Origin of the sequence: Pseudomonas sp. WC1 (assembly GCF_050586565.1) — a bacterium.
GTDB lineage: Bacteria > Pseudomonadota > Gammaproteobacteria > Pseudomonadales > Pseudomonadaceae > Aquipseudomonas.
This window is the reverse complement of the sequence record NZ_JBOBDQ010000001.1, coordinates 1-114,913: the sequence shown is the minus strand read 5'-3', so window position 1 is coordinate 114,913 and position 114,913 is coordinate 1. Positions and strand designations below refer to the sequence as shown.

At 64.3% G+C, this 114,913-nt stretch carries 99 protein-coding genes, 3 pseudogenes and 1 riboswitch (1 of these 103 cut by a window edge); of the genes and pseudogenes, 51 read left to right on the top strand and 51 right to left on the bottom strand.

Annotation, left to right across the window (positions count from 1 at the left end; genetic code table 11):
• The 4 genes from ntrC to glnA form a co-directional block, all read right to left on the bottom strand.
• Positions 1–936, bottom strand: partial view of a nitrogen regulation protein NR(I) gene (gene ntrC, locus ACQ4OD_RS00510; RefSeq protein WP_430943696.1) — the 5' portion only. 501 nt of this gene lie to the left of the window's left edge; the window shows 936 of its 1,437 coding nt (coding positions 1–936); its start codon is at positions 934–936; the stop codon falls past the left edge of the window.
• Positions 933–2,018 (bottom strand): nitrogen regulation protein NR(II), encoded by a 1,086-nt coding sequence (gene glnL, locus ACQ4OD_RS00505; RefSeq protein WP_430943695.1) that lies wholly within the window; start codon positions 2,016–2,018, stop codon positions 933–935. Before glnL ends, ntrC begins: the two co-directional genes overlap by 4 nt.
• A gap of 255 nt (positions 2,019–2,273) precedes the next feature.
• Entirely contained in the window at positions 2,274–2,816 is a 543-nt protein-coding gene (locus ACQ4OD_RS00500) for a chorismate mutase (protein ID WP_430943694.1), read from the bottom strand.
• Between the two features lie 147 nt (positions 2,817–2,963).
• Complete coding sequence (gene glnA, locus ACQ4OD_RS00495; protein ID WP_023628815.1) at positions 2,964–4,370, bottom strand: type I glutamate--ammonia ligase; 1,407 nt, start codon at positions 4,368–4,370, stop codon at positions 2,964–2,966.
• Positions 4,371–4,746: 376 nt separating this feature from the next.
• Here glnA and thiI point away from each other — a divergent pair, with 376 nt between their 5' ends.
• Both thiI and typA read left to right on the top strand, forming a co-directional pair.
• Entirely contained in the window at positions 4,747–6,201 is a 1,455-nt protein-coding gene (thiI, locus tag ACQ4OD_RS00490; protein WP_111532536.1) for a tRNA uracil 4-sulfurtransferase ThiI, read from the top strand.
• Between the two features lie 127 nt (positions 6,202–6,328).
• A complete protein-coding gene (gene typA, locus ACQ4OD_RS00485) occupies positions 6,329–8,149 on the top strand; it encodes a translational GTPase TypA (protein WP_046853888.1) in 1,821 nt (606 codons plus the stop codon).
• A 112-nt stretch (positions 8,150–8,261) separates the two neighbouring features.
• On the opposite strand, the gene ACQ4OD_RS00480 is transcribed toward typA, so the two are convergent.
• Entirely contained in the window at positions 8,262–8,666 is a 405-nt protein-coding gene (locus ACQ4OD_RS00480) for a YkgJ family cysteine cluster protein (RefSeq protein WP_016712459.1), read from the bottom strand.
• Between the two features lie 185 nt (positions 8,667–8,851).
• On the opposite strand from ACQ4OD_RS00480, the gene ACQ4OD_RS00475 reads away from it, so the two are divergent.
• The 3 genes from ACQ4OD_RS00475 to ACQ4OD_RS00465 all read left to right on the top strand — a co-directional run bounded on the left by ACQ4OD_RS00475 (position 8,852) and on the right by ACQ4OD_RS00465 (position 13,175).
• Complete coding sequence (locus ACQ4OD_RS00475; protein ID WP_430943693.1) at positions 8,852–11,317, top strand: glycogen/starch/alpha-glucan phosphorylase; 2,466 nt, start codon at positions 8,852–8,854, stop codon at positions 11,315–11,317.
• Between the two features lie 247 nt (positions 11,318–11,564).
• Positions 11,565–12,575, top strand: a complete 1,011-nt coding sequence (locus tag ACQ4OD_RS00470; protein ID WP_038706942.1) for a class 1 fructose-bisphosphatase — start codon at positions 11,565–11,567, stop codon at positions 12,573–12,575.
• A 3-nt stretch (positions 12,576–12,578) separates the two neighbouring features.
• Positions 12,579–13,175 (top strand): DUF924 family protein, encoded by a 597-nt coding sequence (locus ACQ4OD_RS00465; RefSeq protein ID WP_102681744.1) that lies wholly within the window; start codon positions 12,579–12,581, stop codon positions 13,173–13,175.
• 133 nt (positions 13,176–13,308) lie between these two features.
• Here ACQ4OD_RS00465 and ACQ4OD_RS00460 read toward each other — a convergent pair whose 3' ends face one another.
• Entirely contained in the window at positions 13,309–14,097 is a 789-nt protein-coding gene (locus tag ACQ4OD_RS00460; protein ID WP_372241261.1) for a methyl-accepting chemotaxis protein, read from the bottom strand.
• A gap of 66 nt (positions 14,098–14,163) precedes the next feature.
• Positions 14,164–15,201, bottom strand: a pseudogene (locus ACQ4OD_RS00455) (cache domain-containing protein); the annotation flags it as partial.
• 223 nt (positions 15,202–15,424) lie between these two features.
• Here ACQ4OD_RS00455 and bamE point away from each other — a divergent pair.
• Positions 15,425–15,679 (top strand): outer membrane protein assembly factor BamE domain-containing protein, encoded by a 255-nt coding sequence (gene bamE, locus ACQ4OD_RS00450; protein ID WP_011536093.1) that lies wholly within the window; start codon positions 15,425–15,427, stop codon positions 15,677–15,679.
• Complete coding sequence (locus ACQ4OD_RS00445) at positions 15,676–16,248, top strand: lipocalin family protein (protein ID WP_139674073.1); 573 nt, start codon at positions 15,676–15,678, stop codon at positions 16,246–16,248. Before bamE ends, ACQ4OD_RS00445 begins: the two co-directional genes overlap by 4 nt.
• A gap of 69 nt (positions 16,249–16,317) precedes the next feature.
• Here the strand turns inward: ACQ4OD_RS00445 and ACQ4OD_RS00440 are convergent, their stop codons facing one another.
• Positions 16,318–17,682 carry a formimidoylglutamate deiminase gene (locus tag ACQ4OD_RS00440; protein ID WP_198755748.1) on the bottom strand — a complete coding sequence of 455 codons (1,365 nt, stop codon included), beginning with the start codon at positions 17,680–17,682 and terminating at the stop codon, positions 16,318–16,320.
• Positions 17,683–17,826: 144 nt separating this feature from the next.
• On the opposite strand from ACQ4OD_RS00440, the gene hutC reads away from it, so the two are divergent.
• The 14 genes from hutC (at position 17,827) to ACQ4OD_RS00370 (ending at position 35,292) form a co-directional block, all read left to right on the top strand.
• A complete protein-coding gene (gene hutC, locus ACQ4OD_RS00435) occupies positions 17,827–18,537 on the top strand; it encodes a histidine utilization repressor (protein WP_173862408.1) in 711 nt (236 codons plus the stop codon).
• Positions 18,534–19,106 carry a HutD/Ves family protein gene (locus ACQ4OD_RS00430; protein ID WP_139674067.1) on the top strand — a complete coding sequence of 191 codons (573 nt, stop codon included), beginning with the start codon at positions 18,534–18,536 and terminating at the stop codon, positions 19,104–19,106. Before hutC ends, ACQ4OD_RS00430 begins: the two co-directional genes overlap by 4 nt.
• Before the next feature lie 245 nt (positions 19,107–19,351).
• Positions 19,352–21,025 (top strand): urocanate hydratase, encoded by a 1,674-nt coding sequence (hutU, locus tag ACQ4OD_RS00425; RefSeq protein ID WP_038706939.1) that lies wholly within the window; start codon positions 19,352–19,354, stop codon positions 21,023–21,025.
• A gap of 83 nt (positions 21,026–21,108) precedes the next feature.
• Entirely contained in the window at positions 21,109–22,641 is a 1,533-nt protein-coding gene (hutH, locus tag ACQ4OD_RS00420) for a histidine ammonia-lyase (protein WP_139674064.1), read from the top strand.
• A 140-nt stretch (positions 22,642–22,781) separates the two neighbouring features.
• Positions 22,782–24,185 (top strand): amino acid permease, encoded by a 1,404-nt coding sequence (locus ACQ4OD_RS00415; RefSeq protein ID WP_430943692.1) that lies wholly within the window; start codon positions 22,782–22,784, stop codon positions 24,183–24,185.
• Between the two features lie 18 nt (positions 24,186–24,203).
• A complete protein-coding gene (hutI, locus tag ACQ4OD_RS00410) occupies positions 24,204–25,409 on the top strand; it encodes an imidazolonepropionase (protein ID WP_139674059.1) in 1,206 nt (401 codons plus the stop codon).
• Positions 25,410–25,419: 10 nt separating this feature from the next.
• Complete coding sequence (hutG, locus tag ACQ4OD_RS00405; RefSeq protein WP_430943691.1) at positions 25,420–26,235, top strand: N-formylglutamate deformylase; 816 nt, start codon at positions 25,420–25,422, stop codon at positions 26,233–26,235.
• Between the two features lie 259 nt (positions 26,236–26,494).
• Positions 26,495–27,466, top strand: coding sequence for a prolyl aminopeptidase (gene pip, locus ACQ4OD_RS00400; protein ID WP_046853900.1), 972 nt, complete (start codon positions 26,495–26,497; stop codon positions 27,464–27,466).
• Positions 27,463–27,900 (top strand): D-aminoacyl-tRNA deacylase, encoded by a 438-nt coding sequence (gene dtd, locus ACQ4OD_RS00395; RefSeq protein WP_430943690.1) that lies wholly within the window; start codon positions 27,463–27,465, stop codon positions 27,898–27,900. Before pip ends, dtd begins: the two co-directional genes overlap by 4 nt.
• 262 nt (positions 27,901–28,162) lie before the next feature.
• Positions 28,163–29,899, top strand: a complete 1,737-nt coding sequence (locus ACQ4OD_RS00390; RefSeq protein ID WP_110700374.1) for a glucan biosynthesis protein G — start codon at positions 28,163–28,165, stop codon at positions 29,897–29,899.
• Positions 29,892–32,459, top strand: coding sequence for a glucans biosynthesis glucosyltransferase MdoH (gene mdoH / locus ACQ4OD_RS00385; protein WP_139674050.1), 2,568 nt, complete (start codon positions 29,892–29,894; stop codon positions 32,457–32,459). The genes ACQ4OD_RS00390 and mdoH overlap by 8 nt, the downstream gene beginning before the upstream one ends.
• A 267-nt stretch (positions 32,460–32,726) precedes the next feature.
• Complete coding sequence (locus ACQ4OD_RS00380) at positions 32,727–33,524, top strand: transporter substrate-binding domain-containing protein (RefSeq protein WP_167335937.1); 798 nt, start codon at positions 32,727–32,729, stop codon at positions 33,522–33,524.
• A 78-nt stretch (positions 33,525–33,602) separates the two neighbouring features.
• A complete protein-coding gene (locus ACQ4OD_RS00375; protein WP_046853904.1) occupies positions 33,603–34,565 on the top strand; it encodes an amino acid ABC transporter permease in 963 nt (320 codons plus the stop codon).
• The gene (locus ACQ4OD_RS00370; RefSeq protein ID WP_102685493.1) at positions 34,558–35,292 is read left to right on the top strand and encodes an amino acid ABC transporter ATP-binding protein; all 735 of its coding nucleotides are present in this window, start codon (positions 34,558–34,560) and stop codon (positions 35,290–35,292) included. The genes ACQ4OD_RS00375 and ACQ4OD_RS00370 overlap by 8 nt, the downstream gene beginning before the upstream one ends.
• Positions 35,293–35,721: 429 nt before the next feature.
• On the opposite strand, the gene ACQ4OD_RS00365 is transcribed toward ACQ4OD_RS00370, so the two are convergent.
• The 13 genes and pseudogenes from ACQ4OD_RS00365 to ubiE form a co-directional block, all read right to left on the bottom strand.
• Entirely contained in the window at positions 35,722–36,585 is an 864-nt protein-coding gene (locus tag ACQ4OD_RS00365) for a methyl-accepting chemotaxis protein (RefSeq protein WP_430943716.1), read from the bottom strand.
• Positions 36,577–37,665 (bottom strand): annotated as a pseudogene (locus tag ACQ4OD_RS00360) (methyl-accepting chemotaxis protein); the annotation flags it as partial. The pseudogene ACQ4OD_RS00360 and the gene ACQ4OD_RS00365, both read right to left, overlap by 9 nt.
• Before the next feature lie 155 nt (positions 37,666–37,820).
• A complete protein-coding gene (locus ACQ4OD_RS00355; RefSeq protein ID WP_408980304.1) occupies positions 37,821–38,525 on the bottom strand; it encodes a methyl-accepting chemotaxis protein in 705 nt (234 codons plus the stop codon).
• 198 nt (positions 38,526–38,723) lie between these two features.
• A pseudogene (locus ACQ4OD_RS00350) lies at positions 38,724–39,737 on the bottom strand (methyl-accepting chemotaxis protein); the annotation flags it as partial.
• A gap of 99 nt (positions 39,738–39,836) precedes the next feature.
• Entirely contained in the window at positions 39,837–40,544 is a 708-nt protein-coding gene (locus tag ACQ4OD_RS00345; protein ID WP_139674035.1) for a 16S rRNA (uracil(1498)-N(3))-methyltransferase, read from the bottom strand.
• On the bottom strand, positions 40,541–41,332 hold the full coding sequence (gene tatC / locus ACQ4OD_RS00340) for a twin-arginine translocase subunit TatC (RefSeq protein ID WP_139674032.1): 792 nt from the start codon (positions 41,330–41,332) through the stop codon (positions 40,541–40,543). Before tatC ends, ACQ4OD_RS00345 begins: the two co-directional genes overlap by 4 nt.
• Positions 41,329–41,697 (bottom strand): Sec-independent protein translocase protein TatB, encoded by a 369-nt coding sequence (tatB, locus tag ACQ4OD_RS00335; RefSeq protein ID WP_198755093.1) that lies wholly within the window; start codon positions 41,695–41,697, stop codon positions 41,329–41,331. Before tatB ends, tatC begins: the two co-directional genes overlap by 4 nt.
• A 3-nt stretch (positions 41,698–41,700) precedes the next feature.
• On the bottom strand, positions 41,701–41,973 hold the full coding sequence (locus tag ACQ4OD_RS00330; RefSeq protein ID WP_102682249.1) for a twin-arginine translocase TatA/TatE family subunit: 273 nt from the start codon (positions 41,971–41,973) through the stop codon (positions 41,701–41,703).
• A 77-nt stretch (positions 41,974–42,050) separates the two neighbouring features.
• Positions 42,051–42,386: a phosphoribosyl-ATP diphosphatase gene (locus tag ACQ4OD_RS00325; protein WP_139674022.1), complete on the bottom strand. Its 336-nt coding sequence runs from the start codon at positions 42,384–42,386 to the stop codon at positions 42,051–42,053.
• A 1-nt stretch (position 42,387) separates the two neighbouring features.
• Positions 42,388–42,780 carry a phosphoribosyl-AMP cyclohydrolase gene (hisI, locus tag ACQ4OD_RS00320; protein WP_023632585.1) on the bottom strand — a complete coding sequence of 131 codons (393 nt, stop codon included), beginning with the start codon at positions 42,778–42,780 and terminating at the stop codon, positions 42,388–42,390.
• A gap of 73 nt (positions 42,781–42,853) precedes the next feature.
• Positions 42,854–44,467, bottom strand: coding sequence for a ubiquinone biosynthesis regulatory protein kinase UbiB (gene ubiB, locus ACQ4OD_RS00315; protein ID WP_139674020.1), 1,614 nt, complete (start codon positions 44,465–44,467; stop codon positions 42,854–42,856).
• Positions 44,464–45,087, bottom strand: a complete 624-nt coding sequence (locus tag ACQ4OD_RS00310; protein WP_110702134.1) for a ubiquinone biosynthesis accessory factor UbiJ — start codon at positions 45,085–45,087, stop codon at positions 44,464–44,466. The genes ubiB and ACQ4OD_RS00310 overlap by 4 nt, the downstream gene beginning before the upstream one ends.
• The gene (gene ubiE / locus ACQ4OD_RS00305; RefSeq protein ID WP_023632556.1) at positions 45,087–45,857 is read right to left on the bottom strand and encodes a bifunctional demethylmenaquinone methyltransferase/2-methoxy-6-polyprenyl-1,4-benzoquinol methylase UbiE; all 771 of its coding nucleotides are present in this window, start codon (positions 45,855–45,857) and stop codon (positions 45,087–45,089) included. Before ubiE ends, ACQ4OD_RS00310 begins: the two co-directional genes overlap by 1 nt.
• A 125-nt stretch (positions 45,858–45,982) precedes the next feature.
• On the opposite strand from ubiE, the gene ACQ4OD_RS00300 reads away from it, so the two are divergent.
• Positions 45,983–46,258 (top strand): polyhydroxyalkanoic acid system family protein, encoded by a 276-nt coding sequence (locus ACQ4OD_RS00300; protein ID WP_139674017.1) that lies wholly within the window; start codon positions 45,983–45,985, stop codon positions 46,256–46,258.
• Positions 46,259–46,270: 12 nt separating this feature from the next.
• On the opposite strand, the gene ACQ4OD_RS00295 is transcribed toward ACQ4OD_RS00300, so the two are convergent.
• Positions 46,271–50,929, bottom strand: a complete 4,659-nt coding sequence (locus ACQ4OD_RS00295) for a hypothetical protein (protein ID WP_430943689.1) — start codon at positions 50,927–50,929, stop codon at positions 46,271–46,273.
• A gap of 226 nt (positions 50,930–51,155) precedes the next feature.
• Between ACQ4OD_RS00295 and ACQ4OD_RS00290 the strand changes: the two genes are divergently transcribed.
• Both ACQ4OD_RS00290 and ACQ4OD_RS00285 read left to right on the top strand, forming a co-directional pair.
• Entirely contained in the window at positions 51,156–51,575 is a 420-nt protein-coding gene (locus ACQ4OD_RS00290) for a phasin family protein (protein ID WP_139674012.1), read from the top strand.
• A gap of 10 nt (positions 51,576–51,585) precedes the next feature.
• Entirely contained in the window at positions 51,586–52,329 is a 744-nt protein-coding gene (locus ACQ4OD_RS00285; RefSeq protein ID WP_102682241.1) for a phasin family protein, read from the top strand.
• An 85-nt stretch (positions 52,330–52,414) separates the two neighbouring features.
• Here the strand turns inward: ACQ4OD_RS00285 and ACQ4OD_RS00280 are convergent, their stop codons facing one another.
• From ACQ4OD_RS00280 to gshB, 14 genes are all read right to left on the bottom strand, one after another.
• Positions 52,415–53,029: a TetR/AcrR family transcriptional regulator gene (locus tag ACQ4OD_RS00280; RefSeq protein ID WP_046853913.1), complete on the bottom strand. Its 615-nt coding sequence runs from the start codon at positions 53,027–53,029 to the stop codon at positions 52,415–52,417.
• Positions 53,030–53,033: 4 nt separating this feature from the next.
• Positions 53,034–54,716 (bottom strand): class II poly(R)-hydroxyalkanoic acid synthase, encoded by a 1,683-nt coding sequence (gene phaC, locus ACQ4OD_RS00275; protein ID WP_430943688.1) that lies wholly within the window; start codon positions 54,714–54,716, stop codon positions 53,034–53,036.
• Between the two features lie 126 nt (positions 54,717–54,842).
• Entirely contained in the window at positions 54,843–55,694 is an 852-nt protein-coding gene (gene phaZ, locus ACQ4OD_RS00270; protein ID WP_038706927.1) for a poly(3-hydroxyalkanoate) depolymerase, read from the bottom strand.
• A gap of 64 nt (positions 55,695–55,758) precedes the next feature.
• The gene (phaC, locus tag ACQ4OD_RS00265) at positions 55,759–57,438 is read right to left on the bottom strand and encodes a class II poly(R)-hydroxyalkanoic acid synthase (protein ID WP_046853916.1); all 1,680 of its coding nucleotides are present in this window, start codon (positions 57,436–57,438) and stop codon (positions 55,759–55,761) included.
• A gap of 335 nt (positions 57,439–57,773) precedes the next feature.
• The gene (locus ACQ4OD_RS00260) at positions 57,774–58,151 is read right to left on the bottom strand and encodes a gamma-butyrobetaine hydroxylase-like domain-containing protein (RefSeq protein ID WP_102682239.1); all 378 of its coding nucleotides are present in this window, start codon (positions 58,149–58,151) and stop codon (positions 57,774–57,776) included.
• 87 nt (positions 58,152–58,238) lie between these two features.
• Entirely contained in the window at positions 58,239–59,582 is a 1,344-nt protein-coding gene (gene hslU, locus ACQ4OD_RS00255) for an ATP-dependent protease ATPase subunit HslU (RefSeq protein ID WP_102682238.1), read from the bottom strand.
• Between the two features lie 74 nt (positions 59,583–59,656).
• Complete coding sequence (hslV, locus tag ACQ4OD_RS00250) at positions 59,657–60,187, bottom strand: ATP-dependent protease subunit HslV (RefSeq protein ID WP_011536056.1); 531 nt, start codon at positions 60,185–60,187, stop codon at positions 59,657–59,659.
• A 179-nt stretch (positions 60,188–60,366) separates the two neighbouring features.
• On the bottom strand, positions 60,367–61,638 hold the full coding sequence (locus tag ACQ4OD_RS00245; protein ID WP_139674006.1) for a dihydroorotase: 1,272 nt from the start codon (positions 61,636–61,638) through the stop codon (positions 60,367–60,369).
• A complete protein-coding gene (locus tag ACQ4OD_RS00240; RefSeq protein ID WP_102682236.1) occupies positions 61,635–62,639 on the bottom strand; it encodes an aspartate carbamoyltransferase catalytic subunit in 1,005 nt (334 codons plus the stop codon). Before ACQ4OD_RS00240 ends, ACQ4OD_RS00245 begins: the two co-directional genes overlap by 4 nt.
• Before the next feature lie 12 nt (positions 62,640–62,651).
• A complete protein-coding gene (pyrR, locus tag ACQ4OD_RS00235; RefSeq protein ID WP_139674003.1) occupies positions 62,652–63,170 on the bottom strand; it encodes a bifunctional pyr operon transcriptional regulator/uracil phosphoribosyltransferase PyrR in 519 nt (172 codons plus the stop codon).
• A 52-nt stretch (positions 63,171–63,222) separates the two neighbouring features.
• Positions 63,223–63,648, bottom strand: coding sequence for a Holliday junction resolvase RuvX (ruvX, locus tag ACQ4OD_RS00230; RefSeq protein WP_028688357.1), 426 nt, complete (start codon positions 63,646–63,648; stop codon positions 63,223–63,225).
• On the bottom strand, positions 63,648–64,217 hold the full coding sequence (locus ACQ4OD_RS00225) for a YqgE/AlgH family protein (protein ID WP_102682234.1): 570 nt from the start codon (positions 64,215–64,217) through the stop codon (positions 63,648–63,650). The genes ruvX and ACQ4OD_RS00225 overlap by 1 nt, the downstream gene beginning before the upstream one ends.
• A gap of 127 nt (positions 64,218–64,344) precedes the next feature.
• Positions 64,345–65,244: an energy transducer TonB gene (locus tag ACQ4OD_RS00220; protein ID WP_198755091.1), complete on the bottom strand. Its 900-nt coding sequence runs from the start codon at positions 65,242–65,244 to the stop codon at positions 64,345–64,347.
• A gap of 233 nt (positions 65,245–65,477) precedes the next feature.
• Positions 65,478–66,431, bottom strand: a complete 954-nt coding sequence (gene gshB, locus ACQ4OD_RS00215) for a glutathione synthase (RefSeq protein WP_430943687.1) — start codon at positions 66,429–66,431, stop codon at positions 65,478–65,480.
• A 255-nt stretch (positions 66,432–66,686) separates the two neighbouring features.
• Between gshB and pilG the strand changes: the two genes are divergently transcribed.
• The 7 genes from pilG to trhA all read left to right on the top strand — a co-directional run bounded on the left by pilG (position 66,687) and on the right by trhA (position 76,597).
• Complete coding sequence (gene pilG / locus ACQ4OD_RS00210; protein ID WP_102682258.1) at positions 66,687–67,088, top strand: twitching motility response regulator PilG; 402 nt, start codon at positions 66,687–66,689, stop codon at positions 67,086–67,088.
• Between the two features lie 46 nt (positions 67,089–67,134).
• Complete coding sequence (gene pilH, locus ACQ4OD_RS00205) at positions 67,135–67,500, top strand: twitching motility response regulator PilH (RefSeq protein WP_046853925.1); 366 nt, start codon at positions 67,135–67,137, stop codon at positions 67,498–67,500.
• Positions 67,497–68,051, top strand: coding sequence for a chemotaxis protein CheW (locus tag ACQ4OD_RS00200; protein ID WP_046853926.1), 555 nt, complete (start codon positions 67,497–67,499; stop codon positions 68,049–68,051). The genes pilH and ACQ4OD_RS00200 overlap by 4 nt, the downstream gene beginning before the upstream one ends.
• A gap of 63 nt (positions 68,052–68,114) precedes the next feature.
• Positions 68,115–70,139 (top strand): methyl-accepting chemotaxis protein, encoded by a 2,025-nt coding sequence (locus tag ACQ4OD_RS00195; RefSeq protein WP_430943715.1) that lies wholly within the window; start codon positions 68,115–68,117, stop codon positions 70,137–70,139.
• Between the two features lie 11 nt (positions 70,140–70,150).
• Positions 70,151–75,445 carry an Hpt domain-containing protein gene (locus ACQ4OD_RS00190; RefSeq protein ID WP_430943714.1) on the top strand — a complete coding sequence of 1,765 codons (5,295 nt, stop codon included), beginning with the start codon at positions 70,151–70,153 and terminating at the stop codon, positions 75,443–75,445.
• Positions 75,438–75,911, top strand: coding sequence for a chemotaxis protein CheW (locus ACQ4OD_RS00185; RefSeq protein ID WP_023632084.1), 474 nt, complete (start codon positions 75,438–75,440; stop codon positions 75,909–75,911). Before ACQ4OD_RS00190 ends, ACQ4OD_RS00185 begins: the two co-directional genes overlap by 8 nt.
• Before the next feature lie 68 nt (positions 75,912–75,979).
• The gene (gene trhA, locus ACQ4OD_RS00180) at positions 75,980–76,597 is read left to right on the top strand and encodes a PAQR family membrane homeostasis protein TrhA (RefSeq protein WP_102682230.1); all 618 of its coding nucleotides are present in this window, start codon (positions 75,980–75,982) and stop codon (positions 76,595–76,597) included.
• On the opposite strand, the gene ACQ4OD_RS00175 is transcribed toward trhA, so the two are convergent.
• The 3 genes from ACQ4OD_RS00175 to ACQ4OD_RS00165 all read right to left on the bottom strand — a co-directional run bounded on the left by ACQ4OD_RS00175 (position 76,594) and on the right by ACQ4OD_RS00165 (position 79,306).
• On the bottom strand, positions 76,594–77,313 hold the full coding sequence (locus ACQ4OD_RS00175) for a 16S rRNA (uracil(1498)-N(3))-methyltransferase (RefSeq protein WP_110702109.1): 720 nt from the start codon (positions 77,311–77,313) through the stop codon (positions 76,594–76,596). The two genes, trhA and ACQ4OD_RS00175, sit on opposite strands and share 4 nt — an antisense overlap.
• Before the next feature lie 81 nt (positions 77,314–77,394).
• Positions 77,395–78,801 carry an adenosylmethionine--8-amino-7-oxononanoate transaminase gene (locus tag ACQ4OD_RS00170; protein ID WP_102682228.1) on the bottom strand — a complete coding sequence of 469 codons (1,407 nt, stop codon included), beginning with the start codon at positions 78,799–78,801 and terminating at the stop codon, positions 77,395–77,397.
• A gap of 73 nt (positions 78,802–78,874) precedes the next feature.
• Positions 78,875–79,306 carry a hypothetical protein gene (locus tag ACQ4OD_RS00165; RefSeq protein WP_110702107.1) on the bottom strand — a complete coding sequence of 144 codons (432 nt, stop codon included), beginning with the start codon at positions 79,304–79,306 and terminating at the stop codon, positions 78,875–78,877.
• Between the two features lie 204 nt (positions 79,307–79,510).
• On the opposite strand from ACQ4OD_RS00165, the gene ACQ4OD_RS00160 reads away from it, so the two are divergent.
• The 3 genes from ACQ4OD_RS00160 (at position 79,511) to ACQ4OD_RS00150 (ending at position 82,715) form a co-directional block, all read left to right on the top strand.
• Positions 79,511–81,337 (top strand): FAD-dependent oxidoreductase, encoded by a 1,827-nt coding sequence (locus tag ACQ4OD_RS00160; RefSeq protein ID WP_430943686.1) that lies wholly within the window; start codon positions 79,511–79,513, stop codon positions 81,335–81,337.
• Between the two features lie 213 nt (positions 81,338–81,550).
• Entirely contained in the window at positions 81,551–82,102 is a 552-nt protein-coding gene (locus tag ACQ4OD_RS00155) for a cytochrome b (RefSeq protein WP_094012344.1), read from the top strand.
• A 34-nt stretch (positions 82,103–82,136) separates the two neighbouring features.
• Positions 82,137–82,715 carry a YceI family protein gene (locus ACQ4OD_RS00150; protein WP_023629958.1) on the top strand — a complete coding sequence of 193 codons (579 nt, stop codon included), beginning with the start codon at positions 82,137–82,139 and terminating at the stop codon, positions 82,713–82,715.
• A gap of 94 nt (positions 82,716–82,809) precedes the next feature.
• Here ACQ4OD_RS00150 and ACQ4OD_RS00145 read toward each other — a convergent pair whose 3' ends face one another.
• The 4 genes from ACQ4OD_RS00145 to ahcY form a co-directional block, all read right to left on the bottom strand.
• Positions 82,810–84,705, bottom strand: coding sequence for a DEAD/DEAH box helicase (locus tag ACQ4OD_RS00145; RefSeq protein WP_110702101.1), 1,896 nt, complete (start codon positions 84,703–84,705; stop codon positions 82,810–82,812).
• A 223-nt stretch (positions 84,706–84,928) separates the two neighbouring features.
• The gene (locus ACQ4OD_RS00140; RefSeq protein ID WP_232968091.1) at positions 84,929–85,711 is read right to left on the bottom strand and encodes a substrate-binding periplasmic protein; all 783 of its coding nucleotides are present in this window, start codon (positions 85,709–85,711) and stop codon (positions 84,929–84,931) included.
• 116 nt (positions 85,712–85,827) lie between these two features.
• A complete protein-coding gene (metF, locus tag ACQ4OD_RS00135) occupies positions 85,828–86,673 on the bottom strand; it encodes a methylenetetrahydrofolate reductase [NAD(P)H] (protein WP_046853938.1) in 846 nt (281 codons plus the stop codon).
• Between the two features lie 141 nt (positions 86,674–86,814).
• Positions 86,815–88,224 carry an adenosylhomocysteinase gene (gene ahcY / locus ACQ4OD_RS00130; protein WP_046853939.1) on the bottom strand — a complete coding sequence of 470 codons (1,410 nt, stop codon included), beginning with the start codon at positions 88,222–88,224 and terminating at the stop codon, positions 86,815–86,817.
• A 21-nt stretch (positions 88,225–88,245) separates the two neighbouring features.
• Positions 88,246–88,342: riboswitch (S-adenosyl-L-homocysteine riboswitch) on the bottom strand.
• 177 nt (positions 88,343–88,519) lie between these two features.
• Between ahcY and ACQ4OD_RS00125 the strand changes: the two genes are divergently transcribed.
• On the top strand, positions 88,520–88,921 hold the full coding sequence (locus ACQ4OD_RS00125) for an acyl-CoA thioesterase (protein WP_003257757.1): 402 nt from the start codon (positions 88,520–88,522) through the stop codon (positions 88,919–88,921).
• Positions 88,922–89,028: 107 nt separating this feature from the next.
• On the opposite strand, the gene ACQ4OD_RS00120 is transcribed toward ACQ4OD_RS00125, so the two are convergent.
• Positions 89,029–90,267, bottom strand: coding sequence for a cation:proton antiporter (locus tag ACQ4OD_RS00120; protein WP_430943685.1), 1,239 nt, complete (start codon positions 90,265–90,267; stop codon positions 89,029–89,031).
• Between the two features lie 218 nt (positions 90,268–90,485).
• On the opposite strand from ACQ4OD_RS00120, the gene ACQ4OD_RS00115 reads away from it, so the two are divergent.
• Together ACQ4OD_RS00115 and ACQ4OD_RS00110 are read left to right on the top strand one after the other, a co-directional pair.
• Complete coding sequence (locus tag ACQ4OD_RS00115) at positions 90,486–91,319, top strand: EamA family transporter (RefSeq protein ID WP_139673982.1); 834 nt, start codon at positions 90,486–90,488, stop codon at positions 91,317–91,319.
• 31 nt (positions 91,320–91,350) lie between these two features.
• Positions 91,351–91,737 (top strand): MAPEG family protein, encoded by a 387-nt coding sequence (locus tag ACQ4OD_RS00110; RefSeq protein ID WP_046853941.1) that lies wholly within the window; start codon positions 91,351–91,353, stop codon positions 91,735–91,737.
• A 61-nt stretch (positions 91,738–91,798) separates the two neighbouring features.
• Here ACQ4OD_RS00110 and mltA read toward each other — a convergent pair whose 3' ends face one another.
• Positions 91,799–92,950: a murein transglycosylase A gene (gene mltA, locus ACQ4OD_RS00105; RefSeq protein ID WP_139673980.1), complete on the bottom strand. Its 1,152-nt coding sequence runs from the start codon at positions 92,948–92,950 to the stop codon at positions 91,799–91,801.
• Between the two features lie 119 nt (positions 92,951–93,069).
• Here mltA and ACQ4OD_RS00100 point away from each other — a divergent pair, with 119 nt between their 5' ends.
• The gene (locus tag ACQ4OD_RS00100) at positions 93,070–93,516 is read left to right on the top strand and encodes a c-type cytochrome (protein WP_102682221.1); all 447 of its coding nucleotides are present in this window, start codon (positions 93,070–93,072) and stop codon (positions 93,514–93,516) included.
• Between the two features lie 54 nt (positions 93,517–93,570).
• Here ACQ4OD_RS00100 and ACQ4OD_RS00095 read toward each other — a convergent pair whose 3' ends face one another.
• The 4 genes from ACQ4OD_RS00095 to ACQ4OD_RS00080 all read right to left on the bottom strand — a co-directional run bounded on the left by ACQ4OD_RS00095 (position 93,571) and on the right by ACQ4OD_RS00080 (position 98,129).
• Entirely contained in the window at positions 93,571–93,963 is a 393-nt protein-coding gene (locus ACQ4OD_RS00095) for a DUF1090 domain-containing protein (protein WP_139673978.1), read from the bottom strand.
• Between the two features lie 118 nt (positions 93,964–94,081).
• Positions 94,082–95,782 carry an NAD-dependent DNA ligase LigB gene (gene ligB / locus ACQ4OD_RS00090; RefSeq protein WP_430943684.1) on the bottom strand — a complete coding sequence of 567 codons (1,701 nt, stop codon included), beginning with the start codon at positions 95,780–95,782 and terminating at the stop codon, positions 94,082–94,084.
• Between the two features lie 144 nt (positions 95,783–95,926).
• Positions 95,927–97,117: a methionine adenosyltransferase gene (gene metK / locus ACQ4OD_RS00085; protein ID WP_038706913.1), complete on the bottom strand. Its 1,191-nt coding sequence runs from the start codon at positions 97,115–97,117 to the stop codon at positions 95,927–95,929.
• A gap of 19 nt (positions 97,118–97,136) precedes the next feature.
• On the bottom strand, positions 97,137–98,129 hold the full coding sequence (locus ACQ4OD_RS00080; protein WP_139673972.1) for an ArsR/SmtB family transcription factor: 993 nt from the start codon (positions 98,127–98,129) through the stop codon (positions 97,137–97,139).
• A gap of 229 nt (positions 98,130–98,358) precedes the next feature.
• On the opposite strand from ACQ4OD_RS00080, the gene tkt reads away from it, so the two are divergent.
• The 13 genes from tkt (at position 98,359) to ACQ4OD_RS00015 (ending at position 111,345) form a co-directional block, all read left to right on the top strand.
• Positions 98,359–100,356, top strand: a complete 1,998-nt coding sequence (gene tkt / locus ACQ4OD_RS00075; protein ID WP_102682217.1) for a transketolase — start codon at positions 98,359–98,361, stop codon at positions 100,354–100,356.
• A gap of 129 nt (positions 100,357–100,485) precedes the next feature.
• Positions 100,486–101,547, top strand: a complete 1,062-nt coding sequence (gene epd, locus ACQ4OD_RS00070; RefSeq protein ID WP_139673969.1) for an erythrose-4-phosphate dehydrogenase — start codon at positions 100,486–100,488, stop codon at positions 101,545–101,547.
• 12 nt (positions 101,548–101,559) lie between these two features.
• Positions 101,560–102,723, top strand: a complete 1,164-nt coding sequence (locus tag ACQ4OD_RS00065; protein WP_198755083.1) for a phosphoglycerate kinase — start codon at positions 101,560–101,562, stop codon at positions 102,721–102,723.
• On the top strand, positions 102,723–102,974 hold the full coding sequence (locus tag ACQ4OD_RS00060; protein ID WP_371918102.1) for a hypothetical protein: 252 nt from the start codon (positions 102,723–102,725) through the stop codon (positions 102,972–102,974). Before ACQ4OD_RS00065 ends, ACQ4OD_RS00060 begins: the two co-directional genes overlap by 1 nt.
• 79 nt (positions 102,975–103,053) lie before the next feature.
• Entirely contained in the window at positions 103,054–103,383 is a 330-nt protein-coding gene (locus tag ACQ4OD_RS00055; RefSeq protein WP_102682214.1) for an MliC family protein, read from the top strand.
• Between the two features lie 100 nt (positions 103,384–103,483).
• The gene (fba, locus tag ACQ4OD_RS00050) at positions 103,484–104,548 is read left to right on the top strand and encodes a class II fructose-bisphosphate aldolase (protein WP_023631710.1); all 1,065 of its coding nucleotides are present in this window, start codon (positions 103,484–103,486) and stop codon (positions 104,546–104,548) included.
• A 238-nt stretch (positions 104,549–104,786) separates the two neighbouring features.
• On the top strand, positions 104,787–106,904 hold the full coding sequence (locus ACQ4OD_RS00045) for a putative bifunctional diguanylate cyclase/phosphodiesterase (RefSeq protein ID WP_111532548.1): 2,118 nt from the start codon (positions 104,787–104,789) through the stop codon (positions 106,902–106,904).
• 38 nt (positions 106,905–106,942) lie between these two features.
• The gene (locus tag ACQ4OD_RS00040) at positions 106,943–107,443 is read left to right on the top strand and encodes a M48 metallopeptidase family protein (protein ID WP_023631708.1); all 501 of its coding nucleotides are present in this window, start codon (positions 106,943–106,945) and stop codon (positions 107,441–107,443) included.
• 14 nt (positions 107,444–107,457) lie between these two features.
• On the top strand, positions 107,458–107,760 hold the full coding sequence (locus ACQ4OD_RS00035; protein ID WP_102682213.1) for a winged helix-turn-helix domain-containing protein: 303 nt from the start codon (positions 107,458–107,460) through the stop codon (positions 107,758–107,760).
• A gap of 47 nt (positions 107,761–107,807) precedes the next feature.
• Entirely contained in the window at positions 107,808–108,437 is a 630-nt protein-coding gene (locus ACQ4OD_RS00030) for a helix-turn-helix transcriptional regulator (RefSeq protein WP_430943683.1), read from the top strand.
• A 98-nt stretch (positions 108,438–108,535) separates the two neighbouring features.
• Positions 108,536–109,513, top strand: a complete 978-nt coding sequence (locus tag ACQ4OD_RS00025) for a threonine/serine dehydratase (RefSeq protein WP_198755082.1) — start codon at positions 108,536–108,538, stop codon at positions 109,511–109,513.
• Positions 109,510–110,457, top strand: a complete 948-nt coding sequence (locus ACQ4OD_RS00020; protein WP_139673954.1) for an ornithine cyclodeaminase family protein — start codon at positions 109,510–109,512, stop codon at positions 110,455–110,457. The genes ACQ4OD_RS00025 and ACQ4OD_RS00020 overlap by 4 nt, the downstream gene beginning before the upstream one ends.
• Before the next feature lie 150 nt (positions 110,458–110,607).
• A complete protein-coding gene (locus ACQ4OD_RS00015; RefSeq protein ID WP_139673951.1) occupies positions 110,608–111,345 on the top strand; it encodes a substrate-binding periplasmic protein in 738 nt (245 codons plus the stop codon).
• A gap of 27 nt (positions 111,346–111,372) precedes the next feature.
• Here ACQ4OD_RS00015 and yccS read toward each other — a convergent pair whose 3' ends face one another.
• Complete coding sequence (gene yccS / locus ACQ4OD_RS00010) at positions 111,373–113,556, bottom strand: YccS family putative transporter (protein ID WP_258599747.1); 2,184 nt, start codon at positions 113,554–113,556, stop codon at positions 111,373–111,375.
• 165 nt (positions 113,557–113,721) lie between these two features.
• Entirely contained in the window at positions 113,722–114,903 is a 1,182-nt protein-coding gene (locus ACQ4OD_RS00005; protein ID WP_258599748.1) for an NAD(P)/FAD-dependent oxidoreductase, read from the bottom strand.
• Positions 114,904–114,913: the final 10 nt, after the last annotated feature.

Here is a 114,913-nt window from a genome sequence, read left to right as displayed (position 1 = left end):
CAGGCGCGGGATATGAATGCGGATCACGTTGAGACGGTGGAACAGGTCTTCACGAAACTTGCCGGCCTGCACCAGGGACTCGAGGTTCTGGTGAGTGGCGGCGATGATGCGCACATCCACCTTGACTGGCACATGGCCGCCAACCCGGTAGAACTCGCCATCAGCGAGCACTCGCAGCAGGCGGGTCTGGGTATCGGCGGGCATGTCGCCGATCTCGTCGAGGAACAGCGTGCCGCCGTCGGCCTGCTCGAAGCGCCCACGACGCAGGTTGGCGGCGCCGGTAAAGGCGCCCTTTTCATGGCCGAACAGCTCGGACTCCATCAGGTCCTTTGGGATCGCCGCCATGTTCAGGGCAATGAACGGCGATGCCGCCCGTGGGCTATGGCGGTGCAGGGCATGGGCCACCAGCTCTTTGCCGGTACCAGACTCACCATTGATCAGCACAGTGATGTTGGAGTGGCTGAGGCGGCCGATGGCACGGAACACTTCTTGCATCGCCGGCGCCTCGCCGATGATCTCGGGGGTGCGGGCCAGCGCCTGGGGCACCTCCAGCGCCTGCTGCTCCTGGGCGTGCTGGTTGGCGCGCTTGACCAGCGACACCGCTTCGTCGACATCGAACGGCTTGGGCAGGTACTCGAAGGCGCCGCCCTGGTACGATGCCACGGCGCTGTCCAGGTCGGAATGGGCGGTCATGATGATCACCGGCAGCCCAGGGTGCTGGTCGCGGATCTGGGCGAGCAGGTCGAGACCGCTGGCGCCGGGCATGCGGATATCCGAGATGATCACGTCCGGTTGCTGGCGGGCCAGGCGGCCCATCACGCCGTCGGCGCTGTCGAAGCTCTGGGTGGTCATGCCTTCCTGCTGCAGGGCCTTTTCCAGGACCCAGCGGATGGAACGATCATCATCGACGATCCAGACGGTTTCACTTCGGCTCATGGGGTGGTGGCTCCTTGTTCCAGGGGCAGGTAGATCGAGAAGGTGGTGTGGCCTGCGTGGCTTTCACATTCGATCAGGCCCTGGTGCTGGCTGATGATGTTCTGGGTGATGGCCAGGCCCAGCCCGGTGCCGTCCGGGCGGCCGCTGACCATGGGGTAGAAGAGTGTGTCCTGCAGTTCCGCGGGGATGCCGGGGCCGTTGTCGATGATCTCGATCCGCGCCACCAGGCGGTGGCGGACGTGGCCGATGGTGAACTGGCGCACGGCCCGACTGCGCAGGGTGATGCGGCCCAGGCGCAGTTCGTTCTGCGCGCCGATGGCCTGCATGGCGTTGCGCACGATGTTGAGCACGGCCTGGATCATCTGCTCGCGGTCGATCAGCACGTCCGGCAGGCTCGGGTCGTAGTCGCGCACCAGGGTGATGCCGCCCTGGCTCTCGGCATCGACCAGGCTGCACACCCGTTCGAGCACTTCGTGGATATTGGTCATGGACAGCGACGGCAGCTTGTTCGAGCCGAGCATGCGGTCGACCAGGTTGCGCAGGCGGTCGGCCTCTTCGATGATCACATTGGTGTAGTCACGCAGGCCGTCCTCGGGCAGCTCGCGGGCCAGCAGTTGCGCCGCGCCGCGAATGCCGCCGAGGGGGTTCTTGATCTCGTGGGCGAGGCCACGCACCAGCATCTTGGTGGTCTCCTGCTTGCTCAGCTGGGCCTCCTCCTTGGTGATGCGCAGCAGGCGGTCACGCGGGTGCACCTCCAGCAGCAGCAGGGTCTGGCCTTGGTGCAGGATGGGCGTGACGGCGTAGTCGACGGTGATGCTCTGGCCGGTCAGCGAGGTCAGCTGGGCTTCGCGCTTGGTGAACGGGTGCGCCTGCTCCACCGCCTGGCGCAGCGAGTTGAGTGCCTCGGCCGATTCGGTGAACAGCTCGCTGATGAACTGGCCATGGCTGCGCTGGCCACTGACAGCCAGGAGCATTTCCGCGGCTGGATTCATGTACTCCAGGCGCAGTTCGGCATTGAGCAGGAGCGTGGCCGTGGTCAGGTTGTCCAGAAGCAGACGGTGCTGTGCATCGCTGATGGTCATAAGGCGTCGTTGACCTCTATTGGCACTCTTTTGGCGCCCCTCTCAGGCCTGGGGCGCGCATGGATGACGTGCTGGATGCGTTGAAAATGCAAGAACCAAACCAAGGCTCCGAAAAGAAGCGGAAATTCCGGATAAAGTCCTGTGTGCGCGCAAAATCGGCACATAAAGCCCTGGTTAAACGATTCTTGTGACCCAAAGTGGGGTGCATGTCGGGGCGCAAGGCCTATTCATGCACCAATATGGAGCATAGTGAGCTCACGCGCTTTTGCACAGCTGCCCGGTGGCGCGGACCAGGGCAAGGTGCCGCGACGCTTCGCGCCTGCGCTGGTGCAGTGCGTTGGCCAGTTGGCCGGGGCAGTTGATCGTGATTGTCTGGTCGAATTGGGCGAGGGCAACGAGCAGTTGTGCCTGAAGGTGGTCCAATGCCGGGCGTACATCCTGGCCAAGATCCTGTCGAGGCAGGTCGGGTGCCTGCCGTGCGCGGTGCCAGCTGTCCAGCAGGTGATACTGGAGCAGTTTGCTCGCCTCGATCTGGTCCGCGAAGAACGCTTCGGCGCGTGCCGGGTCCAGCTGGTAGGCGGTCGCGGCCTGGCGTGCGCTGGCCAGTACCTGTTGCTCGCGGTCAAAGGCCTGCACTGGTTGCCCTCGGTCCCATTTGTGCAGGGCGACCGCTTCGGCAAGGTCAAGACGGCGCTCGATGGCGTCAAGCAGGTTCTCGAGGTTGGAATGAGGCGGCGGCGAGGTGTTGCAGCCGGACAATACGAGGCAGCAGGTGAGTGCGAGGTGTCTGGTACGCATGGTGATCTCCTTGGATTGATGGAGAACCGAGTGTCGCAGTGCCGCCAGATACGGCTGTAGGGCTAGTCCGATGATGCCGATGCAAAAATGGAAACGGCCTCCCGAGGGAGGCCGTCCTGATGTCACCGGCGCGAGGCGCCAGATAGATCAGCAGCTGTAGTACAGCTCGTATTCCAGCGGGTGCACGAAGGTGCGTACCTTGATTTCTTCTTCGCTCTTCAGCTCGATGAAGGCATCGATGAAGTCGTCGGAGAATACGCCGCCCTTGGTCAGGAACGCACGGCCTTTATCCAGCTCTTCCAGAGCTTCTTTCAGGCTGCCACAGACTTGCGGGATTTCCTTGGCCTCTTCAGGCGGCAGGTCGTACAGGTTCTTGTCGGCGGCATCGCCTGGGTGGATCTTGTTCTGGATGCCGTCCAGGCCCGCCATCAGCAGGGCCGCGAAGGCCAGGTACGGGTTGGCCGACGGGTCCGGGAAGCGTGCTTCGATACGGCGGGCTTTCGGGCTGCCGACGTAAGGAATACGGATCGAGGCGGAACGGTTGCGCGCCGAGTAGGCCAGCATTACCGGGGCTTCGAAACCTGGGACCAGACGCTTGTAGGAGTTGGTCGACGGGTTGGTGAAGCCGTTCAGGGCCTTGCCGTGCTTGATGATGCCGCCGATGAAGTACAGGGCGGTATCGGACAGGCCGGCATAGCCTTCGCCGGAGAAGGTGTTCTTGCCGTCTTTCCAGATCGACATGTGCACGTGCATGCCCGAGCCGTTGTCGCCGTACAGAGGCTTGGGCATGAAGGTGGCGGTACGGCCATAGGCGTCGGCAACGTTGTGCACGACGTATTTCAGGGCCTGTACTTCGTCAGCTTTCTTCACCAGGGTGTTGAACTTGACGCCGATTTCGTTCTGGCCGGCAGTCGCCACTTCGTGGTGGTGAACTTCGACGGTCTGGCCCATTTCTTCCAGGGCGTTGCACATGGCGGTGCGGATTTCGTGGTCGTGGTCGAACGGCGGAACCGGGAAGTAGCCGCCTTTCACGCCCGGACGGTGGCCTTTGTTGCCGCCTTCCACGTCAGCGCCGGTCATCCACGAGCCTTGCTCGGAGAAGATCTTGAACATCGAGCCGGAGATGTCCGAGTGGAACTTCACTTCGTCGAAGATGAAGAACTCAGGCTCTGGGCCTGCGAACACGGTGTCACCGATGCCGGTGCTCTTCAGGTACTCTTCGGCGCGCTTGGCGATGCCGCGCGGGTCACGATCGTAGCCCTGCATGCTCGACGGGTCGACGATGTCGCAGGTGATGATCAGGGTCGGTTCTTCGGTGAACGGGTCCAGCACGGCGGTTTCGTCAACCGGCATCAGGATCATGTCGGAGGCTTCGATGCCTTTCCAGCCAGCAATGGAGGAACCGTCGAACATCTTGCCGACTTCGAAGAAGTCTTCGTCCAGGCCATCGCGCGCCGGCATGGTCACGTGATGCTGAATGCCTTTGGTGTCCGTGAAACGCAGATCAATCCACTTGACGTCATGATCTTTGATGAGTTGAACCGACTTCGACATGTTGTCCTCCGGATGGTCTAGGGCGCAGTTGGCCGCTGCCCTGGAAATAAGGGTGTCGCTGGGCGCGGATAGTCGGCCAAGCTTACCTGCCTCACAAGGGAGCAAATTGCATGCCAGTGCCCGGAAATGGCCTGCACGCGATAAAAGGAGGCGTTGCTGGGCATTTGCTGGTGATATGGATGGCTGCTGTGCACTCATGTGATGCGTTTTTTATCTTTGCCGCACCGTTATGGTGCGCTCTGTGCGTGCAGGGCTACATCGCGGGGCAGGCAACATAAATCCAACCTTCTGGACAAAAGTTGGTCAAAAGCTGAGCAATTTCCGCTATAATTCGCGCCCCTCATTTTCGGTAGGCCCTGGGCGCGCTGTTAAACCAATGAAACTTATCGTCAAAGTCTTCCCAGAAATCACCATCAAGAGCCGGCCGGTGCGCAAGCGCTTCATCCGCCAGCTCGCCAAGAACATCCGCAACGTGCTCAAGGACCTTGATCCCGAGCTCGCGGTTGATGGTGTCTGGGACAATCTCGAGGTGGTCACCCGCGTCGAGGACGAAAAGATCCAGCGCGAAATGATCGAGCGCCTGACCTGTACGCCGGGTATCACCCACTTCCTGCAGGTCGAGGAGTATGCCCTGGGCGATTTCGACGACATCGTCGCCAAGTGCAAGCACCACTTTGGCCACCTGCTGGCCGGCAAGCGCTTCTCGGTACGCTGCAAGCGCGGCGGCCACCACGATTTCACCTCGATGGACGTCGACCGCTACGTCGGCAGCCAGCTGCGGCAGCAGTGCGGCGCCGCCGGCATCGACCTGAAGACCCCAGAAGTCGTGGTGCGCATGGAGATCCGCGACCAGCGCCTGTACGTGATTCACAATCAGCACAACGGCATTGGCGGCTACCCGCTGGGCGCACTGGAACAGACCCTGGTGCTGATGTCCGGTGGCTTCGACTCCACCGTCGCGGCCTACCAGATGATGCGCCGCGGACTGATGACCCATTTCTGCTTCTTCAACCTCGGTGGCCGTGCCCACGAGCTGGGCGTGATGGAAGTGGCCCACTACCTGTGGAAGAAGTACGGCAGCAGCCAGCGCGTACTGTTCATCAGCGTGCCGTTCGAGGAAGTGGTCGGCGAGATCCTCAACAAGGTCGACAACAGCTACATGGGCGTCACCCTCAAGCGCATGATGCTGCGCGGCGCCGCGCACATGGCCGACCGTCTGCAGATCGACGCGCTGGTCACCGGCGAGGCGATCTCCCAGGTGTCGAGCCAGACCTTGCCGAACCTGTCGATCATCGACTCGGCCACCGACAAGCTGGTGCTGCGCCCGCTGCTGGCCAGCCACAAGCAGGACATCATCGACCAGGCCACCGAGATCGGCACCGCCGACTTCGCCAAGCATATGCCCGAGTATTGCGGCGTGATCTCGGTGAACCCGACTACCCATGCCAAGCGTCACCGCATGGAGCACGAAGAAAAGCAGTTCGACATGGCCGTGCTGGAGCGCGCCCTGGAGCGCGCCAAGTTCATCTCCATCGACCATGTGATCGACGAGCTGGGCAAGGACATCGAAATCGAGGAAGTGGCCGAGGCACTGCCAGGCCAGATCGTCATCGACATTCGTCACCCCGACGCCCAGGAAGACGAACCTCTGGTGCTGGAAGGCATCGAAGTCCAGGCCATGCCGTTCTACGCCATCAACAGCAAGTTCAAGCAGCTGGACCCCACGCGCCAGTACTTGCTGTATTGCGACAAGGGTGTGATGAGCCGTCTGCACGCACACCACCTGCTCAGTGAGGGACATGCCAATGTGCGTGTTTATCGTCCGACATAAGACGCCAGGGCTGTATGGCGGCAGCATCCGCCATCGCCCTCCCGACCATCGGGCCCGCTGAGCCGTAAACCGTACATATTGGCCGCCTACACTGGCGGCAACCGAATCCTCTGATCGAGATACAGTTGTGATCGAAAATCTGCGTAACATCGCCATCATCGCCCACGTTGACCATGGTAAAACCACCCTGGTCGACAAACTCCTGCGCCAGTCCGGCACCCTGGAGCGTAACGAGCTCAACGACGAGCGCGTCATGGACTCCAACGACCAGGAAAAAGAGCGCGGCATTACCATTCTGGCGAAAAACACCGCCATCAACTGGAACGGCTACCACATCAACATCGTCGACACCCCCGGCCACGCCGACTTCGGTGGCGAGGTTGAGCGTGTAATGTCGATGGTCGACTCCGTGCTGCTGCTGGTCGACGCCCAGGACGGCCCGATGCCGCAAACCCGCTTCGTGACCAAGAAGGCCTTCGAAGCTGGCCTGAAGCCAATCGTCGTGATCAACAAGGTCGACCGTCCAGGCGCGCGTCCTGACTGGGTTCTGGACCAGATCTTCGACCTGTTCGACAACCTCGGCGCCACCGACGAACAGCTGGACTTCAAAGTCGTCTACGCCTCGGCCCTGAACGGCATCGCCGGTCTGGACCACACCGCCATGGGCGAAGACATGACCGCCCTGTACCAGTCGATCGTCGACAACGTACCGGCGCCGGACGTTGACCGTGAAGGTTCGTTCCAGATGCAGATCTCGGCACTGGACTACAACAGCTTCCTGGGTGTTATCGGTGTTGGCCGTATCGCCCGTGGCCGCATCAAGCCGAACACCCCGGTTGTTGCCATCGATGTCGACGGCAAGAAGCGTAACGGCCGTATTCTGAAGCTGATGGGCCACCACGGCCTGCACCGTGTCGACGTCGAAGAAGCCCAGGCTGGCGACATCGTCTGCATCAGCGGTTTCGACGAGCTGTTCATCTCCGACACCCTGTGCGCCCCGGACGCGGTAGAAGCGATGAAGCCGCTGACCGTCGACGAGCCAACCGTCTCGATGACCTTCCAGGTCAACGACTCGCCGTTCTGCGGCAAGGAAGGCAAGTTCGTCACCAGCCGTAACATCAAGGACCGTCTGGACAAGGAGCTGCTGTACAACGTTGCCCTGCGCGTCCAGGAAACCGATTCCCCTGACAAGTTCAAGGTATCGGGCCGTGGCGAGCTGCACCTGTCCGTTCTGATCGAAACCATGCGCCGTGAAGGCTTCGAGATGGCCGTAGGCCGTCCTGAAGTGATCATCCGCGAAGTCGACGGCGTCAAGCAGGAACCGTTCGAGAACGTCACCATCGACATCCCTGAAGAATCCCAGGGCAAGGTCATGGAAGAAATGGGTCTGCGTAAAGGCGACCTGACCAACATGGTGCCGGATGGCAAGGGCCGTGTTCGCCTGGAATACAACATTCCAGCCCGTGGTCTGATCGGTTTCCGCAACCAGTTCCTGACCCTGACCAACGGTGCAGGCATCCTGACCTCGATCTTCGATCGCTACGACACCATGAAGTCGGGCCAGATGTCCGGCCGTCTGAACGGCGTACTGGTTTCGGTCGAGACCGGCAAGGCACTGACCTACTCGCTGGAAACCCTGCAGGCGCGCGGCAAGCTGTTCGTCGAGCACGGCCAGGAGATCTACAACGGTCAGATCATCGGCCTGAACAGCCGCGACAACGACCTGGGCGTGAACCCGACCAAAGGCAAGAAGCTCGACAACATGCGTGCTTCGGGCAAGGACGAAGTCATCGCCCTGGTACCGCCGGTTCGCCACACCCTGGAACAGGCCCTGGAGTTCATCCAGGACGACGAGCTGTGCGAAGTCACGCCGAAGTCGATCCGTCTGCGCAAGAAGATCCTGGACGAAGGCGAGCGTACCCGCGCTGCCAAGAAAGCCAAGAACTGAGTTAGCTCAGGCTGAATGAAAACGCCCCCGGTCGAAAGGCCGGGGGCGTTTTTGTTTGCCTTCAGAAATACGGGCCGCTTTGCAGCCCCAGCATTTCAGGCGTGGCGCAGTCTCAGCGCCCGACCACCTTGGGCTTGTAAGCGCAATACCCCGGTCGCGGCCCGACCTTGGGGTGGTTGCGGCAGGTATCCGGGCGCTTGTCGTAGATGGTGCACAGGCGGCTCTTGCGATCCAGGTACATGCAGTCATCGTTGCTCATCCGGGTCAGGGTGAAGATCCCCGATTTCTGGTTGAAGCGCTCGATGATGCCTTCCTTCTGCAGGCGTTTGGCCACGTTCTTCGGCGGTTCGTCTTTCTCGAATTCATCCACCACGCCAATGCGGATCAGATCCTTGATCTTCACCTCCACCGGCAGGGTGCAGCAGGTCGAGTGGCAGCCACCGCACATATGGCTGGCATAGCGCTGCCAGGTCTCCAGGCGGTCGACTTCGGCGGCGGCGATCAGGGTCGTTTTCATGGTTATGGGGTGAATCACGGTCTTGGGGCGCGCGATCATACCGGAGTTGTTCAATTTGTGAACAACCTTTTGCCCGATTCCCCTGGCAGTTGATGAAAACCGCGAACGCTCGCTGTCGCTGTGTGTCAGAGCGTCTAGGCTGAACACTCTCCCTGCGCTTTCGCCTACTTGCCCGAGGATGCCGCATGTCCCAGGAAAACAAGGCCCGTGAGGCCAAAGCTCATCCCGACGAGGTGGCCGCGTTCCGCGCCGCCGTGCTGGCCAAGCTGACCTACGCCGTTGGCAAGGACCCGGAACACGCCTTCGACCACGACTGGTTCGAGGCCATTGCCCTGGCTGCCCGCGACCATATGGTCGACCACTGGATGGATCACACTCGCCAGGCCTACCGCCGTAGCCAGAAGCGGGTGTACTACCTCTCTCTAGAGTTTCTCATCGGCCGCCTGCTGTACGACAGCCTGAGCAACCTCGGTTACCTGGAGATCGCCCGCGAGGCGCTCGAAGGCCTGGATGTCGACCTGGAGCGCATCCGTCTGCTCGAGCCCGATGCGGCGCTCGGCAACGGTGGCCTCGGGCGCCTGGCGGCGTGCTTCATGGAGAGCATGTCGACCCTGGGTATTGCCGCCCATGGCTATGGCATCCGCTACGAGCATGGGTTGTTCCGCCAGGCGGTGGTCGATGGCTGGCAGCAGGAGCAGACCGAGAACTGGCTGGACTTTGGTAACCCCTGGGAGTTCGAGCGGGCCGAGGTGATCTACCCGATCAGTTTCGGCGGCAGCGTCGAGACCGTGCAGGAAGGCAATGGCCAGCAACGTCAGGTCTGGTGGCCGGGCGAGACGGTGCGGGCGGTGGCCTACGACACGCCGGTGGTCGGCTGGCGCGGCTCCAGCGTCAATACCCTGCGCCTGTGGCGTGCCCGGGCGCTGGAGGAGCTGCACCTGGAGCGCTTCAATGCCGGTGATCACCTGGGCGCGGTGGCCGAGGTGGCCCGCGCCGAAAGCATCTCGCGAGTGTTGTACCCGGCCGACAGCACCGAGGCTGGCCAGGAGTTGCGCCTGCGCCAGGAGTACTTCTTCGTTTCGGCCTCGCTGCAGGACCTGCTGCGACGCCACCTGAACATGCACAAGGACCTGCTCAACCTGCCGGATGCCGCGGCCATCCAGCTCAACGACACCCACCCGTCGATTGCCGTGGCCGAGCTGATGCGCCTGCTGGTCGACCAGCACGAAATCCCCTGGGACAAAGCGTGGGCGCTGACCGTCGGCACCCTGGCCTACACCAACCACACCTTGTTGCCCGAAGCCCTGGAAACCTGGCCGGTGGCATTGATGGAGCGCATGCTGCCGCGGCACATGCAGATCATCTACCTGATCAACGCCTACCATATCGACGCACTGCGGGCCAAAGGCCTGCACGACTTCGACGTGCTGCGAGCGGTGTCGCTGATCGAGGAGGACAATGGCCGCCGGGTGCGCATGGGCAACCTCGCGTTCCTTGGCTCGCACAGCGTCAACGGCGTGTCGGCGCTGCACAGCAAGCTGATGAAAAGCACGGTGTTCGCCGAGCTGCACAAGCTCTACCCGCAGCGAATCAACAACAAGACCAATGGCATCACCTTCCGCCGTTGGCTGTACCAGGCCAACCCGCCGCTCACGGCGATGCTGATCGAGGCGCTGGGGCCGGAGGTGCTGGATGACCCGGAAGGCAAGCTCAAGGCACTGGCGCCCTTCGCCGACAAGGCCACCTTCCGCAAGCAGTTCGCCGCCCAGCGCCTGCACAGCAAGCGCGCCCTGGCCAGCATCATCCAGGACCGGATCGGCGTGACGGTCAACCCGGAGGCGCTGTTCGATGTGCAGGTCAAGCGCATCCACGAGTACAAGCGCCAGTTGCTCAATCTGCTGCACACGGTGGCGCTGTACCAGGCCATCCGCAACGACCCCGGCACCGACTGGGTGCCGCGGGTGAAGATTTTCGCCGGCAAGGCGGCGGCCAGCTACCACCAGGCCAAGCTGATCATCAAGCTGGCCAACGACATCGCCCGGGTGGTCAACAACGACCCCACGGTGCGCGGCCTGCTCAAGGTGGTGTTCCTGCCCAACTACAACGTCAGCCTGGCCGAGAGCATCATCCCGGCGGCTGACCTGTCCGAGCAGATTTCCACGGCCGGCTACGAGGCCTCCGGCACCAGCAACATGAAGTTCGGCCTCAATGGCGCGCTGACCATCGGCACCCTCGATGGCGCCAACGTCGAGATGTGCGAGCAGGTGGGGGCGGAGAACATGTTCATCTTCGGCCTGACCGCGCAGCAGGTGGAGGCACGCAAGCGCAGCGGCGACTTTGGCGCCGCGTCGGCGATCGCTGCCTCCCATCGTCTGGGCGACGTGCTGCAGGCGATTCGCAGCGGGGTGTTCTCGCCTGATGATCCGGCGCGTTATGCCGGTTTGGTGGACGGGCTGATCGCCTACGACCGCTTCCTGGTGTGCGCCGACTTCGATGCCTACTGGGACGCCCAGCGGCGAGTCGAGGAGTTGTGGCACGCGCCGCAGGACTGGTGGCGCGTGGCAGTGCTGAACACGGCGCGGATGGGCTGGTTCTCGTCGGACCGGACCATTCGCGAGTATGCGAGCGAGATCTGGAAGGCCTTGGATTAGCACACCGGGGCCGCTTTGCGGCCCATCGCCGGCAAGCCGGCTCCCACAAAGATCCACAGCACCGCCAAACTCTGTGGGAGCCGGCTTGCCGGCGATGGGCTGCGCAGCAGCCCTAATCGACAAGCTGCGTGAACTCAAAGCCCAATGAGCCCTCTGATCTGCCACACGAGTCTCTTTGCTCGCTAGCCCGTCACTCTCCCTGTAAACTGCGGGGGTTTTTCTCCCCCTTTCCTTTTCGGAGCCATACATGTCCCGCGTTACCCTGAGTCGCTATCTGATTGAGCAGACCCGCAGCAACAATACCCCTGCCGATCTGCGCTTCCTGATCGAAGTGGTGGCGCGTGCGTGCAAGGAGATCAGTCACCACGTGTCCAAGGGCGCCCTGGGCGGCGTGCTGGGCAGCATGGGCACCGAGAACGTGCAGGGCGAGGTGCAGAAGAAGCTCGACGTGATTTCCAACGACATCCTGCTCGAAGCCAACGAGTGGGGCGGTCACCTGGCCGGCATGGCCTCCGAAGAGATGGACAATGCCTACCAGATCCCGGGCAAGTACCCCAAAGGCGCCTACCTGCTGGTCTTTGACCCGCTGGACGGCTCGTCGAACATCGACGTCAACGTCTCGGTCGGCACCATCTTCTCGGTGCTGCGTTGCCCGAACGAATACCTGAGCCAGAACGAAACCCTGAACGAGAATGCATTCCTGCAGCCAGGCACCCAGCAGGTCGCCGCCGGTTACGCCATCTACGGCCCGCAGACCATGCTGATCCTGACCCTGGGCAACGGCGTCAAGGGCTTCACCCTGGACCGCGAGCTGGGCAGCTTCGTCCTGACCCACGAAAACATCCAGGTACCGGCCACCACCGCCGAGTTCGCCATCAACATGTCCAACCAGCGCCACTGGGAAGCCCCGGTGCAACGCTACGTGGGCGAGCTGCTGGCCGGCGAGACCGGGCCGCTGAAAAAGAACTACAACATGCGCTGGATCGCCTCGATGGTGGCCGACGTGCATCGCATCCTGACCCGTGGCGGCCTGTTCATGTACCCACGCGATGCCCGCGAGCCGAGCAAGCCGGGCAAGCTGCGCCTGATGTACGAAGCCAACCCGATGTCGTTCATCATCGAACAGGCAGGCGGCGCCTCCACCAACGGTTACGAGCGTATCCTCGACATCAAGCCGGAGAGCCTGCACCAGCGTGTGTCGGTGATCCTCGGCTCGAAGGAAGAGGTCGAGCGCGTCACCGCCTACCACAAGGAGTAAGTCATGCTCGCACCTTGGCAGCCGTTGCTGGAGTGGTGGTTCGGTTGGGGCACAAGTGCCCAGGCCGTGGCTGACGAGAAGAACACGCTGTGGTTCGGCAAGCATCACGACGTCGATGCCCAGGCGCTGTTCGGCGACCTGGTCGAGCAAGCCCTGGCGGGCGGGCTCGACGAGTGGCAGCAGAGCCCCCAGGGCTGGCTCGGTCTGCTGCTGCTGCTGGATCAGCTGCCGCGCATGATCTATCGCGACACGCCGCGTGCCTTCGAGGGTGACCGGCGTGCCCAGGTAGTGGCGATGCAGGGGTTGCAGAAGGGCTGGGACTACCAGCTGCTGCCGATCCAGCGGGTGTTCGTGCTATTGGTGCTGGAGCATGCCGAGGTGCTGGACTGGCAAAACCTGTGCGTCGAGCGTTACCAGACCTTGCTGGACGAGCAGCCCGAGGCCAGCCGTCGGTTGTTTGAAGGCTTCCTCGACTATGCCGAGCAGCACCAGCGGGTGATCGCCCGCTTCGGGCGCTTCCCGCACCGCAACCTGGTGCTGAACCGCCCGAGCACCAGTGAAGAGATGGACTTCCTGCTGGAGCCTGGGTCCAGGTTCTAGTGCCAGTGGGGCTGCTTTGCAGCCCTATCGCTGGCAAGCCAGCTCCCACAGGATAAGCGCTGCATTCGGGTCTGGCGCTATCCCTGTGGGAGCTGGCTTGCCAGCGATGGGCCGCGAAGCGGCCCCAGCCATCTCAGATCCTGAAACTCCCCACCAGGTGCTTCAACCGCTCGACCTGATGCTCCAGGTCGGTGCAGGCACGCAAGGTGCTCTGCAAGTTCTGCACCCCTTCCTGATTCAGCGTATTGATTTCGGTGATGTCGACATTGATCGACTCGACCACGGCCGTTTGCTCTTCCGTGGCGGTGGCCACCGACTGGTTCATGCCGTCGATCTCGCCGATGCGCTGGGTGACACTGCCCAGGCGTTCGCCGGCCTGGTTGGCGATGCCGACACTGCGGTCGCTGTGTTGCTGGCTCTGGTTCATGGTGCTCACGGCCACCTGGGCCCCGGCCTGCAGCTCCTCGATCAGGCGCTGCACCTGCTGTGCCGAGTCCTGGGTGCGGTGTGCCAGGTTGCGCACCTCGTCGGCCACCACCGCGAAACCACGCCCGGCTTCGCCGGCACGGGCCGCCTCGATGGCCGCGTTGAGCGCCAACAGGTTGGTCTGCTGCGAAATGCCGCTGATCACATCGAGGATCTGGCCGATGTTGGCCGTGTGGTTGTTCAGCGTTTCGATGTTGCCGCTGGCATCACTGATGCGCGCCGACAACTGATTCATCACGTCGATGGTTTCGCCCACCACCTGCTGGCCCTCTTCAGCCAGGCCGCGGGCGGCGCTGGAGTGCTGCGAGGCGAGGGCGGCGTTCTGGGCGATCTCCTGGGCGGCGGCGCCGAGCTGGTTGATCGCCGCGGCGACACTGCTGGTGCGGCTGGACTGCTGGTCGGCGTTGTGGATCGAGGCATTCGAGGCGCTGACCACCTGACCGGCCACGGCATTCACCTGGCCGGTGGCCGAGGCCACTTCGCGGATCGATTCGTGGATCCGCTCGACGAAGCGGTTGAACGACTGCGCCAGGCTGCCGAACTCGTCTTGGGCGTGGATGGCCAGGCGCCGGGTCAGGTCGCCTTCGCCCTCGGCGATGTCGCGCATGGCGCGGCCCATGACGTGCAGCGGTTCCATCAGCACGCGGATCAGCAAGCCGAGCAGGGCGATGATCACCACCACCGCGATCAGTGTCGCCACCACGGCCGAAGTGCGCAGCTCGCCGAGCATGGCGAAGGCCGCATCCTGGTCCAGCACCAGCGCCACGTACCAGTCCGCCGAGGGCACGCCATCGACGTGGGTGAAGTTGATGAACTGTTTGCGACCCTCGACCTCCACTTCCTTCAGCCCGCTGCCGATGCGCAGGTTACTGCCAGGGTAGACTTCCGCCAGGGGCTTGAGCGCCAGTTCGCCCTTGGGGTGGATGAGCACCTTGCCCTCGCCGTTGACGATGAAGGCGTGCCCGTGGCCGCCGAAGTCCAGTGTGTTGATCAGGTTGCTGATGGTCTGCAGATCGGTGTCGACACCGCTGACGCCGATCATGCGCCCGCCCTGTTGCACCGGAGTGGCCAGGGTAATGACCAGCTTGCCGGCCGATGCCGAGATGTACGGTTCGGTGACGATGGTCTGGCCCGCGGTGCTGGCCGCCTTGTACCAGCCGCGCACGCGCGGGTCGTAGTCGGCGGCGCGGTTGCCCACCGGCACCGACTGCATGCTGCCGTCCTGGCCGCCGAAGTAGGTGAGGATGAAGTTGCTGCCGTACACCGGCAGCGCCAGGATGCGCTCGAGGCTGCTCTTGGCGGGACCGTCGACGGCAATCTGCTGTGCCGCCGAGTTCACCAGCTGGATGCGGCTGTCGAGCCAGGTGCGGATGTTGCCGGCGGTGAGGTTGCCCAGCGATTGCAGCGTCGACTCGGTGTCGCTACGCAGCGACTGACGCTGTCGGTAGTCGTTGAACAGGACGAAGCAAGTGAAGGCGACGGCCACCACCAGGGCGGCGGCCAGCAGGATTTTGTGGCTGAACTTGAGGTTCTTGGTCATTTTTCTTGGAATCTGCGCACGGGCACGAAGGGGAGGGGTGCGGCAAAAAGCCACACCACCGCTTTATGTCGACGCACAGGGATAAAACATTAATCGTTTGCGCGCCAGGCGACCAACGGTGCACAACGAAACCTCGTCGGCCAGGGAACCGAGGAGCCTTTTTCCCTTCTAAGCTCCCTGCAGGCCCTCGCGCCTGTGTATCCATCTCCAGGAGTGTCCCTTCATGTCGTTGCGTTCCCTCGCCCTGTTGTCCTTGTGCGTCGTCCTGACCGCTTGCAGCAAGATCAACCAGGAAAACTATTCCAAGCTCAAGGCCGGCATGAACAAGGCCGAAGTCGAGCAGTTGCTCGGCACGCCCAAGGAGTGTTCCGGCGCGCTGGGCATGAGCAGCTGCACCTGGGGTGACGAGAAGAGCTTCATCAGCGTGCAGTACGCGGCGGACAAGGTCCTGATGTATTCCGGGCAGGGCCTCAAATGAGGCACCTGCACCTGCTGCTGGGCGTGTGCCTGGTGATGCTGCTCGGTGGCTGCGCCACCTCGGCCACCGACCCGCTGGCGCCGAAGACCGCAGGTGCGGTCGACCTCAAGCGTTACCAAGGCAAATGGTTCGAGCTGGCGCGCCTGCCAATGAAGTACCAGGACGGTTGCGCCCAGTCCGAGGCCCATTACAACCTCAAGCCCGATGGCACGGTCGGCGTGCTGAACCGTTGCCGTACCCTGGGTGATGAATGGCTGCGTGCCGAGGGCCATGCGACGCCGCAGCAGGCGGGGCATACCGACAAGCTGTGGGTGGAGTTCGACAATTGGTTCACCCGCCTGGTGCCCGGGGTGGCCAAGGGGGACTACTGGATCCTGTTCGTCGACGAGCGCTATCGCACGGCGATTGTCGGCAGCCCGGACCGCAAGTACCTGTGGATTCTTTCACGTACGCCTTCGTTGCCGGCGTGGGAGCGTGAAAACCTGCTGGCCAAGGCGCGGCAGCAGGGCTTTGATACCAGCCGCCTGATCTGGCGCACGTCCGACAAGAGCATCGTCGCCCGGCATTGAGGACGCCATCGCGGGGCAAACCCGCTCCCCACGCTACCTGTGGGGGCGGGCCCCGCGATGTTTCGACTGTCAGTCCAGCAACTGACGCAGCACTTGTACAAACGCTGCCGCGCTTTCCTCCTCCTGTTCATGCCGCCCTTGGCGCACAGCCCACTGCCCGTTGACCATCACATCGCGTACCTGGCGATCAGAACCCGCGAACAACCAGCGGTTGAGAATGGCATCGCCGTCGGCCACGGCCAGATACGGATCCTGCCCGTCCAGTACCAGCCAGTCCGCCCGCTTGCCAACGGCCAGTTCGCCGATCGGCTGCCCCAGCGCCTGGGCACCGCCCAGCAGCGCGGCGTCGTACAAGGTTCGACCAACCATCGGCTGATCGGCGCGGTACAGGCGATTGCGCCGCTGGTCACGCAGGCGCTGGCCATACTCCAGCCAGCGCAGTTCCTCGACCACGCTCAAAGACACATGGCTGTCCGAGCCGATACCCATCCGCCCGCCCTGGGCCAAATAGTCCACCGCCGGGAAGATGCCGTCACCCAGGTTCGCCTCGGTGGTCAGGCACAATCCGGCCACCGCGCCACTGCGGGCCATGGCGGCAACTTCGCCGGCTTCGGCGTGGGTGGCATGGACCAGGCACCAGCGCTGATCGACATCGACCTGCTCGTACAGCCATTGCAGTGGACGGCGGCCGCTCCAGGCCAGGCAGTCATCGACTTCCTTCTGTTGCTCGGCAATGTGGATATGGATCGGGCAGGTCCTGTCGCCCGCACCGAGCACATCGGTGATCTGCCCTGGTGTCACGGCGCGTAGCGAGTGGAAGCACAACCCCAATGTCTGCGCCGGCTGTTGTGCCAGCAATGGCGCTAGTTGCTGTTGCAGGCGCAGGTACTGTTCGGTTGAGTTGATGAAGCGCCGTTGGCCGTCATTGGGCGCCTGGCCGCCAAACCCGGCGTGGCTGTACAGGACCGGCAGCAAGGTCAGGCCGATGCCGCTGGCGGCTGCGGCGGCGCTGATGCGTCGCGACAGTTCGGCGGGGTCCGCGTAGGCCTGGCCGTGCTGGTCATGGTGCACATAATGGAATTCGGCCACCGAGGTGTAGCCGGCCTTGAGCATCTCGATATACAACTGGCGCGCGATGACCTGCAGTTGCTCCGGCGTGATCCGGCCGACCAGGCGGTACATCAGTTCGCGCCAGGTCCAGAAGCTGTCATTGGGATTGCCGGCCACTTCCGCCAGCCCTGCCATGGCCCGCTGGAACGCATGCGAGTGCAGGTTGGGCATGCCTGGCAACAGCGGGCCGCCCAGGCGCTCGGCGCCTTTGGCGTCGGCATCGGTCATGATCGCGGCCAGCCGACCGTCGGCAGCGACCTCCAGGCGGACATTGCGGGCCCAGCCCGAAGGGAGCAGGGCGCGTTCGGCGAAGTAGGCGGGCATCGGTGAAATCCTGTTATTGTTAACTTGTATATACATATACAGCCGTTTGCCTGCCGGGTAAACTCCGGCAAGCTACCGTTCACTCCAACCGCACAAGGATTCAACGCCGTGCCGACACTTCCTGTCTCCGCGCTGGTTGCCCAGATGGGCGAAGGGCCGGCGCCGCTCTACGCCCGGGTGAAACAGATGATCATCCAGCAGATCGAGAGCGGCAACTGGCCGCCTCATCACCGCGTGCCATCGGAAAGCGAACTGGTCAGCGAGCTGGGCTTCAGCCGCATGACCATCAACCGCGCACTGCGCGAACTCACCGCCGAAGGCCTGCTGGTGCGCATGCAGGGCGTCGGCACTTTCGTCGCCGAGCCCAAGAGCCGCTCGGCGCTGTTCGAGGTCAACAACATCGCCGACGAGATCGCCGGCCGTGGCCACCAGCATAGCTGCCAGGTGATAAAGCTTGCCGAAGAGGCCGCCGGCTCTGAGCGCGCCCTGGCCCTGGACATGCGCGAAGGGCAGCGGGTGTTCCACTCGCTGATCGTGCATTACGAAAATGGCGTGCCGGTGCAGATCGAGGACCGCTACGTCAACGCTGCCATCGCTCCGGATTACCTCAAGCAGGATTTCACCCGGCAGACGCCCTACGCCTACCTGTCGCAGGTGGCGCCGCTCACTGAAGGCGAGCACGTGGTCGAGGCGATCCTTGCCGAACCTGAAGAATGCAAGCTGCTGCAGATCGAGCGGGGCGAGCCGTGCCTGTTGATCCGCCGTCGCACCTGGTCGGGGCGCCAGCCGGTCACCGCTGCGCGCCTGATCCACCCCGGTTCCCGTCACCGTCTGGAAGGACGATTCAGCAAATGACCCAGTTGCAGCTGTTGCGTGCCCAGGACTACCCGCGCATGCCCTGGAAGAACGGTGGCGGTTTCACCGAAGAGATCACCCGCGACGCAGGCGACAGCCTGGACGGTTTCGGCTGGCGCCTGTCGATCGCCGATATCGAGGAGTCCGGTGGTTTTTCCAGCTTCACCGGGTACCAGCGGATCATCACCGTATTGCAGGGCGATGGCATGCGCCTGCTGGTCGATGGCCAGGCCAGCCGGCCGTTGCTGCCGTTCGATGCGTTCGCCTTCAGTGGCGAAAGCCAGGTGAGCTGCAAGCTGTTGGGCGGGGCGATTCGCGATTTCAACCTGATCTATGCGCCGCAGCGGTATCGGGCGCGGTTGCAGTGGTTCGATGGCAGTAGCCGGCTCTTCAGCTCGGCGTCGACGCTGTTGCTGTTTGCCGCCAGCACTCATGTCGAGGTGGGGCTGGCTGGGGAGGAGACGCAGCAGCTTGGGCGCTATGACTGTCTGCGGATCGATGGCAATGAAGGGTTGCTGGAAATGGATGTACAGGGGCGGTTCTGCCTGATCGAGCTGATTTCACACTGATCTGTCATCGCTGAAAGGGGCTGCTATGCAGCCCATCGCTGGCAAGCCAGCTCCCACATGGGCCAAGTGAACCCTGTGGGAACTGGCTTGCCAGCGATGGGGCGCGTAGCGGCCCCTTTTTCGTTTTTCGTCCGAGGAATGGTCACTCTTTTTTGGTTGCCTATGCTTGTACATACAAGTAAAGGTGTGTTTGTATAGTCACCACGACACACACATGCCGTCGGACGACCGCAGAGGACATCCCCGTGACTGACAACAACAAGTACCGTGACGTAGAAATCCGTGCCCCGCGTGGCAACAAGCTGACCGCCAAGAGCTGGCTCACCGAAGCCCCGCTGCGCATGCTGATGAACAACCTCGACCCGCAGGTCGCCGAAAACCCGAAAGAGCTGGTGGTGTACGGTGGCATCGGCCGCGCCGCGCGCAACTGGGAGTGCTACGACAAGATCGTCGAGACCCTGACCCGCCTGGAAGACGACGAAACCCTGCTGGTGCAGTCGGGCAAGCCGGTCGGCGTGTTCAAGACCCACAGCAACGCCCCGCGCGTGCTGATCGCCAACTCCAACCTGGTGCCGCACTGGGCCAACTGGGAACACTTCAACGAACTGGATGCCAAGGGCCTGGCCATGTACGGCCAGATGACCGCCGGCAGCTGGATCTACATCGGCAGCCAGGGCATCGTCCAGGGCACCTACGAAACCTTCGTCGAGGCCGGCCGCCAGCACTACAACGGCAGCCTCAAGGGCAAGTGGGTACTGACCGCGGGCCTGGGCGGCATGGGCGGCGCCCAGCCTCTGGCGGCAACACTTGCCGGCGCCTGCTCGCTGAACATCGAGTGCCAGCAGAGCCGCATCGACTTCCGCCTCGAGACCCGCTACGTCGACGAGCAGGCCACTGACCTGGACGACGCCCTGGCGCGCATCGCCAAGTACACCGCCGAAGGCAAGGCCATCTCCATCGCCCTGCACGGCAACGCCGCCGAAATCCTGCCAGAGCTGGTCAAGCGTGGCGTGCGCCCGGACATGGTCACCGACCAGACCAGCGCCCACGACCCGCTCAACGGCTACCTCCCGGCCGGCTGGACCTGGGAACAGTATCGCGACCGCGCAGTGACCGACCCGGCTGGCGTGGTCAAGGCCGCGAAACAGTCGATGGCCGTACATGTACAAGCCATGCTCGACTTCCAGAAGCAGGGCATCCCGACCTTCGACTACGGCAACAACATCCGCCAGATGGCCAAGGAAGAGGGCGTGGCCAACGCCTTCGACTTCCCGGGCTTCGTCCCGGCGTACATCCGCCCGCTGTTCTGCCGCGGTGTCGGCCCGTTCCGCTGGGCTGCGCTGTCCGGTGACGCCGAGGACATCTACAAGACCGACGCCAAGGTCAAGGAACTGATCCCCGACGACGCCCATCTGCACCGCTGGCTGGACATGGCCCGCGAGCGCATCAGCTTCCAGGGCCTGCCGGCGCGTATCTGCTGGGTTGGCCTGGGCCTGCGCGCCAAGTTGGGCCTGGCCTTCAACGAAATGGTCCGCAGCGGCGAGCTGTCGGCGCCGGTCGTCATTGGCCGCGACCACCTGGACTCGGGCTCGGTGTCCAGCCCCAACCGTGAAACCGAAGCCATGCGCGACGGCTCCGACGCGGTCTCCGACTGGCCGCTGCTCAACGCCCTGCTCAACACCGCAGGCGGCGCCACCTGGGTTTCGCTGCACCACGGCGGCGGCGTGGGCATGGGCTTCTCCCAGCATTCGGGCATGGTCATCGTCTGCGACGGTACCGATGAAGCCGCCGAGCGTATCGCCCGCGTACTGACCAACGACCCGGGCACCGGCGTGATGCGCCACGCCGACGCCGGCTACCAGATCGCCATCGACTGCGCCAAGGAGCAGGGCCTGGACCTGCCGATGATCACCGGCTGATCGCCGCGCTTTGGATCGCACCCTTCACGGGTGATACTGAACAACAAGAAGGGGGCCATGGCCCCCGCGATTGGAGTAGCGAAGTGACCGAATTGACCCTCAAGCCCGGCACCCTGACCCTGGCCCAACTGCGCGCCATCCACGCCGCGCCCGTGCGCCTGCAGCTCGATGCCAGCGCCGCGCCCGCCATCGACGCCAGCGTCGCCTGCGTCGAGCAGATCATCGCCGAAGACCGTACCGCCTATGGCATCAACACCGGTTTCGGCCTGCTGGCCTCGACCCGCATCGCCAGCCACGATCTGGAAAACCTGCAGCGCTCGCTGGTGCTGTCGCATGCCGCCGGTATCGGCGCGCCACTGGACGACGACCTGGTACGCCTGATCATGGTGCTCAAGATCAACAGCCTGAGCCGTGGTTTCTCCGGTATCCGCCGCAAAGTCATCGATGCGCTGATCGGCCTGGTCAACGCCGAAGTCTACCCACACATCCCGCTGAAAGGTTCGGTCGGCGCCTCCGGCGACCTGGCGCCGCTGGCGCACATGTCGCTGGTGCTGCTGGGCGAGGGCAAGGCCCGCTACAAGGGCCAGTGGTTGCCGGCCTCTGAAGCCCTGGCCGTCGCTGGCCTGGAGCCGCTGACCCTGGCCGCGAAAGAAGGCCTGGCCTTGCTCAACGGTACCCAGGCGTCCACCGCCTACGCCCTGCGTGGCCTGTTCCAGGCCGAAGACCTGTACGCCGCGGCCATCGCCTGTGGCGGCCTGAGCGTCGAGGCGGCGCTGGGTTCGCGCTCGCCGTTCGATGCGCGCATCCATGAAGTGCGCGGTCAGCGTGGCCAGATCGATACCGCCGCCTGCTTCCGCGACCTGCTGGGCGATTCCAGCGAAGTCTCGCTGTCGCACAAAAACTGCGACAAGGTCCAGGACCCGTACTCGCTGCGCTGCCAGCCGCAAGTAATGGGTGCCTGCCTGACCCAGATCCGCCAGGCCGCCGAAGTGCTGGGCATCGAAGCCAACGCTGTATCGGACAACCCGCTGGTGTTCGCCGCCGAGGGTGACGTGATCTCCGGTGGTAACTTCCACGCCGAGCCGGTGGCCATGGCCGCCGACAACCTGGCCCTGGCCATTGCCGAGATCGGCTCGCTGAGCGAGCGCCGCATCTCGCTGATGATGGACAAACACATGTCCCAGCTGCCGCCGTTCCTGGTGGAAAACGGTGGTGTGAACTCCGGCTTCATGATCGCCCAGGTCACCGCAGCCGCCCTGGCCAGCGAGAACAAGGCACTGTCGCACCCGCACAGCGTCGACAGCCTGCCGACCTCCGCCAACCAGGAAGACCATGTCTCGATGGCCCCGGCCGCCGGCAAGCGCCTGTGGGAGATGGCCGAGAACACCCGTGGCGTGCTGGCCATCGAATGGTTGGGCGCCTGCCAGGGTCTGGACCTGCGCAAGGGGCTGAAGACCTCCGCCAAGCTGGAACAGGCGCGCCAGGCGCTGCGTCGCGAAGTGCCGCACTATGACCGCGACCGCTTCTTCTCGCCGGATATCGAGGCGGCTGCCGCGTTGCTGGCCAAAGGCACGCTGACCGGGCTGCTGCCGGTTGGCGTTCTGCCAAGCCTGTAACGCCCTCGGGGCCGCTTTGCGGCCCATCGCCGGCAAGCCGGCTCCCACAACTGCTTGTGTGGGAGCCGGCTTGCCGGCGATTGGGCTGCGCAGCAGACCCCATCCCGATATCACGACCAGAACAACAATAAGGACGTGACATGCAACAAGCTCAAGGTCTCAAGCGCGGGCTATCGGCCCGGCACATCCGTTTCATGGCGCTCGGTTCGGCAATCGGTACCGGGCTTTTCTACGGTTCGGCCTCGGCCATCCAGATGGCCGGCCCGGCCGTGCTGCTGGCCTACCTGATCGGCGGCGCCGCAGTATTCATGGTCATGCGCGCCCTCGGCGAAATGGCCGTGCACAATCCGGTGTCCGGCTCCTTCGGCCACTACGCCAGCACCTACCTCGGCCCCATGGCCGGCTTCATCCTCGGCTGGACCTACGCCTTCGAGATGGTCATCGTCGCCATCGCCGACGTCACGGCCTTCGGGATCTACATGGGCTTCTGGTTCCCCGAAGTGGCACGCTGGATCTGGGTACTCGGTATCGTCTTCCTGATCGGTGGCCTGAACCTGTGCAACGTACGGGTGTTCGGCGAGATGGAGTTCTGGCTGTCGCTGCTCAAGGTCGGCGCCATCGTCGCGATGATCCTCGCAGGTCTCGGCATCATGGCCTTCGGTTTCAGCCAGGTGGGCACCGGGCAGCCTGTCGGGGTGAGCAACCTGTTCGAACATGGCGGCTTCATGCCCAATGGCGTCAGCGGCCTGATCGCTTCGTTCGCGGTGGTGATGTTCGCCTTTGGCGGCATCGAGATCATCGGCGTCACCGCAGGTGAAGCGAAAGACCCGCAACGCGTGATCCCGAAAGCGATCAACGCCGTGCCGCTGCGCATCCTGCTGTTCTACGTGCTGACCCTGTTCGTGCTGATGTGCCTGTACCCCTGGCCGCAGATCGGCAGCCAGGGTAGCCCGTTCGTGCAGATCTTCAGCAACCTGGGGATTGGCTCGGCAGCGGCGGTGCTGAACATCGTAGTGATTTCAGCAGCCATCTCTGCGATCAACAGCGACATCTTCGGCGCTGGCCGGATGATGTACGGCCTGTCCCAGCACGGCCAGGCGCCGCGTGGCTTTGGCAAGCTATCCAGGCACGGTGTGCCGTGGATGACCGTGGTGGTGATGGGGGCGGCGCTGCTGGTCGGCGTTCTGCTCAACTACCTGATCCCGGAGAACGTGTTCCTGCTGATCGCTTCGATCGCCACCTTCGCCACCGTGTGGGTGTGGCTGATGATCCTGGTCACCCAGGTTGCCATGCGCCGCAGCATGAGCCGCGAGGAAGTCGCCCAGCTCAAGTTCCCGGTACCCTTCTGGCCCTATGGCCCGGCCCTGGCCATTGCCTTCATGGTGTTCATCTTCGGTGTGCTCGGCTACTTCCCCGACACCCAGGCGGCATTGATCGTCGGGGTAATCTGGGTGGTGTTCCTGGTGGCCTCCTACCTGCTGTGGTGCAAACCACGCGCCGGTGGTGGCGAGCCGGTCCGGGAATCTGCCGAGCTGCAACGCTGAATTAGAAAGGAGATCCTGATGAGAACCCTCTGGCAGCACTGCCACGCCGCGACCATGACCGAAGGCCGTTACTCGGTCATCGAGGACGCGGCGATCGTCACCAGCGCGGGCCTGATCGAGTGGATCGGGGCCCGCGATGAGGTGCCGCCGGTCGCGGCCGACCGCGTCGTCGACCTGGGCGGCGCCTGGGTCACCCCCGGGCTGATCGACTGCCACACCCACGCCGTGTTCGGTGGCAATCGCAGCGGCGAGTTCGAGCAGCGCCTGGAGGGCGTCAGCTATGCCGAGATCGCCGCCCAGGGCGGCGGTATCGCCAGCACCGTGCGGGCTACCCGTGCCGCCAGCGAGGACGAACTGCTGGTGAGTGCCCGTCAGCGCGTCCAGGCGCTGATGCGCGACGGCGTGACCACGATCGAAATCAAGTCCGGCTACGGCCTGGACCTCGAGAGCGAGCGCAAGATGCTGCGTGTTGCCCGGCGCCTGGGCGAGGAGCTGCCCGTGACCGTGCGCAGCACCTGCCTGGCGGCCCATGCCCTGCCGCCGGAATACGCGGGGCGGGCCGACGATTACATCGCACACATCTGCGATGTCATGCTCCCGGCATTGGCTGCCGAGGGCCTGGTGGACGCGGTGGATGCGTTCTGTGAGCACCTGGCGTTCTCCCCTGCCCAGGTCGAGCGGGTATTCATCAAGGCTCGTGAGTTGGGGTTGCCGGTGAAACTGCACGCCGAGCAACTGTCGTCGTTGCACGGTTCGAGCCTGGCGGCGCGTTATCACGCGCTGTCGGCCGATCACCTGGAGTTCATGACCGAGGAAGATGCCATCGCCATGGCCGAGGCCGGTACGGTGGCTGTGCTGCTGCCGGGGGCGTTCTACTTCCTGCGCGAAACCCAGTTGCCGCCAATGGATGCTTTGCGCCGGCACGGCGTGAAGATCGCCCTGGCCAGCGACCTCAACCCCGGCACCTCGCCGGGGCTGTCACTGCGCCTGATGCTGAACATGGGCTGCACCTGTTTTCGCATGACCCCCGAGGAAGCCCTGGCGGGTGTCACCGTGCACGCCGCCACCGCCCTGGGCCTGGGCGACAGCCATGGTTCGCTGGAAGAGGGCAAGGTCGCGGACTTCATCGCCTGGCAGATCGAACGCCCCGCCGACCTCAGCTACTGGCTCGGCGGTGACTTGCCCAAGCGCGTGGTGCGCCTGGGTCATGAGATAACCCACTGAGCGAGGCGACATGGACAAAGTATTGAGTTTCCACCAGGGCCGCCTGCCGCTGTTGATCAGCATGCCCCATGCCGGGCTTGGCCTGACCGACGCCGTGCGCGACGGGCTGGTCGAGCCGGCGCGCAGCCTGCCCGACACCGATTGGCACATCCCGCGGTTGTACGACTTTGCCCGCAAGCTGGGTGCCAGCGTGGTAGCGGCGGAGTACTCGCGGTTCGTCATCGACCTGAACCGGCCGGATGACGACAAGCCGCTGTATGCCGGCGCTACCACCGGGTTGTATCCGGCGACGCTGTTCGAGGGGGAACCGTTGTTCAAGGAAGGCAAGGCGCCCAGCCCTGAGCAGCGGGCCGTGTACCTGGAGCAGATCTGGCGGCCGTACCACGACACGATTCGTCGCGAGCTGGCGCGGATGCGTGAAGAGTTTGGCTATGCGTTGCTGTGGGATGCCCACTCGATCCGGTCGGTGATTCCGCATCTGTTTGATGGGAAGTTGCCGGATTTCAATCTCGGCACGTTCAATGGCGCCAGTTGCGATCCGGTATTGGCTGAGCGGCTGCAGGGTGTTTGCGCCGAGTTCCCCGCTTACAGCCATGTGCTCAACGGGCGTTTCAAGGGTGGGCATATCACCCGCCATTATGGGGATCCGGCCGAGCATATCCATGCGGTGCAGCTGGAACTGGGGCAGTGCACCTACATGAATGAAGTGGAGCCGTTCGGTTATCGCGATGATCTGGCGCGGCCGACGCAGGTGGTGTTGCGGCGGTTGCTGGAGACGGTGCTGACGTGGGGCGAGGAGCGCTATCAGGGTGGTTCGCGGGGGTAGAGCGTTCGACCGTGTCACGGCCGGCAGGTGTTCGCCACGACCCTTTTGGCGCTCGATCTTGAGGGCGCTGAAGAGCCCGTGTCGGGCACCTGTCAGCCCTGATGCAATCTCGAACCATGCCCTCCCGGGCATCACGCTTCACCCTTGCCCCCATCGCCAGCAACTCCAAAACCCCGACGATTCACACGGACACATGCTCTGCGCGCAATTCAGGTTTATGATGCCCAACGGCAGATTAAATCCTCACACGGAGTGCGCGATGCAGACCCTCTACCCGCAGATCAAACCCTACGCCCGGCACGATCTGGCCGTGGAAGCGCCGCATGTGCTGTACGTCGATGAAAGCGGCTCGCCCGAAGGTCTGCCCGTGGTGTTCATCCACGGCGGCCCAGGCGCTGGTTGCGACGCCCAGAGCCGTTGCTACTTCGACCCCAATCTCTACCGCATCATCACCTTCGACCAGCGCGGCTGTGGTCGCTCCACGCCCCACGCGAGCCTGGAGAACAACACCACCTGGCACCTGGTCGAGGATCTGGAGCGCATCCGTGAGCACCTCGGCATCGACAAATGGGTACTGTTCGGCGGCTCCTGGGGCTCCACCCTGGCCCTGGCCTATGCCCAGACCCACCCCGAGCGCGTGCATGGGCTGATCCTGCGCGGGATCTTCCTGTGCCGCCCGCAGGAAATCAGCTGGTTCTACCAGGAGGGCGCAAGCCGCCTGTTCCCCGATTACTGGCAGGACTACATCGCACCGATTCCACCGGAAGAGCGTGGCGACCTGGTCAAGGCTTTCCACAAGCGCCTGACCGGCAACGACCAGATCGCCCAGATGCATGCGGCCAAGGCCTGGTCCACCTGGGAAGGCCGTACCGCCACCTTGCGGCCGAACCCGTTGGTGGTCGACCGCTTCTCCGAACCCCAGCGCGCCCTGTCCATCGCCCGCATCGAATGCCATTACTTCACCAACAACGCGTTCCTCGAGCAGGATCAGCTGATCCGCGACATGCCGAAGATCGCCCATCTGCCGGCGGTGATCGTGCATGGCCGCTATGATGTGATCTGTCCGCTGGACAACGCCTGGGAACTGCACCAGGCCTGGCCGAACAGTGAGTTGAAGGTGATCCGCGACGCCGGCCACGCCGCCTCCGAGCCGGGTATCACCGACGCTCTGGTACGCGCGGCCGACCAGATGGCGCGACGCCTGCTCGACCTGCCCCTGGAAGAGGCATGAAAGGGCTGATCCAGCGTGTGCGTGGCGCACGGGTGGAAGTGGCGGGGGAGACCGTCGGCGCCATCGACCAAGGGCTGCTGGCGCTGGTGGCGGTCGAGCCAGGCGATTCGCCTGAGCATGCCGACAAACTGCTGCACAAACTGCTGAACTACCGAGTGTTCAGCGATGAGCAGGGCAAGATGAACCGCTCGCTCAAGGATGTCGGTGGCGGCCTGTTGCTGGTGTCGCAGTTCACCCTGGCCGCCGACACCTGCAACGGCATGCGCCCGAGCTTCTCGACGGCTGCGCCACCGGCCCTTGGCGCTGCGCTTTTCGACTATCTTTTGAATCAGGCACAAGGTCAGCACCGGCAGGTGGCCAGTGGTCGCTTCGGCGCTGACATGCAGGTGCATCTGGTCAATGATGGCCCGGTAACATTTATGTTACAAATATGAGGTCAAAAAACCCTTTGTTTGGCGAAAACAAGGGGTTTTGTACGATAAATAGTTTGTTCAGCCTGATGCGTTGTAACGCGACCTGCTGGATAATCGCGCGCTGCATGAACCTGCGTTCGCAGGTTCGTTTCACTTTGACTCGAGCATTGTCAGGATCCGTTTGGGGAATCATTACGCCCTCACGGGGTCCGAACAGTGCTCGCCAACCCGGCATTTGTCGCTGGCCGTTGGTTTCATGATCTGTTTTCGGCGAGGATTGCTCGTGATTGTAAGCCCCTGTATTGCACCTAGAATCCCCGGTATCCGGCTGCGCAAGGCCCTGTTGGCCGGCGTGGCGCTGGTCGGCCTGATGAGCGCGGGCCAGCTGTGGGCATTCAATCTGGACGATGTTGCAGCCAAGGCAAAGGATCTGGCCGGTCAGAAGTTCGAGGCACCGAAGAGCAACCTGCCACCGGTGTTCCGCGACATGAAGTACGCCGACTACCAGAAGATCCGCTTCCTGCAGGAAAAGGCCGAGTGGGCCAAGGACAAGACGCCGTTCAAGCTGTCCTTCTATCACCAGGGCATGCACTTCGACACGCCGGTGACCATCAACGAGATCACCGCCAACAAGGTCAAGGAAATCAAGTACGACCCGAGCCGCTTCGAGTTCGGTGACGTGCCCCATGACGCTGATGCCACCAAGAACCTCGGCTATGCCGGCTTCCGTGTGCTCTACCCGATCAACAAGGCCGACAAGCAGGACGAGATCATGACCCTGCTTGGCGCCAGCTACTTCCGCGTGGTCGGCAAAGGCCACCGCTATGGCCTGTCGGCCCGCGGCCTGGCAATCGATACCGCACTGCCGTCGGGCGAGGAATTCCCGCGTTTCCGCGAATTCTGGATCGAGAAGCCCAAGCCGAAAGACAAGCACCTGGTGATCTACGCACTGCTTGACTCGCCGCGCTCCACCGGTGCCTACAAGCTGACCCTGCGCCCTGGCGAGGACACCCTGGTCGACGTCAAGTCGCGCGTCTACCTGCGTGAAAACGTCAGCCGTCTGGGCATCGCCCCGCTGACCAGCATGTACCTGTTCGGCCCCAACCAGCCGTCGAAGGTCATGAACTACCGCCCGGCCCTGCATGATTCCGAAGGTCTGGCCATCCACGCCGCCAACGGCGAGTGGCTGTGGCGCCCGCTGAACAACCCGAAACACCTGGCCGTGAGCAACTTCAGCGTCGAGAACCCGCGTGGTTTCGGCCTGCTGCAGCGCCAGCGCGCCTTCAGCGACTATGAAGACCTCGACGACGAGTACGAAAAGCGTCCGAGTGCCTGGATCGAGCCGAAGGGTGATTGGGGCAAGGGCACCGTCGACCTGGTCGAGATTCCGACCGCCGACGAGACCAACGACAACATCGTGGCCTTCTGGAGCCCGGAAAAACTGCCTGAGCCAGGCAAGCCGTTCGAATACGACTACCGCCTGCGCTGGACCATCAAGGAAGACCAACTGCACTCGCAGGAGCTGGGGTGGGTCAAGCAGACCCTGCGCTCTGCCGGTGACGTCAAGCAGTCCAACCTGATCCGTCAGACCGACGGCAGTGTTGCCCTGCTGGTCGATTTCATCGGCCCGAACCTTGCGGCGTTGCCGGCGGACACCGCCGTGCGCAGCCAGGTCAGCGTCGGCGACAACGCCGAAGTGGTCGAGAACAATCTGCGTTACAACCCGGAAACCAAAGGCTGGCGCCTGACCCTGCGCCTGAAGGTGCAGGATCCGAAGAAGTCCACCGAGATGCGCGCCGCGCTGCTGCGTGACGTGCCGGTCGAGCAACCGAAGCCCGCCAAGGAAACCAAGCAGGACAAGGCCGCGGCCAAGCACGCCCACGCCAAGGCTGAGAAAGCCAAGGCCGAGCAGGCTGCCGAGCAACCCGCCGCCGACGCGGCATCCACCAACGGGGCCCCGGCCACCACCGAGAAGGTGCTGACCGAGACCTGGAGCTATCAGTTGCCTGCCGATGAGTAACTCAAGCGCAAGGCCGGAATCGCTTGGCGAGTACCTGGCCCACCTCCCCCTGAGCGACGAGCAACGCGCGGAACTTGCCCGTTGCACCTCGTTCAGCGAGCTGCATCAACGCCTGGCGGCCAACCCGGCCGCCGCCACCACCGAGGCCGTCCAGGCTTCGGTGGGGGCCCGTCTTACCGTAGGCAGCGCCGCCGAACTGGAAGAGGCCGAGATGCTCGGCGTCGATGGCAGCGGCCGCCTGTGCCTGAAGATCGCCCCACCGATCAAACGCACCAAGGTCGTGCCCGAGCCGTGGCGCACCAACGTGCTGATCCGCATGTGGCGGCGCATGACCGGTCGCACCAACGCCCCGCAGCCGCCCAAGCGCGAGCTGCCCCCGGCACGCTGGCGCACGGTCGGCTCGATCCGCCGCTACATCCTGCTGACCTTGATGATTGGCCAGACCATTGTCGCCGGCTGGTACATGAAGGGCATCCTGCCGTACCAGGGCTGGTCGTTCGTCGACCTCGACGAAGTCATCCACCAGCCACTGTGGGACACCGTGGTGCAGGTGTGGCCGTATGCGCTGCAGACGTCCATCCTGATCCTCTTCGGCATCCTGTTCTGCTGGGTATCGGCGGGCTTCTGGACCGCGCTGATGGGCTTCCTCGAGCTGCTCACCGGGCGTGACAAGTACAAGATTTCCGGCAGCAGCGCCGGCAACGAGCCGATTCCCGCCGAGGCGCGTACCGCGCTGGTGATGCCGATCTGCAACGAAGACGTGCCACGGGTGTTCGCGGGCCTGCGTGCCACCTTCGAGTCGGTGGCTGCCAGCGGCAACCTCGACCGCTTCGACTTCTTCGTGCTCAGCGATACCAACGACACCGATATCGCCGTGGCCGAACAACAGGCCTGGCTCGACGTGTGTCGCGAGACCAAGGGCTTCGGCCGCATCTTCTACCGTCGTCGCCGGCGCCGGGTGAAGCGCAAGAGCGGCAACCTCGACGACTTTTGCCGCCGCTGGGGCGGCGATTACAAGTACATGGTCGTGCTCGACGCCGACAGCGTCATGAGCGGCGAGTGCCTGAGCAGCCTGGTGCGCCTGATGGAGGCCAACCCGGACGCCGGCATCATCCAGACCGGGCCGAAAGCTTCGGGCATGGATACCCTTTATGCGCGCATGCAGCAGTTCGCTACCCGCGTATACGGCCCGCTGTTCACCGCCGGCCTGCACTTCTGGCAGTTGGGGGAGTCGCACTACTGGGGCCACAACGCGATCATCCGCATGAAGCCATTCATCGAGCACTGCGCCCTGGCGCCATTGCCGGGCAAGGGCGCGTTTGCCGGTGCAATCCTTTCCCACGACTTCGTCGAGGCCGCACTGATGCGTCGGGCCGGCTGGGGCGTGTGGATCGCCTACGACCTGCCGGGCAGTTACGAAGAGCTGCCGCCGAACCTGCTCGACGAGCTCAAGCGCGACCGTCGCTGGTGCCACGGCAACCTGATGAACTTCCGCCTGTTCCTGGTCAAGGGCATGCACCCGGTGCACCGCGCTGTGTTCCTCACTGGCGTGATGTCGTACCTGTCGGCGCCGTTGTGGTTCCTGTTCCTGGTGCTGTCGACCGCGCTTCTGGCGACCAACACGCTGATGGAGCCGCAATACTTCATCGAACCGTTCCAGCTCTACCCGCTGTGGCCGCAATGGCACCCGGAGAAGGCCATCGCGCTGTTCTCCACCACCATCGTGCTGCTGTTCCTGCCCAAGCTGCTCAGCGTCATCCTGATCTGGGCCAAGGGTGCCACCGAGTTTGGCGGGCGTATCAAGGTCACCTTGTCGATGCTGATGGAGATGCTGTTCTCCATGCTGCTGGCACCGGTGCGGATGATCTTCCACACCCGTTTCGTGCTGGCCGCGTTCCTCGGCTGGGCCGCGACCTGGAATTCGCCGCAGCGTGACGACGACTCGACTCCGTGGAGCGAGGCGGTACGTCGCCATGGTCCGCAGACCCTGCTGGGCATCGCCTGGGCCGGCCTGGTGGCCTGGTTGAACCCGAGCTTCCTGTGGTGGCTGGCGCCGATCGTCGGCTCGCTGGTGCTGTCGATCCCGGTCTCGGTGATCTCCAGCCGCACCCGCCTGGGCCTGGCGGCCAAGGACGAGAAGCTGTTCCTCATCCCTGAGGAATATGCGACGCCGCAGGAACTGCTGGCCACCGACCAGTACACCCACGAGAACCGCTGGCATGCCCTGCACGACGGCTTCGTGCGGGCCGTGGTCGACCCACGCCAGAACGCCCTGGCCTGCGCCATGGCCACGGCGCGTCACGGCCAGGCGGCGCCGATCGAGGCGCTGCGCGTTGAGCGTGTGGCCAAGGCGCTGGAAGTGGGGCCACAGGGCCTGGACCTGAACACCCGCCTGGCGCTGCTCAGCGACCCGGTGGCGCTGTCGCGCCTGCACGAGCAGGTATGGGCCGGGCACAACACGGCGTGGATCGATGTATGGCGCGCGTCCATCGCCAACGACCCACACTCGCCGCTGCTGCCGCTGCATCCGGAGCACGTGGTCCAGCCAGCACTGGCTTGACTCCGTCGTACCGATAATCGCGGGGCAAGTCGGGCCGCCGCATCGCCGCACCCACGCCGTATCAACGGTGCGTGGGAGCGGCGATGCGGCGGCCCGACTTGCCCCGCGATTGTTTTTCCCTCATCGATTTTTGGCCAACAAAGTCCCCACCGGCTCTAGGTCCCGGCCTTCGCATGCGTTAGCATCCGTCCCGACATTACGCATCGGTCTGTAGGGCCGTGCTTACAAGAAAAATCTGCGTACTTCTTGCTAGGGGACTTGGTGATGATGAAGAAATACCTGTCGCGACTGCTGGTAGGTGCGACCGCCCTGATCGCGGTAGCCACCGCCCAGGCCGGCGCCATCGATGACGCGGTCAAGCGCGGCACCCTGCGTGTGGGCATGGACCCGACCTACATGCCGTTCGAAATGACCAACAAACGCGGCGAGATCATCGGCTTCGAAGTCGACATCCTCAAGGCCATGGCCAAGTCGATGGGCGTCAAGCTGGAGATGGTCTCCACCGCCTACGACGGCATCATCCCGGCGCTGATGACCGACAAGTTCGACTTCATCGGCAGCGGCATGACCCTCACCCAGGAACGCAACCTGCGCCTGAACTTCAGCGAGCCCTTCATCGTCGTCGGCCAGACCCTGCTGATCCGCAAGGAGCTGGCGGGCGAGATCAAGTCATACAAGGACCTGAACAACGAGAAGTACCGCCTCACCTCCAAGCTTGGCACCACCGGCGAGATGGTCGCGAAGAAGCTGATCGGCAAGGCCAAGTACCATGGCTACGACAACGAGCAGGAAGGGGTGATGGACGTGGTCAACGGCAAGGCCGACGCCTTCGTCTACGATTCGCCCTACAACGTGGTGGCGGTGGAGAAGGCCGGCGCCGGCAAACTGGTGTTCCTGGAAGAACCCTTTACCTACGAGCCACTGGCGTTCGGCCTGAAGAAGGGCGACTACGACAGCATCAACTACATCAACAACTTCCTGCACCAGATCAAGCATGACGGAACCTACGATCGTATCCACGACAAGTGGTTCAAGAACAAGGACTGGCTGAAGGAAATGGAATAAGGCCAGGGCCAAAAACCCAAGCGCTGACCTCGACGCGCAGGTAAACCCTGCGCGTTCGCATTTACGGAAGTACCCCACGTGATCAAACACAAGAAAGCACAGTGGCCCTGGCACGGGCTGACCGCGCTGGTCCTGGTGGGCCTGGCGATCAGCCTGTACCTGGCCACCTCGATGATTTCCTACGAGTGGCGCTGGAACCGTGTTCCGCAATACTTCGCCTACAAGGCCGAGGAAACCCAGCGTGCCGCCAACCCTGGCACGGTCGAGGAAATCGTGGTGTCCGGCGACAACGCCCGGGTCACCCTGAAGGATGAGAGCGGCGACACCCAGGTCGTCGAAGTGGCCAAGGACAGCATGCTGCTGGCCCGTGGCGACGACGTCGCCGAGGGCGATGCCATCGGCGTCACCCGCCACTGGGCCGCCGGGCCCCTGGCCTGGGGTCTTTGGACCACGCTGTGGATCTCGGTCATCTCCGGCGCCCTGGGCCTGGTGATCGGCCTGTTCGCTGGATTGTGTCGGCTGTCGAGCAACCCCACCCTGCGCGACCTGTCCACGGTGTATGTCGAACTGGTGCGCGGCACGCCGCTGCTGGTGCAGATCTTCATCTTCTACTTCTTCATCGGTACCGTGCTCAACCTGTCCCGCGAGTTCGCCGGGGTGGCGGCGCTGGCACTGTTCACCGGCGCCTACGTGGCCGAGATCGTCCGTGCCGGCGTGCAGTCGATCGCCAAGGGCCAGAACGAGGCGGCGCGCTCCCTGGGCCTGAACGGCGCCCAGTCGATGCGTCACGTGATCCTGCCCCAGGCCTTCAAACGCGTGCTGCCACCGCTGGCCGGGCAGTTCATCAGCCTGGTCAAGGACACCTCGCTGGTGTCGGTGATCGCCATCACCGAACTGACCAAGAGCGGCCGCGAGGCCATCACCACCTCGTTCTCGACCTTCGAGATCTGGTTCTGCGTGGCGGGCCTGTACCTGCTGATCAACCTGCCGCTGTCGCACATCGCCAGCCGGCTCGAGCGGAGGCTTGCGCAAAGTGATTGAAGTCCGTGACCTGCTGAAAGTCTTCGACACCCGCGGCCAGGTGGTGCGTGCGGTGGACAACGTCACCACCCAGGTCGCCAAGGGCGAGGTGGTGGTAGTGCTGGGCCCGTCCGGCTCGGGCAAGTCCACTTTCCTGCGTTGCCTGAACGGCCTGGAGCATTTCGACCAGGGCCATGTGTCCATCAACGGCGTGCAACTGGACGACCCGAAAACCGACATCAACGCCTACCGCCGTGAAGTCGGCATGGTGTTCCAGCATTTCAACCTGTTCCCGCACATGACCGTGCTGGAGAACCTGTGCCTGGCGCAGAAGGTGGTGCGCAAGCGCAACAAGGCCGATCGGGAAGCCAAGGCCCGGGCGTTGCTGGAAAAGGTCGGTATCGCCCAGAAAGCCAACGAGTACCCGTCGCGCCTCTCCGGTGGCCAGCAGCAGCGGGTAGCCATCGCCCGCGCCCTGGCGATGGACCCGAAGGTGATGTTGTTCGATGAGCCGACCTCGGCGCTCGACCCGGAAATGGTCGGCGAGGTGCTGGATGTGATGAAGACCCTGGCCCAGGAAGGCATGACCATGGTCTGCGTGACGCACGAGATGGGCTTTGCCCGGGAAGTGGCTGACCGTGTGTTGTTCTTCGACCACGGCAAGCTGCTGGAGGATTCGCCGCCCCAGCAGTTCTTCGCCGCGCCGAAGGACCCACGGGCCCAGGCGTTCTTGCGGCAAGTTTTGTGAGGGTTTTGAGGCCTGCGTAATTCGTGGGTGCAATATATCTGATCAAGCTGTTCAGGCCTCTTGCCATATATTGGTGAGAGGCCTGGCTGTCGAAATACCTCTAGCCTCCAATCAAAGAACGCTCTCTCTTGATCTTGATCTTGATCTTGATCTTGATCTTGATCTTGATCTTGATCTTGATCTTGATCTTGATCTTGATCTTGATCTTGATCTTGATCTTGATCTTGATCTGCTTTTGCTTCTAAGTGCGCGATAGTTCAGGCGACACAAATTGCGACTTCAGGAGCCCTCCGTTCGGCCACCTGAAGTCGCGAAGTTACGGGCGGCGCCTGGGCTGACGTAGCTGTCGCTAGTGGGCTGTGGGGGGGAACCTTCTGATCGCCAAAGCCAAAGCCCGGGGCTGGGAATTTGAACGCACGGCCGGAAGGCCTAAAGGCTGAACCGCCCCACCATGCCCCGCAACTGCTGCCCCAAGTGCTCCAGTTCCCCGCTTGAAGCAGCGGTCTGCTCACTGGCCGCACTGGTCTGGTCCGACACATCACGTACATTGATCACGCTGCGGTTGATCTGCTCGGCAACCACGCTCTGTTGCTCGCTGGCCGTGGCGATCTGTTGGTTCATGCCCTGGATGCTCGATACCGTTTCGGTGATCTGCCCCAGCGCGGCACCCGCCTTGCGGCTGAGCTCGACACTCTGCCCGGTCAGGCTCTTGCTGTCGTCGAGCAGGCCGGTGACCTCGTCGGTACCACGATGCAGGCTGTCGATCAGCAGCTCGATTTCCTCGGTAGACTGCTGCGTGCGCTGGGCCAGGCCGCGCACTTCATCGGCCACCACGGCGAAGCCCCGCCCGGCTTCCCCCGCCCGGGCTGCCTCAATGGCGGCGTTGAGCGCCAGTAGGTTGGTCTGCTCGGAAACCGACTTGATCACATCTAGAATCGATCCGATGCGCTGGCTTTCACCGGCCAGGTGGCCCATCGCGGTGAGGCAGCGGTCCATCTGGCTTGCCAGTTGCTCGATGCGGGCGATGGCTTCAGCCACCACCTGGTCGCCCAGCTGTGCCTGATGATCGGCGGCGGTTGCCGCCAGCGAGGCCTGTTCGGCGTTCTGCGCGACTTCCTGTACCGTGGCACTCATCTGGTTCATGGCCGTGGCCACCTGATCGGTCTCTTCGCGCTGCTGGCTGATGCGCTCGCGCGTATCCACGCTGGCGCAGGCCAGCTCTGCCGCTGCCTTGGACAACTGGCCGACGCCCTGATCGATGCCGCCGAGCAGCTCGCGCAGGCTCAAGGTCATCTCCCGCATGCTCGCCTGTAGCTGGCCCATCTCGTCACGGCGGTGCACCGTCTGTACCTGGCTGAGATCGCCACGGGCGATGCGCGCGGCCTGGGACAGCACCTGACGCAGAGGTTGAGTGACCTGCCGGGTGATCAGCCAGGCGGCCAGGATGCCGAACACCAGCGCCAACACGGCCACGCTGGTCAGCAACGAACGGTCGGCCAGGACCTCGTTGTCGCGCTGCTCGACCTTGCGCTCGCTCAGTTCACGGCTCACGGCCTGCAGTTCGTCGCCCATTTTCTCCATGCCGTCCTGCAGTTGCTCAACCTTGAGCGCGGCCTCGCGGTATTGGCGCAGGGTGTCGCGGTAGCGGTCCAACTCCACCTGTGGCCGCTGGGTCAATGTGGCGGGCAGTTCCAGTGGGGCAATGGCCCGCAGCAACTGCCCCAGGCTGACGTTCGCCGCCTGCAGCGCGGCATCGCCCATGCTGGCGAAACTGTCCTGGGGCGAGTAGGTATAGGCCGGCACTTGGCTTTGCTGGCTGGCGGACTCGATATGACGGCCCAGGGTATCCATAAGCCCGACTACGCTGCCTTGCTGGCCATCGCCGGGCAGCTTGAGCAAGGCCTGGGTCTGCAGTTCGTCGATCACAGCTTCGAGCACGCCTGCCTGCGCCTGCATCGCCGCACGCAAGCCTTCGCGGCTGTCCACGGTGCCTTGCAGGATGGCGAAGTCGGCCTTCAGGCGCTGCAGCAGCTGCAGTTTCTGGTTCAGCATCTGCCGCGACGAATCGACGCCGCTGCGTTGTTGCAGCAGGGTCAGGCGGTCGTGCAACTGCTCCAGGATGGTCGCGATGCGGGCCTTGCTGACGTCGTCGGCAAGCACCCGGTAAGTGATGCGCTCGGCACGCAGGTCACGGGTCAGGTCGTTGAGTTGACCGATGTCGCTGAGCTGCTCCGAGCGCTGGATGGCGCCGTCCAGGGCGCGCCAGCCGCTGAGCGTGGTGGCCAGGGTGAGCAGCAGAACCACGGTGAAGCCCAGGGCGAGCTTGAGCCCGACGCCAAGGTTGCCGAGCTGACGGTCAAGGTATCCGAACATGGCAGGTCTCCGTCCAATTGAGAAATGGCCATAGCGCTATGTTGCCGCTATGACCCTTGCTCATCGGCAGGGAGTCCGTCGGACTGGACCTGTAAATAGGGTAGGAAAAGTCCTTGCGGGCTGAAGGGCAAAGCCTACAGCCCGTAAGGCGCAGTCTAGAGCCTGAAACGTCCTACCAGACCCTGCAGGTGAGTCCCCAGGCGCGCCAGCTCGACGCTGGAGCTTGCCGTCTCCTCGCTGGCCGCGGAGGTCTGGTCGGAGATATCGCGCACGTTCATCACGCTGCGGTTGATCTCCTCGGCCACGGCGCTCTGTTGCTCGGCGGCTGTGGCGATCTGCTGGTTCATTGACTGGATCGACGACACAGTGCGGGTGATGGTGCCCAGCGAATCGCCGGCGCGGCGCGTCAGTTCCACGCTGCTGTCGGTGAGGGCACGGCTGCTGTCCATGACACCGGCCACGCGCTCGGTGCCGTTCTGCAGGCTGGCAATCAGCTCCTCGATCTCTTCGGTGGACTGCTGGGTGCGCTGGGCCAGGCTGCGCACTTCGTCGGCGACCACGGCGAAGCCACGGCCTGCCTCGCCGGCACGGGCCGCCTCGATGGCGGCGTTGAGGGCCAGCAGGTTGGTCTGCTGGGCCACCGATTTGATCACATCGAGCACACTGCCGATCTTGTCGCTCTCGGCCTTTAGCTGGTTCATCGCTTCGCTGGAGTTGACCACTTCGCTGGCCAGGCGCTCGATCTGGCTGATCGCCTCGCCCACCACCTTGTCACCTTCGCGGGCCTGTTGGTCGGCCATTAGTGCCGCTTCCGAGGCCTGTTCGGCGTTGCGCGCCACTTCCTGGACGGTGGCGGCCATCTCGTTCATGGCGGTGGCGACCTGGTCGGTCTCGACCTTCTGGTTGTTGACCCCGGCGCTGGTCTGCTCGGTCACCGCCGACAGTTCCTCGGCAGCACTGGCGATTTGCGTCACGCCGTCGCCGATGCCGCCGATCAGCTCGCGCAGGCTTTGGGTCATGCGCTGCATGCTGGCCTGCAACTGGCCCAGCTCGTCGCGCCGGTCGGCCTTGAGGTCCTGGCGCAGGTCGCCACCGGCCACGCGTTCTGCGGCGGCGAGGGTCTGGCGCAGGGGCACGATGATCTGTCGGGTAATGGCGAACGCGGCAAGCACGCCCAGCAGCAAGGCCAGCGCCGTGGCACCGGCCAGCAGGGTCTTGGCCTGCTGGGTGCCCTGATCGCGCACGGTTGTTTGCGAAACGGTCATTGCCTGGCTGGCGTCCAGCAGCACCTGGCCCTGTGCGGACATGCGCGTCAACGCTTGCTCGCTGGCGGCCTGGGCATTGCCGAACTGGTTCACCGCGTCGCGGTAGGCGGCCAGCGCGCTGGCGGCGTCGTCCAGGCTGGCGGCGAACTCGGCCGGGAGCCTGGCGGGCAGGGCCTTGAGCACGGTCAGGGCCTGGTCGATGGCAGTGAGCGCGGTCTGCTGGAATTCGGCCTTGCCGCTGTAGGTGTAGCCGCGTACCTGGAAGCGCGCCTGCTGCAGCAGCGCCGCGACCTGCACAGCTTCCTGGTACTGCTGGATATCCCCGCCCTGCCACAGGCGCTGCTGGACCTTGCCGATCAGGTCGGCGGCCTTGTCGGCGCTGTCGCCCAGGGTGCCGCGGCTGGCCTCGCGGCGCTGGCCGGCCTGCCTGAGCTCGGCAAAGGCTTGCTGGTATTGGCGTACGGCGTCCTGTTGCTTGTCCAGACGCTGGCGGTCGGCGGGCAGTTCGATCTGGCCGATCATGAGCTGTACTTGGCGCTCAAGATTGGCCAGGGCCTTCTCCAGCTCGGCCACGGAAGCGTCATCACGGCTGCGCTCGTAGGCCAGGCGGGCGAGACGCAGGTCCTGGGTGTACTGGTGGATCACCGAGATGTTGCCGAGCTTGTCGCCACGGCTGGTGACGCTGTCGATGCCCAGCCAACCGGTGAAGGTGATGCCCAGGGTGAGCAGCAGCACCAGGCCGAAGCCGATCCCCAACTTGCGATTGACGCTTACATTTCCCAATGACTGGGCAAACCAACGGTACATAGACGACTCCCCGGCGCGTGGCAGTGCGGATTATTGTTTTGTTGCATAGGGCATCGGCGCACGGCGGGGAAACTTGATGGGAAAAAGCTGACCGGTCTGTCAGAAAATTCGCGAAAGCAACGCTGTTACAGCCGTCTCCACACGTAGGATCCTATCCCCCAATTGCACAGGCTCCAGGCCAGCCTTGCCCAGCAGCTCGACTTCATAGGGGATCCAGCCGCCCTCCGGGCCGATCGCCAGCGTCACCGGGCCTTCAACGGCTCGTGGGCAAGCGAGGTAGGGGCCGGGATGTCCGACCAGGCCGAGGGTGCCAGCGGCGATGGCGGGCAGGCGGTCCTCGACGAACGGCTTGAAGCGCTTCTCGATGATGACCTCGGGCAACACGGTGTCGCGGGCCTGCTCGAGCCCGAGGATGAGGTTCTCGCGAATGCTCTCGGGGTTGAGGAATGGCGTCTGCCAGAAGCTTTTCTCGACCTTGTAGCTATTGACCAGGATCAGCCGTGGCACGCCCAGGGTGGCGACCGTCTGGAACAGCCGGCGCAGCATCTTCGGGCGCGGCACGGCCAGCACCAGTGTCAGCGGCAGCTTGGCCGGTGGTGGCTGGTCGAAGGCCACCTGCAGTTCGGCTTCGTGATGTTCGAGGCGTACGACCTCGGCCTTGCCCATCAAGCCGTTGACGCGGCCCACCCGCAGGCTGTCGCCCACCGTCACGCGGTGGATCTCCTGCATGTGGGTGAAGCGGCGATCAGCCAGGACAACGCGGTCGGCCGCCACGAAGTCGGCCTCTTCAAGGAGCAACAGGTTCACGGTTGGGTCGCAGGGGGCTGGTCGTTGTGGTCGTTGCCGGTTTCTTCGTGCGTGTGGCTGCGCTTGCGGATCAGGCTGCCGCACAGCACGCCGACCTCGAACAGCATCCACATCGGCACGGCCAGCAGGGTCTGGGAGAAGATGTCCGGCGGGGTGAGGATCATGCCGACCACGAAGCAGCCGATGATCACGTACGGGCGGATCTTCTTCAGGTACTGCACGTCGACCACGCCGATCCACACCAGCAGCACCACCGCCACCGGGATTTCGAAGGCGACCCCGAAGGCGAAGAACAAGGTCATGACGAAGTCGAGGTAGCTGGAAATGTCGGTCATCATCGACACGCCTTCGGGCGTGGCGCTGGCGAAGAAGCCGAAGATCAGCGGGAACACCAGGAAATAGGCGAAGGCCATGCCGGCGTAGAACAGGAAAATGCTCGACACCAACAACGGGATGGCGATGCGCTTTTCATGGCGGTACAGGCCGGGGGCAATGAAACCCCAGATCTGTTGCAGGATGAACGGGATTGCCAGGAACAGCGAGACGATCATGGTCAGCTTGAACGGCGTCAGGAACGGCGAGGCCACATCGGTGGCGATCATCGTCGCGTTGGCCGGCAAGTGCTCGCGCAGCGGCGCCGAGACCAGGGTGTAGATCTGCTGGGCGAAGGAGAACAGCCCGGCGAAGATCAGGAAAATGGCGGCGACGCAGCGCAGCAGGCGGGTGCGCAGCTCGGTCAGGTGCGAGACCAGCGGCATCGGCTGGTCGGTTTCCGGATTCTCGCTCATGGGGCTCGCGGCGGTTGTGGCGGTTCGGAGGATGGTGCTGCGGCCGGCTGCGCGGGGGCGGCATCGGCGGCAGGTGCGGCAGGCATTTCAGCGTTGGCCGGCGGCTGCGCGGGTGGCGCCAGGGGGTTGAGGATGCGCTTGGCCTCCTGCTCCATCTGCAGGATGTGCTCGTTGTGCAGCTGGCGACGGATGTCATCGGCGCCGATCTCGCGCTCGACCTCCATCTTGATCGCGTTGAAGCTGCGCTTGAGGCGACCGATCCACAGCCCGGCAGTGCGCGCGGCTCCCGGCAGGCGCTCAGGGCCGAGCACCAGCAGGGCGACCAGGCCGACGAGCAGCAGCTCGCTGAAACTGATACCGAACATGGGTCAGTCTTTCCGCTGCGGCTCTTGAACCGGCTGGGCCTGGCCCTCGATGGTGTGGCCCTGGGCCTGCTGCGCGGTGTTCTGCACAGGCGGAACGGGCTGCGCCGGCGGTGGGGCCTGCTCGGCCGGCTTGGCTTCTTCTTCGTTCATGGCCTTGCGGAAGCCCTTGATCGATTCGCCCAGGTCGCTGCCGAAGTTCTTCAGTTTCTTGGTGCCGAACACCAGCACCACGACGACCAGCAGGACGATCCAGTGTTTCCAGTCAAAAATACCCATTTCGTACTCCTGAAAAATGTATGTCAGCCGGAACCGGCGCTATCGCGGGGCAAGCCCGTTCCTACAAATATGCGCGGTCAGGCCTGGGGCTGACGGGCGGCCTTCTCGTCATGGCCGGAAAGGCCGAAGCGGCGCTCCAGTTCGTCGAGCACCGCCTGCGGATGCTGGCCCAGCGCGCTGAGCATGACCAGGCTATGAAACCACAGGTCCGCGGTCTCGTAGATGACATCGCTGTAATCCTTGCTGACGGCGGCATCCTTGGCGGCAAGGATGGTCTCGATGGACTCTTCGCCGAGTTTCTCGAGGATCTTGTTCAGGCCCTTGTGATGCAGGCTGGCCACGTAGCTGCTGTCGGGCGCCGCGTGCTTGCGTTCTTCCAGCACCTCGGCGAGGCGGTCTAGCGTGTCGCTCATGTCAATGCCCTGCGCTATAGATGGCGTCCGGATCCTTGAGGACCGGATCGACGATTTTCCACTGGCCGTCTTCGAACACGCGATAGAAGCAGCTTTCGCGGCCGGTATGGCAGGCGATATGGCCCAGTTGCTCGACCATCAGGATGATCACGTCGGCGTCGCAGTCCAGGCGCATTTCGTGCAGCTTCTGCACATGGCCCGACTCTTCGCCCTTGCGCCACAGCTTGCCCCGCGAGCGCGACCAATAGATGGCGCGATGCTCGGCGGCGGTCAGGGCGAGGGACTCACGGTTCATCCAGGCCATCATCAGCACGCGCCCGGTCTTGTGGTCCTGGGCGATCGCCGGTACCAGGCCATCGCTGTTCCACTTGATCTCGTCCAGCCAGTCTTTCATCGTCGACTCCAAACCGGGCCCGCTCCCGTACCGGGCCCCTGTGCGCTAGTGTGCCAGCCAGCGACGCGGCTGGCTATCGGCGCACGATCAGGTACAGGCCCGCTGCCAGCATCAACCACGCGGGCCAGGCGGCCGGGGCGCTGAGGCTGACCGCACCGGCCGCCAGGGTGGCGCCACCACCGAGCAGTCCGGCGCCAAGCAGGCGCAGCGCCCAGTTGTCGCCGGCGCGGCGGCGCTCGGGCAGTTGCGGGTCGTGCAGGTGCGGTTGCGACAGGCGTTCGAGCAGGTCGCGGGTCATGTCGGCCAGGTGCGGCAGTTGCTCGGCCTGGCTGTAGAGGTTGCCGATTACCGCTTTCGGGCTCATGCGCTCGCGCATCCAGCGTTCGAGGAAGGGCTTGGCGGTGCTCCACAGGTCCAGGTCGGGGTAGAGCTGGCGGCCCAGGCCTTCGATATTGAGCAGGGTCTTCTGCAGCAATACCAGCTGTGGCTGGACCTCCATGTTGAAGCGTCGGGCCGTCTGGAACAGGCGCATCAGCACCTGGCCGAAGGAGATGTCCTTGAGCGGCTTTTCGAAGATCGGCTCGCAAACGGTGCGGATCGCCGCTTCGAACTCGTTGACCTTGGTCTGCGCCGGTACCCAGCCCGAATCGATATGCAGCTGGGCCACGCGGCGGTAGTCGCGCTTGAAGAAGGCGATCAGGTTGCGGGCCAGGTAGTCCTGGTCCTCGGCAGTGAGGCTGCCGACGATACCGCAGTCGATGGCGATGTATTGCGGGCTCCACGGCTTGACCGTGCTGACGAAGATGTTGCCGGGGTGCATGTCGGCATGGAAGAAGCTGTCGCGGAACACTTGGGTGAAGAACACCTCGACGCCGCGCTCGGCCAGCATCTTCATGTCGGTGCGCTGGTCGGCGAGCGTCGCCATGTCGGTGACCGGCACGCCATAGATACGCTCCATCACCAGCACCTTGGGCCGGCACAGGTCCCAGTAGACCTGGGGTACGTACATCAGCTCGGAGCCTTCGAAGTTGCGCCGCAGCTGGCTGGCATTGGCGGCCTCGCGCAGCAGGTCGAGTTCGTCGTAGATGGTCTTTTCGTAGTCGCCGACGATTTCCACCGGGTGCAGGCGACGGGCATCGGCCGAGGCGCGCTCGGCGGCCTTGGCGATCAGGAACAGCCAGGCCAGGTCCTGGGCGATGACCGGTTTCAGGCCTGGGCGCACCACCTTGACTACCACTTCCTCACCGCTCTTCAGGCGTGCGGCGTGTACTTGGGCCACCGAAGCCGAGGCCAGCGGCTCAACGTCGAAACGGCTGAACACCTCGCCCACCTTGGCACCGAGCTGTGCTTCGATCAGCGCCACGGCGTGCTGCGGGTCGAAGGGTGGCACGCGGTCCTGCAGCAGCATCAGCTCGTCGGCGATGTCGGTGGGCAGCAGGTCGCGGCGGGTGGAGAGCAACTGGCCGAACTTGATGAAGATCGGTCCCAGGTCCTGCAGCGCCAGGCGCAGGCGTGCGCCGCGGCTCAGCTCCAGGGACTTGCGCGGCAACCAGCGCCACGGCATCAGCAGGCGCAGGCTGGCCAGCCACCAAGGCAGCAGGGGTTGTTCGAACAGCAGGTCATCGAGGCGGTAGCGGATCACGACGCGCTGGATGCGCAACAGACGGCGGACGGCGAGCAGCTTCATGCGTTATCGCTGGTATCAAGAGTGTGGGCGAGGCGGCGCAGGCGTGCCTCGAGGCGTTCGATATCGACCTTCAGCGTATCGAGTTCGCTGAATGCCGCTTCGGCTTCGCGTTTGCCGACCAGGGTACGCGATTCCTCGGCAAGGTACTCGGACAGATTCTCGCCGAAGCGGGCCAGGCCCTGGCGGGTCCAGCGCGCGCGCAGGCGCAGGTGGCCGGCGATCAGCGCGGTGGGCACCGGCCCCAGCCAACGCTGCAACTCGTGTTCCCAGTCCAGTTCCAGGTCCTGCAGGATGCCGAACAGGTCGAGCAGTACGGCGCTGTCGCCATGCAGCTCGACCTGGGGGCTGTGCAGTACCGCGGTCTTGTCTTTGGCCAGCGCCAACTGCGCCAGGCGCCCGGCGGGGGCGCGCAGGGTGCAGTCGACCTCGCTTTCCCAATGGGCGGCAAGCATCAGGCCTTCCTCGTCGGGCAGCACGAACAGCTTCAGGGCCGGCTGCACGCAGTCGATCTCGATCACCTTGCCTTCCAGCGCCGCCAGGCGCGGGAGGGCGGTGCTGTCCAGGCGCAGGACACGGTTGAGCCCGTGCTCGACGCTGGCGAGCAGGCCGGCCAGGAGCATCAGGGCTTGATCCCCCGGTGCACGGCGACGATGCCGCTGGTCATGTTGTGGTAGGTGACGCGGTCGAAGCCGGCCTCGACCATCATGCTCTTGAGCGTTTCCTGGTCGGGGTGCATGCGGATCGATTCGGCCAGGTAGCGGTAGCTTTCCGAGTCGTTGGTGATGAGCTTGCCGGCCAGGGGCATGAAGGCGAACGAGTAAGCGTCGTAAGCCTTGGACATCAGCTTGTTGGTCGGCTTGGAGAACTCCAGGATCAACAGGCGGCCACCGGGCTTGAGCACGCGCAGCATGGAGCGGATGGCCGCATCCTTGTGCGTCACGTTGCGCAGGCCGAAGGCGATGGTCACGCAGTCGAAGTGGTTGTCCGGGAACGGCAGTTTTTCAGCATCGGCCTGGACGAATTCGATATTGCCGGACACGCCGCGGTCGAGCAGGCGGTCGCGGCCGACCTTGAGCATCGATTCGTTGATATCGGCCAGCACCACCTGCCCGGTCGGGCCGACCAGGCGCGAGAACTTGGCGGCCAGGTCGCCGGTGCCACCGGCGATGTCCAGTACCCGGTTGCCGCTGCGCACCCCGGACAGCTCGATGGTGAAGCGCTTCCACAGACGGTGCATGCCGCCGGAGAGCACGTCGTTCATCAGGTCGTACTTGGCGGCCACCGAGTGGAAGACCTCGGCGACTTTCTTCGCCTTCTGGCTCTCGGGAACGTCCTGGTAGCCGAAGTGGGTGGTGGGTTCGGCGTGGTCGCCTTTGCGCTGGTCGGTCATATCGCTTCACCAGAAAAAAATTACGGCCATTCTAGGGGCTACGGGCGGATTTGTCTTGGCGGGGTGTGTCATGCAAAGGGGGCGGGCATAATGGCGATTATGTCTTCATATCCAGGATCACCCGCATGACCCAGATCAGCGTCGAACGCAAACACACCCTCGGCCGTGAAGCCGCTCGCGCCAAGGCGCAGGCGCTGGTGGACAAGCTGACCCGCGAATACGACCTCAAGGCAAGCTGGAGCGGTGATCGTGTCGATGTGAAACGCAGTGGCGCCAACGGCAGTGTGCACATCGGTGAGGACACCATCCGTGTCGAGCTCAAGCTGGGCATGATGCTGTCGATGATGAGCGGCACCATCAAGGGCGAGATCGAGCGGGCGTTGGACAAGGCGCTGGCCTGACGCCCGCTGCTGTCAGTTGTCGGGGAACGGGATCAGGTCGTCGATCTGCTCCAGACGTAGATCACCTCTATAGATCTCATTGCGCTCTGCCGGGGCCAATGCACGTTCCAGGCGCTCGTCGCGACTCATGGCGTCCGGGAACTTCAAATGGCCTTTGGCGAAGCGCCGGGCATCGACATTGGCAGTGGTGTAGTGGAAATGCGCTTCCCAGAGCTTCTGCCTGGGTTGCAGGCGATAAATGTCATACACATCCAGAAAATCGTTGGCCTTGAGCTTCTTGCGGCTTCGGGTCAGCTTGATCTCGATTTCGCCCGCCTCCACCAGGAAACGCAGGGCTTTGCTATCCGGCTGCAGGGTGCCAAGGTAGGCGATGGTCAAGAGCCGTTTCTTTTCTGCCTGTACCTCGGCAATCGCCTGATCCAGCCTGGTGGCGAGTGAGTGCCCTTGATCCGGGCCGTTACGCAAATCCTTTGCGGTGTTGGCCATGTCCTGAATGTAGAAATCAAGCTGGTCTGCCAGGTCGTTAGGGCCCTTCAGATGGCGGGAGGCGTGGGCGACCCTGGCATTGTGCTGAGCTAAAAGGTCGGCGCCGGTGCGGCGCAGGCGAGCGTAGTCGGGTGTCGGCGGGCTTTGCGTTACAGCTTTCCAGCAATCACCTTCAGGCTGATAGCGCGCAATGGTCTGTCCTGTCAGCGGATCGACCTGCACGGCTTCGCTGCCTTCCTCGGCCTGTTCGACGACCAGTGATGTGCCGCGGGTGGTGCGGATCACTTTGCGTCTCACTGGACGCACCTTGTGCGTCAGGGGCGGTTCGAGCACTGCCTCCTGCGTATCCGCGGCGGCAGAAACATGGGCAAGGTCATTCTCGGCCAGCGTTATCAGTGCGTTCAGCTCAGTGATGTATTCATTGAGCCTGCTGCTGTCCATCGCCGGAATATCCCCGGATAGTAAATATTCGGCATTGCTCCGTGACAGTTTGTATTCGCGCAGCGCGCTCTCCAGCGGCTCCTTCTGTGCTTGCGGCTCCAGGCGGGCAGCGGCCAGGCTGTCGTGGCTCAGCAGCGCTTCATGGAGCTGTTTGCTGCGCAAGGTCTTTTGCAAGAGCAGGATGGTTTCGAAGTTTTCCGCGGTCAGCTGGTCTCGCTTCACCACCAACTGATACAAGTCGCTCAGGATCTGGGCTCGAACGATCAGTGTGGAGTATCGCCGGCTGGTGATGATGCGATCGAGCATCTTGCGTTTGCCCGAGAACTGGACCTGCCCATCTGCCAGAGCCTCGCTGAGGTCCTGGTCAAGCCGTTGGCTGGCGTTGAATAGGCGTCTATGGGTACCCAGCGTTGCCTCGACGTTCTTGCTGAACTCCAGATACAGCGCTGCCTGCTGCTGGCCGAAAGGCAGTTGCTGGAGCCGACGCGACTGGTCTTTGAGTGTGTCGTAGTCATTCATTTCGAGCAGGCGGCGAAAATGTTGCAGGTCGGCGGTCAGCAACTGTTCCGACCACTGGCCACGGGCAAAGGATGCGGCGGCCTTGGGGTCGAACCTGGCGTATTTGGGGTCGCTCATACTGGCGTACAGCTGCACCTGGTCCTTTATCAGCCCGGCCTGTTTTTCGAAGGTGCGTGCCAGTACATCCAGGTTCACCCGTGCCTCGTTGCGCAGCGTCCGTAGTGCCTGCCGCTGTATCTGCAGGTCTTCCGGCAGGTCGTCGGGGGCGACGCCGGGGTAATCGTTCAGAGCCTGCTCGAATGCCAAATGGGCTTCGTCATACGGTTTCACCCGCTCAAGATAGCGCTCGACGAACGTTTCCGTGCTGGTGAGTTTTTGGTCATTCGCCATTCGGCGTTCCTGCATTGCCTTGAAGGCCTGCTTTTTTTCATCGATCAACGCCTTTGCCGTTTTTGGCATGTCGTCTGGCATGCCGCCTGGCATGTGCAGGTTCAGCATCCATTCGCCATTCCAGCGCTCCAGCCAAGGACCGCGGCTGCGTTCGCGGCCGACAATGTAGTACCCGTCAGGCTCCGCCCCCCAGGTTTGCGACCATTCGCTCTGGCTGACCTCCGGGCCAATGATGCGCATGCCGCTCCAGCTCTCCTCAACTTCATAGGCGACATCCTGCAGTTTTACGTAGTAGCGGTCGTCCACCTTGTACAGGCCGCGCATGCGGCTGCTGGCCAGCGCACTGTGTTCGTTCAGGCTGACATGGGCGCGTAGCGTGACGAGGGCGGCACGGGCTTCGCGGGGCAAGTTGCCGAGCCGCTGATCGTGACCCCATTGTCTGACGTTGAGCGCTGCAGGCTTGGGTTGCTCGATGGGGGCTTGCCAGGTTTTTTGCTCAGGTTGCTGCTTTGTGGTCGCGCCGCAGCCACGCCGTGGCCTGGGCTGCAGCGCCAGCTCAGGTTCGACGTGGGTTGGGCTGGAGCCGTGGACCAGCAGCATGGCCAGGTTCAGCAGTATGTCGGCTGTGGCGAGCACCTTTTCTCCGCTGCTTCCTTTGGTCAAGGCTGTCAGGTCATCCTTGATGCTGAGCAGGGCTGTCACCAGCCAGGCGATCAGGCCTGCAGGCCCACGCAGGAGCGGCGTGACCGTGTTGAATGCCAGCCAGGCGAATTGCACGACCATCGCCCAGCGTTGTTGGGCATTCGAGGTGCTCTGGCGTGAAGCCAGTAACAGAAGCACGTCGGCCCTGGCCTGAAACATCGACCTGTCCAGGTCGCCGGTCGGTGGAGTGAAGGCCAAAGTGGCCGGTGCCCTCAGGCGTTCGATCGCCTCGGCGGCCAGCTCGGAACCGGGCCCCAGCAAGTGCGCCAGTTCAGTCAGGCCACTGTGCAAGTGCGGATGAGTGAAGCCATCATCGGCATAAATGGGGCGGGCTTCGTCATCCAGCCAGGCGAGGATGTCCTGCTGCAGGCGCTGCTCAGTCCGGATTGCTGCCATCAGGTGCCCTTGGCTTTCGAACTGCCTGACAGCCTGCGCGGCGTTCAAGGGCCGGTAGAGTATCCAGGCCTCTGTGGCGGGGACGTGGATGACGAACATGCCATGCACCCGGTTGGCCTTCGGGCCACCCGGGACGCTGTTGAATGACAGCGGAGCCAGGCTCAGCGATGCGCTGGCGTGGGCTTTACGGTGGCAAAAGTCTGCAACGACCTGCCAGGTTCGCTCGCTCAGCTGGCCACCGATCTTGGCCTGTAGTGCGCTCAGCAGCAGGGCTGCACGCCATTCTTCGGCGAAAAGCTGGCGGTGTTTGTCGGTGTCGTTGCCCTTTTGCAACTGGTCGTGAACAAAGGGCGGATACTGGCCACCGACATCCACGGCAGCGATCAGTGCATCGACGTAGTCAAGGTCCAGCCAGCTGCTCAGCGCCTGTTGATCGGCCAGTTGGATGGCTGAAGCTACCTGGCCGCTGCCCAAGGGCAGGCGTGAAATGGCCAGTTCGGTCAGGCTGATGGTTTTCAGGTACTCAAGCCTCGCCGGCCCCTCGGAGGACACCTGCACCACCTGCGAAACGGTGATCTGCACCTGGTCAGGGTGGCAAGGCGGCTCGGCCGGGTGGTCATTGCGCATGTACTCGCGTAGGCGGCGAACCGTGTACTGCTGCAAGTCTTCGATTCCGTCCAGGGATGACTCACCCTGTTTCAGCATTTGCTGCGCCGACAGATCCAGCAACGCCATGTGGTACTGGAATCGATCCGTCAGCGTGGCGTTTTCCAGCCAGTCAGGGAGGGGGATCGCGGGTGTCCATTGCTCGAGCTTGAAGGAGGCCGGGAATGTTGATGAAGGATCGCTCAGCAGGCTGTAGGCCTCTTCCAGATCGCTTGTCTGTTCGATTGCATCAAGTTGCACGCGGTCAATCTGTTGCAGCATGGCGTTGAGCAGTTGCCTGGCCTGATAGCCGAACGGGTCTTCGGCCAGGGCCGTGCAGGCCCAGGACATCGTGTCGAACACATGGCGCTCGGAGAGCTCGTCGCGCAGGGCGACTGCAAAGGCCGCGAGCTCGGTGAAGCCACGTACGGTGCCAGAGGGCTTGCACCACAAGATCAGGTCGCGCGCCTCTTTTTTGCCCGTGATGAGCAGGTCCGGCAGTACCAGATGAACCGTGCTGCCCGGGTTGCCGAGTGAGGCTTGCACACCCTGCACGTTGGCCGACGTATCGGATTGAGCGAGCATGGCGTACAGCAAGGCCTTCTGGTCACTGTCCAGGCCTTGGCGCTCGAGCGTGCCGAGCAGTGCGGCCTTCAGCACCTGCTGCATCCAGCGCAGACGGGTCACATCCGAGTCACCCTCGCGGCTGTTCCAGAAACTGACCTGTGCTTGTTGAAATCTCTCGCAGAGAATCGCAAGGACATCGTCGTAATCCGTGTTCAGGTCGGCCATGCGAATGTCGATGGTCGGCGCGTCGTTCTGAGGACGAAAGATGGCCGGCGGGTTCAGGCTGAACTGGTCCGTGGGCTTGAGTGCCATGGGCTGGCCCGTGAGGAAATGCTCAAGCAAGGTGTCGACCAGGTTGCCTGGTTGTGCCGCGGGTTCTTCATCCTGGCCAGGCAGGATGCTGAAGTTTTTTACCGATTGCAGTTCTGGGTGGTTCTTGCGGATCCACGGATAGCGTGCGGCGAGTGCGTCGAAACCCGCGGCGGCAACGACCTCACGCAAGCTTGGGCGGTGGGCGAACTGCATCGCTACCCGTTGCCGGAACGATGTCGCTGGCGAGGTAGGTGGCTGGGGCATGGCGAAGGCTCCGGAAAAAGGGAGCCGAATTCTGGAGTGCCGGTCTGCAGCCTCTGCGGTAGATACATCAGTGTGGCGATCTTAGGGTGAAGATTCTAAATCCTGCCCCTACCTTATGCTCAAGCCCAAACTTCATGGGCGGTTCTCCTCCACTCATGAGCATGAGGTACAGAGCATGGCCAAAGTGACTGTGAAGAAAAAGGACGACGCCCAGAGTACGCTGGGCGAAGTGCGCGGCTACGCGCGCAAGATCTGGCTGGCTGGGATCGGCGCTTATGCGCGGGTCGGCCAGGAAGGCTCCGACTACTTCCATGAGCTGGTCAAGGCCGGCGAAGGTGTCGAGAAACGTGGCAAGAAGCGCATCGATAAAGAGCTTGATGCTGCCAACCACCAGATCGACGAAGCCGCTGAAGAAGTCAGTCGCGTACGCGGCAAGGTAGAGATCCAACTGGACAAGATCGAAAAAGCTTTCGACGCACGGGTGGGGCGCGCCTTGAATCGCCTCGGCATTCCGTCTAAACATGACGTTGAGGCGTTGTCCATCAAGCTTGAACAGCTGCACGAGCTGCTCGAGCGCGTCGCGCACAAACCATAAGGAGAGCAGGATGGCTGGCAAGAAGAACACCGAGAAAGAAGGCAGCTCCTGGATCGGCGGAATCGAGAAGTACTCCCGCAAGATCTGGTTGGCTGGCCTGGGTATCTACTCCAAGGTCGACCAGGACGGTCCGAAGCTGTTCGATTCGCTGGTGAAGGACGGCGAGAAGGCCGAGAAACAGGCGAAGAAAACCGCCGAAGACGTGGCCGAAAGCGCCAAGTCGTCGACCAACTCGCGAGTGTCGGGCGTGAAGGATCGCGCGCTGGGCAAGTGGAGCGAGCTGGAGGAAGCCTTCGACAAGCGTCTGAACAGCGCCATCTCGCGCCTGGGCGTGCCCAGCCGCAATGAGATCAAGGCCCTGCACCAGCAGGTTGATTCGCTGACCAAGCAGATCGAGAAACTGACCGGTGCCTCGGTCACCCCGATCTCCAAGGCCAGCGCCAGCAAGACGGCCGCCAAGCCATTGGCCAAGGCGGCCGCCAAGCCTGCGGCCAAGACCGCTGCGGCAAAACCTGCGGCGAAAACCGCGGCGGCCAAGCCTGCGGTCAAGGCTGCGGCCAAGCCTGTAGCGGCCAAGCCCGCTGCCAAACCGGCAGCAGCCAAGAAACCTGCCGTGAAGAAAGCGGCGCCGGCCAAGCCTGCCGCAGCCAAGTCCGCCGCACCGGCGCCTGCAGCCACCGCAGCCCCGGCACCGAGCGCGGCTCCGGCCAGCAGCACCCCGTCGGCACCGGTGAACGCGGCCAACCAGGCCTGATACCGGGTCGTACTGCTCGCGGGGCAAGCCCGCTCCCACGAAGCCTGCACAGGACTCGCGGGAGTGGGCTTGCCCCGCGATCGTTTCAGCCTTCCAGATACCTCATTGCCAACTGCTCCGCCGCCATACGCGCCGGGGCCTGCAGATGTGGCGCCACCAGCATCATCACCTGGTACACCACCACGCCGACATCGCCCTCTCGGCCAAGCACGCGCTGATAATCAAGCGAGCACATCAGGGTCAGGGTGATCTGTTCCACCAACTGCCCCAGTGCCTGGGTCTCGCTGGTCACCTGGCCCTGTCCCTTGAGGCTGGCCAGCAGTGCGGCCAGGGTGCGCTTGAGAGCGTTGATCAGGCTGCGCATGCCCCGCGCCAGCTTGGGCAGACGCCCGGTGAGGTTGGACAGGTCCTGGAACAGGAAACGGTACTGGGCCATGCGTTCGACGATCAGGTGCAGGAACAGCCAGTAGTCCTCGGCATCCAGGCGTACGTCCAGCGGCGGGTCGAGCAGTGGCATCAATTGCTCTTCGAAGCGTTCGAACAGGCCGATCACCAACGGCTCCTTGCCGTGGAAGTGGTAGTACAGGTTGCCTGGGCTGATCCCCAGTTCGTTGGCGATCTCCAGGGTCGAGACGTTCGGTTCGCCCTGGCGATTGAACAGCTGCAAGGCACATTCGAGGATACGGTCGCGGGTCTTCATCCGGTCAGCGTGCCAGTACGTAGCTGCCGGGCGCGGGGCCCAGCGTTGGATAAGTGGTGCTGCCCAGGTCGTCGCGTGGGGTCCTGAGCGTGCCGGAGCGCTGCAGTATCCATTCCAGCCACAGGGGCCACCAGCTGCCGTCGCGGCGTTGGGCGTCGTGGAACCAGGCCCGCGGGTCGCTGGAGAGCTTGGGGTTTTCCAGGTAGTAGGACTTTGGGTTGCCGGGCGGGTTGATGATGCTCTGGATATGACCGCTGTTGGCCAGAATGAAGCGCCGGTCGCCGCCGAGCAGCAGGGCCGAACGGTACACCGCGTCCCAGGGGGTGATGTGGTCGTTGCTGCCGGCCACGGTGAAGCTGTCCAGCCCGACCTGCGTGAGGTCGATCGGTGTACCGCACACCTCAAGGCCTTCGGGGAAGGTCAGCGGGTTGAGCTTGAAGAAATCCAGCAGGTCGCCGTGCAGCGCGGCCGGCAGGCGCGTGCTGTCGGCGTTCCAGTAGAGGATGTCGAAGGCCGGCGGTGTCTTGCCCATCAGGTAGTTGTTGACCCAATAGTTCCAGATCAGGTCGTTGGGGCGCATCCAGGCGAAGATCCGTGCCACCTCGCCGCCGTCCAGTACGCCGCGCTGATAGGAGCGGCGCTTGGCCGCCTCGATGGTCTGTTCGTCGGCGAACAGGCTGGCGGGGCTGTCGAACTGGCTGTCGAGCAGGCTCACCAGGTAAGTGGCGCTGCGTACCTTGCGCAGCTGCTTCTTAGCTTGCAAGTGGCCCTGCAGCGCGGCCATGGTCAAGCCGCCGGCGCAGGCGCCCATGAGGTTGGGGTCGCGGTTGCCGCTGATGCTGCGGCAGGCGTTGAGCGCTTCCTCCAGGGCCTGCACATAGCTGGACAGGCCCCACTCACGGTGACGGGGGTCGGGGTTGCGCCAGCTGACCATGAACACCTGCAGGCCCTGCTTGAGCATGTACTGGACGAAGCTGTTGGTCGGGCTCAGGTCGAAGATGTAGAACTTGTTGATCTGCGGCGGTATCACCAGCAGCGGCCGGGAGTACTGTTTCTCGCTCATGGGCTTGTACTGGATCAACTCCAGCAGCTCGTTGCGAAACACCACGGCGCCCGGGGTCGCTGCCAGGTTGCCGCCAACCTCGAAGGCCCGTTCGTCCACCTGCCGTGGCAAGCCGTCGTTGTGGCGCAGGTCGTCGAGCAGGTGGCTGATACCGCGCAGCAGGCTCAGGCCGCCGGTGTTGAACAGCTCCTTGACCGCCAGCGGGTTGAGCAGCGAGTTGCTGGGGGCGAAGGCGTCGCTGACCAGGTTGAACAGGAACTGTGCCCGGGCGCGGTCGTCGTCGGCCAGGCTGCTTTCCTCGATCCACAGGCGCGTCTGCTTCTGCCAGGCAAGGTAGGCCTGCAGGCCGCGGCGGTAGAACGGGTTCTGGCTCCAGGTCGGGTCGCTGAAGCGTGCGTCACGCGGGTGGGGCTGGTAGGGGCTGTCGCCGATAAGCACGCGCCCCAGCTGGCCGCCCAGGCTCAGCAGGTGATGCGCGGTGTGCAGCGGATTGCGCAGGCCGATCCGGCCGACCTGGCGCAGGGTCGAGAACAGGTCGCGACCGCGCAGGCCGGTAATGGCGTTCTGCACGTTCATGCTCGTGGCGGGGACCGGTGTCGATCCTCTGGCCGGTTTATCCTTCATGCCAACACTCCTTCGTCAGATCCATTTCCGCGTTGGCCTTGGTGCGGGTAAAGCTACTCCTGCAGGTTCGCATCACCTGCCTGGGAGTGCCCGCAAAGGCCCGTGCTGACGCAATAAAAAGCCTTCCTACCCCCGTGCCGCTGGCCGAGGGTGCATGACCGCGCGTTGGCGTTCTTGCTCGAGGAATTTCATGATGATCGGTGCGACGGCCTCGGCCCGGGTGATCAGGAACAGGTGGCCATCATCGATTATGTGTAGCTGGGCATTGGGAATCCGCCAGGCCAGCAGGCGCATGTTGATCAGCGGGATCAGCGGATCGTCGTCGCCGGCCAGCACCAGGGTGGGCTGGTGGATCTTGTGCAGCCAGTGGATGCTGGTCCAGCCGAGCCCGGCGAACAGTTGCCAGTAGTAGCCCAGCTTGCCGCCCGAACGCACCTTCGAGGCATGGTGCATGGCCAGGTCCGGATCCCGGCGAAAGCCGCCGCCATAGATCAGCGGCGCGATGCGGATCACATGGGAGGGCTGCACGTAGCGCCGTGGGCTGGCCATCATCCACAACACCTTGGGCTTGCCCGGTACCATCACCGCGCCGGCGGCGGTGGCGGCCAGCACCAGTTTCTTGCAGCGTTCGGGGTAGTCGTGGGCGAACTGCTGGGCCAGGGCGCCGCCCCAGGACACGCCGATGACGTTGACCTGGCCGTAGTCCAGGTAGTCGAGCATCCTTGCAGTCAACTTGGCCAGGCCGGGAAAACGGTAGGGGTGACGGGGCGTGGACGAGCCGCCCACCCCGGGCACGTCGAAGGCGATGACCTCCAGGTCCGGGTCCAGGGCCTCGATGAATGGAAACACCAGCTCGAGGTTGGCGCCGATGCCGTTGAATATCAGCAGCGGCGTCAGGTGGGGCTTGCCCGGGCGGACCGCAGTGCGGATGGACTGGTCGTCCAGCTCGACGGTCCTGAAGATGTACGGTTGCGGCATGCGCGTGACTCTGTGGTGAAAGTAGCGCCGCGCTGCGCCAGCAGGCGCACCACGGCGGTTCGGCTCAACGCTCGTGCACGTATGTTCCCGGTGCGGCCTCGCCCGCGGTATAGGCGCGGTTACCCAGCCGTGTAGGTGCCTTCTTGAGTTCGCCGGCGCGCTCACCCAGCCAGGCCTGCCAGTGCAGCCACCAGGAGTCGGCATGCTTGACCGCGTTCTCCTGCCAGGCCACCGGGTCGTCCGGGCGGTCTTCGCCGGTCATGAAGCGCGCCTTGGGGTTGCCCGGGGGGTTGAGGATGCTCTGGATATGGCCGCTGTTGGACAGCACGAACTCGATCTTGCCGCCGAACAGGTGTGCCGAGCGGTAGCACGACTGCCACGGGGTGATGTGGTCGGCGGTGCCGGCAACGCTGTAGATGTCGCAGTCGACCTGCTTCAGGTCGATGGCCGTGCCGCACACTTCGAGGGCGTTGGAGCGGATCAGCGGGTTGTTCTTGAACATCTCGATCAGGTCGCCGTGGAAGGCGGCCGGCAGTCGGGTGGTGTCGTTGTTCCAGAACAGAATGTCGAACACCGGTGGCTCGTTGCCGAGCAGGTAGTTGTTGACCCAGTAGTTCCAGATCAGGTCGTTGGGGCGCATCCAGGCGAACACCTTGGCCATGTCGCTGCCTTCCAGCACGCCGGACTGGTAGGAGTGGCGCTTGGCCGCTTCCAGGGTTTGCTCGTCGACGAACAATGCCACCTGGGTGTCGACAGTGGTGTCGAGCACGCTCACCAGCAGGGTCAGGGCATTGACCTTTTTCTCGCCGAGGGCGGCGTAGTGGCCCACCAGCGCCGTGCAGGTGATACCGCCGGAGCAGGCACCGAGCATGTTCAGGTCCTTGCTGCCAGTGATCGCCAGCACCGCGTCGACGGCTTCCTTGAGTGCGTCGATGTAGGTGGACAGGCCCCACTCGCGCTGGGCCTTGGTCGGGTTGCGCCAGCTGACGATGAAGGTCTGTTGCTGCGAGCGCAGGCAGAAGCGCGCCAGGCTCTTTTCCGGGCTCAGGTCGAATACGTAGAACTTGTTGATCTGCGGCGGCACCACCAGCAACGGGCGGCTGTGCACCTGCTCGGTGATGGGGCTGTACTGGATCAGCTCCAGCACATCGTTGCGGTACACCACCGCGCCTTCGCTGGTGCCCAGATTCTTGCCGACCTCGAAAGCCTCCATGTTCACCTGGCTGGGCATGCCGCCGTTGTTGACGATGTCCTTGGCCAGGTTGGACAACCCGTCGAGCAGGCTCTTGCCGCCGGTCTCGAAGAAGCGTTTGACCGCGGCCGGGTTGGAGAGGGTGTTGGTGGGCGCCATGGCCTCGGTCACCAGGTTGATGACGAACTGCCCGCGGCTGATGTCCTGCGGCGACAGGTCACTCTCGCTGATCCAGTCGTTGAGTTCCTTGCGCCAGGCGAGGTAGGTCTGCAGGTAGCGGCGATAAAGGGGGTTTTTGCTCCACGCCGGGTCGCTGAAGCGACGGTCGTCGCCTTCCGGTTGCAGGGCCGACTTGCCCAGTAGGACGTTCTTCAGCTCCAGGCCGAAGTGCGCCACGTGCTTGGCGCTGTGCAAGGGCTGGCGCATGGCCTGGCGTAATACCGTGCGTGCCGATGTAAGTAGATCCTTGCGGCGAATGCCGATGACCGGGTTCAGCCCCAGGGTGTTTTCCGAGGCCTGCCGCTGCAACTCATCGTTGTTCTTGTTACTCATCTACGACGCTCCGTTGTCCTGAGACGAGTACCGGTGTGCTGTGACAGCCCGGTACTGCTACTCGGGTGACCAGTGATAAGGAACAGCGGTGCTGCGACCGGATGCGTGCCGATGATGAGCTGCGGGGGTTTCTGCGTGTGAAGACAACCTGCTTTCGCTCGCGACCTCTACATACCGGCCTGGCCCTGCCTGCCCGGAGGCGATGCAGGGAACTTGCCAGCTCCATTGGTTACCCGACTTTCGTGTAATGCGCAAGACAGCCAATCTTTGGCAGTCATCCAGGCATTCAAGCAGATGAGATTAGAAAATGCGCTCTAAAGCTTGCGGGGCTTGAGCTAGAGCATCAATTTCACTACCGATTCGGACGGGTCGCGGGATTTGCCGGCCTTGTGCAATTCGTCGAGGTAGTCGGCCCATAGCTGCTCCTGGCGCAGGCACAGCTGCTCGAGGTATTCCCAGGTGAACAATCCTGAGTCATGGCCGTCGTCGAAGGTCAGTTTCAGTGCGTATTGACCAGCCGGTTCCAGGCCGCTGAGGCCGACGTTGATCTTGCCGAATTGCAGGATGGGATTGCCGTGGCCCTGGACTTCGGCGGAAGGCGAGTGCACGCGCAGGAACTCGGCGGGCAGGTGGTAGACCTCGCCGGGGGCGTAGGTGAGGGTAAGGGTTCTGGAGGCTTTGTGCAGGTTGATGGCGGTGGGGAGGCGGGCCATGGGTGACTCTCTCTTTGGCTTCAAGCTGCAAGCTTCGAGTGATTCCAGGCATTGTGCAAGGGGGCCGCAACGCGGCCCCCTGCGGTCTTACAGGATGTAGCGCGACAGGTCTTCGTTTTGCGCCAGCTCACCCAGGTGGCTGTTGACGTAGGCGGCGTCGATGTGGATCGGCGACTCGTCGTGGGCGCTGGCCAGGTCGCCGGCGCTGAACGACACCTCTTCGAGCAGGCGCTCGAGCAGGGTGTGCAGGCGGCGGGCACCGATGTTCTCGGTTTTCTCGTTGACCTGGTAGGCGATCTCGGCCAGGCGCTTGAGGCCCTCGTCGGCGAACTCGATGTTCAGGCCCTCGGTCTTGAGCAGGGCGCTGTACTGCTCGGTCAGCGAGGCGTGCGGTTCCTTGAGGATGCGCTCGAAGTCTTCCGGGGTCAGCGCCTTGAGCTCGACACGGATCGGCAGACGGCCCTGCAATTCGGGCACCAGGTCGCTCGGCTTGCTCAGATGGAACGCACCGGAGGCGATGAACAGGATGTGGTCGGTCTTGACCATGCCCAGCTTGGTATTGACGGTGCAACCTTCGATCAGCGGCAGCAGGTCGCGCTGCACGCCTTCACGGGAGACATCGGCGCCGCCGACGTTGCCACGCTTGGCAACCTTGTCGATCTCGTCGATGAACACGATACCGTGCTGCTCGACCGCTTCCAGGGCCTTGGCCTTGAGCTCTTCCTCATTGACCAGGCGGCCGGCTTCTTCGTCACGGACCATCTTCAGCGCGTCCTTGACCTTGAGCTTGCGTGCCTTGCGCTTGCCCTTGCCCATGTTGGCGAACAGGCTTTGCAGCTGGTTGGTCATCTCTTCCATACCGGGTGGCGCGGCGATCTCGACACCCATGCTTTCGGCGACTTCGATCTCGATTTCCTTGTCGTCCAGCTGGCCTTCGCGCAGGCGCTTGCGGAACAGCTGGCGAGTGTTGGAGTCGCTGCTGCTCTGCTGGGCTTCCTCGCTGAAGCTGCTGACCCGCGCCTGTGGCAGCAGGGCGTCGAGGATGCGGTCCTCGGCGGCGTCCTCGGCGCGGTGGCGCACGCGGACGATCTCCTGCTCGCGCAGCATCTTCAGCGCGGCGTCGGCCAGGTCGCGGATGATCGATTCGACGTCACGGCCGACATAGCCGACCTCGGTGAACTTGGTCGCTTCGACCTTGATGAACGGTGCGTTGGCCAGCTTGGCCAGGCGGCGGGCGATTTCAGTCTTGCCCACGCCGGTGGGGCCAATCATCAGGATGTTCTTGGGGGTGACTTCGGCACGCAGCTCGGCGGGGAGCTGCATGCGCCGCCAGCGGTTGCGCAGGGCAATGGCGACAGCGCGCTTGGCGTCGTCCTGGCCGATGATGTGGCGGTTGAGTTCGTGGACGATTTCGCGTGGGGTCATGGACATGATGTATGGGGTCCTCAAGCACAGTGATCAGTGTGGAAAAGTCCCGCTGCGAGCGGGACGCCAAAACAACTGATTCACTCGGCCAGGTCCTGCTCCTCGATGGTCAGGTTGTGGTTGGTGAACACGCAGATGTCGCCGGCGATGTTCAGGGCGGCCTCGGTGATTTCGCGGGCCGACAGGTCGGTCTTGTTCAGCAGGGCGCGGGCCGCGGCCTGGGCATAGCCACCGCCGGAACCCATGGCGATCAGCCCGTCCTCGGGTTCGACCACGTCGCCGTTGCCGGTGATGATCAGGGATGCATCCTTGTTGGCCACGGCCAGCATCGCTTCCAGGCGGCTCAGCGAGCGGTCGGTACGCCATTCCTTGGCCAGCTCGACGGCGGCACGCACCAGGTGGCCGGAGTGTTTCTGCAGCTGGGCTTCGAAGCGCTCGAACAGGGTGAAGGCATCGGCGGTGGCACCGGCAAAACCGGCGATGACCTGGCCGTTGTACAGGCGCCGCACTTTCTTGGCGTTGCCTTTCATCACGGTGTTGCCGAGGGAAACCTGGCCGTCGCCGCCCATGACGACTTTGCCGTTACGGCGGACAGAAACGATGGTAGTCAAGGGGAGAGTCTCCACGCAGCGGGGCGAAAATGCCTGATGCAGACTCATATGGGGGGAGGGGGGAAGGATTTCAACCGAGAGGGATGAATGGTTGTTTCAAGGCATTGCCTGGCAGGCCTGCTCCACACAATGACCCCGGGGGGCTTCGTGGGAGCGGGCTTGCCCCGCGATGGCGTTACTCAGGCCTCGTGGCAGATGTGCCCATCGACCAAGGTATAACGCACCGCGCCCGGCAGGCAGTGGCCGATGAACGGGCAGTTCTCGCCGCGGGAGAACCAGTGTTCGCCGGCCACGGTCGAGGCTTTCGGGTCGAACAGCACCAGGTCGGCGGCGGCGCCGACTTTCAGCTCGCCGGCTGGCAGGCGCATGGCCGTGGCCGGGCCGCTGCTCAGGCGTGCCAACAAGGTCGGCAGGTCGAGCAGGCCGTCCTCCACCAGGGTCATGGCCAGCGGCAACAGCAGCTCGACACTGCTGATGCCTGGCTCGGTGGCGCCGAACGGCGCCAGCTTGGCATCGCGCTCGTGGGGCTGGTGATGGCTGGAGATTGCCTGGATCACCCCAGACTTTACCGCCTCGCGCAGGCCGTCGCGGTCGGCGGCGGTGCGCAGTGGCGGCTGCACGTGGTAAAGGCTTGAGAAGTCGCGCAGGGCCTCATCGGTGAGGATCAGCTGGTACAGCGCCACATCGGCGGTGACCGGCAGCCCCAACTGCTGGGCCTGGGCGATCAGCCGGGCGCCACGGGCGCTGGTGATCTGTGTGAAGTGAGCGCGTACGCCGCTCTGCTCGACCAGCAGCAGGTTGCGGGCCAGGGCCACGGTCTCGGCGGTTTCCGGGATGCCAGGCAGGCCGAGGAAGCTGGCCATCGGCCCCTCGTGGGCGAGGCCGCCCTGGGCCAGGTCACGGTCCTGGGAATGGAACACCACTGTCAGGTCGAAGGTGGCGGCGTATTCCAGGGCGCGAGCCAGGGTGCGGTTGTTGGGGATCTCTTTAAGGCCGTTGCCGAAGGCCACGCAGCCAGTGTCGCGCAGGGCCACCAGTTCGGCCAGTTGCTCGCCTTCCAGGCCTTTGGTCAGGGCACCGATCGGATAGACCTTGCTGTTGGCCGCTTCGCGGGCGCGGTCAAGGATCAGTTCGGCGACGGCCGAGGTGTCCAATACTGGCTTGGTCTGCGGTGGGCAGCACAGGCTGGTGACGCCACCGGCGACCGCGGCGCGGGTTTCGCTGGCGATGTTGCCTTTGCGGCTGTAGCCAGGTTCGCGCAGGGAGACGCCGAGGTCGACCAGGCCTGGGGCGGCGACCAGGCCATCGGCCTGGATCATGCGGCTGGCGCTGAAGCCGGCTGGAGCCGCGCCAATGGCGGCAATGCGCCCGCCGTCGAGGTGCAGGTCGGTGACCTTGTCCAGGCCGCTGGCAGGATCGATGACCCGGGCGCCGATAATGCTGATGGTCACTGGGCGTTCTCCTGCTCGAATTGACGTTGCGCGTTCTGCCCGCTCATGGCCATGGACAGTACTGCCATGCGTACGGCGATGCCGTAGGTGACCTGATTGAGGATCACCGAATGCTGGCCGTCGGCCACTGCCGACTCGATCTCCACGCCGCGGTTGATCGGGCCCGGGTGCATGACAATGGCGTCGGGTTTGGCACCGGCCAGGCGCGCGGTGGTCAGGCCGAACAGGCGGTAGAACTCGCCCTCGCTGGGCAGCAGGCCGCCGGCCATTCGCTCACGCTGCAGGCGCAGCATGATCACCACGTCGACATCCTTGAGGCCTTCGGCGAGGTCCGTGTACACCTTCACGCCGTACTGCTCGATGCCGATCGGGATCAGCGTCTTCGGGCCGATCACGCGGATGTCCGGGCAGCCCAGCGCCTTGAGCGCGAGCATGTCGGAGCGGGCCACGCGCGAGTGCAGGATATCGCCGACGATGGCCACCGACAGGTTCTCGAAGCTGCCCTTGTGCCGACGGATGGTCAGCATGTCGAGCATGCCCTGGGTCGGGTGGGCGTGGCGGCCGTCACCGCCGTTGATCACCGCCACGTCCGGGCACACGTGCTCGGCGATGAAATGGGCGGCGCCGGAGTCGGAGTGGCGCACGACGAACATGTCGGCGGCCATGGCCTCCAGGTTGCGCAGGGTGTCGAACAGGGTCTCGCCCTTGCTGGTCGAGGAGGTCGACACGTTCAGGCTGATCACGTCGGCCGACAGGCGCTGGGCGGCCAGCTCGAAGGTGGTGCGGGTACGGGTGGAGTTCTCGAAGAACACGTTGCACACGGTCTTGCCGCGCAGCAGCGGGACTTTCTTCACGGCCCGGGCGCCGACTTCGAGGAACGAGTCGGCGGTGTCGAGGATCTCGGTCAGCAGTTCGCGGGGCAAACCGTCGAGCGAGAGGAAGTGGCGCAGCTGGCCCTGATCATTGAGCTGCAGCGGGCGCTTGGCGTCGAATGGCGTCATCGCGGGGGACTCTTAAAGGGCGGATGCGGGAGCGAGGTCCTGGCGCTCGAGGGCGAGCGGCGTGGGTCCGGTCAATTTTACCCGTTCATGGGCGGCCAGGGACAGGGTGGCGCCAAGCACATTCGGGCGGATCGGCAGTTCGCCGGCATCCAGGTCGAGCAGGCAAACCAGCGTCACGCTGGCCGGGCGGCCGTAGTCGAACAGCTCGTTGAGCGCGGCGCGGATGGTACGCCCGCTCATCAGCACGTCGTCCACCAGCACCAGGTGCTGGCCTTCGATCTCGAAGGGCAGTTCCGAGGGGCGAACCTGCGGGTGCAGGCCGTTCTGGCTGAAATCGTCACGGTAGAAGGAGACGTCCAGGGTACCCAGCGGGCTCTGGTCGCCGAGCTCGGCCTGCAGGGCCTGGGCCACCCACACACCGCCGGTGCGGATGCCGATGAAGCGTGGCTCGGCGATCGTGCGGCGGGCCAGGTGGGCGCGAAGGTCGATGGCCATCTGCCGGATCAGGTCGGCGGGATTGGGTAGGCTCATTGCGTGCTCCTCGGAAGGCGGGCGCCGGCAAGCCGCCGGCGGCAAAGCGGATTTAAGTGTTGGCCTCCAGCCAGCCTTGCAGCAGCAGGGCCGCGGCGATGGCGTCGACCGGATTGTCGCGGTAGCTGCCATGACGGCCGCCACGGGCCATCTGCTCGCCCTTGGCTTCGAAGGTGGTGAGCCGTTCGTCGTGGGTGTGTACCGGCAGGTTGTAGCGGCCGTGCAGGCGACGGGCGAATTTTTCGGCGCGTTCGCTCATCTCGCTGGGCGTGCCGTCCATGTTCAGTGGCAGGCCGACGACGATGGCGTCGGGTTTCCATTCCTTGATCAGCTTCTCGACCTGGTTCCAGTCCGGCACGCCGTTCTGCGCCTTGAGCGTGCACAGTTCTCGGGCCTGGCCGGTGATCACCTGGCCGACGGCCACGCCGATCTGCCGGGTGCCGTAGTCGAAGCCAAGCAGCAAGCGCAGTTCGGCCATCAGGCGTGGCCCGCCTGGCTGGTCAGCAGGCTGAGGTTGATCCCCAGGCTGGCGGCGGCGGCGCCCAGGCGCATGTCGCTGGCCATGCCGAAGATGATCTCGGGGTCGAAGGGGCAGTTGAGCCAGGCGTTGTCGGCAAGCTCGGCCTCCAGCTGGCCGGCTTCCCAGCCCGCGTAGCCCAGGGTGATCAGGCTCTTGCGCGGACCGTCGCCGGCGGCGATGGCGAACAGCACGTCCTGGGAGGTGGACAGCGACAGGCCCTCCAGCTCGACCGTGGCCTGGTAGCTGCGGTCGTTGCTGTGGAGCACGAAGCCGCGGTCGGTCTGCACCGGGCCGCCCTGGTAGATCGGGATGTGCAGGGTGCTGGCGGGCGGCTCATCGTCCGGGCGCAACTGCTCGAGGATGTCGGCCAGGTTCAGCTCCTGCGGGCGGTTGACCACCAGGCCCATGGCGCCGTGGGCATTGTGCTCGACGATGTAGGTGAGGGTCTGGGCAAAGTTCGGATCGGCCATGTGCGGCATGGCGATCAGGAACTGGTGCTTGAGGTAGCTGGGGGCGAGGGTCTTCATGTCCGCTAGTGTGGCGCCAGGTGGCGAGGCTGACAAGCCGGCTCCTCCACCGATCGTGCAGAACTCAAGCCATGCGCTGTCCCTGTGGGAGCTGGCTTGCCAGCGATGGGCCGCAACGCGGCCCCGATCAGTTGCTCGACAGCCGGTCACCCCGGGCAAAGCGCCAGGTACGGATGATCTCCAGGCGGTCGAACTCCGCCAGGTCCCCGGTGAATGGCGCGAAGGGCGCCGCCAGGCGCACGATGCGCTGGGCAGCCTGGTCCAGCACGGGCTGGCCGGAGGACTCCAGCACCAGCACCTCGTACAGCGAACCGTCGCGGTTGATCGACACCATCATCCGCAGGCTGCCGTACATCTGCTGGCGCCGGGCTTCTTCGGGGTAGTTGAGGTTGCCGATGCGCTCGACCTTCTTGCGCCACTCTTCCTTGTACCAGGCACCCTTGTCGCGCAGGGTCGAGGCGGCATTCAGGCGGTGGATGCGCGGGCGTTTGGCGTAAAGCTGCTGTTCCTGGGACAGTTCGGCCTCGAGGCTGGCGATCTGGCTGGACAGCTGCGAACTGTCGAAGTCCGGTACCTTGGCCTCGGGCTTAGGTTGCGGCTTGCTCTCCTTGGGCCTGGGCTCGGCTTTCTGCGGCTTCGGTGCCTGGGTGGCGACCACGGACTTCGCCGGTGCCGGGGGCGTTTGCGGTTTCGCCGCCGGGGGGGGGGTGATCTTGTTGATCTTGCTGTCCTGGAACGGTGCGACCTCGGTGGTCTTGGGCACCGCTTTCTTGTCCAGCGTACCGCTACCCTGCTGGTTGTCCTGGGCTTGGAAATCGGCCTTCTCGGGCGCTTTCTCGCTCTTGAAGGTGGCCAGGGTGATATCCATGGCGTGTCGGATTTCGGCCGGTTTGACCACGGTGAAACCCACGCCCAGGATCAGCGCCAGGTGCACCAGGGCGGCCAGGAACAGGGTGAAACCGAGCCGGTCCACCGGGCGGACGCGCGGTGGCAGCAGGTCGGGTGGGATGTCGGCGGGGAGCGTCATCGGGTATCCAGCAACCGCTAGGCTCTGTACCAAAAGCCTTGATACTTGTTCATGCTGCGTTGAAAACAGCCTCGGAATGCTCATGTACTCCAGTACACTCCGCTTCCTCGGCTGTTTTCGCCTTGCCTGACCTGCGTCTCAAGACTTTTCGTACAGAGCCTAGGCGGGGCAGCAGCTCAGTCGAAAAGGACCGGCATCATACCCCACTGCGCGGTGTTGCCACCTGTCTTCGGTCAGCGCGCCTGAAGCTTGCGATCAATGGCGTCCATCAATTGCCCGCAGATATTGGTGTTGAAGGCGGCGTCGATCTCGCGGATGCAGGTCGGGCTGGTGACGTTGATTTCGGTGAGGTAGTCGCCGATCACGTCCAGGCCGACGAACAGCAGGCCCTTTTCACGCAAGGTCGGGCCGACCTGGGCGGCGATCCAGCGATCGCGCTCGCTCAACGGGCGGGCTTCGCCGCGACCACCGGCGGCCAGGTTGCCGCGGGTCTCGCCGCTGGCCGGGATGCGCGCCAGGCAGTAGTCCACCGGCTCGCCGTCGATCATCAGGATGCGCTTGTCGCCGTCCTTGATCGCCGGCAGGTAGGCCTGCGCCATGATCTGCTGGGCGCCGAGCGCGGTCAGGGTCTCGAGGATCACCGACAGGTTGGGGTCGCCGACCCGGTGACGGAAGATCGAAGTGCCACCCATGCCATCCAGCGGTTTGAGAATCACATCACCATGCTCGGCGGCGAACTCGCGGATGATGTCGGGGCGGCGGCTGACCAGCGTGGGGGGCGTGCACTGCGGGAACAGCGTGGCGAACAGCTTCTCGTTGCAGTCGCGCAGGCTCTGCGGGCGGTTGACCACCAGCACGCCTTCGGCCTCGGCCTGTTCCAGCAGGTAGGTGCTGTAGACGAACTCCATGTCGAAGGGCGGGTCCTTGCGCATCAGGATCACGTCCAGCTCGGCCAGGGTGCTGTCCTGCTCCTCGCCCAGTTCGAACCAGCGGGCCGGGTCGGCGAACACCTTGAGCGGGCGCATGCGTGCGCGGGCCTTGCCCTGGCCCTGGTACAGATCGCGCTGCTCCATGTAGAACAGGCTCCAGCCGCGGGCCTGGGCGGCCAGCAGCATGGCCAGCGAGCTGTCCTTTTTGTAGGAGATGGACGCGATGGGGTCCATGACAATCCCGAGGCGAACGCTCATGGGTAGTTCCTCTTGGCGGCCCTAGGCCGCGATGGCACGAAAGAAAAGTGGCTCAGGGTGGCGCCGGGCGCGCCCACGGTCAAGGGGCGGGCGGATGGAATGGCCTTCGGGAGTGTGCTAAAAAGGCTCGATCAAGCTTCAAGCTCCAAGCCACAAGCTGCAAGAGAGCCGGGCTGCACACCCATTTGCTTTTACTTGACGCTTGTAACTTGCAGCTTGCCGCTCAGACCAGAGCAGCAAATGATGGCGAACTATATGGAACAACCCCTGAAGGTGATGGTGATCGACGATTCCCGCACGATCCGCCGCACCGCGCAGATGTTGCTCGGCGAGGCAGGCTGCGAGGTGATCACCGCCAGTGACGGCTTCGACGCCCTGGCCAAGATCGTCGACCACAAACCGCGGGTCATCTTCGTCGACGTGCTGATGCCGCGCCTCGATGGCTACCAGACCTGCGCCATCATCAAGCACAACAGCGCGTTCAAGGACACCCCGGTGATCCTGCTCTCTTCCCGCGACGGCCTGTTCGACAAGGCCCGCGGCCGGGTGGTCGGCTCCGACCAGTTCCTGACCAAACCGTTCAGCAAGGAAGAACTGCTCGACGCGATCCGTGCCTGCGTGCCCGGTTTCGCCGCGCAGGATCCACACGCACCCTGACGCGCCCACGCAAGGCGGCGTCTCTATTTCCTGATGGGGAAACAGCATGGCCCGAGTTCTGATTGTCGACGACTCGCCGACAGAGATGTACAGATTGACCGAATGGCTGGAGAAGCACGGCTATGGGGTGCTCAAGGCCGACAACGGTGCCGACGGCGTGGCCCTGGCCCGCCAGGAAAAACCCGACGCGGTGCTGATGGACATTGTCATGCCCGGCATGAACGGATTCCAGGCCACCCGCCAGTTGAGCAAGGACCCGGAAACCAGCGCCATCCCGGTGATCGTGGTCACCACCAAGGACCAGGAAACCGATCGGATCTGGGCCCAGCGCCAGGGCGCCCGCGACTTCCTGACCAAACCTGTGGAAGAAGACGCGCTGATCGCCAAGCTCAAAGAAGTGCTGCAGGCTTGACCACCCGGCCCCAGGGCGCATCGCTGACCGCCTTCGAGCTGCTGCTGGACATCGACCGGCGCTGCCGCCTGCTGGTGGCCGACCAGCCACCGCAGGACATCCGCCTGCAACAATGGAGCGGCATCGGCTTTCGTGTCGCCGGGCAGTGGTTCGTCGCGCCCATGGGTGAAGTCGCCGAAGTGTTGCGCGAACCCCGCGGTAGCCGGGTGCCTGGTGTGCAGCCCTGGGTGCGCGGAGTGGCCAACCTGCGTGGGCGGCTGCTGCCGGTGATGGACCTGTGTGCATTCTTCGGCCTGGGGCCGGCGGCGGCGGGCAAGCAACGGCGGGTGCTGGTGCTGGATCACGAAGAGCTGTTCGCCGGGCTGCTGGTGGACGAAGTGGTCGGCCTGCAGCACTTCGCCCTGAGCAGCCTCGAGCTGTCGCCGCCGCAACCGTTGATCCGCGCGGCCGCGCCCTTCGTGCAGGGCCATTTTCCCCGTGAGCGCAATTGGGCGATCTTCAGCCCGTTCGCCCTGGCCCAGGCGCCGGGCTTTCTCGATGTGGCGTTGTAGAGGACTTTCGACGTGAACAAGCCAGGACCCACCGTTGCCGCAGCCGGCGTCTCGCCCGCCGCCGTGGCCCAACGCCCGCGCAGCACCGCGCAGATCACCGTGCTGTTCGTGGTGCTGATCCTGTCGATCGTCCTGTTGTTCGCCAACTTCGCCTACCTCAACACCCAGGCCAACCACGACAAGCAGTACATCGGCCATGCCGGCGAGCTGCGCGTGCTGTCCCAGCGCATTGCCAAGAACGCCACCGAGGCGGCGGCGGGCAAGGCGCTGGCGTTCAGGCTGCTCAGCGACGCGCGCAACGACTTCGAGCGGCGCTGGAGCTACCTGCGCGAGGGGGACGAGACCACCGGCCTGCCCGCCGCGCCCGCCACGGTACGCGACGAAATGGACGCGGTGCGCCAGGACTGGGAGAACCTGCGCAAGAACACCGACACCATCCTGGCCAGCGAACAGACCGTGCTGTCGTTGCACCAGGTCGCGGCCACCCTGGCCGAGACCGTTCCGCAGTTGCAGGTCGAATACGAGAAAGTGGTGGAAATCCTGCTGCAGAGCGGTGCGCCGGCCAACCAGGTGGCCGTGGCCCAGCGCCAGTTGCTGTTGGCCGAGCGCATTCTCGGCTCGGTCAACACCGTGCTCGCCGGTGACGAGACTTCGGTGCAGGCCGCCGATGCCTTCGGCCGCGACGCCAGCCGCTTCGGCCAGGTGCTCGAGGGCATGCTCGCCGGCAACCCGGCGATCCAGGTCACCCGCGTCGAGGACGCCGATGCCCGGGCGCGGCTGGCCGAGATCGCCGAACTGTTCCAGTTCGTCTCGGGCTCGGTGGACGAAATCCTCGAGACTTCGCCCGAACTGTTCCGCGTGCGCGAGGCTGCCGGTAACATCTTCAGCCTGTCGCAGACCCTGCTCGACGAGGCCTCGCACCTGGCCAACGGCTTCGAAAACCTGGCCGGCGGGCGTACCCTCGATACTGTCGGCGGCTACGTACTCGGCCTGCTGGCACTGGCCTCGATCATCCTCATCGGCCTGGTGATGGTGCGCGCCACCCACCGCCAGCTCCGCGAGACCGCGGAAAAGAACGAGCGCAACCAGCAGGCGATCATGCGCCTGCTCGACGAGATCGAGGAACTGGCCGACGGCGACCTGACCGTGACCGTTTCGGTGACAGAGGACTTCACCGGAGCCATCGCCGACTCGATCAACTTCTCGGTCGACCAGCTGCGCGACCTGGTAGCCACCATCAACCACAGTGCCGAGCAGGTCGCCGCTGCGGTGCAGGACACCCAGAACACCGCCCGCCAACTGGCCAAGGCCTCCGAGCACCAGGCCGAGCAGATCAGCGAGGCGTCCGAGGCGGTGGGCGACATGGTCGAGTCGATCGACCGGGTCTCCGCGCATGCCTATGAATCGGCCAAGGTGGCCGAGCGTTCGGTGGCCATCGCCAACAAGGGCAACGAAGTGGTGCACAACACCATCCACGGCATGGACAACATCCGCGAGCAGATCCAGGACACCGCCAAGCGGATCAAGCGCCTGGGTGAGTCCTCCCAGGAGATCGGCGATATCGTCAGCCTGATCGACGACATTGCCGAGCAGACCAACATCCTCGCCCTCAACGCGGCCATCCAGGCATCGCTCGCCGGCGAGGCCGGCCGCGGCTTTGCCGTGGTCGCCGACGAGGTGCAGCGCCTGGCCGAGCGCTCGTCCTCGGCAACCCGGCAGATCGAGGCGTTGGTACGCACCATCCAGGCCGATACCAACGAGGCGGTGATCTCCATGGAGCAGACCACCGCCGAAGTGGTGCGCGGCGCGCGCCTGGCCCAGGACGCCGGCGTGGCCCTGGCAGAGATCGAAGGCGTGTCGCAGACGATGGCCGACCTTATTCACAGCATCTCCGATGCCGCTCAGTTGCAGACGTCGTCTGCCGGGCAGATTTCCCACACCATGGCGGTGATCCAGCAGATCACCGCGCAGACCTCCGCCGGTTCCGGCGCCACGGCCGACAGCATCCGCCACCTGGCACGCATGGCCAGCGAGATGCGCCGCTCGGTATCCGGTTTCACCCTGCCCAAGCCGGTGGAGCGGTCGTGAGCGGGGCGAGCATGGCCGGCCCGGGCAATACGGCCGGCGAGCGCCACGACACGGTGTCCCTGGCCTGGATCAAGGCCCCCATCCTCGATTGCCTGGCGCAGGCGCGCCAGGCCCTGGAGCGTTTCTCGGCGGAGCCAGGCGACCTGTCGATGCTGGCGTTCTTCGTCGACAACCTGCACCAGGTGCACGGTTGCCTGCACCTGCTCGAATTGCCGGGCGCGACGCGTCTGGCCGAGGAACTGGAGTTGCTGGGACGGGCCATGGCCGAGGGCCAGGTGAGCCCTCGCGGCGACTGCCTGGGCGCGCTGTTCCGGGGGCTTGAGCAATTGCCGCCTTACCTGGATCGTCTGCGGGGAGCGCGTCACGACTTGCCGCTGGTGGTCATGCCGTTGCTCAACCAGCTGCGGGTCTGCCGGGGTGCCGAGCCCCTGGCCCAGGGCAGCCTGCTGGGCGAACTCGGGCAGCGCCTGGCGGGCGCCGCGGACCTCGCCAACCTCGACCTTTCCCTGGGGAGCTGGCGTGAGCACATGCAGGCCGGCCCTGGGCGGGACGCGCTGCGTTCGGTGGTGATGGCCCTGTGCGATGACCTGATGCGCATCAAGGACCGTCTCGACCCCTTTGTCAGTGGCGAGCATCCGCCCCGCGAGTCGTTGGAAACCTTGCTGCCACCCTTGCGCCATGTCGCAGATACCCTGGCAGTGCTGGGTTTCCAGCAGCCACGACGAGTAATCATCGACCAGGTGCTGGCGCTGCAGGCGCAGGTCGAGAAGGACGGCGCGGTGGACGAGGCGCTGTTGATGGATGTCGCCGGGGCGCTGTTGTACGTCGAGGCGACCCTCAACGGCATGGTCGGCCCGTTGGAGGAGACCTCGCCAGGCAACCTGCCTGGTTCTGACCTTGCCGAGATTCGCCAACTGGTACTCAACGAGTCGCTCAATGTGCTGCAGCAGGCCAAGGACCTGATCGGCGACTGCCTGGAGTCGGACTGGTCGCGTCAGCGCCTGCAGGCCTTGCCCGGTTTGCTGCAGCAGGTGCGCGGGGCGTTGGCGATGCTGATGCTGCCGGCCGCCGCCGAGGTGTTCGGTGGGTGCGCGGGGTATGTGCAGGGCTGGTTGGTCCATGTGGAGGACGAGCCGCTGCCCGATGAGCTGGCCCACCTGGCCGATGCCCTGTGCGCCGGGGAGGCCTGGTTGCAGTGGCGGGTGGCCGATCCGCTGGCCGATGCCCAGCGTTTCATCGACATGGCCCACGCGAGCCTGACCGCCCTGGGCGTGCAATGCCCGCGTCTCGAGCGGCCCTTGGCTGGCTCTGGCATGGCGGACGGTGTCGATGACGAGTTGCGCGAGGTTTTTCTCGAAGAGGCCGGCGAACTGTTGCCTGAACTCGAGCGCCAGTGGCTGCGTTGGCGTGCCGACAACGGCCTGCGCGAGGCACTGATCGAGGTACGCCGCGCGCTGCATACGCTCAAGGGCAGCGGGCGGATGGTTCATGCAGAGGCCGTGGCAGAACTCGCCTGGGGCGCCGAGCACCTGCTCAACCGGGTGCTGGAGGGGCGCATCACACTGAGCGCCGAAGGCCTGGTGGCCTTGCAGCAAGTGTTCGTGCGCCTGCCCGACCTGCTCGCCGACTTCGCCGCCAGCCAATTGCCGCCCACTGCGGAGATAGAGCAACTGGCCGGGCATCTGCACGCACTGGCGCTCAATGACACGCCGGCCAGCGCCAGCATCGACGGGCTCGATCCGCAGCTGCTGGAGATTTTCCGTAACGAGGCTCAGGGGCACCTGGCCGGGCTCGATGTTTTCCTGCAGGTGGCTGGTGCCCAAGGCACAGTGGTCAGCGACAGCCTGCAACGCGCCTTGCACACCCTCAAGGGCAGCGCCGCCATGGCCGGCGTGATGCCGGTGGCGGAACTGGCCACCGCGCTCGACCGCCTGGTGCGCGAGTACAAAGGTCACCACCTGCCTTTACAGCAGGCCGAGATCGAGCTGCTGGAGGCTGCGCGTGCGCTGTTCCACCTGGGGCTGGCCCAGTTGGATAGCTCACCATTGGCTGCCATCCCGGGGGCTGCGGCGTTGATCGAGCAGGTCGGGCAAACGGTCGATGCCAGGCTCGCCCGGCACCAGGCCGAGCCGCACCCGTCGCGCCGGGCCAGACGTGACCCGCAACTGACGGCCACCTTCCTGACCCTGGGCATGGATATCCTGCTTGACGCCGAGGCGCGGCTGGCCAACTGGCAGGCCGACCCCACGCAGCATCATGAGCTGCACCTGCTGCTCGAGGAAATGACCACCCTCAGCCATGGTGCGCACCAGGCTGAGCTGTGGCAGGTGGATGAAGTCTGCGAAGGGCTGCTCGACCTCTATGGCGCGGTCGAAGAGGGCAGCCTTGCGGTGACACCGCGTTTCTTTGCCATCGCCCGTCAGGCCCACGAAGCGCTGCTCGACCTGTTCGACGAAATAGCCGCCGGGCAGGATCCGACCGCCCGCCCCGATTGCCTGGCCGCCTTGCATGGCTTGCTTGACGATGCCCTCGACCCGGCGGCCCTGGGGTTGGTCGGCGCAGCTGGCGCGACAGTGCTGCCCCAACCTGGCCAGCTGCCGGACCCCGCTGTCGTCGAGCTGTTTCTCGAGGAGGCCGCGGATATTCTCGAGGGCGCCGACCAGGCACTGCGGCAATGGAAGGACGATCCCGAAAGCCTGTCACCGCTGTCTGCGTTGCAACATGATGTTCTGACCCTCAAGGGCGGTGCGCAGATGGCCGCGATTGGTGCCATCGAAGTGCTTGCCCAGGAGCTCGCGCTGCTCTACGAAGGGCTGGTGGACCGGCGGATCGGGGCAAGCCCAGGGCTGTTCGAGCTGCTCGCACGCAGCCATGACGCCCTGGCCGAGATGCTGCGCAGCTTGCGCGAGGGCCGGTCACCGCTGTCGGCGGTGGCGTTGCTGGGCGAGCTGCGCGATTTCCGCCATAACGCTCCGCCACCTGGCCCGACCGAGGCGCAGGACGACACGCAGGAAAGCGAAGGCGACAAGGAACTACTGGAGGTTTTCCTCGAAGAGAGCTCCGATATCCTCGAAAGCGCGGCCCAGTCCCTGGCGCGTTGGCAGGCCGACCCGCGCAACACGGTCGAGGTGGAGAACCTGTTGCGCGACCTGCACACCCTAAAGGGTGGGGCGCGCATGGTCGAGATCGCCGCCATCGGCGATCTGGCCCATGAGCTGGAATTCCTGTACGAGCTGCTGGCGGCCGCGCGGCTGCCGTCGACGCCGGCCTTGTTCAGCTTGCTGCAGAACTGCCATGACCGCCTGGCGCACATGCTCGACGCGGCGCGCCTGGGCGAGCCGCTGCACGCGGCGACGGCGCTGATCGACTATATCCGCAACTTCTCCAGCGCCGCGCTGACCGACAGCGCCGCCGGGCAGCCCCAGGCCGAGCCCGCCCCGGCCGAAGCCCCGGCTGTCGCGCCCGAGCGGGCCGGGGACATGGTCAAGGTCGATGCCGAACTGCTTGACGACCTGGGCAACCTGGCCGGCGAGCATTCGGTGATCCGTGGGCGCATCGAGCAGCAGGTCAACGATGCGCAGTTCGCTCTCAACGAGATGGAGACCACGCTGGAGCGCATGCGCGACCAGCTGCTGCGCCTGGATATCGAGACCCAGGGGCGGATCTCGAGCCGGCACCAGTTCGAGGGTGACGCCTATGACGACTTCGACCCCCTGGAGATGGACCGTCATTCGCAGTTGCAGCAATTGTCGCGGGCGCTGTTCGAGTCCACCTCGGACCTGCTCGACCTCAAGGAGACCCTGCTGCAGCGGGCCCAGGAAGCGCACAGCCTGTTGCAGCAGCAGGCGCGGGTCAACAGCCAGTTGCAAGAGGGGCTGACCGCCACCTTGATGGTACCGTTCGAGCGCCTGGTGCCGCGTTTGCAACGGGTGGTGCGGCAGGTGGCGAGCGAACTGGGCAAACAGGTCGAACTGGTGGTCGGCAATGCCGAGGGCGAGCTGGACCGCAGTGTGCTCGAGCGCATGGTCGCGCCGCTGGAACACATGCTGCGCAATGCCGTCGACCATGGCCTGGAAGCCCGCGAGGCGCGCCTGGCGGCCGATAAGCCGGAGCAGGGCACCATCCACCTGAACCTGCTGCACGAAGGCGCCGACATCGTCATCGAGATGAGCGACGACGGTGCCGGGGTGCCGCTGGAGGCGGTGCGCAACAAGGCGATCAAACGCGGCCTGCTCGATCCGCAGGCACGCTTGAGCGACCACGAGATCCTGCAGTTCATCCTGCGCCCGGGGTTTTCCACTGCCGAGAAGATCACCCAGATCTCCGGGCGCGGCCTGGGCATGGACGTGGTCCATGAAGAGGTCAAGCAGCTGGGCGGTTCGATGAGCATCGAGTCCAGCCCCGGCAAGGGCGCGCGCTTCCTGATCCGCTTGCCGTTCACCGTGTCGGTGAACCGGGCGCTGATGGTGCACGTGGAGGATGAGCAGTACGCTATTGGGCTGAACACCATCGAGGGCATCGTGCGCGTGCCGCCATCGGAGCTCGAGGCCTGCTACAGACTCGACCCGCCACGCTACAGCTATGCCGGCCATGACTACGCGCTGCGTTACCTCGGCGAGCTGCTGCAGGAGGGTACGCAACCCAACCTGCTGGGCCAGAGCGTGCCGCTGCCGGTGCTGCTCACCCATTCCCACGAGCAATCGTTCGCGATCCAGGTCGACAGCCTGTCGCCCAGCCGCGAGATCGTGGTCAAGAGCCTGGGCCCGCAGTTCGCGGCGGTGCCGGGGCTGTCCGGTGCCACCCTGCTTGGCGACGGGCGGGTGGTGCTGATTCTCGACCTGCTCGGCCAGTTGCGCGGCCAGCAGCGACGCCTGGCGCGCCTGCCGGGCGCGGCGCAGGGGCAGCATCTGCTGACCGGCCCGGTGCCCAGGCGGCCATTGCTGGTGATGGTGGTGGACGACTCGGTGACCGTGCGCAAGGTCACCAGCCGCCTGCTCGAACGCCACGGCATGAGCGTGCTGACCGCCAAGGACGGGGTGGATGCCATGGCGCTGCTCGAGGAGCACCGCCCGGACGTGTTGCTGCTGGACATCGAGATGCCGCGCATGGACGGCTTCGAGGTGGCCACGCGCATCCGCCGCGACGAACGCCTGGCACAGTTGCCGATCATCATGATCACCTCGCGTACCGGGCAGAAGCACCGCGACCGGGCCATGGCCATCGGCGTCAACGATTACCTCGGCAAGCCCTACCAGGAGTCGGTCCTGTTGCAGAGCATCGCCCACTGGAGCCAGCCCCATGCTTGAACATATCGCCGGCCAGCGCAGCAGCCTCACCGGCTTGCTGTTGCCCCTGGGCGACCGCACCCTGGTACTGCCCAACGTGGCGGTGGCCGAATTGATTGGTCATCGTGCCATCGCCTGCGAGCCAGGAGAGCCGGCCTGGCACCTGGGCTGGGTGGACTGGCGCCAGCAGCGCTTGCCGTTGATCGGTTTCGAGGCGGCCTGTGGCGGGCAGACCACTTGCGGCGAGCGGGCACGGGTTGTGGTGCTCAACGCATTGGGAGATACCGGCCTGCGCTTCCTGGCGTTGCTGCTGCAGGGTATTCCGCGCTCGTGCAAGCTCGACAGCCAGTTGAACTATGTTGACGTGCCGCTGGCCGCGCTGGAGCTGGCGGCAGTGCAGGTGGGCGAGCAGGTGGCGCGGGTGCCGGACCTGGCCGGGCTGGAAAGATTGGTACGTGACGCTGATCTGCAATCTGCAGCTGGCTAGGATGATGGTTGAGCGGGCCCTGTCGCGGGGCTCAGGAACCCTGACTGCTGCGGGAGGTCTGTGCTTGCATGTATTACGGTGAACGCTTCAACGCCTGGACCCACCTGGTCGGCGCGGTACTGGCCTGCATCGGCGCGAGCTGGCTGATCGTCGTGGCGGGCCTGCAGGGCGATCCCTGGAAGATCGTCAGTTTCTCCATCTACGGTTTCACCCTGCTGTTGCTCTACAGCATCTCCACCCTCTACCACAGCACCCGCGGGCGGGCGAAGCGGGTCATGCGCAAGCTCGACCACCTGTCGATCTACCTGTTGATTGCCGGCAGCTACACGCCGTTCTGCCTGGTCAGCCTGCGCGGCCCCTGGGGCTGGAGCCTGTTCGGGGTGGTCTGGGGGCTGGCGCTGGTCGGCATGTTGCAGGAGATCAAGCCGCGCTCCGAGGCACGGATCCTGTCGATCGTCATCTATGCGTTGATGGGCTGGATCGTGCTGGTGGCGGTGAAACCGCTGCTGCACAGCCTGGGTGCCGCGGGTTTCGCCTGGCTGGCGGCCGGCGGTGTGTTCTACACCGTCGGCATCATCTTCTTCGCTTTTGACAGCCGATTCCGCCACTGGCACGGCATCTGGCACCTGTTCGTGATTGCCGGCAGCCTGATGCACTTCGTCGCGGTGTTTTTCTACGTGCGTTAGAAATCGCCCCACAGTTGCTGTGCCACCGACAGGGCCACCACAGGCGCGGTTTCGGTGCGCAGCACGCGAGGGCCGAGGCGGGCGGCGTGGCAGCCGGCAGCCTTGGCCTGCTCGACTTCCGCTTCGCTCAGGCCGCCCTCGGGGCCGATCAGGAAGGCCAGCCTGGCCGGTTTGGCATGGCTGGTCAGTGGCTCGGCCACCGGGTGCAGCACCAGCTTGAGGTCGGCTTCGGTGCTTTTCAGCCACTCGGCCAGGGTCACGGGCGGGTGGATCACCGGCAAGGTCGAGCGCCCGCACTGCTCGCAGGCACTGACAGCCACCTGGCGCCAGTGGGCCAGGCGCTTGTCGGCGCGTTCGTCCTTCAGGCGTACTTCGCAGCGTTCGCTGACGATCGGGGTGATTTCGTTGGCCCCCAGCTCGGTGGCTTTCTGGATCGCCCAGTCCATGCGCTCGCCACGGGACAGGCCCTGGCCGAGGTGGATATGCAAAGGCGAATCGGCCTGGCCGGGAAGTGCCTGGTCGAGGCTGACGCGCACGGTTTTCTTGCCGACTTCGAGCAGTTGGCCGAGGTATTCCTGGCCGCTGCCGTCGAACAGTTGCACGGCGTCGCCAGGGGCCATGCGCAGCACGCGGCCAATGTAGTGGGCCTGGGCTTCGGGGAGCTCGTGCTCGCCAAGGCCCAGTGGGGCGTCGATGAAGAAGCGGGAGAGTCTCATGGGCTTGCTCTGGAAAAAGGCTGACGCAGATCCTGTAGGAGCGGACGAGCCGGCTCCTACAGGTTTCGGGTTGGTCTGGGGCTAGCCCGGATCGCGGAAATCCGGATGGAAGTCGGCCGGCACGGCAACGCTCACCTTGTCGCGGGTGGCGATATCGATCCCTTCGCTGGCCACCTCGGCCAGGAAGTCGATCTGTTCGGGTGTAATCACGTAAGGCGGCAGGAAATACACCACGCTGCCCAGCGGGCGCAACAGTGCGCCACGGCTCAGGGCGTGCTCGAAGACTTTCAGGCCGCGGCGCTCCTGCCAGGGGTAGGCAGCCTTGGTGGCCTTGTCCTGGACCATCTCGATGGCCAGGACCATGCCGGTCTGGCGGATCTCGGCGACGTGAGCATGGTCGGCCAGGTGCGCGGTGGCGCTGGCCATGCGCGCCGACAAGGCCTTGTTGGCCTCGATCACGTTGTCCTGCTCGAAGATGTCCAAAGTGGCCAGGGCCGCGGCGCAGGCCAGCGGATTGCCGGTGTAGCTGTGCGAGTGCAGGAAGGCGCGCAGGGTCGGGTAGTCGTCGTAGAACGCCTGGTAGACCTTGTCGGTGGTCAGGCAGGCGGCCAGCGGCAGGTAGCCGCCGGTCAGGGCCTTGGACAGGCACAGGAAGTCCGGGGTGATGCCGGCCTGCTCGCAGGCGAACATCGTGCCGGTGCGGCCGAAGCCGACGGCGATCTCATCGTGGATCAGGTGCACGTCGTAACGGTCGCAGGCCTCGCGCAGCAGCTTGAGGTACACCGGGTGATACATGCGCATGCCGCCGGCGCCCTGGATCAGCGGTTCGACGATCACCGCAGCGATGCTGGCGTGGTGTTCGGCCAGGGTCTGCTCCATGGCCGCGAACATGTTCCGCGAGTGCTCTTCCCAGCCCATGCCTTCCGGACGCAGGTAGCAGTCCGGGCTCGGCACCTTGATGGTGTCCAGCAGCAGCGCCTTGTAGGTTTCGGTGAACAGCGGCACGTCGCCCACCGACATCGCGGCGATGGTCTCGCCATGATAGCTGTTGGTCAGGGTGACGAAGCGCTTCTTCTGCGCTTTGCCGGTGTTCTGCCAGTAGTGGAAGCTCATCTTCAGCGCCACTTCGATGCACGATGAGCCATTGTCGCCATAGAACACCCGGTCCAGGCCGGCGGGGGTGATCGCTACCAGGCGTTCGGACAGCTCGATCACCGGCTGGTGGCTGAAACCGGCGAGGATCACATGTTCGAGCTGGTCGACCTGGTCCTTGATGCGCTGGTTGATGCGCGGGTTGGCATGGCCAAAAGCGTTGACCCACCATGAGCTGACGGCGTCCAGGTAGCGTTTGCCCTCGAAGTCCTCCAGCCACACGCCCTCGCCGCGCTTGATCGGGATCAGCGGCAGCTGTTCGTGGTCTTTCATCTGGGTGCAGGGGTGCCAAAGGACCTTCAGGTCGCGCTGCATCCACTGATCGTTGAGGCCCATGGGCACTTCTCCTGGCGTTACGGCTCGGTTTGACCGCGTAAGCCTAAGCAATGCCGGGGGGCAGGACAACCGCTCAATGTCGCCAGGCCGGCCGCCATTCCAGCTGGCGGATATGCACGGTGCACTGCGGCAGGGTGGACAGGGTCAGGCGGTCGAGCGGGCCGGGCACGTCGTGCCAGGAGGTGCCGTGGGTGCCGGGCCCGGGCGTGAACTCGGTGTAGTCCAGGTCGCGCAGGGTCAACCAGTAGGCGGTCGAGACGGCCGTGCCGAGCGTGGTGACATCCACTTCAAGCAGCAGGCAATCGACCGTCTGGCCGAAGATGAACTCGATATCGCACTGGCCATGGATGATCAATTCCGTGCCGATCCGCCCCTCGTCGGTCTGGTAGCGCGCGCTGTAGACAATGCCATTGGACACGATGTTCAGGCCGGTGGGTGTGCGCCAGGAGCACTCGGGTAGGGGCGCCGAAGGCGTCCACCTGGCAAAATCTTCGGTGTAGATCACTGTTCTTCCCCGGCTCGATGCTTGAGTGCCAGCCAAGGCTGCACGCCCCGGCGACCCAACGCCACTGACAAAATTACCAGTTGCCAAAGGCACTTGATGTCACTGCGGTGGCAGGGTGGGCAGAGGTGACGTATTCTTAACGCATCTCTCCCGGGGCATTGCTCCCCGTCCCTTCTATCGCTTCTCTAACCGGAGTTCGCCATCATGGCTGCTGCTTGGGTGCGCCTGTGCGCGTTGGTATTGATCGGGGTGACCAGCGGCGTCGCGCTGGCCAAGGACAAGACGGCGATCGTCGTCGGTGGTGGCCTGGCGGGCCTGACCGCGGCCTACGAGCTGCAGAGCAAGGGCTGGCAGGTGACCCTGCTGGAAGCCAAGTCGGGCATGGGCGGGCGTTCGGGCCTGGCCACCAGCGAATGGGTCGGCAACAGCAAGACCCAGCCGGTGCTCAACCAGTATCTGGAGCAGTTCAAGGTCGCCACCCTGCCGGCCCCGGAGTTCGTGCGCAACCCCGGCTACCTGATCGACGGTGAATATTTCAGCGCCACCGATCTGGCGACCAAGCAGCCAGCCACTGCCGAGGCGCTCAAACGCTTCGAGAAAACCCTCGACGACCTGGCCCGTTCCATCGAAGACCCGCTCAATCCCGCGGCAAACAGCACCCTGTTCGCCCTCGACCAGATGAACGTGTCCACCTGGCTCGACAAGCTGCAGCTGCCAGCCACCGCCCGTCAGCTGGTCAACCAGCAGATCCGCACCCGCTATGATGAGCCGTCGCGCCTGTCGCTGCTTTACTTCGCCCAGCAAGGCCGGGTCTACCGCAATGTCAGCGACCGTGACCTGCGCGCCGCGCGCCTGCCCGGTGGCAGCCCGGTGTTGGCCCAGGCCTTCGTCAAGCAGCTGAAGACCATCAAGACCAGTTCGCCGGTTACCGCCATCGTTCAGGACAAAGACGGTGTGACCGTCAAGGTCGGCGGCGTCGGCTACCAGGCTGACTACCTGGTAATGGCCGTGCCGCTGCGTGCACTGGCCAAGATCCAGATGACCCCGGGCCTGGACGGGCAGCACCTGGCCGCCTTGAAGGGCACCAACTATGGCTGGCGCGACCAGCTGATGCTCAAGTTCAAGAACCCGGTGTGGGAAAGCCGTGCACGCATGTCCGGCGAGATCTTCAGCAACACTGGCCTGGGCATGCTGTGGATCGAGCCGGCGCTCAAGGGTGGCGCCAACGTGGTGATCAACCTGTCCGGGGATAACGCCCGCTTGCTCCAGGCTTTTGGTGACAAGCAGATGGTCGACCAGGTACTGATCCGCCTGCACGCCTTCTACCCGCAGGCACGCGGCGCCTTCACCGGTTATGAAATCCGCCGCTACAGCACCGACTCCGGCATGGGCGGTGCGTACCTGGCCTACGGCCCGGGGCAGATCAGCAAATACTGGCGCCTGTGGGAGCGCCCGGTACAACGGATCGCCTTTGCCGGCGAACACACCGATGCGCTTTACCCGGGTACCCTCGAAGGGGCCCTGCGTAGCGGCCAGCGTGCCGCGGGGCAGGTCCAGGACCTGGCGGCGGGCAAGTCCTTCGACCCGGCCAAGGCTGCGTCGGTAGCCGCCGCAGCGGCTACTGGAGCGGCCGGCGTCGCGGCCGCGAAGGACAAGGGCGGGTTCTTCTCCAACCTGTTCGGCGGCGCCTCCGACAAGGCTCCGGCCAAGGCGGAGCCCGTGAAGGCCGAGCAGGCCAAGCCGGGCTTCTTCTCGCGTCTGTTTGGCGGCTCTGACAAGCCAGAGGCCAAGGCCGCGCCGATCGCCAAGGCCGAGGAGGTTGCGCCTGCACCGGCAGCCGCGCCGGTTGCGCCGACACCCGTTGCTAAGGAAGAGCCAGTGAAGCCGGCGGCCACCAAGCAGGCCCCCGCCAAGCCTGCGGCCAAGCAGGCCCACAAGCCTGCAGCCAAACCGGCGCCGGTGAAGAAGGCCACCGCCAAGTCGGAACCGGCCAAGAAGCCGGTGGTCAACAGCCAGGCCAAGGCCGGCTGATCTCGGTATAGCCGCCATCGCGGAGCCCTGTGTAAGCGGGCTTGCCCCGCGATGGCGTCGGATCTTCCAAACGTCTATCGTTAATGTTTCCTTAATAGGAAGCTTTCAGAATTAATATCTGGTTTTTCGATAATCAGAAGCTGCTTTTTACGCTTTTATTCGATGCATTACGCGTTAGTCTTGTGCACAGCTTTCACGGGGAAATACGCCAACATGCAACTGCGCAATTCATCTTCTCGCTATGGCCTGGTCAGCATCGTCCTGCACTGGGGTGTGGCGCTGGCGGTCTTCGGGCTGTTTGGCCTGGGCTTGTGGATGGTCGGCCTTGATTACTATGACCCATGGCGCAAGTCCGGCCCGGACCTGCACAAGAGCATCGGCCTGGTGTTGCTGGCACTGATGCTGTTGCGGGTAGTCTGGCGTTTCGTCAGCCCGCCGCCACCGGCACCGGCCAACCATGGCAAGGTCACCCGGCTGGCCGCCAAGCTGGGCCATCTGGCGCTGTACCTGGGCCTGTTCGCAGTGATGATAGCGGGCTATCTGATTTCCACCGCCGACGGCGTGGGTATTCCGGTGTTCGGCTTGTTCGACGTTCCCGCGCTGGTCAGCGACCTGCCTGACCAGGCTGACCTGGCGGGGGTGATCCACCTCTGGCTGGCCTGGGGCCTGGTGATTTTTGCCGTACTGCACGCATTGGCGGCATTGAAACATCATTTCATCGACCGTGACGCGACCCTGACCCGCATGCTGGGCCGCAAAGCTTGACTCTCAACCTCAATTGCAAAGGAAGGAAGTAAGGATGTTGAAAAAGACTTTTGCCGCTCTGGCGCTCGGTACCGCCCTGATCTCCGCTGGCCAGGCCATGGCCGCCGAGTACAAGATCGACAAGGAAGGCCAGCACGCGTTCGTCGACTGGAAGATCAGCCACCTGGGCTACAGCTTCATCCACGGCACCTTCAAGGACTTCGACGGCAACTTCACCTGGGACAGTGCCAAGCCCGAGGCCAGCAAGATCAGCGTAGACCTGAAGACTGCCAGCCTGTGGTCGAACCACGCCGAGCGTGACAAGCACATCGCCAGCAAGGACTTCCTGGATGTCAAAAAATATCCGGAAGCCAAGTTCGTCTCCACCAGCGTCAAGTCGACCGGTGACAAGACTGCCGATGTGACCGGCGACCTGACCCTGCACGGCGTGACCAAGCCCGTCACCTTCAAGGCCGTGTTCAATGGCGAGGGCAAGGACCCGTGGGGCGGCGAGCGCGCTGGCTTCAACGCCACCACCACGCTGAACCTGAACGACTTCGGCATCAAGGGCCCAGGCCCGACTTCGCAGACCCTGGACCTGGATATCAGCGTCGAAGGCGTGAAGCAGAAGTAATTCGCTTCGCCAGCAACGAAAACGCCGCCCAATGGGCGGCGTTTTCGTTGGCTTTGCATGGCCTCATCGCGGGGCAGGCCCCGCGATTGCGGGCTCAGCCCTTGCGGGTCAGCAGCGCCGGGCGCTCACCGCGTGGGCGGCTCGGCAGGTCGTCCAGTTGCTCGGGCGTCGGGTAGCGGTCGAGTTTGGATTCCTTGCGGATGATCACTGGCGCGCTCTGCGACTCGCGCGGGTTGCGCACGGCCGGTTCCTGGCGGGACGAATCTTCACGGCGAGCACGGCCACCGTTGTTGTCGCGTCGGGCGCCACCATTGCTACCGCCGCCGTTGCGCGGGCGCTTTTCACCGGAGCCCTGGCCCTGGCGTTGCTGGCCATTGCCACGGCCCTGGCCTTGCCCCTGGCCGCCACCACTGCGCTGGCCTTGCCCTTGGGCTTGGCCCCCGTTGCCGCCCGGGCGACGATTGCGCCCCTGGTTCTTGGCGTTCTGGTAGGGGCTTACGTAGTCGGCGCGGTTGCCAAAGTTGTCGACGTCGTCGTCGAGAAACTCTTCAGGGTCGCGATTGGGGGCGGCGACAGGCGCGGCTTTCTGGCCGTTGTTCTGTTGCTGGCGTGGCTTCTGGTCGCGCGGCTTGCGCTGCTGGCCCTGCTGCTGTTTCTCGCCGGACTTGTCCTTTTCCGCGGACTTCTCGGACGAAGGCTTGTTGCGGCCTTTGTCCTTGCCTTTGTCCTTGCGCCCGCCACTGCCTTCCTTACCGCCTTCGCCGCGAGGTTGCTGGTTGCGGCCACCGCGGCCATTGTTCGGCTGGCGCTCGCGCACTTCCGGCTTCTCGGCCTCGACCTGCGATGCGTCAAAGCCCATCAGGTCGCCATCCGGGATTTTCTGGCGGGTGACGCGCTCGATGCTCTTGAGCAGCTTTTCTTCATCCGGCGCGACCATCGAAATGGCTTCACCGGAGCGACCGGCACGGCCCGTACGGCCGATGCGGTGAACGTAGTCTTCCTCGACATTGGGCAGCTCGAAGTTGACCACGTGGGGCAACTGGTCGATGTCCAGGCCGCGGGCGGCGATGTCGGTGGCGACCAGCACGCGCACGGTGTTGGCCTTGAAGTCGGCCAGCGCCTTGGTGCGGGCGTTCTGGCTCTTGTTGCCGTGGATCGCCGCGGCGGTCAGGCCGTGCTTCTCGAGGTACTCGGCCAGGCGGTTGGCGCCGTGCTTGGTACGGGTGAACACCAGCACCTGTTCCCAGGCGCCCAGGGTGATGAGGTGCGCCAGCAGGGCGCGCTTGTGGCTGGCCGGCAGGCGGTAGACCCGCTGCTCGATACGCTCGACGGTGGTGTTCGGCGGCGTGACCTCGATGCGCTCGGGGTTGTGCAGCAGCTTGTCGGCGAGGTCGGTGATGTCCTTGGAGAAGGTCGCCGAGAACAGCAGGTTCTGGCGCTTGGCCGGCAGGCGCGCCAGCACTTTCTTGACGTCGTGGATGAAGCCCATGTCGAGCATGCGGTCGGCTTCGTCCAGCACCAGGATCTCGACACGCGAGAGGTCGACGCTGCCTTGGCCGGCCAGGTCGAGCAGGCGGCCCGGGCAGGCGACCAGGACGTCAACGCCCTTGGCCATGGCCTGGACCTGTGGGTTCATGCCGACGCCACCGAAGATGCAGGCGCTGATGAAGTTGAGGTCGCGGGCGTAGACCTTGAAGCTGTCATGCACCTGCGCTGCCAGCTCGCGGGTGGGGGTCAGCACCAGCACGCGCGGTTGGCGCGGGCCATGGCGTTGCGATTTGTCGGGGTGGCCACCCGGGAACAGACGCTCAAGGATCGGGAGCGCGAAGCCGCCGGTTTTACCAGTACCTGTCTGGGCGGCGACCATCAGGTCGCGACCTTGCAACACGGCGGGAATGGCCCGCTGTTGCACCGGAGTGGGCTGGGTATAGCCCGCTGCCTCGATAGCGCGGACAAGAGCCTCGGAGAGACCGAGGGAAGCAAAGGACATGGGCAATCCTGTTCTCGTGGGGGCTAGGCCCGATGGGGTGTTCTGCCTGGCGCGACGGGCATCGGAGGGATGCGATCGCGTCCGGTCCAGCTGGGCGTTCACTGCGCATCCTGAATGCCGGCGGGCGGGCACCAAAGGTGCGCGGCTGCGGGTCGAGATGCCTGTTGCGAGGCCGAGCGTCCGGGCGTGAGCCGGGCGGGAAGGCCCGAGTATAACAGAGCAATCAGCGTGTGCCGCGTTCCTGCTGCTCAACGGCGAAAGGAAAATCCTGATTGCCGAGGTAGCGGGCACTGATCGCCGCATAGGCGGGCTCCTGTTTGAAGCGCCGCAACTCGTCGCTGAAGGCCCGCGCCAACGCCTCGCGGCCGGGCTTGCGGGCCAGCCCCAGGTACTGCGGGCGGCGGCTGACCACCAGGGGCAGCTCTTCAACGGTCTGCTCCAGGCCCAGCCGATGGCTCACATAGCGGCCGACTTGGCGGTCGGTCACCAGCAGGTCGATGCGCCCAAGCGCCAGCTTGCCGAAATTGGCCTCGTGGCTGGGCGCGGGCTCGCGGCGGAACAGCGGTGACTCGGCGAAGGTGCCATCGTAGACATAGCCCGGCGAGGTGCCGATGGTCAGCCCGGCCAGGTCCTCGACGCGCTCGACCGGGTGTGGGCGTGAACGCGCTTGGTAGAGGACGAACTCGACCTCGGACATCGGTTCGTCCGGGTAGACCAGGTAGCCCTGGCGCGAGTCGACCTGGAAAATATCCATCACGGCGTCCGCCAGGCCCTGTTCGACCATGGCCAGGCAGCGCTTCCAGGGCAGGAACTGCCACTGCACCTGGACACCGAGGCGTTTGAACACCTCGTTGGTGATCTCGTAGTCGATGCCTTTGGCCTGGCCGTTCTCCTGATAGAGGTAGGGGGCCCAGTCGTCGCTGACGATGCGCAGGCTTTCGGCATGGGCCATCGGGCTCAGGCCGGCGAGCAGCAACAGCAGGAGAGGGAGGATGAGCGTGCGCATGGCGTGAGAGTACGCTGCAAGCCCGGGCAAGACCAGTGAACGCTGGCCGCAGGCGCGTGCGGCGCGAGCGCGAACGAACAAGGCTTTGACCTGCGCCAAAGCCTTGTTCGCGACCATCAGCGTGGCAGCTTCAGGTTGTTCCAGATCGCCAGGCTCGGCTCGGCCTGGTTGAGGGTATAGAAGTGCAGGCCCGGTGCGCCGCCTTGCAGCAGTTGTTCGCACATGCGGGTGATCACTTCCTCGCCGAATGCCTGGATGCTGGCGGTGTCGTCGGCATAGGCTTCCAGCTGCTTGCGGATCCAGCGTGGGATCTCGGCGCCGCAGGCGTCGGAGAAACGCGCCAGCTTGCTGTAGTTGGTGATCGGCATGATGCCGGGCACCACCGGGATCTCGACGCCCAGCTTCTGCGCGCGCTCGACGAAATAAAAGTAGCTGTCGGCGTTGAAGAAATACTGGGTGATGGCGCTGTCGGCACCGGCCTTGACCTTGTGCACGAAGTTGGCCAGGTCGCTCTCGAAATTGCGCGCCTGCGGGTGCATCTCCGGGTAGGCGGCCACTTCCAGGTGGAAGTGGTTGCCGGTTTCCTGGCGGATGAACTCGACCAAGTCGCTGGCGTAGCGCAGTTCGCCGCTGGCCATGCCCATGCCCGACGGCAGGTCGCCACGCAGGGCGACGATGCGCTTGATACCGGCGGCCTGGTACTCGGCCAGCAGGGCGCGCAGGTCGTCCTTGCTGTCGCCCACGCAGGACAGGTGCGGGGCGGCAGGGACTTTCACCTCATTTTCCAGCTGCAGCACGGTGTTGAGCGTGCGGTCGCGGGTCGAGCCACCGGCACCATAGGTGCAGGAGAAGAAGTCCGGGTTGTAGCTGGCCAGCTGGCGGGCAACGCCCATCAGCTTTTCGTGGCCGGCATCGGTCTTGGTGGGGAAGAATTCGAAACTGTAGCGGCGTTCTTGTGACATCTCTGGTTCCTTCGGCAGTGAGCCTGGGCTGCTGCCTGCAAATAAAAGCCAGGACGGTGGGGGCCGGCCTGGCTCGGACATCGGTTCGAAACGTTGCCTGCCAGTGCCGGGCAAGGATACCTGGCACTGGCAACCAGCCGCTTAGTAGCGGTAAGCGTCCGGCTTGAACGGGCCTTCGACGGTCACACCGATGTACTCGGCCTGCTGCGGGGTCAGCTGGGTGACCACGCCACCGAAGCCGCGGACCATTTCCAGGGCCACTTCTTCGTCGAGTTTCTTCGGCAGCACTTCCACGGTCAGGCGCTCGGCCTTCTTCGCGGCAGGCAGCGCGGCGAACTTCTGCTCGAACAGGAAGATCTGCGCCAGGACCTGGTTGGCGAACGAGCCGTCCATGATGCGGCTCGGGTGGCCGGTGGCGTTGCCCAGGTTCACCAGGCGGCCTTCGGCCAGCAGGATCAGGTAGTCGTCGTTCTGCGGGTCGAACACGCCGGCGCCGGTGCGGTGGATCTTGTGCACCTGTGGCTTGACCTCTTCCCATGCCCAGTTCTTGCGCATGAAGGCGGTGTCGATCTCGTTGTCGAAGTGGCCGATGTTGCAGACCACGGCGCGCTTCTTCAGGGCCTTGAGCATGTTGGCGTCGCAGACGTTGACGTTACCGGTGGTGGTGACGATCAGGTCGATGCGGCCGAGCAGGTCCTTGTTGATGCCGGCTTCGGTACCGGTGTTGATGCCGTCCTTGAACGGCGAGACGACTTCGAAGCCGTCCATGCAGGCTTGCATGGCGCAGATCGGGTCGACTTCGGTGACCTTGACGATCATGCCTTCCTGGCGCAGGGACTGGGCCGAGCCCTTGCCCACGTCGCCGTAGCCGATCACCAGGGCCTGCTTGCCCGACAGCAGGTGGTCGGTGCCGCGCTTGATGGCGTCGTTGAGGCTGTGGCGGCAGCCGTATTTGTTGTCGTTCTTGCTCTTGGTGACCGAGTCGTTGACGTTGATCGCCGGGACTTTCAGCTCGCCCTTGGCCAGCATGTCCAGCAGGCGGTGCACGCCGGTGGTGGTCTCTTCGGTCACACCGTGGATCTTGTCCAGCATGGCCGGGTATTTCTTGTGCAGGATCTCGGTCAGGTCACCACCGTCGTCCAGCACCATGTTGGCGTCCCATGGCTGGCCATCCTTGAGGATGGTCTGCTCGATGCACCACTCGTACTCTTGCTCGGTCTCGCCTTTCCAGGCGAACACCGGGATGCCGGCGGCAGCGATGGCGGCGGCGGCCTGGTCCTGGGTGGAGAAGATGTTGCACGACGACCAGCGCACTTCGGCACCCAGGGCGACCAGGGTCTCGATCAGCACGGCAGTCTGGATGGTCATGTGGATGCAGCCGATGATCTTCGCGCCCTTGAGCGGTTGCTCGGCTTGATACTTGCGGCGCAGGCCCATCAGCGCGGGCATTTCCGATTCGGCGATGATGACTTCCTTGCGGCCCCAGTCGGCCAGGGAGATGTCGGCGACCTTGAAGTCGGAAAAACCTGCAGGCGTGTTTACAGCGCTCATTGAGAGCCTCCATTCGTAGTGTGCGAATGGGCGCCGTTGTGCGTTGAGCGTCCGCTTGCGCGGACAACGCCCCAACCGAGCCTGACAGGCCAAGCCTGCTGCAGCGCCCCTCGGATGGGTGGCGGGATGGCCACCACTGTGGGGGGCCATGTGAAACGGCAAGATTATAGCCGCGGGCGTGTTACACACCCAAGACTTTCTGTCGATTAATCGAGACGATAGTCGATGTTCAATGGAGCGTGACCGAGCGGTCTGCCATCATTAGCGCATGTCAGCAAGCAGGTCAGGAGTACAGATGAACTTTCACACCCGCAAATGGGTAAAACCCGAAGACCTCAATCCCAACGGCACCCTGTTCGGCGGCAGCCTGCTGCGCTGGATCGACGAGGAGGCGGCGATCTACGCCATCGTCCAGCTGGGTAACCAGCGCGTGGTGACCAAGTACATTTCCGAGATCAACTTCGTCAGTGCCTCGCGTCAGGGCGACATCATCGAGCTGGGCATCACCGCCACCGAATTCGGCCGCACCTCGATCACCCTCAAGTGCGAAGTACGCAACAAGATCACCCGCAAGGCGATCCTGACCGTCGACAAGATGGTGTTCGTCAACCTGGGTGAGGATGGCCTGCCGGCCGCCCACGGGCGCACCGAGATCAAGTACATCCAGGACCAGTTCCCGGACAGCGCGGTGGAATAGACCCGTTTGCTCAAGCGTGGGAGCGGGCTTGCCCCGCGATGGCGCCGGCAGGATCAACATCTATGCCTGTGCAGACGATATCGCGGGGCTAGTCCGCCTCTACGTTGTTACTTGGGTTGTGTGCTGACCTTGCGCACCACCTTGCCGACCGTCAGGCCCTGAATCAGGATCGACGACAGCACCACGATGTAAGTGATCGACAGCAGCAGGTCACGCTCGGCGCCCTGCGGCAGCGACAGCGCCAGGGCGACCGACACGCCACCGCGCAGGCCGCCCCAGGTCAGCACGCGGATGGTGCCCTGCGGCACGCTGCGCCAGCGGCGCAACAGCACGATCGCCGGCGCCACGGTCAGCAGCCGCGAAGCCAGCACCGCCACCGCCAGCACGCCACCGGCCGCCAGGTGCAGCCAGTTGAACGGCAGCAGCAACAGCTCCAGGCCAATCAGCGCGAACAGCAAGGCATTGAGCATGTCGTCGATCAGTTCCCAGAAGCCGTCCATGTAGCGGCGGGTCATGTCGTTCATCGCCAGGTTGCGTCCCAGGTTGCCGATGATCAGTCCGGCTACCACCATGGCGATCGGCGCCGACACGTGCAGCTCGTAGCACATGGCCGAGCCGCCGATCACCAGCGCCAGGGTCAGCATCACTTCCACCTGGTATTGTTCGACGCTCTTGATCATGCGGTAGGTGGCATAGCCGATCAGGCCGCCGAAGGCTATGCCACCCAGGGCCTCGCGGGCGAACAGGATGGCGGTGTCGGCGACGCTCGGCGTCTCGCCCAGCTGGATGATGCCCAGCAGCACGGTGAACACCACGACCGCCGTGCCGTCATTGAACAGCGACTCACCGACGATGGTGGTCTTCAGCGGCTTGGAGGCGTTGGCGGTACGCAGTGCGCCGAGCACGGCGATTGGGTCGGTCGGCGAGATCAGCGCGCCGAACAGCAGGCAGTAGATCAACGGCACGTCCCAGCCAAACAGGGCGAACACCCAGTGCGCCAGGTAACCGATCACCACGGTGGCGATGAGTACGCCAAGGGTGGCCAGCAGGCCGATCGGCCAGCGGTAGCTGCGCAGGTCGGCGAGGTTGACGTGCAAGGCGCCAGCGAACAGCAGGAACGACAGCATCCAGTGCATCAGCAGGTCGTTGAAGTCGATCTGGTTCATCAGGCCTTCGACGCGTTCTTCCAGGCCAGGGAAGCCGATCAGGCTCAGGCCCTGCAGCATCAGGGAGAACAGCAATGCGGTGACCATCACGCCGATGGCCGGCGGCAGGCCGATGAAGCGGTAGTTCACATAAGTGAGGAGGGTGGTGAGGCAGATAAACGCGGCAACTAATTCAAGCATCCCGAATCCTGTGTAAGTGGCTTCCAAGTCATTACCCGAATGGCTCGGGCAGTTCTTTGATGACCTGGCGCGGCGTTCGGGACACACCTTATGACCGGATTTCTCCAGTTGGTTCCTGTCAGGCGAAGGCGCGGGAGCGGGCTTGCCCTGCGATGAGGCCATAACTAGCCAGGCGCTATATAGTGGTCCCCACCAAACGACGACAAGGATTCCAAGGCGTGCTGGCAACTTCCCTCGTACTGGTCGCAGCCCTGCTCCATGCCACCTGGAACACCCTGATCAAGTTCAGCGCCGAGCGGCTGCTGGTGATCGCCAGCATGGACGTGGTGGCACTGAGTTTCGCCATACTGGCGGTAGCCTTCGTAGATTTCCCGCCCGCCGAGATCTGGCCCTGGCTGCTGGCCTCGGCGCTGGCCGAGCAGCTGTACCGCTTTCTGCTGATCCAGGCCTATCGGGTCGGTGACCTGGGGCTGGTCTATCCGTTGATGCGAGGCCTGTCGCCATTGGTGGTGCTGGGCCTGACCCTGGCCTTTGCCGGCGAATCGTTGAGCCAGCAGCAGATCATCGGCATCTTGCTGATCCCCTGTGGCATGGCGTGCTTGCTTTGGCAGGGTGGCGGCGGCGACCGCCTGCCCTGGTCGATGCTGCCGGTGGTGGCACTGATAGGCCTGTGCATCGGCTGCTACACCTGGTTCGACGGTCAGGCCGTACGCCTGTGGGGCAAGCCCTGGGACTACCTGGTATGGCTGACCTTGCTCAGTGCCTGGCCGTTCCCGTTGCTGGCCATGGTGGCCCGACGAGGGCCGTTCATGCTGTTCTGGCGCGCCCAATGGAAGCTGGGCCTGGCGGTCGGGTTCTGCGTATTGTTCAGCTACGCTCTGGTGCTCTGGGCCATGCACCTGGGCTCGGTGGCCGAAGCGGCAGCGTTGCGCGAGTTGAGCGTGATCCTCGTGGTGCTGTTGGGCATGCGCTACCTCAAAGAACCTTTTGGCGGGCCAAGACTCCTAGCTTGCGGGCTGGTGCTGGCCGGTATGCTGGTGATGAAGCTCTGAAGCGAACCTCTATGAACAAGGAGTCCTGTAGATGACCGTAGCCCTGTGGTGCATTCTCGTCGCGCTGGTCCTGCCGCCGCTATGTGCACTGATCGCCAAACTCAGCAGCGGGTATTTTGGCTTGCGCGCCAATCACGATCCGCGTGCGTTCCTGGACAAGCTCGAAGGGCTGCCACGGCGGGCCCATGCCGCCCAGTTGAATGGCTACGAAGCGTTTCCCGCGTTTGCCGCGGCGGTGCTGGTGGCTGATATCGTCGGCAATGCCGAACAAGTGACCCAAGATGTGCTGGGGGTGATGTACATCACCAGCCGGTTGCTCTACATCATCTGCTACCTGGCGGACTGGGCAGTGTTGCGCTCGCTGGTGTGGTTCGTCGGGATGGCGCTGATCGTGTCGTTCTTTGTCGTTTCGATCTGACTGCATCGCGGGGCAAGCTCGCTCCCGCAGTGGGAGCGGGCATGCCCCGCGATAGCGTCCTTCAGGGGACCTTCGGTACTTCGGGCAAAGGCTGGCCCTTAGGCCACAACATCCATATCTGCCCCTGTTGTTTCATGTTGCCTGCCAGTTCACCGGCCTCAGGACCGGTGCCCCAGAACAGGTCCGCACGCACTTCACCGGTAATCGCTCCGCCGGTGTCCTGCGCCCCCACGGGGCGCACCACCGGGCTGCCGTCGGGGCGGGTGGTGGACAGCCACAGCAGGCTGCCCAGCGGGATCACCTTGCGGTCGATGGCCACGCTATAGCCAGCGGTCAGCGGCACGTTGAGCGAGCCGCGCGGACCTTCGTTGCTATCCGGCCGGGTGCTGAAGAACACGTAGCTCGGGTTACTGGCCAGCAACTCGGGGACCCGCTGCGGGTTGGCCTGGGCCCAGGCGTGGATGCTGCCCATGGTCACCTGTTCCTTGGGCAGTTGGCCCTGGTCCACCAGCCAGCGGCCAATCGGCCGATAGGGGTGGCCGTTCTGGTCGGCATACCCCAGCCGCAACTGGCGGCCACCTTCCAGCTGGATGCGACCGGAACCCTGGATCTGCAGGAACTGCAAGTCCATCGGGTCGGTCAGCCAGGCCAGTACCGGCGCCTTGGCACCGTCGCGGTTGATCACTTCGGCGGTGTCATAGGGCTTGAGCACGCGGCCATCGAGGCGCCCGCGCAAGCGCTTGCCCTTGAGTTCGGGATACACACTGGCCAGATCGACCACGATCATGTCCTCGGGTACGCCGTACACCGGTACATGCGCGGCTTCGGTGCGTTCCAGGCTGCCGGGGTAGACCGGCTCGTAGTACCCGGTTATCAGGCCGTTGGCGCTGTTCTGCGCCGAGCGCAGTCCGACCACCTGGAGATTCTGCTCGAGGAAGGTGCGTACCTGATCAGCGTTCGCCGTGGCTGAACCGGCTGCCTCGCAGGTTGCGGCCCACACCAGATCGCGCTTGAGTTTCTCGCAACCGTTGCGCCAGGCATAGAAACCGGCCAGCAGGTCGTCGTCGCTGGCCTGGGGCAGGTCCTTCCAGGTGGCTGGTACATAAGTGGCGATGGCATGAGGCTCGGGCTTGGCGCTTTCGCCGCCGTTGCAGCCGGCCAGGAGCGCCAGGGCGGGGAGGGCCCAGGCGAGATGGCGCAATGCAGATTTCATCGGGTGGGTCCTGTGCTGGGCGAAACATGAACATTCGCCCTTGTTTTCTGTGTGGCTATTGGTCTTTGCCCGGCAGGCGGCGATACTGGCCACCCGTTTGCCTGGCCAAAGAGACCCTGATGTTCAAGCGATTGACCGTAGTACTGCTCGCCGCCCTCGCCCTGACCGCCTGTGACGGCGTCGACCCCAACTCGCCGCTGGGCCAGCGCAAGGCGATCTTCAAGCAGATGCTCAAGACCAGTGAAGACATGGGTGGCATGCTGCGCGGGCGGTTGCCCTTCGATGACGTGAAGTTCGCCGAGGGCGCGGTGAAGCTGGATACCTTGGCCCATGAGCCGTGGCAGCACTTCCCGCAGGTGCGCGACGAGGGTGACAGCAGCGCACGGGCGGATGTCTGGGAGCGCCAGGCGCGGTTCCAGGACCTGGCCCGGCAGTTGGAGGGCGTTACCGGCGACCTGGTGACGGTGACCCGCAACCCGCCGCTGGACGCAGCGCAGATGAAGGCACCGATGGACAAGGTCGAGGCGGCGTGCAAGGCCTGTCATAGCGAGTTTCGCAATCACTGAGCCGTGTGAGGCTGTTGTGGGAGCGGGTTCGTTCCCACATCAAAGGCTGTACGGTCAGCGCTCTAGCTCGTCCACGGCTTCTTGCAGTTCTTTCTTCGCCTCGGCCAGCTTGTCCTTGCGCTTGTTGATCTTTTCCGCGTCACCTTTCTTCATGGCTTTGTCCAGGTCCTTGGTGCGCTGGTTCACTTCGTGGCGGGCATCGAGCACTTTCTGCTCGCGCTCTTTGCGCAGCCCGGCTTCGGTGCAGTTGTCCACGCCACGCAGCGCCTCTTCGAGCCCGGCAGCCTGGTTGCTGTTGCCATGTTCACGGGCAATCTTCAGCTGGTTCTCGATGGCGCTGCGCTTGGCGGCGCAGCCGGTCAGGCCTGCATCCGGCTGGGCGGCTTGCGCGGCGCCGGTTGCCAGGCCAAGGGTTGCCAGCAGGAAAAGAGCGGTGAAACGTGTCATGAAAAGCCTCCTGAGCGGGGCGGAGCAGCAAAAGTTGGTGGAATCCTGCCTTGGTTTGCCGGATTTAGGAACCCTTGGTGGGTCTTTAAACGGCAAACTCGGAGTTGACCTACACTCGTCATTGTTCGGCGGAGTCGTTCGCGAGCTGGAAACCGGCTATACGATACCCGCCCAGTTGCTCGACAAGGGCTTGAACATCTTCTGTTGCAAAAAATACCTCGAGTTGTTTCGATCTTGCGCCACCGACGCCCGGCAAGGCTCGCCATGCGTCAGCCGATCGCGTTGCGAGCGTCGACCAGTCGGCCTCCAGGGGCATCCCCTGAGGCAAGGGCGCGCCTAGCGCGTTCAACCATTGGAGGAAGGGGCGCAAGCGCGCCGCGCTAAAACTGTCATGAAGCTGTCGGGCCCTGGCATCGCCGAGACCCGGCACGGCCGCCAGGACTTGGGTATCGAGCTCCAGCCAATCCACGAGGGTGGTCACAAGGCCGACATCCACCAGTCGGCGCCAGGTGCCCGGCCCGATCCCTGGCAGGGCCAGCCCCTGCTTGCCGCTCAACCAGGTCAATCGGGCGATGAATTGCTCTTCGCAGCCCACACCAGCCTGCCAGCAGGTGTGGGCGTCATACTGCCCGGCAGTCGGTGAGGTGACGGACTGTCGCACGACCGTGCGATGTACCACGTCGTCAAACCGCGGAATGGTGAGGCCGGCAAGGCTGATAGCCACCTGGTCGCCCGGGCGTATATCGAGTTTCTGCCAGCGTGCCAGGGACCCAAGGCTGACCTGCGAAACCCGACGGTCGTCCAGTTCGACAGGCGCCAGGTGCAGGATGGGGGTTACCTTGCCGGTGCGACCAATGCGAAAGCGCACTTCGCGCACTTCGGCCAGGGCTTGGGAGAAGGGGTATTTCCAGGCTGCAATCCAGTAAGGGGCCTTGGCCTGCCAGCGCTCGGCGGGCGGGCGGCTGCCCTGGCGCAGGATCACGCCATCGGTGGCGAAGGGCAGGGCGGCGCGATACCAGTGCAGGCGCATCTCGGCGGCCTGCTCCGGGCTGGCGATGGGGATGCTGTAGCGCTGGCTGTCGGCAAAGCCCATGGCGGCCAGTAGCTCGAGGCGCTCCGCCTGGGTTTGCGGCCCGTGTGGCCAGTCCCAGACGAACAGGCCGATGCTCGCGCCGAGGGCGGTGTCCAGCTGCTTGCGTGCCATTAGCCCGGCCACGCTGCCGCGAGCGTTAAGGCTGCCTGCCTGAGCCTGCACATGGCCCTCCAGGCGTTTGTAAAGTTCCCCTTGCAGCACCAGGTCCACAGGTTGCGGCAGCTGTCGGGTGATGGCGCCGAGCGAAGGAATATGCCGGCTCCAGTCATGGCCCTGGACGCCATCGCCGCGGCTGAGCAGCCGGACCAGCCGGCCCTGCTGGTAGATCAGGGAAACCGCGACACCATCGACCTTGGGCTGTATCCAGACATCGCGCTTGCCCGTCAGCCAGCGGCGCATGGCCTGTTCGTCGGGCAGCTTGTCGACGCCGGTGTGCGCGACCGGGTGGGGCATAGGGCCACGTGCGCCGGCCAGCGGGTCGGGCGCCGCGTCTGGCAGGTTGAAGCACCGCTGCAGTCGCAGCAGGCGCTGGCGGCTCTGGTCATAGAGTTCGTCCGCCACCAATGACTTGCCTTGACGATGGTAGTGATCGTCCCAGCGGGCCAGGGTCTCGCCCAGTCGGACCATTTCGGCATTCGCCTGTGATGGGCCCCAATCCGGACACTGGCCGGCCTGTGCGCTGGTGAAGAGAGTCGACAGGAGCATGAGTATCGGCAGTAGCGGCATGACCGGCATCCTTGCGAGGCGGTAAGGAGTCCTCAGCCTAGGTGCCAGTTGCTTGGTGCGACGTGCCGCATTGTCAGGCGATATGTCACGAAAAAGCCCCTGCCGATCGCTCGGCAGGGGCTTTCTTTTACTGCTGTAGGAGGCTTACAGGCCAGCGGCGTCGCGCAGGGCGGCGGCGCGGTCGGTGCGCTCCCAGGTGAAGGTGGTGAAGGTGTCATCACCCACGGTCTTCTGCTGCGGGGTACGGCCGAAGTGACCGTAGGCAGCGGTTTCCTGGTACATCGGGTGCAGCAGGTCGAGCATGGTGGTGATGGCGTACGGACGCAGGTCGAAGCACTCGCGCACCAGCTGCACGATCTTCTCGTCCGAGACCTTGCCGGTGCCGAAGGTGTTGATCGAGATGGAGGTCGGCTGGGCCACGCCGATGGCGTAGGACACCTGAATCTCGCAACGCTCGGCCAGGCCCGCGGCGACGATGTTCTTGGCCACGTAGCGGCCGGCGTAGGCAGCGGAACGGTCGACCTTGGACGGGTCCTTGCCGGAGAACGCGCCACCACCGTGGCGAGCCATGCCACCGTAGGAGTCGACGATGATCTTGCGGCCGGTCAGGCCGCAGTCGCCCACCGGGCCACCGATGATGAAGTTGCCGGTCGGGTTGATGTGGTACTGGGTACCCTTGTGCAGCAACTCGGCAGGCAGGGTGTGCTTGACGATCAACTCCATCACCGCTTCCTGCAGGTCTTTCTGCGAGACCTCGGGGTTGTGCTGGGTCGACAGCACGACCGCGTCGATGCCGACGACCTTGCCGTTTTCATAGCGGCAGGTGACCTGGGACTTGGCGTCCGGGCGCAGCCAAGGCAGCAGCTTGGACTTGCGCGCCTCGGCCTGGCGCTCGACCAGGCGGTGCGAGAAGCAGATCGGGGCCGGCATCAGCACGTCGGTCTCGTTGCTGGCGTAGCCGAACATCAGGCCCTGGTCGCCGGCGCCCTGGTCTTCCGGGCGGGAGCGGTCGACGCCCTGGGCGATGTCCACCGACTGCTTGCCGATGATGTTCATCACGGCGCAGGTGGCGCCGTCGAAGCCGACGTCGGAGCTGTTGTAGCCGATGTCGATGATCACGTTACGCACCAGGTCTTCCAGATCGACCCAGGCCGAAGTGGTGACTTCGCCGGCGATGATGGCGACACCGGTCTTGACCAGGGTCTCGCAGGCTACGCGGGCGTACTTGTCCTGGGCGATGATGGCGTCCAGCACCGCGTCGGAGATCTGGTCGGCGATCTTGTCCGGATGCCCTTCGGACACGGACTCGGAGGTGAAAAGGGAGTATTCGCTCATCTCGATGGGTTCCTGAAATTTACCGATGTTGTATGTCGCCAGTGGCCCGCTGGAAATGCCGGACCTGGATCTGAAAACCGTTACGCAAGCCCACGTAGAGGCTGTCCCCGGGGGCCAGCCCTGCCGCGTCGGCCCAACGGGCCAGGTCGTCCTGCTCGAAGCCAAGCCACAGGTCGCCGCAAGCTTCGCGCGCCCACCCCTGGTCATGGCTGCACAGCTCGGTGACCAGCAGGCTGCCGCCCGCCTTCACCCGTTTGGCCAGCAGGCGCAAGGCCTGGGCCGGGTCGCTGAAATGGTGCAGGACCATGTTCAGCACAACGCAGTCGGCTTCCACATCCGTTGCACCCAGTGCATCGGCCAACTGCAGGTTTACGTTATTCAGTGCATTGCGCTCGCAGACCTGGCGCGCCAGTTCGAGCATGGTCGGGCTGTTGTCCATGGCCGTGACCTGGTCGAAACGGCGAGCCAGGTCGGGCAGGAATCCGCCGTCGCCAGGCCCCACTTCCAGGGCGCTGGCGCCGACGCCGAAGCTGAGCTTGTCGAGCAGCGCCAGCAGGCTTTCGCGGTACTGCGGCAAGCCGGCGATCAGGTCCTGCTGGGCGCGGAACTTCTCTTCGACGCGCTGGAAAAAGTCCTGGCTGGTGGCGGCGCGGCGCTGTTGCACCAGGGCGATGCGTGCCTGTACGTCGACGGGCAGCGCGAGGTCGTCGGCTTCCTCGAGCAGTGCCGTATGCAGGCGGCCACCCAGGCGCTGACTGTCGGGCAGGGCACGGCGGTAGAAGATCGCATTGCCCTCGCGACGGGTCGCCACCAGGTCGGCCTGGGCCAGTACCTTGAGGTGGTGGCTCATGCCCGACTGGCCGATGTCGAAGATCTGCGCCAGCTCCAGCACGCCGAACGAGTCGTTGGCCAATGCGCGCAGCACGTTCAGGCGCAGCGGGTCGCCGCCGGCCTTGCACAGGGCGGCCAGCTCGTCGCTGTGTTGCGGGGTGATGGGCGCATTGAGGTTCATGGGGCGGGAGTCTAGTCAGGGGAGGCTGTGGTCGCAATAGCAATATCAAAAAGTTTTGATATTGCTGGATGGGTGGTGGTTGCGCAGGCGCATTTTTCTTGAAAAGCAGGCCAAACACAGGAAAAAAGCCCGACTGCGACCATACGTCATTGCCCCCGGCCCCCCCTGTGGGCGAAAATGGTCGTCTTTTTTCGCTTCACCACCCTTTCAAGCCCCAGGAGACTCAGCGATGCCCAGCCGTCGTGAACGTGCCAACGCCATTCGTGCCCTCAGCATGGATGCCGTGCAAAAGGCCAACAGCGGCCACCCAGGTGCCCCCATGGGTATGGCGGATATCGCCGAAGTGCTTTGGCGCGACTACCTGAAGCACAACCCGAGCAACCCCAGCTTCGCCGACCGTGACCGCTTCGTGCTGTCCAACGGTCATGGTTCGATGCTCATCTATTCGCTGCTGCACCTGACCGGCTACGACGTCACCATCGACGACCTCAAGGCCTTCCGTCAGCTGCACAGCCGCACCCCGGGCCACCCGGAGTACGGCTACACCCCTGGCGTGGAGACCACCACCGGCCCTCTGGGCCAGGGTCTGGCCAACGCCGTGGGCTTCGCCCTGGCGGAAAAGGTGCTGGGCGCCCAGTTCAACCGTGAAGGCCACAACATCGTCGACCACAACACCTACGTGTTCCTCGGCGACGGCTGCATGATGGAAGGCATTTCCCATGAAGTCGCCTCGCTGGCCGGCACCCTGGGCCTGAACAAACTGATCGCCTTCTACGACGACAACGGCATTTCCATCGACGGCGAAGTGCACGGCTGGTTCACCGACAACACCCCGGCGCGCTTCGAAGCCTACAACTGGCAGGTGATCCGCAACGTCAACGGTCACGACGCCGACGAGATCAAGATGGCCATCGACACCGCTCGCAAGAGCGACCGTCCGACCCTGATCTGCTGCAAGACCATCATCGGCTTCGGCTCGCCGAACAAGCAGGGCAAGGAAGACTGCCACGGCGCACCGCTGGGCAACGACGAAATCGCCCTGGCCCGCAAGGAACTGAACTGGAACCACGGTCCGTTCGAGATCCCGGCCGACATCTATGCCGAGTGGGACGCCAAAGCCGCTGGCGCCAAGGCCGAAGCTGCCTGGAACGAGCGTTTCGACGCCTACGCCAAGGCTTACCCGGAACTGGCTGCCGAGTTCAAGCGCCGTGACGCAGGTGAGCTGCCGGCCGACTTCTCCGAGAAGGCCCAGGCCTACATCAACGAAGTCGCCGCCAAGGGCGAAACCATCGCCAGCCGCAAGGCCAGCCAGAACACCTTGAACGCCTTCGGCCCGCTGCTGCCGGAGTTCCTCGGTGGTTCGGCGGACCTGGCCGGCTCCAACCTGACCCTGTGGAAAGGTTGCAAGGGTGTCGAGGCCAATGACGCCAGCGGCAACTATGTGTTCTACGGCGTGCGCGAATTCGGCATGACCGCGATCATGAACGGCGTCGCCCTGCACGGCGGCCTGGTGCCTTATGGCGCGACCTTCCTGATGTTCATGGAATACGCCCGCAACGCCGTGCGCATGTCGGCGCTGATGAAGCAGCGTGTGATCCACGTCTACACCCACGACTCCATCGGCCTGGGCGAAGACGGCCCGACCCACCAGCCGATCGAGCAACTGACCAGCCTGCGCAGCACGCCGAACCTGGACACCTGGCGTCCGGCCGATGCGGTCGAGTCCGCCGTGTCCTGGAAAGCCGCCCTGGAGCGCAAGGACGGCCCTTCGGCGCTGATCTTCTCGCGCCAGAACCTGCAACATCAGGATCGCAATGCTCAGCAGATCGCCGATATCGCCCGTGGCGGTTACGTGCTCAAGGACTGCGCCGGCGAGCCTGAACTGATCCTGATCGCCACCGGTTCCGAAGTGGGCCTGGCCGTCCAGGCGTTCGACAAACTGAGCGCCGAGGGCCGCAAGGTCCGCGTCGTGTCGATGCCGAGCACCAGCGTGTTCGATGCCCAGGACGCAGCCTACAAGCAGTCGGTCCTGCCACTGGAAGTCAGCGCGCGCATCGCCATCGAAGCTGCCCATGCCGACTTCTGGTACAAGTACGTCGGCCTCGAAGGTCGCGTCATCGGCATGACCACCTACGGCGAGTCGGCGCCGGCCTCCGCGTTGTTCGAGGAGTTCGGCTTCACCCTGGACAACATCCTGGGCACCGCTGAAGAGCTGCTGGAAGACTGATGCACCCGGGAGGCTCCATGCCTCCCGTCTGATCGCGGGGCAAGCCCGCTCCCACAAGGCATCCCGGTGCCTTGTGGGAGCGGGCTTGCCCCGCGATGGTCGTTCAACGCACCTGCACGTGAGTATCGAATGCCCCACCCGCGTCCCTACAAAGTTGCACTCAACGGTTACGGCCGCATCGGCCGCTGTGTCCTGCGCGCACTGTTCGAGCGAGGGGCAAAGGCCGGTTTCGAGATCGTCGCGCTGAACGACCTGGCCGACCAGGCCAGCCTGGAATACCTGACGCGCTTCGACTCCACCCACGGGCGTTTCCCCGGTGAGGTGAAAGTCGACGGCGACTGTCTGCATATCAACGGCGACTGCGTGAAAGTGCTGCGCAGTGCCACCCCCGAAGGCATCGACTGGGCCGCCCTGGATGTCGACCTGGTGCTGGAGTGCTCTGGCGCTTACAACACCCGCGCCGACGGCCAGCGCTTTCTCGATGCCGGTGCGCCGCGGGTACTGTTTTCGCAGCCGATGGCCAGTGAAGTCGACGTCGATGCCACGGTGGTCTACGGCATCAACCAGGATTGTCTGACGGGCAACGAACTGCTGGTATCGAACGCGTCCTGCACCACCAACTGCGGCGTGCCCCTGCTGCGGGTGCTGGACCAGGCCTTTGGCATCGAGTACGTACAGATCACCACCATTCACTCGGCGATGAACGACCAGCCGGTGATCGACGCCTATCACCACGAAGACCTGCGCCGCACGCGCTCGGCGTTCCAGTCGGTGATCCCGGTGTCCACTGGCCTGGCGCGGGGTATCGAGCGCCTGCTGCCGGAACTTGCCGGGCGAATCCAGGCCAAAGCGGTACGCGTGCCGACCGTCAACGTGTCGTGCCTGGACATCACCCTGCAGACCGCCCGCGACACCAGCGCGGCCGAGGTCAACCGGGTGTTGCGCGAGGCCGCCCTGGATGGCCCGCTCAAAGGCTTGCTGGCCTACACCGAGCTGCCCCACGCCAGCTGTGATTTCAACCATGACCCGCATTCGGCCATCGTCGATGCCAGCCAGACCCGTGTCTCAGGCCCTCGCCTGGTGAACCTGCTGGCCTGGTTCGACAACGAATGGGGGTTCGCCAACCGTATGCTCGACGTTGCCGAACACTATCTGCACGTCGTCCACCCAACCCGCAGCAAACAGCCCTGAAGGACTGCATTCATGACCGTGTTGAAGATGACCGACCTCGACCTGCAAGGTAAGCGCGTGCTGATCCGCGAAGACCTCAACGTTCCCGTGAAGGACGGCGTGGTCGCCAGCGATGCGCGTATCCTGGCAGCGCTGCCGACCATCAAGCTGGCCCTGGAGAAGGGCGCGGCGGTAATGGTCTGCTCGCACCTGGGGCGCCCGACCGAAGGCGAGTTCTCCGCCGAGAACAGCCTCAAGCCGGTTGCCGACTACCTGGGCAAGGCCCTGGGCCGCGACGTACCGCTGGTCGCCGATTACCTCGACGGCGTTCAGGTGCAGGCCGGTGACCTGGTGCTATTCGAAAACGTGCGCTTCAACAAGGGCGAGAAAAAGAACGCGGACGAGCTGGCGCAAAAGTACGCCGCCCTGTGCGACGTGTTCGTCATGGACGCGTTCGGCACCGCGCACCGCGCCGAAGGCTCCACCCATGGGGTTGCCAAGTTCGCCAAGGTCGCCGCTGCCGGCCCGCTGCTGGCGGCCGAGCTGGACGCCCTGGGCAAGGCCCTGAAGGCCCCGGCCAAGCCGATGGCGGCCATTGTTGCCGGCTCCAAGGTTTCCACCAAACTGGATGTGCTGAACAGCTTGAGCAGCGTCTGCGACCTGCTGATCGTCGGCGGCGGCATCGCCAACACCTTCCTCGCCGCAGCCGGTCACCCGGTCGGCAAGTCGCTGTACGAGGCTGACCTGGTCGACACCGCCAAGGCCATCGCCGCCAAGGTCAATGTACCGCTGCCGGTCGACGTCGTGGTTGCCAAGGAATTCGCTGAAAGCGCCGAAGCTACCGTTAAAGCGATCGCCGACGTGGCGGCTGACGACATGATCCTCGACATCGGTCCGCAGACCGCTGCCAACTTCGCCGAGTTGCTGAAGTCGTCGCAGACCATTCTGTGGAACGGCCCGGTCGGTGTATTCGAGTTCGACCAGTTCGGCAACGGCACCAAGGTGCTGGCCAAGGCCATCGCCGACAGCGCCGCATTCTCCATCGCCGGTGGCGGTGACACCCTGGCAGCCATCGACAAATATGGCGTTGGCGCCGATATCTCCTACATTTCTACCGGTGGCGGCGCGTTCCTCGAGTTCGTAGAGGGCAAGGTCCTGCCTGCCGTGGCAATCCTGGAAGAACGGGCCAAGGCCTGATTTTGAAGGCGCCTGGCAAAGGGAGCGACCTGATGGTCAAGCAATTGCCTGTGATGATCGTGGCCGTGTTGCTGGGCGCCTGCTCCAGCAACTCGGGCAGCGAGGCCGACCCGGCGCAGCCGCCCAAGGGCGGTTGCTACCAGTCCCAGTGGCAGGCCGAGACGGCACCGGTGATCAACAAGCGCCTGGGCCCGGACGGCCTGGAAAAATACGACGACGAACACCAGCGCAAGGCGCCGGGCTGCCCTTGATCGGATGGCAGGCAACCTGGGGCGGTTTTCGTGGTCTTGGACATTGGGGCCGCATTGCGGCCCCTGGCGGAGTAATTGAATGAAAGCGCTTCTGGCCATGTTGGCCCTGGCGACCCTGGCAGGCTGTTCGTTGCTGCAACCCGCTCAACCCGCCCCGGCGGACAACTGGACCCGATGGGTCTGCGACAGCCAGGCCGAGGTGCTGTGGCGCTTCGCCGATGCACAACAGGACGCGGTCGATGTGCGCCTGGGTGGCGGCGACCAGGTCTACCGGCTCAAGGCCGAGCCGGGCGCCTCCGGTGCGCTGTACAGCGATGGCATGCTGGCCTTCCACACCAAAGGTGAAGAAGGCCTGGTGTACTGGGTGGCGACCAACGATCTGATTGGGCGGGGCTGCAAGGCACCGTGACTGGCCGGGCCGCGCAGGTGGCCCACACTACTTGAACAGCAACCGCCCCTGCGGCAGGCTTGCACGAAACAAACGACGCTTGTCGGGAGAGAGATACACAATGGCACTCATTAGCATGCGCCAGATGCTGGACCACGCCGCCGAGTTCGGCTACGGCGTTCCGGCTTTCAACGTCAACAACCTCGAGCAGATGCGCGCGATCATGGAAGCCGCCGACAAGACCGACTCTCCGGTCATCGTCCAGGCTTCCGCTGGCGCTCGCAAATATGCCGGTGCGCCGTTCCTGCGCCACCTGATCCTGGCGGCCATCGAAGAGTTCCCGCACATTCCGGTGTGCATGCACCAGGACCACGGCACCAGCCCCGACGTGTGCCAGCGCTCCATCCAGCTGGGCTTCAGCTCGGTGATGATGGACGGCTCGCTGGGTGAAGACGGCAAGACCCCGACCGACTACGAGTACAACGTCCGTGTCACCCAGCAGACCGTCGCCATGGCGCACGCCTGTGGTGTTTCGGTGGAAGGCGAGCTGGGCTGCCTGGGTTCGCTGGAAACCGGGATGGCCGGTGAAGAGGATGGTATCGGCGCCGAAGGCGTGCTGGATCACAGCCAGATGCTGACCGACCCGGAAGAAGCGGCCGACTTCGTCAAGAAGACCCAGGTGGACGCCCTGGCCATCGCCATCGGTACCAGCCACGGTGCCTACAAGTTCACCAAGCCACCTACCGGCGACGTGCTGGCGATCGACCGTATCAAGGAAATTCACAAGCGCATCCCCAACACCCACCTGGTGATGCACGGTTCGTCCTCGGTGCCGCAAGAGTGGCTGGCGATCATCAACCAGTACGGTGGCGACATCAAGGAAACCTACGGCGTGCCGGTCGAAGAGATCGTCGAAGGCATCAAGTACGGTGTACGCAAGGTCAACATCGACACCGACCTGCGCCTGGCCTCCACTGGCGCCATGCGCCGCCTGATGGCGCAGAACCCGAGCGAGTTCGACCCGCGCAAGTTCTTCGGTGAAACCGTCAAGGCCATGCGTGACGTGTGCATCGCCCGCTACGAAGCCTTCGGCACCGCCGGCAACGCCTCGAAGATCAAGCCGATCTCCCTGGAAGGCATGTTCCAGCGCTACGCCAAAGGTGAACTGGCGGCCAAGATCAACTGATCCGGCACCGTTCAACGGAAGAGCCCGCAGCGATGCGGGCTTTTTTGTGCCTGCTGCTTGGTACGGAGCGCTCAGGCCTGGGCCGCGCGTCGCCTGTCCGGCACTGATACCGTTAGTCGGCTAACATCAACTCCAGTGGCTTATAGCCATCCACCTGCATTGCGTCTTCGGAGGCCGAGACTAGAGTAACAATCGGATCCAATAACAAGTCGCAGTTGGACTTACCAAGAGAAGCAACATGGATGGCGCTTATTCTCAAACACCGGAAAGCAGTTCGGTTCTGTTGGTCGTAGACGACTATCCGGAGAACCTCATCAGCATGCGGGCCTTGCTGTCCCGCCAGGATTGGCAGGTATTGACCGCCAGTTCAGGGATGGAAGCCCTGAGCACCTTGCTCGAGCACGAGGTCGATCTGGTCCTGCTCGACGTGCAGATGCCTGAAATGGACGGTTTCGAGGTTGCCCGCCTGATGCGCGGCAGCCAACGCACGCGTCTGACCCCGATCATTTTCCTGACCGCCAACGAGCAGTCCGACGCCGCCGTACTCAAGGGCTATGCCAGTGGCGCTGTGGACTACCTGTTCAAACCGTTCGACCCGCAGATCCTCAAGCCCAAGGTCCAGGCCCTGCTGGAGCAGCAGCGCAACAGGCGCATGCTGCAGCGGCTGACCCGTGAACTGGAGTCAGCGCGGGCATTCAACGCCTCGATCCTGGAAAATGCCGCAGAGGGCATTCTGGTGGTGGACGAAACGGGTTGCATCGGCTTCGCCAACCCGGCCATCTCACGCCTGCTCGATGCGCCGGTGGACAAACTGCAAGGCGCGCACATGCTGGACCTGATCCAGCTCCCCTGCGCCAACCTGTGGCACGAGTCGGACTTCTACCAGGCCTATCTGCGGCGGCAGATCTTCCGTGTGCACGATGCCCAGCTGCGCACCCTCGGTGGCCAGCTGGTGCCGGTGGCATTGTCCTGCGCGCCGCTTCCCGCCGAACAGAAGGCCATGGTGGTGACGGTGCTGGACATGTCGGTGGTGCGCAGCCTGCACCAGCAATTGGAGTACCAGGCGGTGACCGACCCGCTGACCGGGCTGCTCAACCGTCGTGGCTTCTACCAGACCGCCGAAAGCGCGTTGCTGCGCAACGAGCGTTCGGACAAGGCCAAGGCCCTGATGTACATGGACCTGGACGGCTTCAAGCGGATCAACGACCTGCTCGGCCATGAGGCCGGCGACAAGGTCCTGCGCTGGGTGGCCGACCAGCTCAAGGAGTGCCTGGGCAGCGAGGCGCTGCTGGCGCGTATGGGCGGCGACGAGTTCACCGCGCTGTTCGACGGCCTGCCGTATCCCGAACAGGCCGGCCGCTATGCTGAAAAGCTGTTGGAGCGCATGTCGAGCTTCCAGCAGGTGGATGGGCTCGAGGTCAACCTGGGGGTAAGCATCGGCATCGCCACCTACCCCGACTGCGGCGCCAACGTGGAGGGCCTCCTGCGCGCGGCCGATGCGGCGATGTACGCGGCCAAGCAGGCCGGTCGCCAGCAGTACCGCTTCTACGACCAGGAACTCAATGGCCGCGCTCGCTCACGGCTGATGCTTGAGGACAGCGTGCGCACGGCCATCGAGCAAAATGATTTCAGCCTGGTCTACCAACCCCAGGTGGCATTCGCCGATGGCCGGCTGCGCGGCTTCGAGGCGTTGTTGCGCTGGCAGCACCCGAGCGTCGGCGACGTGCCGCCCGGGCTGTTCATCCCGTTGCTGGAAGAAGCTCGCCTGATCAACCGCCTGGCCAGCTGGATCTATCGCAAGGGCGCCGCGCAACGCAATGCCTGGAGCGATCGCTTTGGTTCGCAGTTGGTGCTGGGCATCAGCCTGAGCCGCGCCCAGTTCACCATGCCCGGGTTGGTCGATGAACTGGCCCAGGTGATCGACAAGCATCAACTGCAACCCGCCCAATTGGAGGTGGAGGTTGCCGAAACCTCGCTGATGTACAACATCGACGCGGCGGTGAAGCAGGTGCACCGCCTGCGGGAGCTGGGCATTCGCGTGGCGCTGGACGATTTCGGCGCTGGCGACTGCTCGCTGCGCATGCTGCGTGACCTGCCTATCGACACGCTCAAGCTCGACCGCCACCTGGTCGCGCGGTTGCCGGACTCGGCGGTGGATATCGCCTTGGTGCGCAGTGTTATCGATCTGTGCGCGGCCTATGACATCACGGTAATCGCCGAGGGCGTCGAGACCCGGGCCCAGGCCGAATGGCTCAAGGGCGCCGGTTGCGCCTACGTGCAGGGGTTCCTGGTGGCCCGGCCGCTCACCGCCGACGCCGCTGGCGATTTCCCAGCGTTTTTCCCATGGGCGTCGTGATTGGCTAAACTCGCGTCTTCTTGTCCCGAACGCCTGCCATGACCGCCCTACGTTACCTGCAAGCCTACCCGCCGCACCTGCAGGAACAGGTGCGCCAGATGATCGCCAGTGATCGTCTGGGCGACTACCTGCGCCAGCGCTATCCCGAACGTCATGACGTGCAGAGCGACAAGGCCCTGTACGGCTATGCCCAGGAGATCAAGCAGCAGTACCTGCGCAGCGCGCCGCCGCTGGACAAGGTCCTGTTCGACAACCGCCTGGACCTCACCCACCGTGCATTGGGCCTGAACACGGCGGTATCGCGGGTGCAGGGCGGCAAGCTCAAGGCGAAGAAGGAGATCCGCGTCGCCTCGTTGTTCCGCGAGGCAGCGCCGCAGTTCCTGCGCATGATCGTGGTGCATGAGCTGGCGCACCTGAGGGAGCGCGATCACAACAAGGCGTTCTACCAGCTCTGTCAGCACATGGAGCCGGACTACCATCAACTTGAATTCGACCTGCGCGTCTACCTGACCTATCGGGAACTGCCGGGCAACACCTGAGGGACAAGCACCCCATGACCACGGAAGTGAGCAAGACCCGCAGCAGCTTCTACCGCCGCCTTTACGTGGCCTGGCTGATCGACAGCCAGACCGCCACCAGTGTGCCGGCGTTGATGGAGGCCACCGGCATGCCCCGGCGTACCGCCCAGGACACCATCGCCGCCCTGGCCGACCTGGACATCGTCTGCGAGTTCGAGCAGCAGCTCGGTGCGCGCAACCATGCCGGGCACTACCGTATCCGTGACTGGGGGGCGATCGACAAGCAGTGGATCATCCAGCACCTGCGCCAGATTCGCGATGTGCTGGGGTATCCCTGAGCTTCACCCCTCTCTCTACGCCACACCTTTCTTTCAGGATGTTCCGTATGTCTTCCAAGGCCATCGACGCTCGTTTCAGCAATTACGCCGCCATGGCCGATGGTGTCGCGACCCTGTTGTTCCCCCATGCCGAAGTGGTGGTCCACGATCTACGCAACCAGACGGTCGTGCATATCGCCAACAATATTTCCAGGCGGCAGTTGGGCGACGACTCTGCGCTGGAGGACCTGCTGGGCGAGCTCGGCGCCACGACGCCGCTGGGGCCCTACGAGAAACTCAACTGGAACGGTCAGAAAGTGCGTTCGATCAGCAGTGTCATGGTCGATGAGGCCGGGGCACCCGAGGCGCTGCTGTGCATCAACTTCAACATCTCGGTGCTGGAGCAGGCCAAGCAGGCACTTGACCTGTTCTTCCAGGCCAGCCGCTTGCTGCCCCAGCCAGATGTGCTGTTCCGTGATGACTGGCAGGAGCGCATCAACACCTTCCTGCATGCCTGGCTCAGGCAGCATGGCTTGAGCCTCGACGGGCTCAGTCGGGAGCAGAAACGCGAGTTGGTCGAGGCCCTGCACGGGGAAGGCGCCTTCCGCGGCGGCAGTACGTACGACTACGTGGCCAATATCCTCGGCATGGGCAGGGCTACGGTCTACAAGTATGTGAAGCTCGCGCGGGAGGCATAGTTTCCAGGCTTGTACTTGGTGGAAAAATATTCTACGGTGGATTTTTATTCCATTTAGCGCCGGCGCCTGCCTGTCGCTTCCCGAGGAGATTCCGCCCCATGCCTATCGACGATCTGGCGCTCGCGCAGTTGTACCAATCCATTCTCCAGGCTCATCAGGCCCTGCGCCCGTTGGTACCGGTGACCCCGCTGGCGCGCAGCCTGGCGCTCTCGGCCATGACTGGCTGCGACGTCCATCTCAAGTGCGAACACCTCCAGCTGACCGGATCGTTCAAGTTCCGCGGTGCCAGCAACAAGCTGCGCCTGCTGGGCGAGGCGCAACGGAGCAGGGGGGTTATCGCTGCTTCCTCGGGCAATCATGGGCAAGGGCTTGCCCTGGCCGGTCAGCTGCTGGACGTGCCGGTGACAGTGTATATCAGCGCTGAGGCCTCGCCTGCCAAGATCGAGGCGATGCGTCTGCTGAGGGCGCAGGTGCAGGTTCTGGAGGTCGATTCGCTGGGGGCGGAGCAACTGGCCCGCGAGGAGGCGTTGCGCCAACACAAGCCGTTCGTCTCGCCCTACAACGACCTGGAGGTCATCGCCGGGCAGGGGACCATCGGCATGGAACTGTTCGAGCAGGCGCCGGACCTGGATGCGGTGTTCGTCGCCGTGGGCGGCGGCGGGATGGTGTCCGGGATCGCCACCGCACTGTACAAGCTGGCGCCATCGGTGGAAATCATCGGCTGCTGGCCGGTCAATGCGCCGACCTTGCAACGCTCCATCGAACAAGGCCAGGTCATAGAGATGGACGAGTTACCCACCCTGTCCGACGGCACTGCCGGCGGCGTGGAGGCGGACACGGTCACCTTGCCCCTCTGCCAGCGCCTGCTGACGCGAACCGTGCTGGTCAGCGAGGAAGAGATCAGGCAAGCCATGCGCGACGCTGCCGCCTGCGAGCACTGGATCATCGAAGGCGCCGCCGCCGTCGCTCTGGCCGGCATGAAGCAGCTGGCCGGGCAATACCAGGGCAAGAAAGTGGCGGTGGTGTTGTGTGGGCGCAACATCCAGCTGGAGAAATACCTGGAGGCCCTCGCATGAAGATCCACGACCTGCAGGCGATCAAGGCCTGCCTCGACCTCGACGCGATCGAGCGGCGGCTGGTGGACGGTTTCAGGGCCTACAGTGCGGGTCAGGTGCAGGCTCCGCCGGTGCAGAACTTCCAGTTCCGCCAGGCCAATGGCGATTGCTGCATCAAGTCGGCTTATCTCGAAGGCGGCGAAACCTTCGTGGTTAAGGTCTCCAGTGGTTTCTACGACAATCCGGGCAAGGGCCTGCCCAGCAATGACGGCTTGATGCTGGTGTTGTCGGCCCGTACCGGTGAACCGCTGGCCTGGCTGGCCGACCAGGGATGGCTGACTGCCGTGCGCACCGCCCTGGCCGGGCGCATTGTCGCCCGCCTGCTGGCGCCTCGCGAGGTGGAGGCCATCGGCGTGCTTGGCACCGGACTGCAGGCCCGTCTGCAACTTGAATGCCTGATGGCGTTGACGGGCTGTCGCCAGGTGGTTGTCTGGGGGCGCAGTGAGCAAGGCTTGTCGGTCTACCGTGAGCATGCCCGGGCGTTGGGCTTCAGCGTGCAGACGGTCCAGCAGCCGCAGGCTGTCGCGCAGGCGGCCAACCTGATCGTCACCACCACGCCGTCGCGTGAGCCGTTGCTCAGGCGCGAGTGGGTTCGTCCCGGAACCCATATCACGGCGGTCGGCGCGGACTGCGTCGGCAAGCAGGAGCTGGATGCGGCGCTGGTCGCCTCGATGTCGCGAATCATCGTCGACTCGCAGGCCCAGTGCGGAGCCTATGGCGAGGTTTCCCACGCGCTCAAGGCAGGGTCGCTCGAACCTTCTCGCTTGCTGGAACTGGGCGCGGTGCTGGCTGGTCAGGAAGCGGGGCGTCAGGATCAGCACGAGGTCACCCTCGCCGACCTGACCGGTGTCGCGGTTCAGGATGCGCAGATTGCCCAGTGGGTCTTCGAACGCCTGCGCGGCTGAACGATGAAATTGTCCACAGACCGGCCAAAATAGAGGCAATTTGACAGTATTGTCGCGTGCCACAACGATCAGCCTTGTGTAGGCTGCCAGGGCAGTAGTAGTTAAGATCGCCGTTTCCGCGTGGGTTACCAATTGCGAAAGGACTTGAGCATGCGGCCACTGCTTTGCGTTCTTGGTTTACTCGGGCTGTTGTGTGCGGGGCCTGCCCTGGCCCATGGCAAGCTGCGGCTGGTGGCCGACAGCTGGCCGCCCTTTACCGACACCAGCATGCCCGGTGGCGGCCTGGCCACCAGTATCGTCACCACGGCGCTGACCCGTGCCGGCTACGCCACCGAGTTCGAGGAGGTGCCCTGGGCCAGGGCGCTGATGGGCGTGGGCGAGGGACGCTACGATGTGCTGATCAATGCCTGGTACAACCAGGAGCGCACCCTGATCGGCCAGTTCTCCGCGACCTACCTGGTCAACCGTATCCGCCTGCTCAAGCGTGAAGGCGAGGCTTTTGCCTATGCCCGCCAGGCTGACCTGTACCCTTACACCATCGCCGTGGTGCGCGACTACGCCTATTCCCCCGAATTCGACAGCGACGAACGCCTGAACAAGGTGCTGGTGCGCAACTTTTCATCGGCGGTGCGCATGCTGGCGGCCGGGCGGGTGAACCTGGCGGTGGAGGATGAATACGTGGCGCGCTACAACCTGCAGCGCGAGCCGCAGCCGGTGCGCGAGGGCGTGGCCTTCGTCGACCCGCCGCTGGGCGAGAACAGCCTGCACATCCTGGTAAGCCTCAAGCACCCGGAGCACAAGAAGATCGTGGCGCGTTTCGAAAAGGCCATCGCCACCATGAAGGCCGACGGCAGTTACGCCCGCCTGATGCGCCAGCATGGTTTCTGAGCCCGCTATTGGTGTGGGAGCGGGCAATCAGGCGGGTTGACCTTCCTTGATCAGATGCCCGGCCAAGGTCCGCAACGGCCCCAACTGCCGGCAGATCAGCGCCAATTGCGTCTGCACCAGGCGCTGATGCTCGTCCAGCTCCTCGGGCATCTGCTCCAGCGCGTTGGCCAGCGCCTCCTCGGCGTCGCTGTGGATCGCCACCGGCAAGCGTGCCGCCAGGCCATTGGCGATCTCGTCCAGGCTGCTGGCCAGGCTCCGCCCGGCACCATCGATCAACTGCTCGTGGACTTCGGCCGGCAGCGCAGTGTCGCGGTGCGCGCCCAGCCCCGAGAGGTAGCTCAGCAAGGTATGTGACAACACCAGGAAGCGGAAGCCGACGTCGGCCTCCTTGCGGAAATGTCCTGGTTCCATGAGCATGTTGGCCAGGGTGGTCGACAGCGCCGCGTCGGCATTGTGCGCATTGCGCCGGGCCAGGCGGTAGGCCAGGTCGTCACGCTTGCCATGGGCGTATTGCTGCATGATCTGGCGCAGGTATTCGCTGGCGCAGGCGAGGGTGTTGGCCAGCACCTTGTTCAAGCGCCGTCCCTGCCAGTCGGGCAGGAACAGGAACACCGCGAGGATGGCGATCAGGCTGCCGACCAGGGTATCGAACAGGCGTGGCAGGAACAGCCCGTAGCCATCGCCGATCTGGTTGAAGCAGAACAGCACCATCAGGGTGATCGCCGCCGTGGCCAGGGTGTAGCGGGTGGTGCGGTTGACGAAGAACACCACCCCTGCGACCACCGCGAACAGCGATTGGACGATCGGGTTGGGGAACAGGTCGAACAGCGCCCAGCCCACGGTCAGGCCGATGGCGGTGCCGATGATCCGTTGCACCAGTTTGCGCCGGGTCGCGCCATAGTTGGGCTGGCAGACGAACAACGTGGTGAGGATGATCCAATAGCCCTGGGTCGGGTGGATCAGGTGAACCATGCCATAGCCCACCGACAACGCCAGCGACAGGCGCAGGGCGTGGCGGAACAGCAACGAGGTGGGTGTCAGCTGGGTGCGCAGGCGTTTCCACACATCCTTGAAGTTGCGTGGCGAGCGGTCGAGCAGGCTGCTGTCGCTGGCATCGGCCAGGCTGTCCGGGTTGCTGGCGGCGCTGAGCAGCCGGTCCAGCGTGGCCAGGTTGGCGGCCAGCGCCCGCAGCGAGCGCAGCAGGCTGCGCCAGGCCGGGTTGTTCTGGGTGCGCAGGTGCTCCAGCGAGGCATTGAGGTCTTCCAGTGCCTCGGGGTAGCCGCTGGCCAGCACGAACGGCTGGCGCAGGCGGATCGAGCGCGCCAGCTCCTGGCAGGACGAGCCCTGCTTGCGCAGCAGGCGTTGGCAGCGGAACATCACGTCGCTATGGAAGAACGCCTCGGTCAGGCCGTTGTACGGATAGTGCGAGGCGCTGACCCGCTCATGGATGTCCTGGGCCAGGAAATACAGCTTGAGGTAGCGGCTGACCTTGGAGTTGGGCTGGCTGTTGCCGACCCGGTGCAGGATGATCTCCTTGGCGGCGTTGAGCGCGGCCACTACCTTGCCATTCTGCTTGGCCAGTTCCAGGCGTGTGGCCTCGACATCAAGGGTGCGGACCGGCTCGAACAGGCTGGCCTTGAGCTTGAGGTAGCTGCCCAGCTCGTAGAACAGCCTGGCCAGGCTCTGTTGCACCGGCTGGTTGGAAAACAGCGCCTGCCACACCACCGACAGCAGTCCGTACCAGGCCGCACCCGTCACCAGCAGCAACGGCTCGTGCCAGAAATCGCTGACCTCTCCGCCGCGCTGGTCGACACCGATCATGGTGTAGACCGACAGGATCAGCGTGGCCGAGGCGATCGCCCCATAGCGTTCGCCCAGGGCCCCGAGCATGGTCAGGGAGAACGCCGCCAGGGCTAGGGCGATTGCAAAGACCCAGGGGTAGGGGAACAACAGCTCGACCGACAGCGCGGCAATGGCGAAACAGCCCAGGGTGACCAGCAGGGCACTGAGGCGGCCCTGCCAGCCATCGTCGGTCTCGGCCAGGGCGCTGGCTATGATGCCGAGGAACAGCGGGATGAGCAGGCTCATCTCGTTCTGGTACCAGCACCAGGCCATGCTGCCGGTGAGGGCGATGGTCACGCGGATGGCATAGCTGAACTTGTCTTGGCCCCACAGGCGACGCAATGAATGGCGGAACGAGCTCGATGACATGATGGCCTGCTGGGCAGTATTCGAAAAAGAATCTCTGGGGCCTCATCGCAGGGCAAGCCCGCCCCCACCGTTCTGACGTGAGAGCGGGCTTGCTTCGCGATGGTTTCGCACCCTTCACAGCACAAACCAGCAAGAAGCGTTCCGTGCTGCTGAATGGATTCTACTCTACACGAACTGCGCCGCCGCGTTGGCCGAGGCCCAGGCCCACTGGAAGTTGAAACCGCCCAGGTGCCCGCTGACATCCAGTACTTCGCCGATGAAGTACAGCCCCGGGCTTTTCAGCGATTCCATGGTTTTCGAAGACACTTCGCGGGTATCCACGCCGCCCAAGGTCACTTCCGCGGTGCGATAGCCTTCGGTCCCCGCCGGCACTACTTGCCAGGCCGCCAATTTTTCGGCGACCTGCGCCAGCTGCGCAGGGGTGTATTGCTTCAGTGGCTTGGACTCGAACCACTGCTCGGCCAGCAAGTTAGCCAGCTTGCGAGTGAACACCTCGCCCAGCACGGTCTTCAGCTCGCTATTGGGACGCTCGGCTTGTTGGCCTTGCAGCCATTCCAAGGCGTTGCGATCCGGTAGCAGGTTGATTTCGACGGTGTCGCCGGCTTCCCAGAACGATGAGATCTGCAGGATCGCCGGCCCGCTCAGGCCACGGTGGGTAAACAGCAGGTTCTCGCGAAAGCTGGTGCCATTGCAGCTGGCGATGCAGTCCAGCGAGGTGCCGGACAGCTCGGTACACAGTGCCTTGAGCTGGGGCTCGGTGATGGTGAACGGTACCAGGCCGGCTCGGGTCGGCAGCAGTTCGTGGCCGAACTGGCGGGCGACCTGATAGCCGAAACCGCTGGCGCCGAGCGTCGGGATCGACAGGCCACCGGTGGCGATTACCAGCGACTGGCAGGCGAATGGGCCGGCGCTGGTCTGCAGGCTGTAGCCGGCCTCGGTCCTTTCGATCTTGTCGATGCTGGTGTTCATGCGCAGCTCGGCGCCGGCCTGGTCGCACTCGGCCAGGAGCATGTCGAGGATGTCGCTGGACTTGTTGTCGCAGAACAGCTGGCCGAGTTTCTTCTCGTGGTACGGCACGCCGTGCTTGCACACCAGCTCGATGAAGTCCCACTGGGTGTAGCGGGCCAATGCCGACTTGCAGAAGTGCGGGTTGTGCGAGAGGAAGTTGGCCGGCTCGGTGTACATGTTGGTGAAGTTGCAGCGCCCGCCGCCGGACATGAGGATCTTCTTGCCCGGTTTGTTGGCGTGGTCGAGCACTAGCACCCGGCGCCCACGCTGGGCGCTGAGCAGGGCGCACATCAGGCCGGCGGCGCCGGCGCCGAGGATGATCACGTCGGTGGAGTGCACGGTGTTACCT

Bases quoted from the DNA above. Each gene is read 5' to 3' on its own strand.
- ACQ4OD_RS00355 (WP_408980304.1), bottom strand. From the start codon at position 38,525: ATGGCCGCCACCGTCCAGGAAGTGGCGCGCAACGCCGAACAGGCCTCG.
- ACQ4OD_RS00045 (WP_111532548.1), top strand. From the start codon at position 104,787: ATGGATGGCGCTTATTCTCAAACACCGGAAAGCAGTTCGGTTCTGTTG.
- ACQ4OD_RS00110 (WP_046853941.1), top strand. From the start codon at position 91,351: ATGACCGTAGCCCTGTGGTGCATTCTCGTCGCGCTGGTCCTGCCGCCG.
- ACQ4OD_RS00080 (WP_139673972.1), bottom strand. From the start codon at position 98,129: ATGAACCTCAATGCGCCCATCACCCCGCAACACAGCGACGAGCTGGCC.
- ACQ4OD_RS00155 (WP_094012344.1), top strand. From the start codon at position 81,551: ATGCAACTGCGCAATTCATCTTCTCGCTATGGCCTGGTCAGCATCGTC.
- glnA (WP_023628815.1), bottom strand. From the start codon at position 4,370: ATGTCGAAGTCGGTTCAACTCATCAAAGATCATGACGTCAAGTGGATT.
- ACQ4OD_RS00100 (WP_102682221.1), top strand. From the start codon at position 93,070: ATGTTCAAGCGATTGACCGTAGTACTGCTCGCCGCCCTCGCCCTGACC.
- ACQ4OD_RS00415 (WP_430943692.1), top strand. From the start codon at position 22,782: ATGCAACAAGCTCAAGGTCTCAAGCGCGGGCTATCGGCCCGGCACATC.
- dtd (WP_430943690.1), top strand. From the start codon at position 27,463: ATGAAAGGGCTGATCCAGCGTGTGCGTGGCGCACGGGTGGAAGTGGCG.
- ACQ4OD_RS00125 (WP_003257757.1), top strand. From the start codon at position 88,520: ATGAACTTTCACACCCGCAAATGGGTAAAACCCGAAGACCTCAATCCC.
- ACQ4OD_RS00500 (WP_430943694.1), bottom strand. From the start codon at position 2,816: ATGCGTACCAGACACCTCGCACTCACCTGCTGCCTCGTATTGTCCGGC.
- ACQ4OD_RS00190 (WP_430943714.1), top strand. From the start codon at position 70,151: ATGGCCGGCCCGGGCAATACGGCCGGCGAGCGCCACGACACGGTGTCC.
- ACQ4OD_RS00240 (WP_102682236.1), bottom strand. From the start codon at position 62,639: ATGACGCCATTCGACGCCAAGCGCCCGCTGCAGCTCAATGATCAGGGC.
- ACQ4OD_RS00470 (WP_038706942.1), top strand. From the start codon at position 11,565: ATGTCCCGCGTTACCCTGAGTCGCTATCTGATTGAGCAGACCCGCAGC.
- yccS (WP_258599747.1), bottom strand. From the start codon at position 113,556: ATGTCATCGAGCTCGTTCCGCCATTCATTGCGTCGCCTGTGGGGCCAA.
- bamE (WP_011536093.1), top strand. From the start codon at position 15,425: ATGTCGTTGCGTTCCCTCGCCCTGTTGTCCTTGTGCGTCGTCCTGACC.
- tkt (WP_102682217.1), top strand. From the start codon at position 98,359: ATGCCCAGCCGTCGTGAACGTGCCAACGCCATTCGTGCCCTCAGCATG.
- hutC (WP_173862408.1), top strand. From the start codon at position 17,827: ATGGGCGAAGGGCCGGCGCCGCTCTACGCCCGGGTGAAACAGATGATC.
- ACQ4OD_RS00185 (WP_023632084.1), top strand. From the start codon at position 75,438: ATGCTTGAACATATCGCCGGCCAGCGCAGCAGCCTCACCGGCTTGCTG.
- hutG (WP_430943691.1), top strand. From the start codon at position 25,420: ATGGACAAAGTATTGAGTTTCCACCAGGGCCGCCTGCCGCTGTTGATC.
- pilG (WP_102682258.1), top strand. From the start codon at position 66,687: ATGGAACAACCCCTGAAGGTGATGGTGATCGACGATTCCCGCACGATC.
- ACQ4OD_RS00175 (WP_110702109.1), bottom strand. From the start codon at position 77,313: ATGAGACTCTCCCGCTTCTTCATCGACGCCCCACTGGGCCTTGGCGAG.
- phaC (WP_430943688.1), bottom strand. From the start codon at position 54,716: ATGAAGGATAAACCGGCCAGAGGATCGACACCGGTCCCCGCCACGAGC.
- ACQ4OD_RS00120 (WP_430943685.1), bottom strand. From the start codon at position 90,267: ATGCTTGAATTAGTTGCCGCGTTTATCTGCCTCACCACCCTCCTCACT.
- ACQ4OD_RS00480 (WP_016712459.1), bottom strand. From the start codon at position 8,666: ATGAAAACGACCCTGATCGCCGCCGCCGAAGTCGACCGCCTGGAGACC.
- ACQ4OD_RS00030 (WP_430943683.1), top strand. From the start codon at position 107,808: ATGTCTTCCAAGGCCATCGACGCTCGTTTCAGCAATTACGCCGCCATG.
- hutI (WP_139674059.1), top strand. From the start codon at position 24,204: ATGAGAACCCTCTGGCAGCACTGCCACGCCGCGACCATGACCGAAGGC.
- ACQ4OD_RS00430 (WP_139674067.1), top strand. From the start codon at position 18,534: ATGACCCAGTTGCAGCTGTTGCGTGCCCAGGACTACCCGCGCATGCCC.
- hisI (WP_023632585.1), bottom strand. From the start codon at position 42,780: ATGAAAGACTGGCTGGACGAGATCAAGTGGAACAGCGATGGCCTGGTA.
- thiI (WP_111532536.1), top strand. From the start codon at position 4,747: ATGAAACTTATCGTCAAAGTCTTCCCAGAAATCACCATCAAGAGCCGG.
- ACQ4OD_RS00035 (WP_102682213.1), top strand. From the start codon at position 107,458: ATGACCACGGAAGTGAGCAAGACCCGCAGCAGCTTCTACCGCCGCCTT.
- ACQ4OD_RS00330 (WP_102682249.1), bottom strand. From the start codon at position 41,973: ATGGGTATTTTTGACTGGAAACACTGGATCGTCCTGCTGGTCGTCGTG.
- fba (WP_023631710.1), top strand. From the start codon at position 103,484: ATGGCACTCATTAGCATGCGCCAGATGCTGGACCACGCCGCCGAGTTC.
- pyrR (WP_139674003.1), bottom strand. From the start codon at position 63,170: ATGAGCCTACCCAATCCCGCCGACCTGATCCGGCAGATGGCCATCGAC.
- hslU (WP_102682238.1), bottom strand. From the start codon at position 59,582: ATGTCCATGACCCCACGCGAAATCGTCCACGAACTCAACCGCCACATC.
- ACQ4OD_RS00365 (WP_430943716.1), bottom strand. From the start codon at position 36,585: ATGACCTTGAGCCTGCGCGAGCTGCTCGGCGGCATCGATCAGGGCGTC.
- ACQ4OD_RS00055 (WP_102682214.1), top strand. From the start codon at position 103,054: ATGAAAGCGCTTCTGGCCATGTTGGCCCTGGCGACCCTGGCAGGCTGT.
- ACQ4OD_RS00295 (WP_430943689.1), bottom strand. From the start codon at position 50,929: ATGCAGTTCGCCCACCGCCCAAGCTTGCGTGAGGTCGTTGCCGCCGCG.
- phaZ (WP_038706927.1), bottom strand. From the start codon at position 55,694: ATGCCGCAACCGTACATCTTCAGGACCGTCGAGCTGGACGACCAGTCC.
- ACQ4OD_RS00160 (WP_430943686.1), top strand. From the start codon at position 79,511: ATGGCTGCTGCTTGGGTGCGCCTGTGCGCGTTGGTATTGATCGGGGTG.
- ahcY (WP_046853939.1), bottom strand. From the start codon at position 88,224: ATGAGCGCTGTAAACACGCCTGCAGGTTTTTCCGACTTCAAGGTCGCC.
- ACQ4OD_RS00465 (WP_102681744.1), top strand. From the start codon at position 12,579: ATGCTCGCACCTTGGCAGCCGTTGCTGGAGTGGTGGTTCGGTTGGGGC.
- ACQ4OD_RS00020 (WP_139673954.1), top strand. From the start codon at position 109,510: ATGAAGATCCACGACCTGCAGGCGATCAAGGCCTGCCTCGACCTCGAC.
- ACQ4OD_RS00260 (WP_102682239.1), bottom strand. From the start codon at position 58,151: ATGGCCCGCCTCCCCACCGCCATCAACCTGCACAAAGCCTCCAGAACC.
- ACQ4OD_RS00040 (WP_023631708.1), top strand. From the start codon at position 106,943: ATGACCGCCCTACGTTACCTGCAAGCCTACCCGCCGCACCTGCAGGAA.
- ACQ4OD_RS00025 (WP_198755082.1), top strand. From the start codon at position 108,536: ATGCCTATCGACGATCTGGCGCTCGCGCAGTTGTACCAATCCATTCTC.
- pilH (WP_046853925.1), top strand. From the start codon at position 67,135: ATGGCCCGAGTTCTGATTGTCGACGACTCGCCGACAGAGATGTACAGA.
- ACQ4OD_RS00290 (WP_139674012.1), top strand. From the start codon at position 51,156: ATGGCCAAAGTGACTGTGAAGAAAAAGGACGACGCCCAGAGTACGCTG.
- ACQ4OD_RS00015 (WP_139673951.1), top strand. From the start codon at position 110,608: ATGCGGCCACTGCTTTGCGTTCTTGGTTTACTCGGGCTGTTGTGTGCG.
- ACQ4OD_RS00145 (WP_110702101.1), bottom strand. From the start codon at position 84,705: ATGTCCTTTGCTTCCCTCGGTCTCTCCGAGGCTCTTGTCCGCGCTATC.
- ubiE (WP_023632556.1), bottom strand. From the start codon at position 45,857: ATGACCGACCAGCGCAAAGGCGACCACGCCGAACCCACCACCCACTTC.
- epd (WP_139673969.1), top strand. From the start codon at position 100,486: ATGCCCCACCCGCGTCCCTACAAAGTTGCACTCAACGGTTACGGCCGC.
- tatC (WP_139674032.1), bottom strand. From the start codon at position 41,332: ATGAGCGAGAATCCGGAAACCGACCAGCCGATGCCGCTGGTCTCGCAC.
- ACQ4OD_RS00475 (WP_430943693.1), top strand. From the start codon at position 8,852: ATGTCCCAGGAAAACAAGGCCCGTGAGGCCAAAGCTCATCCCGACGAG.
- ruvX (WP_028688357.1), bottom strand. From the start codon at position 63,648: ATGGCCGAACTGCGCTTGCTGCTTGGCTTCGACTACGGCACCCGGCAG.
- metK (WP_038706913.1), bottom strand. From the start codon at position 97,117: ATGAGCGAATACTCCCTTTTCACCTCCGAGTCCGTGTCCGAAGGGCAT.
- ACQ4OD_RS00300 (WP_139674017.1), top strand. From the start codon at position 45,983: ATGACCCAGATCAGCGTCGAACGCAAACACACCCTCGGCCGTGAAGCC.
- ubiB (WP_139674020.1), bottom strand. From the start codon at position 44,467: ATGAAGCTGCTCGCCGTCCGCCGTCTGTTGCGCATCCAGCGCGTCGTG.
- ligB (WP_430943684.1), bottom strand. From the start codon at position 95,782: ATGCCGCTACTGCCGATACTCATGCTCCTGTCGACTCTCTTCACCAGC.
- ACQ4OD_RS00225 (WP_102682234.1), bottom strand. From the start codon at position 64,217: ATGAAGACCCTCGCCCCCAGCTACCTCAAGCACCAGTTCCTGATCGCC.
- glnL (WP_430943695.1), bottom strand. From the start codon at position 2,018: ATGACCATCAGCGATGCACAGCACCGTCTGCTTCTGGACAACCTGACC.
- ACQ4OD_RS00170 (WP_102682228.1), bottom strand. From the start codon at position 78,801: ATGGGCCTCAACGATCAGTGGATGCAGCGCGACCTGAAGGTCCTTTGG.
- phaC (WP_046853916.1), bottom strand. From the start codon at position 57,438: ATGAGTAACAAGAACAACGATGAGTTGCAGCGGCAGGCCTCGGAAAAC.
- ACQ4OD_RS00285 (WP_102682241.1), top strand. From the start codon at position 51,586: ATGGCTGGCAAGAAGAACACCGAGAAAGAAGGCAGCTCCTGGATCGGC.
- ACQ4OD_RS00220 (WP_198755091.1), bottom strand. From the start codon at position 65,244: ATGACGCTCCCCGCCGACATCCCACCCGACCTGCTGCCACCGCGCGTC.
- ACQ4OD_RS00095 (WP_139673978.1), bottom strand. From the start codon at position 93,963: ATGACACGTTTCACCGCTCTTTTCCTGCTGGCAACCCTTGGCCTGGCA.
- pip (WP_046853900.1), top strand. From the start codon at position 26,495: ATGCAGACCCTCTACCCGCAGATCAAACCCTACGCCCGGCACGATCTG.
- ACQ4OD_RS00280 (WP_046853913.1), bottom strand. From the start codon at position 53,029: ATGAAGACCCGCGACCGTATCCTCGAATGTGCCTTGCAGCTGTTCAAT.
- ACQ4OD_RS00380 (WP_167335937.1), top strand. From the start codon at position 32,727: ATGAAGAAATACCTGTCGCGACTGCTGGTAGGTGCGACCGCCCTGATC.
- metF (WP_046853938.1), bottom strand. From the start codon at position 86,673: ATGTCACAAGAACGCCGCTACAGTTTCGAATTCTTCCCCACCAAGACC.
- ACQ4OD_RS00065 (WP_198755083.1), top strand. From the start codon at position 101,560: ATGACCGTGTTGAAGATGACCGACCTCGACCTGCAAGGTAAGCGCGTG.
- ACQ4OD_RS00325 (WP_139674022.1), bottom strand. From the start codon at position 42,386: ATGAGCGACACGCTAGACCGCCTCGCCGAGGTGCTGGAAGAACGCAAG.
- tatB (WP_198755093.1), bottom strand. From the start codon at position 41,697: ATGTTCGGTATCAGTTTCAGCGAGCTGCTGCTCGTCGGCCTGGTCGCC.
- ACQ4OD_RS00150 (WP_023629958.1), top strand. From the start codon at position 82,137: ATGTTGAAAAAGACTTTTGCCGCTCTGGCGCTCGGTACCGCCCTGATC.
- gshB (WP_430943687.1), bottom strand. From the start codon at position 66,431: ATGAGCGTTCGCCTCGGGATTGTCATGGACCCCATCGCGTCCATCTCC.
- ACQ4OD_RS00140 (WP_232968091.1), bottom strand. From the start codon at position 85,711: ATGCGCACGCTCATCCTCCCTCTCCTGCTGTTGCTGCTCGCCGGCCTG.
- ACQ4OD_RS00310 (WP_110702134.1), bottom strand. From the start codon at position 45,087: ATGCTCCTGGCCGGCCTGCTCGCCAGCGTCGAGCACGGGCTCAACCGT.
- ACQ4OD_RS00440 (WP_198755748.1), bottom strand. From the start codon at position 17,682: ATGCCCGCCTACTTCGCCGAACGCGCCCTGCTCCCTTCGGGCTGGGCC.
- mltA (WP_139673980.1), bottom strand. From the start codon at position 92,950: ATGAAATCTGCATTGCGCCATCTCGCCTGGGCCCTCCCCGCCCTGGCG.
- ACQ4OD_RS00445 (WP_139674073.1), top strand. From the start codon at position 15,676: ATGAGGCACCTGCACCTGCTGCTGGGCGTGTGCCTGGTGATGCTGCTC.
- trhA (WP_102682230.1), top strand. From the start codon at position 75,980: ATGTATTACGGTGAACGCTTCAACGCCTGGACCCACCTGGTCGGCGCG.
- mdoH (WP_139674050.1), top strand. From the start codon at position 29,892: ATGAGTAACTCAAGCGCAAGGCCGGAATCGCTTGGCGAGTACCTGGCC.